The 112735-nt window shown below is 68.3% G+C and carries 109 protein-coding genes (1 of these 109 running past the window's edge); 60 read left to right on the top strand and 49 right to left on the bottom strand.

All coding sequences use genetic code 11. The features are described from left to right. Nucleotides 1-612: the 3' portion of an epoxide hydrolase gene (locus U5798_RS14590; protein WP_322082443.1), read on the top strand. It extends 537 nt beyond the left edge of the window; only the last 612 of its 1149 coding nucleotides appear in the window; the start codon falls outside the window, past its left edge; the stop codon is at nt 610-612. Nucleotides 613-714: 102 nt separating this feature from the next. Here the strand turns inward: U5798_RS14590 and U5798_RS14585 are convergent, their stop codons facing one another. Beyond that, nucleotides 715-1206 carry a 2,4'-dihydroxyacetophenone dioxygenase family protein gene (locus tag U5798_RS14585; RefSeq protein ID WP_124447769.1) on the bottom strand — a complete coding sequence of 164 codons (492 nt, stop codon included), beginning with the start codon at nt 1204-1206 and terminating at the stop codon, nt 715-717. A gap of 168 nt (nt 1207-1374) precedes the next feature. Here U5798_RS14585 and U5798_RS14580 point away from each other — a divergent pair, with 168 nt between their 5' ends. From U5798_RS14580 to U5798_RS14570, 3 genes are read left to right on the top strand one after another with little or no spacing between them, the layout of a single operon-like run. Next, entirely contained in the window at nt 1375-1845 is a 471-nt protein-coding gene (locus tag U5798_RS14580; RefSeq protein WP_322082442.1) for a MarR family winged helix-turn-helix transcriptional regulator, read from the top strand. A gap of 37 nt (nt 1846-1882) precedes the next feature. Next, a complete protein-coding gene (locus tag U5798_RS14575) occupies nt 1883-2218 on the top strand; it encodes a hypothetical protein (RefSeq protein WP_322082441.1) in 336 nt (111 codons plus the stop codon). Continuing rightward, nucleotides 2215-3456 (top strand): MFS transporter, encoded by a 1242-nt coding sequence (locus tag U5798_RS14570; protein ID WP_124447763.1) that lies wholly within the window; start codon nt 2215-2217, stop codon nt 3454-3456. The genes U5798_RS14575 and U5798_RS14570 overlap by 4 nt, the downstream gene beginning before the upstream one ends. A 17-nt stretch (nt 3457-3473) precedes the next feature. On the opposite strand, the gene U5798_RS14565 is transcribed toward U5798_RS14570, so the two are convergent. Next, a complete protein-coding gene (locus U5798_RS14565) occupies nt 3474-4424 on the bottom strand; it encodes a LysR family transcriptional regulator (protein WP_124447761.1) in 951 nt (316 codons plus the stop codon). 105 nt (nt 4425-4529) lie between these two features. Between U5798_RS14565 and U5798_RS14560 the strand changes: the two genes are divergently transcribed. Further along, a complete protein-coding gene (locus tag U5798_RS14560) occupies nt 4530-5885 on the top strand; it encodes an aspartate aminotransferase family protein (RefSeq protein ID WP_124447759.1) in 1356 nt (451 codons plus the stop codon). A gap of 49 nt (nt 5886-5934) precedes the next feature. After that, on the top strand, nt 5935-7452 hold the full coding sequence (locus U5798_RS14555) for a CoA-acylating methylmalonate-semialdehyde dehydrogenase (RefSeq protein ID WP_124447757.1): 1518 nt from the start codon (nt 5935-5937) through the stop codon (nt 7450-7452). A gap of 111 nt (nt 7453-7563) precedes the next feature. On the opposite strand, the gene U5798_RS14550 is transcribed toward U5798_RS14555, so the two are convergent. Then, a complete protein-coding gene (locus U5798_RS14550) occupies nt 7564-7938 on the bottom strand; it encodes a hypothetical protein (RefSeq protein ID WP_124447755.1) in 375 nt (124 codons plus the stop codon). A gap of 350 nt (nt 7939-8288) precedes the next feature. Then, on the bottom strand, nt 8289-9224 hold the full coding sequence (locus U5798_RS14545) for a helix-turn-helix domain-containing protein (protein ID WP_322082440.1): 936 nt from the start codon (nt 9222-9224) through the stop codon (nt 8289-8291). Nucleotides 9225-9311: 87 nt separating this feature from the next. On the opposite strand from U5798_RS14545, the gene U5798_RS14540 reads away from it, so the two are divergent. Then, nucleotides 9312-10751 carry a cytochrome P450 gene (locus U5798_RS14540; protein ID WP_322082439.1) on the top strand — a complete coding sequence of 480 codons (1440 nt, stop codon included), beginning with the start codon at nt 9312-9314 and terminating at the stop codon, nt 10749-10751. 92 nt (nt 10752-10843) lie between these two features. Continuing rightward, nucleotides 10844-11149, top strand: coding sequence for a panthothenate synthetase (locus U5798_RS14535; RefSeq protein ID WP_124447749.1), 306 nt, complete (start codon nt 10844-10846; stop codon nt 11147-11149). A gap of 73 nt (nt 11150-11222) precedes the next feature. On the opposite strand, the gene U5798_RS14530 is transcribed toward U5798_RS14535, so the two are convergent. Together U5798_RS14530 and U5798_RS14525 are read right to left on the bottom strand one after the other, a co-directional pair. Beyond that, on the bottom strand, nt 11223-11747 hold the full coding sequence (locus U5798_RS14530; RefSeq protein WP_322082438.1) for a hypothetical protein: 525 nt from the start codon (nt 11745-11747) through the stop codon (nt 11223-11225). Next, nucleotides 11744-12544, bottom strand: coding sequence for a helix-turn-helix transcriptional regulator (locus U5798_RS14525; protein ID WP_124447746.1), 801 nt, complete (start codon nt 12542-12544; stop codon nt 11744-11746). The genes U5798_RS14530 and U5798_RS14525 overlap by 4 nt, the downstream gene beginning before the upstream one ends. 132 nt (nt 12545-12676) lie before the next feature. On the opposite strand from U5798_RS14525, the gene U5798_RS14520 reads away from it, so the two are divergent. Beyond that, nucleotides 12677-14083: an APC family permease gene (locus U5798_RS14520; protein WP_322082437.1), complete on the top strand. Its 1407-nt coding sequence runs from the start codon at nt 12677-12679 to the stop codon at nt 14081-14083. A 64-nt stretch (nt 14084-14147) separates the two neighbouring features. Continuing rightward, nucleotides 14148-15257, top strand: a complete 1110-nt coding sequence (locus U5798_RS14515; protein ID WP_322082436.1) for a P1 family peptidase — start codon at nt 14148-14150, stop codon at nt 15255-15257. A 138-nt stretch (nt 15258-15395) separates the two neighbouring features. On the opposite strand, the gene U5798_RS14510 is transcribed toward U5798_RS14515, so the two are convergent. Beyond that, complete coding sequence (locus tag U5798_RS14510) at nt 15396-15608, bottom strand: hypothetical protein (RefSeq protein ID WP_124447740.1); 213 nt, start codon at nt 15606-15608, stop codon at nt 15396-15398. A 137-nt stretch (nt 15609-15745) separates the two neighbouring features. Further along, nucleotides 15746-17929, bottom strand: a complete 2184-nt coding sequence (locus tag U5798_RS14505) for an FUSC family protein (RefSeq protein WP_322082435.1) — start codon at nt 17927-17929, stop codon at nt 15746-15748. Between the two features lie 202 nt (nt 17930-18131). Between U5798_RS14505 and U5798_RS14500 the strand changes: the two genes are divergently transcribed. Continuing rightward, nucleotides 18132-19079, top strand: a complete 948-nt coding sequence (locus tag U5798_RS14500) for a LysR family transcriptional regulator (protein ID WP_124447735.1) — start codon at nt 18132-18134, stop codon at nt 19077-19079. Between the two features lie 123 nt (nt 19080-19202). Here the strand turns inward: U5798_RS14500 and U5798_RS14495 are convergent, their stop codons facing one another. Together U5798_RS14495 and U5798_RS14490 are read right to left on the bottom strand one after the other, a co-directional pair. Continuing rightward, entirely contained in the window at nt 19203-19505 is a 303-nt protein-coding gene (locus U5798_RS14495) for a DUF4148 domain-containing protein (protein WP_124447733.1), read from the bottom strand. 206 nt (nt 19506-19711) lie between these two features. Next, entirely contained in the window at nt 19712-20854 is a 1143-nt protein-coding gene (locus U5798_RS14490; RefSeq protein ID WP_124447731.1) for a porin, read from the bottom strand. Nucleotides 20855-21164: 310 nt separating this feature from the next. On the opposite strand from U5798_RS14490, the gene U5798_RS14485 reads away from it, so the two are divergent. From U5798_RS14485 to U5798_RS14470, 4 genes are all read left to right on the top strand, one after another. Beyond that, the gene (locus U5798_RS14485) at nt 21165-21629 is read left to right on the top strand and encodes a VOC family protein (protein ID WP_322082486.1); all 465 of its coding nucleotides are present in this window, start codon (nt 21165-21167) and stop codon (nt 21627-21629) included. A gap of 74 nt (nt 21630-21703) precedes the next feature. Further along, complete coding sequence (gene codA, locus U5798_RS14480) at nt 21704-22945, top strand: cytosine deaminase (RefSeq protein ID WP_322082434.1); 1242 nt, start codon at nt 21704-21706, stop codon at nt 22943-22945. Nucleotides 22946-23110: 165 nt separating this feature from the next. Further along, entirely contained in the window at nt 23111-24445 is a 1335-nt protein-coding gene (locus U5798_RS14475; RefSeq protein WP_322082433.1) for a chloride channel protein, read from the top strand. A gap of 211 nt (nt 24446-24656) precedes the next feature. Then, nucleotides 24657-25979: a TIGR00366 family protein gene (locus U5798_RS14470; protein WP_322082485.1), complete on the top strand. Its 1323-nt coding sequence runs from the start codon at nt 24657-24659 to the stop codon at nt 25977-25979. Between the two features lie 62 nt (nt 25980-26041). Here U5798_RS14470 and U5798_RS14465 read toward each other — a convergent pair whose 3' ends face one another. The 4 genes from U5798_RS14465 to U5798_RS14450 all read right to left on the bottom strand — a co-directional run bounded on the left by U5798_RS14465 (nt 26042) and on the right by U5798_RS14450 (nt 30147). Continuing rightward, a complete protein-coding gene (locus tag U5798_RS14465) occupies nt 26042-27370 on the bottom strand; it encodes an MFS transporter (protein WP_322082432.1) in 1329 nt (442 codons plus the stop codon). A gap of 223 nt (nt 27371-27593) precedes the next feature. Next, nucleotides 27594-28526 (bottom strand): 3-keto-5-aminohexanoate cleavage protein, encoded by a 933-nt coding sequence (locus U5798_RS14460; RefSeq protein WP_039367298.1) that lies wholly within the window; start codon nt 28524-28526, stop codon nt 27594-27596. Between the two features lie 35 nt (nt 28527-28561). Beyond that, nucleotides 28562-29368, bottom strand: a complete 807-nt coding sequence (locus U5798_RS14455; RefSeq protein ID WP_124447723.1) for an SDR family oxidoreductase — start codon at nt 29366-29368, stop codon at nt 28562-28564. Nucleotides 29369-29436: 68 nt separating this feature from the next. Further along, entirely contained in the window at nt 29437-30147 is a 711-nt protein-coding gene (locus U5798_RS14450) for a GntR family transcriptional regulator (RefSeq protein ID WP_124447721.1), read from the bottom strand. Between the two features lie 295 nt (nt 30148-30442). On the opposite strand from U5798_RS14450, the gene U5798_RS14445 reads away from it, so the two are divergent. Next, entirely contained in the window at nt 30443-30895 is a 453-nt protein-coding gene (locus U5798_RS14445; protein ID WP_322082431.1) for a type VI secretion system amidase immunity protein Tai4, read from the top strand. Between the two features lie 54 nt (nt 30896-30949). On the opposite strand, the gene U5798_RS14440 is transcribed toward U5798_RS14445, so the two are convergent. Continuing rightward, complete coding sequence (locus tag U5798_RS14440; protein ID WP_124447715.1) at nt 30950-31741, bottom strand: IclR family transcriptional regulator; 792 nt, start codon at nt 31739-31741, stop codon at nt 30950-30952. Between the two features lie 160 nt (nt 31742-31901). On the opposite strand from U5798_RS14440, the gene U5798_RS14435 reads away from it, so the two are divergent. From U5798_RS14435 to U5798_RS14415, 5 genes are all read left to right on the top strand, one after another. After that, nucleotides 31902-32678, top strand: a complete 777-nt coding sequence (locus U5798_RS14435) for an ABC transporter substrate-binding protein (protein ID WP_124447713.1) — start codon at nt 31902-31904, stop codon at nt 32676-32678. An 88-nt stretch (nt 32679-32766) separates the two neighbouring features. Then, entirely contained in the window at nt 32767-33423 is a 657-nt protein-coding gene (locus U5798_RS14430) for an amino acid ABC transporter permease (protein ID WP_021159179.1), read from the top strand. After that, the gene (locus tag U5798_RS14425) at nt 33420-34175 is read left to right on the top strand and encodes an amino acid ABC transporter ATP-binding protein (protein ID WP_322082430.1); all 756 of its coding nucleotides are present in this window, start codon (nt 33420-33422) and stop codon (nt 34173-34175) included. The genes U5798_RS14430 and U5798_RS14425 overlap by 4 nt, the downstream gene beginning before the upstream one ends. Next, nucleotides 34172-35482, top strand: a complete 1311-nt coding sequence (locus U5798_RS14420) for an FAD-binding oxidoreductase (protein WP_322082429.1) — start codon at nt 34172-34174, stop codon at nt 35480-35482. The genes U5798_RS14425 and U5798_RS14420 overlap by 4 nt, the downstream gene beginning before the upstream one ends. 77 nt (nt 35483-35559) lie before the next feature. After that, nucleotides 35560-36300 carry a class I SAM-dependent methyltransferase gene (locus U5798_RS14415; protein ID WP_322082428.1) on the top strand — a complete coding sequence of 247 codons (741 nt, stop codon included), beginning with the start codon at nt 35560-35562 and terminating at the stop codon, nt 36298-36300. A 24-nt stretch (nt 36301-36324) separates the two neighbouring features. Here U5798_RS14415 and U5798_RS14410 read toward each other — a convergent pair whose 3' ends face one another. Beyond that, on the bottom strand, nt 36325-37746 hold the full coding sequence (locus U5798_RS14410; protein WP_322082427.1) for a cytochrome-c peroxidase: 1422 nt from the start codon (nt 37744-37746) through the stop codon (nt 36325-36327). Nucleotides 37747-37842: 96 nt separating this feature from the next. After that, nucleotides 37843-39516 carry a phospholipase C gene (locus tag U5798_RS14405; protein ID WP_124447699.1) on the bottom strand — a complete coding sequence of 558 codons (1674 nt, stop codon included), beginning with the start codon at nt 39514-39516 and terminating at the stop codon, nt 37843-37845. A gap of 401 nt (nt 39517-39917) precedes the next feature. Between U5798_RS14405 and U5798_RS14400 the strand changes: the two genes are divergently transcribed. Beyond that, the gene (locus tag U5798_RS14400; protein ID WP_322082426.1) at nt 39918-40775 is read left to right on the top strand and encodes an EamA family transporter; all 858 of its coding nucleotides are present in this window, start codon (nt 39918-39920) and stop codon (nt 40773-40775) included. Between the two features lie 39 nt (nt 40776-40814). Here U5798_RS14400 and U5798_RS14395 read toward each other — a convergent pair whose 3' ends face one another. Continuing rightward, nucleotides 40815-41288 (bottom strand): Lrp/AsnC family transcriptional regulator, encoded by a 474-nt coding sequence (locus tag U5798_RS14395; RefSeq protein ID WP_174379575.1) that lies wholly within the window; start codon nt 41286-41288, stop codon nt 40815-40817. Between the two features lie 324 nt (nt 41289-41612). On the opposite strand from U5798_RS14395, the gene U5798_RS14390 reads away from it, so the two are divergent. The 6 genes from U5798_RS14390 to U5798_RS14365 all read left to right on the top strand — a co-directional run bounded on the left by U5798_RS14390 (nt 41613) and on the right by U5798_RS14365 (nt 45958). Continuing rightward, on the top strand, nt 41613-42998 hold the full coding sequence (locus U5798_RS14390; RefSeq protein WP_124447693.1) for an amino acid permease: 1386 nt from the start codon (nt 41613-41615) through the stop codon (nt 42996-42998). Nucleotides 42999-43044: 46 nt separating this feature from the next. Further along, nucleotides 43045-44247: an amino acid aminotransferase gene (locus U5798_RS14385; RefSeq protein ID WP_124447691.1), complete on the top strand. Its 1203-nt coding sequence runs from the start codon at nt 43045-43047 to the stop codon at nt 44245-44247. A gap of 174 nt (nt 44248-44421) precedes the next feature. Continuing rightward, nucleotides 44422-44820, top strand: coding sequence for a DUF488 domain-containing protein (locus U5798_RS14380; RefSeq protein WP_124447689.1), 399 nt, complete (start codon nt 44422-44424; stop codon nt 44818-44820). Nucleotides 44821-44931: 111 nt separating this feature from the next. Then, the gene (locus tag U5798_RS14375; protein WP_124447687.1) at nt 44932-45222 is read left to right on the top strand and encodes a DUF1488 domain-containing protein; all 291 of its coding nucleotides are present in this window, start codon (nt 44932-44934) and stop codon (nt 45220-45222) included. A 16-nt stretch (nt 45223-45238) separates the two neighbouring features. Further along, nucleotides 45239-45478: a UDP-glucose 4-epimerase gene (locus U5798_RS14370; protein ID WP_124447685.1), complete on the top strand. Its 240-nt coding sequence runs from the start codon at nt 45239-45241 to the stop codon at nt 45476-45478. A gap of 153 nt (nt 45479-45631) precedes the next feature. After that, nucleotides 45632-45958, top strand: coding sequence for a metal ABC transporter ATPase (locus tag U5798_RS14365; protein ID WP_124447683.1), 327 nt, complete (start codon nt 45632-45634; stop codon nt 45956-45958). Nucleotides 45959-45972: 14 nt separating this feature from the next. Here U5798_RS14365 and U5798_RS14360 read toward each other — a convergent pair whose 3' ends face one another. The 3 genes from U5798_RS14360 to lhpI form a co-directional block, all read right to left on the bottom strand. Beyond that, nucleotides 45973-46752, bottom strand: coding sequence for a helix-turn-helix domain-containing protein (locus tag U5798_RS14360; protein ID WP_124447681.1), 780 nt, complete (start codon nt 46750-46752; stop codon nt 45973-45975). 16 nt (nt 46753-46768) lie between these two features. Then, nucleotides 46769-47173, bottom strand: a complete 405-nt coding sequence (locus U5798_RS14355; protein WP_124447679.1) for a response regulator transcription factor — start codon at nt 47171-47173, stop codon at nt 46769-46771. A 168-nt stretch (nt 47174-47341) separates the two neighbouring features. Continuing rightward, nucleotides 47342-48277: a bifunctional Delta(1)-pyrroline-2-carboxylate/Delta(1)-piperideine-2-carboxylate reductase gene (gene lhpI / locus U5798_RS14350; RefSeq protein WP_322082425.1), complete on the bottom strand. Its 936-nt coding sequence runs from the start codon at nt 48275-48277 to the stop codon at nt 47342-47344. 262 nt (nt 48278-48539) lie between these two features. Here lhpI and U5798_RS14345 point away from each other — a divergent pair, with 262 nt between their 5' ends. From U5798_RS14345 to U5798_RS14315, 7 genes are all read left to right on the top strand, one after another. Beyond that, on the top strand, nt 48540-49277 hold the full coding sequence (locus tag U5798_RS14345) for a FadR/GntR family transcriptional regulator (protein WP_322082424.1): 738 nt from the start codon (nt 48540-48542) through the stop codon (nt 49275-49277). A gap of 127 nt (nt 49278-49404) precedes the next feature. After that, nucleotides 49405-50526 (top strand): branched-chain amino acid ABC transporter substrate-binding protein, encoded by a 1122-nt coding sequence (locus U5798_RS14340; RefSeq protein ID WP_322082423.1) that lies wholly within the window; start codon nt 49405-49407, stop codon nt 50524-50526. Nucleotides 50527-50594: 68 nt separating this feature from the next. Next, entirely contained in the window at nt 50595-51602 is a 1008-nt protein-coding gene (gene lhpH, locus U5798_RS14335) for a trans-3-hydroxy-L-proline dehydratase (protein ID WP_124447671.1), read from the top strand. A 174-nt stretch (nt 51603-51776) separates the two neighbouring features. Beyond that, complete coding sequence (locus tag U5798_RS14330) at nt 51777-54353, top strand: penicillin-binding protein 1A (RefSeq protein WP_322082422.1); 2577 nt, start codon at nt 51777-51779, stop codon at nt 54351-54353. 79 nt (nt 54354-54432) lie between these two features. Continuing rightward, nucleotides 54433-55308, top strand: coding sequence for a PilZ domain-containing protein (locus tag U5798_RS14325; protein WP_322082421.1), 876 nt, complete (start codon nt 54433-54435; stop codon nt 55306-55308). A gap of 224 nt (nt 55309-55532) precedes the next feature. Further along, nucleotides 55533-55862, top strand: coding sequence for a DUF4148 domain-containing protein (locus U5798_RS14320; RefSeq protein ID WP_322082420.1), 330 nt, complete (start codon nt 55533-55535; stop codon nt 55860-55862). Between the two features lie 307 nt (nt 55863-56169). Beyond that, nucleotides 56170-56574 (top strand): lysozyme inhibitor LprI family protein, encoded by a 405-nt coding sequence (locus tag U5798_RS14315; RefSeq protein ID WP_124447663.1) that lies wholly within the window; start codon nt 56170-56172, stop codon nt 56572-56574. 73 nt (nt 56575-56647) lie between these two features. Here the strand turns inward: U5798_RS14315 and U5798_RS14310 are convergent, their stop codons facing one another. After that, on the bottom strand, nt 56648-57295 hold the full coding sequence (locus U5798_RS14310; RefSeq protein WP_124447661.1) for a response regulator transcription factor: 648 nt from the start codon (nt 57293-57295) through the stop codon (nt 56648-56650). Then, on the bottom strand, nt 57292-59394 hold the full coding sequence (locus tag U5798_RS14305; protein WP_322082419.1) for a PAS domain S-box protein: 2103 nt from the start codon (nt 59392-59394) through the stop codon (nt 57292-57294). Before U5798_RS14305 ends, U5798_RS14310 begins: the two co-directional genes overlap by 4 nt. Nucleotides 59395-59714: 320 nt before the next feature. Here U5798_RS14305 and U5798_RS14300 point away from each other — a divergent pair, with 320 nt between their 5' ends. From U5798_RS14300 to U5798_RS14280, 5 genes are all read left to right on the top strand, one after another. Continuing rightward, entirely contained in the window at nt 59715-60185 is a 471-nt protein-coding gene (locus tag U5798_RS14300; protein WP_124447657.1) for a universal stress protein, read from the top strand. 363 nt (nt 60186-60548) lie between these two features. After that, nucleotides 60549-61055 carry a cupin domain-containing protein gene (locus U5798_RS14295; RefSeq protein WP_124447655.1) on the top strand — a complete coding sequence of 169 codons (507 nt, stop codon included), beginning with the start codon at nt 60549-60551 and terminating at the stop codon, nt 61053-61055. Nucleotides 61056-61240: 185 nt separating this feature from the next. Further along, nucleotides 61241-62266, top strand: a complete 1026-nt coding sequence (locus tag U5798_RS14290; protein WP_322082418.1) for a DedA family protein/thiosulfate sulfurtransferase GlpE — start codon at nt 61241-61243, stop codon at nt 62264-62266. A gap of 445 nt (nt 62267-62711) precedes the next feature. Next, entirely contained in the window at nt 62712-64094 is a 1383-nt protein-coding gene (locus U5798_RS14285; protein ID WP_124447645.1) for an amino acid permease, read from the top strand. A 209-nt stretch (nt 64095-64303) separates the two neighbouring features. Beyond that, nucleotides 64304-65239 (top strand): universal stress protein, encoded by a 936-nt coding sequence (locus U5798_RS14280; protein ID WP_124447643.1) that lies wholly within the window; start codon nt 64304-64306, stop codon nt 65237-65239. 539 nt (nt 65240-65778) lie between these two features. Here U5798_RS14280 and U5798_RS14275 read toward each other — a convergent pair. Continuing rightward, nucleotides 65779-66219, bottom strand: coding sequence for a hypothetical protein (locus U5798_RS14275; RefSeq protein ID WP_124447641.1), 441 nt, complete (start codon nt 66217-66219; stop codon nt 65779-65781). Nucleotides 66220-66784: 565 nt separating this feature from the next. On the opposite strand from U5798_RS14275, the gene U5798_RS14270 reads away from it, so the two are divergent. Continuing rightward, nucleotides 66785-67039, top strand: a complete 255-nt coding sequence (locus U5798_RS14270; protein WP_124447639.1) for a DUF3562 domain-containing protein — start codon at nt 66785-66787, stop codon at nt 67037-67039. Between the two features lie 246 nt (nt 67040-67285). Beyond that, on the top strand, nt 67286-69085 hold the full coding sequence (locus tag U5798_RS14265) for a methyl-accepting chemotaxis protein (RefSeq protein WP_322082417.1): 1800 nt from the start codon (nt 67286-67288) through the stop codon (nt 69083-69085). Nucleotides 69086-69113: 28 nt separating this feature from the next. Here U5798_RS14265 and U5798_RS14260 read toward each other — a convergent pair whose 3' ends face one another. Further along, the gene (locus U5798_RS14260; RefSeq protein WP_322082484.1) at nt 69114-70151 is read right to left on the bottom strand and encodes a sigma-54 dependent transcriptional regulator; all 1038 of its coding nucleotides are present in this window, start codon (nt 70149-70151) and stop codon (nt 69114-69116) included. A 372-nt stretch (nt 70152-70523) separates the two neighbouring features. On the opposite strand from U5798_RS14260, the gene U5798_RS14255 reads away from it, so the two are divergent. Then, nucleotides 70524-72491, top strand: a complete 1968-nt coding sequence (locus tag U5798_RS14255) for an ATP-binding protein (RefSeq protein WP_124447635.1) — start codon at nt 70524-70526, stop codon at nt 72489-72491. Nucleotides 72492-72540: 49 nt separating this feature from the next. After that, nucleotides 72541-73164: a DUF4142 domain-containing protein gene (locus U5798_RS14250; RefSeq protein ID WP_124447633.1), complete on the top strand. Its 624-nt coding sequence runs from the start codon at nt 72541-72543 to the stop codon at nt 73162-73164. 6 nt (nt 73165-73170) lie between these two features. Here U5798_RS14250 and U5798_RS14245 read toward each other — a convergent pair whose 3' ends face one another. The 3 genes from U5798_RS14245 to U5798_RS14235 form a co-directional block, all read right to left on the bottom strand. Further along, complete coding sequence (locus tag U5798_RS14245) at nt 73171-73680, bottom strand: PRC-barrel domain-containing protein (protein WP_124447631.1); 510 nt, start codon at nt 73678-73680, stop codon at nt 73171-73173. 30 nt (nt 73681-73710) lie between these two features. After that, nucleotides 73711-74142 carry a CBS domain-containing protein gene (locus tag U5798_RS14240; protein WP_124447629.1) on the bottom strand — a complete coding sequence of 144 codons (432 nt, stop codon included), beginning with the start codon at nt 74140-74142 and terminating at the stop codon, nt 73711-73713. Nucleotides 74143-74480: 338 nt separating this feature from the next. Further along, entirely contained in the window at nt 74481-74729 is a 249-nt protein-coding gene (locus U5798_RS14235) for a hypothetical protein (RefSeq protein WP_322082416.1), read from the bottom strand. Between the two features lie 143 nt (nt 74730-74872). On the opposite strand from U5798_RS14235, the gene U5798_RS14230 reads away from it, so the two are divergent. The 6 genes from U5798_RS14230 to U5798_RS14205 all read left to right on the top strand — a co-directional run bounded on the left by U5798_RS14230 (nt 74873) and on the right by U5798_RS14205 (nt 80959). Then, nucleotides 74873-75172: a hypothetical protein gene (locus tag U5798_RS14230; protein ID WP_124447625.1), complete on the top strand. Its 300-nt coding sequence runs from the start codon at nt 74873-74875 to the stop codon at nt 75170-75172. A gap of 90 nt (nt 75173-75262) precedes the next feature. Then, nucleotides 75263-75460 carry a hypothetical protein gene (locus tag U5798_RS14225; protein ID WP_322082415.1) on the top strand — a complete coding sequence of 66 codons (198 nt, stop codon included), beginning with the start codon at nt 75263-75265 and terminating at the stop codon, nt 75458-75460. Between the two features lie 14 nt (nt 75461-75474). Then, nucleotides 75475-75786, top strand: a complete 312-nt coding sequence (locus U5798_RS14220) for a hypothetical protein (protein WP_041492268.1) — start codon at nt 75475-75477, stop codon at nt 75784-75786. Nucleotides 75787-75991: 205 nt separating this feature from the next. After that, a complete protein-coding gene (locus tag U5798_RS14215; protein ID WP_322082414.1) occupies nt 75992-76870 on the top strand; it encodes a MipA/OmpV family protein in 879 nt (292 codons plus the stop codon). 97 nt (nt 76871-76967) lie between these two features. After that, nucleotides 76968-78662: a VRR-NUC domain-containing protein gene (locus U5798_RS14210; protein WP_322082413.1), complete on the top strand. Its 1695-nt coding sequence runs from the start codon at nt 76968-76970 to the stop codon at nt 78660-78662. Continuing rightward, complete coding sequence (locus tag U5798_RS14205; RefSeq protein ID WP_322082412.1) at nt 78659-80959, top strand: ATP-dependent DNA helicase; 2301 nt, start codon at nt 78659-78661, stop codon at nt 80957-80959. Before U5798_RS14210 ends, U5798_RS14205 begins: the two co-directional genes overlap by 4 nt. A 30-nt stretch (nt 80960-80989) precedes the next feature. Here U5798_RS14205 and U5798_RS14200 read toward each other — a convergent pair whose 3' ends face one another. After that, entirely contained in the window at nt 80990-81760 is a 771-nt protein-coding gene (locus U5798_RS14200) for an IclR family transcriptional regulator domain-containing protein (RefSeq protein WP_124447615.1), read from the bottom strand. Between the two features lie 152 nt (nt 81761-81912). Between U5798_RS14200 and U5798_RS14195 the strand changes: the two genes are divergently transcribed. Further along, nucleotides 81913-82140, top strand: a complete 228-nt coding sequence (locus U5798_RS14195) for an AbrB/MazE/SpoVT family DNA-binding domain-containing protein (protein WP_124447613.1) — start codon at nt 81913-81915, stop codon at nt 82138-82140. Between the two features lie 51 nt (nt 82141-82191). Here U5798_RS14195 and U5798_RS37125 read toward each other — a convergent pair whose 3' ends face one another. From U5798_RS37125 to shiA, 3 genes are all read right to left on the bottom strand, one after another. After that, nucleotides 82192-82533, bottom strand: coding sequence for a DUF4440 domain-containing protein (locus U5798_RS37125; RefSeq protein WP_415859498.1), 342 nt, complete (start codon nt 82531-82533; stop codon nt 82192-82194). Between the two features lie 383 nt (nt 82534-82916). Further along, nucleotides 82917-84218 (bottom strand): UDP-N-acetylglucosamine 1-carboxyvinyltransferase, encoded by a 1302-nt coding sequence (locus U5798_RS14185; RefSeq protein ID WP_047903294.1) that lies wholly within the window; start codon nt 84216-84218, stop codon nt 82917-82919. A gap of 206 nt (nt 84219-84424) precedes the next feature. Further along, entirely contained in the window at nt 84425-85732 is a 1308-nt protein-coding gene (gene shiA / locus U5798_RS14180; protein WP_322082410.1) for a shikimate transporter, read from the bottom strand. Between the two features lie 357 nt (nt 85733-86089). Here shiA and U5798_RS14175 point away from each other — a divergent pair, with 357 nt between their 5' ends. Then, nucleotides 86090-87217, top strand: coding sequence for a 4-hydroxyphenylpyruvate dioxygenase family protein (locus tag U5798_RS14175; protein WP_322082409.1), 1128 nt, complete (start codon nt 86090-86092; stop codon nt 87215-87217). Nucleotides 87218-87315: 98 nt separating this feature from the next. On the opposite strand, the gene U5798_RS14170 is transcribed toward U5798_RS14175, so the two are convergent. The 4 genes from U5798_RS14170 to U5798_RS14155 form a co-directional block, all read right to left on the bottom strand. Continuing rightward, entirely contained in the window at nt 87316-88656 is a 1341-nt protein-coding gene (locus U5798_RS14170) for a type II toxin-antitoxin system HipA family toxin (protein WP_322082408.1), read from the bottom strand. A gap of 2 nt (nt 88657-88658) precedes the next feature. Continuing rightward, nucleotides 88659-89066 (bottom strand): helix-turn-helix transcriptional regulator, encoded by a 408-nt coding sequence (locus U5798_RS14165; protein ID WP_124447603.1) that lies wholly within the window; start codon nt 89064-89066, stop codon nt 88659-88661. Nucleotides 89067-89245: 179 nt separating this feature from the next. Next, entirely contained in the window at nt 89246-90370 is a 1125-nt protein-coding gene (gene ribBA / locus U5798_RS14160; RefSeq protein WP_124447601.1) for a bifunctional 3,4-dihydroxy-2-butanone-4-phosphate synthase/GTP cyclohydrolase II, read from the bottom strand. Then, nucleotides 90367-91305, bottom strand: coding sequence for an alpha/beta hydrolase (locus U5798_RS14155; protein WP_322082407.1), 939 nt, complete (start codon nt 91303-91305; stop codon nt 90367-90369). The genes ribBA and U5798_RS14155 overlap by 4 nt, the downstream gene beginning before the upstream one ends. A 280-nt stretch (nt 91306-91585) precedes the next feature. Here U5798_RS14155 and U5798_RS14150 point away from each other — a divergent pair, with 280 nt between their 5' ends. After that, a complete protein-coding gene (locus tag U5798_RS14150) occupies nt 91586-92776 on the top strand; it encodes a helix-turn-helix transcriptional regulator (protein WP_124447597.1) in 1191 nt (396 codons plus the stop codon). A gap of 203 nt (nt 92777-92979) precedes the next feature. Here U5798_RS14150 and U5798_RS14145 read toward each other — a convergent pair whose 3' ends face one another. After that, nucleotides 92980-93645 (bottom strand): cation diffusion facilitator family transporter, encoded by a 666-nt coding sequence (locus U5798_RS14145; RefSeq protein WP_322082406.1) that lies wholly within the window; start codon nt 93643-93645, stop codon nt 92980-92982. A 242-nt stretch (nt 93646-93887) separates the two neighbouring features. Here U5798_RS14145 and U5798_RS14140 point away from each other — a divergent pair, with 242 nt between their 5' ends. From U5798_RS14140 to U5798_RS14115, 6 genes are all read left to right on the top strand, one after another. Next, the gene (locus U5798_RS14140; protein ID WP_322082405.1) at nt 93888-96452 is read left to right on the top strand and encodes a hypothetical protein; all 2565 of its coding nucleotides are present in this window, start codon (nt 93888-93890) and stop codon (nt 96450-96452) included. A gap of 237 nt (nt 96453-96689) precedes the next feature. Then, a complete protein-coding gene (locus U5798_RS14135; RefSeq protein WP_322082404.1) occupies nt 96690-97784 on the top strand; it encodes a hypothetical protein in 1095 nt (364 codons plus the stop codon). 102 nt (nt 97785-97886) lie between these two features. Next, nucleotides 97887-98360 (top strand): GNAT family N-acetyltransferase, encoded by a 474-nt coding sequence (locus U5798_RS14130; RefSeq protein WP_124447588.1) that lies wholly within the window; start codon nt 97887-97889, stop codon nt 98358-98360. Nucleotides 98361-98871: 511 nt separating this feature from the next. Next, complete coding sequence (locus U5798_RS14125; RefSeq protein ID WP_185658093.1) at nt 98872-99669, top strand: response regulator transcription factor; 798 nt, start codon at nt 98872-98874, stop codon at nt 99667-99669. A gap of 106 nt (nt 99670-99775) precedes the next feature. Then, entirely contained in the window at nt 99776-101062 is a 1287-nt protein-coding gene (locus U5798_RS14120) for a hypothetical protein (RefSeq protein ID WP_322082403.1), read from the top strand. A gap of 49 nt (nt 101063-101111) precedes the next feature. Further along, a complete protein-coding gene (locus U5798_RS14115) occupies nt 101112-101543 on the top strand; it encodes an outer membrane protein assembly factor BamE (protein ID WP_185658091.1) in 432 nt (143 codons plus the stop codon). A gap of 37 nt (nt 101544-101580) precedes the next feature. Here U5798_RS14115 and U5798_RS14110 read toward each other — a convergent pair whose 3' ends face one another. Continuing rightward, nucleotides 101581-102210, bottom strand: a complete 630-nt coding sequence (locus tag U5798_RS14110) for a GNAT family N-acetyltransferase (RefSeq protein WP_322082402.1) — start codon at nt 102208-102210, stop codon at nt 101581-101583. A 232-nt stretch (nt 102211-102442) separates the two neighbouring features. Between U5798_RS14110 and U5798_RS14105 the strand changes: the two genes are divergently transcribed. Next, complete coding sequence (locus U5798_RS14105) at nt 102443-103297, top strand: methionyl-tRNA formyltransferase (RefSeq protein ID WP_124447581.1); 855 nt, start codon at nt 102443-102445, stop codon at nt 103295-103297. A 49-nt stretch (nt 103298-103346) separates the two neighbouring features. Here U5798_RS14105 and U5798_RS14100 read toward each other — a convergent pair whose 3' ends face one another. The 11 genes from U5798_RS14100 to sctU all read right to left on the bottom strand — a co-directional run bounded on the left by U5798_RS14100 (nt 103347) and on the right by sctU (nt 112589). Next, nucleotides 103347-103802 (bottom strand): CesT family type III secretion system chaperone, encoded by a 456-nt coding sequence (locus U5798_RS14100; RefSeq protein ID WP_124447579.1) that lies wholly within the window; start codon nt 103800-103802, stop codon nt 103347-103349. Between the two features lie 123 nt (nt 103803-103925). Continuing rightward, on the bottom strand, nt 103926-104129 hold the full coding sequence (locus tag U5798_RS14095; RefSeq protein ID WP_046547807.1) for a hypothetical protein: 204 nt from the start codon (nt 104127-104129) through the stop codon (nt 103926-103928). A gap of 93 nt (nt 104130-104222) precedes the next feature. After that, nucleotides 104223-104453 (bottom strand): type III secretion protein, encoded by a 231-nt coding sequence (locus U5798_RS14090; RefSeq protein WP_322082401.1) that lies wholly within the window; start codon nt 104451-104453, stop codon nt 104223-104225. 30 nt (nt 104454-104483) lie between these two features. Then, the gene (locus U5798_RS14085; protein ID WP_322082400.1) at nt 104484-105593 is read right to left on the bottom strand and encodes a secretion protein; all 1110 of its coding nucleotides are present in this window, start codon (nt 105591-105593) and stop codon (nt 104484-104486) included. A 164-nt stretch (nt 105594-105757) separates the two neighbouring features. Continuing rightward, complete coding sequence (locus U5798_RS14080; RefSeq protein ID WP_322082399.1) at nt 105758-106597, bottom strand: hypothetical protein; 840 nt, start codon at nt 106595-106597, stop codon at nt 105758-105760. Between the two features lie 12 nt (nt 106598-106609). Beyond that, entirely contained in the window at nt 106610-106873 is a 264-nt protein-coding gene (gene sctS, locus U5798_RS14075; protein WP_046547810.1) for a type III secretion system export apparatus subunit SctS, read from the bottom strand. A gap of 11 nt (nt 106874-106884) precedes the next feature. Further along, nucleotides 106885-107535, bottom strand: coding sequence for a type III secretion system export apparatus subunit SctR (gene sctR / locus U5798_RS14070; RefSeq protein ID WP_124447569.1), 651 nt, complete (start codon nt 107533-107535; stop codon nt 106885-106887). Beyond that, nucleotides 107519-108685, bottom strand: coding sequence for a type III secretion system cytoplasmic ring protein SctQ (gene sctQ, locus U5798_RS14065; protein WP_322082398.1), 1167 nt, complete (start codon nt 108683-108685; stop codon nt 107519-107521). The genes sctR and sctQ overlap by 17 nt, the downstream gene beginning before the upstream one ends. A gap of 80 nt (nt 108686-108765) precedes the next feature. Beyond that, entirely contained in the window at nt 108766-109416 is a 651-nt protein-coding gene (gene sctP / locus U5798_RS14060) for a type III secretion system protein SctP (RefSeq protein WP_124447565.1), read from the bottom strand. A gap of 9 nt (nt 109417-109425) precedes the next feature. Beyond that, complete coding sequence (gene sctV / locus U5798_RS14055) at nt 109426-111519, bottom strand: type III secretion system export apparatus subunit SctV (protein WP_322082397.1); 2094 nt, start codon at nt 111517-111519, stop codon at nt 109426-109428. 8 nt (nt 111520-111527) lie between these two features. Beyond that, nucleotides 111528-112589 (bottom strand): type III secretion system export apparatus subunit SctU, encoded by a 1062-nt coding sequence (sctU, locus tag U5798_RS14050; RefSeq protein ID WP_124447561.1) that lies wholly within the window; start codon nt 112587-112589, stop codon nt 111528-111530. Nucleotides 112590-112735 lie beyond the last annotated feature (146 nt).

Below are 112735 nucleotides of genomic sequence, written 5' to 3'. Positions count from 1 at the left end.
GCTGGCGTGTCGATCGCGCTCGGCGCGCGACATGCGGACCGCGTGGACGGCATCCACCTGAACTTCCTGCCCGGCAGCTACGAGCCGCCGGCCGACGCGGCGTTGCCGCTGACCGGGGACGAACGGGCCTTCGTGACGCAGCGCGGCGAGTGGGCCGCGCTGGAAGGCGGCTACGCGCATATGCACATGACGAAACCGCAGACGCTGGCCGTCGCGCTCAACGATTCGCCGGCCGGGCTGGCCGCATGGATCGCCGAGAAATTCCGCGCGTGGAGCGATTGCGACGGCGACGTCGCACGGCGGTTTTCGCACGACACGCTGCTGACCGGCATCTCGCTCTACTGGTTCACCGGCTGCATCGGCTCGTCCATGCAGATGTATTGGGAAAACCGGCTGCAGCCCATGCGTTTCGCGGCCGGCCAACGCGTGGCGGTGCCCGTCGCGTTCGCGCGTTTCCCGAAGGAAATCGGCCGCCCGCCGCGCAGTTGGGTCGAACGCGTGTTCGACGTCGTGCAATGGACCGACATGCCGGCCGGCGGCCATTTCGCGGCGATGGAAGAGCCGGATCGGCTGGCGGACGACATTCGGCGTTTTTTCCGGCGCTTTCGGTAACGCGCGGGTCGGCCTGCGAAGCGGGCGACGTGCACCGCCGGCCATCAGGGCGACGGCGCGCGCCCGCACCACGCGGAGCGCGTCGAGCCGACGTCGCCTGCGTTATCGCGTGACGAACGGCGCGGCGGCGTCCGGCGCGGTACGCGCATGCTTGCGCTGGCGCAGCAGCGCGACGCGGCAATTCTCGCGCGCGGTCTCGCGGCCGTCGTCGTCGAGCAGCACGAGATCGCCGCGCATCACGTTCAGCGTGATGACATCCTCGCCCGGCGCGCCGAGCGTTTCCGGCGTATGCACCGAGCCGGCCGGCTCGAGCACCGTCGAGCCGGCGTGCGCGACCCAGTCGTATTCGCGGTAACGCCACGCACCCTGCAACGTATGGACGAACACCTCGCCGTCGTGCCGATGGCGCGGCAGCGTGCCGCCGGCCGGCATCTTCAGCAGCGCGGTCAGCGTGTCCTCGGCCGCATTGATGTGCAGATACTTGATCGCGAGCCCCGGCAGGTCGGCGCTCATCGGCAGCCACGGCAGCGCGTCGCCGGGCAGGCACGAGATCGGCGGCAGGTCGGTGGAGAGCGGGGCGGACGGCTGCGTCATGGCGGGAGGCGAAGCGGAAATGGGGAGCCCGCATTATCGCAGAGGCCGGTCGCGCGGCCGAACACGGCTGTACTCATCGAAGTAGGTAGGTCTGAACCCCCGATCCTTACAGCTCGAAATATGCAGCTAAACTGTACAGTTAAACTGTCGATATGCTATCGTGGCTTCATGAACACGCCATCGTCTCCCTCTGACGCACTCCCGCTCGCCGGTCTCGCCGGCGAACTCCGTATCTCGGTCGGCAAGCTGATACGCCGCATGCGGGAGCAGACCCATCCGAACGACCTTACTTCGTCGCAGAAGTCGGTGTTGCTGCGGCTCGACCGCGACGGTCCGGCGACCGTATCGGCGCTCGCGCGAGCCGAAAGCGTGCGCCCGCAGTCGATGCGCGTGACGGTTGCGACGCTGGAGGCGCTCGGTGCCGTCAGCGGCGAGCCCGATCCGACCGACGGCCGGCAGACGCTGATCGCGCTCACGCCCGGTTTCCGCAAGGTGCTGCAGGCCAATCGCGCGGCCAAGGACGACTGGCTGTTGCGTGCGCTGCACGCGCAGTTGTCGGAGGCGGAACAGGCCGAGCTCGCCGCCGCCGTGAAACTGCTGCAGCGGCTTGCCGAATTCCAGGATCCCGCCCGCCCGTGAACCTCACCGACCCGCACGCCGAATGGACAACCCGCCCATGAACCTCCTGCCTCTCGTGTCGTACTTCTTCGGCGGCGCGTTTCTCGCGAACGCCGTGCCGCATCTCGTCAGCGGGTTGCGCGGCGAGCCGTTTCAGACGCCGTTCGCGAATCCGCCGGGCCGCGGGCTGTCGTCGTCCGCGGTGAATGTCGTGTGGGGTGTCGTGAACCTCGCGATCGCTTATTCGCTCGTGTGCCGCGTCGGCGATTTCGACCTGAAGCGCTTGCCCGACGCGGCAGCGCTCGGTCTCGGCATCCTGATGCTCGGCCTGTTCCTCGCGCGGCACTTCGGCGCACTGCACGGCGGCAACGCGCCCGATCGGAAGCGGCCATGAGCGTGCCGGCAGCGGGCGTGTTCCGCTCGCTTCGCAGTTTCAACTATCGCGTGTGGGCGATCGGCTCGCTGGTGTCGAACATCGGCACGTGGATCCAGCGCACCGCGCAGGACTGGCTCGTGCTCACGCAGCTCACGCATCACGACGCGTCGGCCGTCGGCACGGTGATGGCGCTGCAGTTCGGGCCGCAACTGCTGCTGTTGCCGTGGACCGGCTATGCGGCCGACCGCTTCGACCAGCGCAAGCTGCTGATGGCCACGCAGGCGCTGATGGGCGTGCTGGCGCTGGTGCTCGGCGTGATGACGGTCACGGGCGTCGTGCGGCTCGAGCACGTGTACATATTCGCGTTCCTGTTCGGCTGCGCGTCGGCGTTCGACGCGCCGGTGCGGCAGACCTTCGTCGCCGAACTGGTCGGCGATCGCGAACTCGCGAATGCGGTCGCGCTCAACTCGACGTCGTTCAACGCCGCGCGGATGGTCGGCCCGGCGGCGGCCGGCTTCCTGATCGCGTCGGTCGGCACCGGCTGGGCGTTTCTCGCGAACGGGCTCAGCTTCTTCGCGGTGCTGGCGTCGCTGTCGCAGCTTCGGGAAGACGAACTGCGCGCGAACATGCGGGCAGGCCGCTCGCGCGGCAGCCTGCTCGACGGGTTCCGCTATGTATGGCACCGCCCGGACCTGACGGCGATCCTCGTGATGCTGTTCCTGATCGGCACGTTCGGGCTCAATTTCCAGCTGTACATCTCGACGATGGCCGCCAGCGTGTTCCATGTCGATGCGCGCGGGTTCGGGTTTCTTTCGTCGATGATGGCGGTCGGCACGATCTCGGGCGCGCTGCTCGCCGCGCGCCGCGAGCAGCCGCGGTTCCGTCATCTGTGGATCGGCGCGACGCTGTTCGGGCTCGGTTGCACGTTCGCCGCGCTGGCGCCCGGCTACTGGTCGTTCGCCGCGGCGCTGGTGCTGACCGGGATTGCCGCGATCACCTTCATGAACTCCACCAACAGCCTGATGCAGCTGTCTACCGAGCCGGCGATGCGTGGCCGCGTGATGGCGCTGCGCCTTGCAGTCGCGCTCGGCGGCACGCCGATCGGCGCGCCGGTGGCCGGCTGGGTCGCGAACCATCTCGGCCCGCGCTGGGCGCTCGGCGTCGGTGCGGCGTCCGGCTTTGCCGCGGCACTCGTCGCGACCCGTTTCGTCGCGCGCCAGCGCGCGCAACCGCGCACCGGCGGCGACGGCGCCTGACCGACCCGAAGCCCGCGCTATGCCGCCGGCCGGGCCGCCGCATGCGCGGCTTCCAGGCACGACTGGAACAGCAGCGCGGCCCGCGACGGCCGCGGCGAGCGCCGCAACAGGCTCACGAACCGGCACCGGTAATTGAACCGGTGTGGTGCGACCGGCTGCATCAGCCCCTTGTTCTCGAAGCTTTCCGCATAGTGATCGGGCAGGAAGCCGAGATAGCGGCCGGACAGGATCAGCGTCGCGATCGATTCCTGGTCCGACGCGGTCGCGCTGCGCGTGAGCTTCGCGCGATGGCTCAGCTCCATGTTCGGCGAATGGAAGCCGAGCCCCGCGAACGCGTGGTTGCGGATCGTCGTCCACGTGAGCTTGCCGTGCGGCGCATCGAAGAGCGGATGTTGCCGGCCGCAGTAGAGCAGCATCCGTTCGTCGAACAGCTCCGCATACTCGAGGCTGCCCGAGTTGCGGTGCGCGGGAATGATCCCGACCTGGTAACTGCCGTCGATGATCCCGCGCTCGACCTCGTTGATCGAGGCGACATGCAGGTTCAGCGCGACGTCGGGCGCCTCGTCCGCGAACTGGCGGATCGCGTCGCCCAGGCGCGCGTTCGGGTTGGTGGCCGTCTTGTCGAACACGGCGACATGCAGTTCGCCGCCCATCTTGTCGTGAATGCCGTCGATCCTGCTGCGAAATGCTTCCATCGACGCGAGCAGGCGCAGCGTCTCCTCATAGACCGTCTGGCCTTCCGGCGTCAGCGTGAAGCCCGCGCGGCCGCGCCGGCACAGCACGAGGCCGAGGCGCGTTTCCAGATCCTTCACGTGCCGGCTGATCGTCGAGATGCCGATATTCAGTTCCAGTTCGGCCGCCGCCATCCCGCCGCACTGCACGACGCCCTTGAAGACCCGCAGCAGGCGGAGATCCATGTCGCTGAGCTGCCCGAGCAGCGCACGGCTCTTCGGTTTCTTTGCTTGCATAGTTGAGCAAGTGAACATTGATATTGCGATATTCAAAAGACTAATTGGCGTCCCGACAATGTGCAACATCATCACAAGGAGGAGGGGCGCGCCGCGCCGACCGACATGACCGACATCACCACCGCCCAGCAGGACGACACCAACCTGCGCACCGACGCCGCGTGGCTCGACGCGCACTGGATGCCGTTCACGGCCAACCGCCAGTTCAAGGCCGATCCGCGCATGATCGTGTCGGGCAAGGGCGCGTATTACACGGATGGCGAAGGCCGCAAGATCTTCGACGGCCTGTCGGGCCTCTGGTGCACGGGCCTCGGCCACGGCCGCACGGAAATCGTCGAAGCCGTGAGCCGCCAGGTCGCGCAGCTCGACTACGCGCCGGCCTTCCAGTTCGGCCACCCGAAATCGTTCGAACTCGCGAACAAGATCAAGGAACTGACGCCGGCCGGCCTCGACTACGTGTTCTTCACGGGCTCGGGCTCGGAAGCGGCCGACACGTCGCTGAAGCTGGCCCGCGCGTACTGGCGTGCGAAGGGCAAGGGCACGAAGACGCGCCTGATCGGCCGCGAGAAGGGTTACCACGGCGTGAACTTCGGCGGCATCTCGGTCGGCGGGATCGGGCCGAACCGCAAGCTGTTCGGCCAGGGTCTCGACGCCGATTTCCTGCCGCACACGCAACTCGCCGAGAACAAGTTCTCGCGCGGGATGCCCGAGCACGGCGCCGAGCTGGCCGACCGCCTGCTCGAGCTGATCGCGCTGCACGACGCGTCGAACATCGCGGCCGTGATCGTCGAGCCGTTCTCCGGCTCGGCGGGCGTGGTCGTGCCGCCGAAGGGCTATCTGAAGCGCCTGCGCGACATCTGTACCGCGCACGACATCCTGCTGATCTTCGACGAGGTCATCACGGGCTTCGGCCGGGCCGGCGCGATGACGGGCGCCGACGCGTTCGGCGTGGTGCCGGACATCATGAACTTCGCGAAGCAGGTGACGAACGGCACGCAGCCGCTCGGCGGCGTGATCGCGACCAAGGAGATCTACGACACGTTCATGGCCGCGGGCGGCCCCGAGTACATGCTCGAGTTCCCGCACGGCTACACGTATTCGGCGCACCCGGTCGCGTGCGCGGCCGGCGTCGCGGCGCTCGACCTGCTGGTGAAGGAGGATGCGGTGGCCCGCGTGCGCGATCTCGCGCCGCATTTCGAGGCGGCCGTGCACGGGCTGAAGGGCCAGCGCCACATCGCGGACATCCGCAACTACGGGCTGGCTGCCGGCCTGACGATCGCGGCGCTGCCGGGCGAACCGGCACGGCGTCCGTACGAGATCGCGATGCGCTGCTGGGCGAAGGGCTTCTACGTGCGCTACGGCGGCGACACGATCCAGCTCGCGCCGCCGTTCATCGCCGAGAAGCGCGAGATCGACAATCTCGTCAACGCGCTGTCCGACGCACTGAACGAAGTGGACTGAGCCGCCGCTCGTTCCCCGCGATCACCGAATTCACGAAAGAGCCTCAACGATGAAACACGACAGCAATGTGACCTCCACCATCGGCCACCTGATCGACGGCAAGCGCGTCGACGGCGGCAGCCGCGTCCAGCCGGTGTTCGACCCGGCCACCGGCGAATCGAACAAGAGCGTCGCGCTCGCCGACAAGCTGACCGTCGAAGCCGCGATCGCGTCCGCGCAGGCCGCGTTCCCGGCGTGGCGCAACACGCCGCCGCTGAAGCGCGCCCGCGTGATGAGCCGCTTCAAGACGCTGCTCGAAGAGCATGCCGACGAGTTGTGCGCGCTGATCACGGCCGAGCACGGCAAGGTGCTCGCCGATGCGATGGGCGAGCTGCAGCGCGGGATCGAGAACGTCGAATACGCGACCTACGTGCCCGAGCTGCTGAAGGGCGAGCACAGCAAGAACGTCGGCCCCGCGATCGATTCGTGGAGCGAGTTCCAGGCGCTGGGCGTTGCCGCCGGCATCACGCCGTTCAACTTCCCGGTGATGGTGCCGTTGTGGATGTGGCCGATGGCCGTCGCGTGCGGCAACACGTTCGTGCTGAAGCCGTCCGAGCGCACGCCGTCGTCGACGCTGCGCATGGCCGAGCTCGCGCTCGAAGCCGGCCTGCCGCCTGGCGTGCTGAACGTCGTGAACGGCGACAAGGAGGCGGTCGACACGATCCTGACCGATCCGCGCGTGAAGGCCGTGAGCTTCGTCGGCTCGACGCCGATCGCCGAATACATCTATTCGACCGGCTGCGCGCACGGCAAGCGCGTGCAGGCGCTCGGCGGCGCGAAGAACTTCGCGGTCGTGATGCCTGACGCCGATATCCCCAACGCGGTGAATGCGCTGATGGGCGCCGCGTACGGCTCGTGCGGCGAACGCTGCATGGCGATTCCGCTGGTCGTCGCGATCGGCGACGAAACGGGCGACCAGGTCGTCGCCGGGCTGAAGGCCGAGATCGAGAAGATGAAGGTCGGCCCGGGCAACGGCGCGGGTGTCGACATGGGCCCGCTCGTCACGCAGCAGCATTTCGAGAAGGTGACGGGTTTCGTCGAAGCCGGCGTGCAAGCCGGTGCGACGCTCGTGGTCGATGGCCGCGGCGTGAAGGTCGACGGCCACGACGACGGCTACTACCTCGGCCCGTGCCTGTTCGACAACGTAAAGCCCGGCATGCCGATCTACCAGCATGAAATCTTCGGGCCCGTGCTCGGCGTGATCCGCCTGAAGTCGCTCGACGAGGCGATGGCGCTGATCGACGCGCACGAATACGGCAACGGCACGTGCCTGTTCACGCGCGACGGCGAGGCTGCGCGCTACTTCAGCGACAACATCCAGATCGGCATGGTCGGCATCAACGTGCCGCTGCCGGTGCCGGTCGCATACCACTCGTTCGGCGGCTGGAAGCGTTCGCTGTTCGGCGACCTGCACGCGTATGGCCCGGACGCCGTGCGTTTCTACACGAAGCGCAAGACGATCACGCAGCGCTGGCCGTCGGCCGGCGTGCGCGAAGGGACGGTGTTCAGCTTCCCGTCGAGCCGCTGACGCGCAAGCCGGCCGCGTGCTGCCGGCGGGACGTGCAAAGGCCCGCTCCGATCGTCGATCGGAGCGGGTTTTTTCATGTCTGCACGGATGGGGCGGAAGGCAGCGGAACGCTTACGGCGCCACCACGTGCCACATGTTCTTGAAGTTGTCGCCGTTGCGGTCGCCCTGTTTCATGTCCTTCGAGAAGAAGTAGAGCGGCTTGCCCTTGTACGCCCATTGCGGGCTGCCGTCGTCGCGCTTGACGATCGTGTAGGGGCCGACCGGGACGTCGGTCGCGCTGGCCTTGTACGGCGGCCAGAAGGATTCGCATTGGCCCGTGCAGGCGCTGGTGCCGGCGTTGGGCTTGTCCTGGTCGAATGTGTAGACGGTCATGCCGTTTGCGGCGACGAGCGCGCCGTTTTCGGCCTTCGTGATCGAGCCTTGGGCCGAGGCCGAAGCGGACGCAATGGCGAGCAGGGCGGAGCTGACGAGCAGCGCGGCTTTCATGTGTGCCTCCTGGTTGTCCGGTGGGCGGCCGCGATCGTGTGCACGGGCGAGCGTGCGCAGCGATCGCGATGAATGGTGCCGGAACGCGATGCCGTCGCCGCCCGTGCGAGCGATACAAGGTCGAATGGCGGCAAACGGGGCGTCTTCTTCACGATAGGCGGTTTTGAGCAGGGCTGCGAGAAGAACGGGGGGCGTATCGGCCGAAGTGTATTCGTCGCACAACGGCAGGGTGATCGCCGCCGAGCGGAGCGGATATTCGCGTCCGTCCCCGAACGCAGGATGCGCGCCGATGCGTCAGCGTCTTGCGCGACGACGGTCGGGACGATACGCCGGAATCCGGCCGACGCGTGTCACACCCACAGCCGATACATCCAGAACGACTCGTCTTCGATGAAGCGTTGCGTGAACTCGCTCGGCGAAAATCCCGTGATGCGCTTGACCTCGCGGCTCAGGTGCGCCTGGTCGGCGAACCCTTCGTCCAGCGCCAGCGTGGCCCAGTTGAACGCGGTGCCGGCTTCGAACCGGTCGCGCGCCGCGAAGAACGCGCCTTCCGTCCTGACGAGCGCCTGCCATTCGCGCAGCGATCGGCCGCTGTAGGTCTTGATGCGCCGTTCGACCTGTCGCGGGCTGTGCGTGCCGCGCCATTCGCGCGCCTGCAGCGCGAGGCGCTCGACCCAGCTGCGCCCGGCGTCGCGGAGCGACGACAGCGGTGTCGCCGGCCGTAGCGCCTGCCAGCGAGGCGCGAGATGTCGATCGATCGCCGCCAGCACGTCGGCGTCGCGCTCCGCGCCGAGCAGCGCATCGAGCAGCGCGTGCCAGTCGCGGCCGAGGCACGCGTGTGCGTCGAGCACGCGGTCGTGGATGTCCGGCAGCGCGATACCGAACAGGGTCCGCGCCGCATCGGCGGTGAAACAGATCATGCCGATCAGCCCGCCCGTCGGCGCCCACGCGACGGTGGGCGCCGAATGGCTGCCCGACAGCGTCGCCGCCGCGTCGAAGGGGCGCCATTGCGGGCCGTCGGCCGTGTGCGAGATGAAACCCGCGTCGAGATCCCGGTACCACGACACGCAGACGAGCGGCGTGGCCGGAAAGTGCGAGAGCCGCTGCGCGTCGCTCGCCGCGACGCCGCGCGTGTCGTACAGGACGATCGCGACCACCGCGCCCTGCAGCGCGGCCGGTGCGGGATGCAGCCGCGCATGCGGCGACCGCCCGCCGTTCGTCACACGCGGTGCGCGCGCCAGCGGATCGGGGCAGGACGGCAGGATCGATGTCGGTCCGGAGAACATGACGCCGGAGTATAGGCATCGGCCGGATGCGTGTCGATGTCGTTTGCGTTCAAGACCGCCGGCGCGCTGCTGCGGACAATCCTGCGCATGAACCCGCGATCCTCTTCCCAATGTCCATTCCATGCGGGCGCCGCTGCACCGGCGCCCGTGCTTCACCCGCCCGGCGTATGGCCGCCGGGGCCGCGTGCCGGCCTGACGGGGTGGGGGTTGCTGCGTGCGATGTCGCGCGACCTGATCGGCACGCTGGCCGGCTGGCGGCGCGCGTACGGCGACGTCGTGCACTTGCGCGTATGGCCCGAGCACGCAGTGGTCGTGACCGATCCGGCGCTCGTGCGCGAGCTGCTGGTCACGCATCACGATGCGCTCGGGCGCTGGGAGCGCGCGATCCGCGTATTCGCGCAGGTCCACGGCCACAGCGTGCTGGTCGCCGAGGGCGACGCGTGGCGCGACAAGCGGCACGCGCTGCAGCCGAACTTCATGCCGAAGCCGGTCCAGGCGTTCGTTCCGGCGATCGCGGCGACGGCCGGCCAGGCACTCGCGCAGTGGCCCGCACGCGATCCGGACTGGCCGATCGAAAGCGCGCTGACGTCGTTGGCCATGGACGTGATCATGCGCACGATGTTCTCCGAAACGATCGGCGACGATGCGCGCGCGGCCGAGGAGGCGGTGCGCGTGGTGAGCGCGGCGGCCAACGCGGCGTTCTACGTGCCGGCAAGCACGCCGGACTGGGTGCCGTGGAAGCGCGGCAAGGTGCGGGCGATGGCGGTGCTGGACGGGCTGGTCGGCCGGCAACTCCATGCGCGCCTCGACCGGCCCGAGATTACGTGGCCGGATGATCTGCTGTCGCGCCTGTTGCGGCTGCATCGGGCGGATGCGCGGAAATGGCCGCTGCAGGCCGTGCACGACGAATGCGTGACGGCGTTCCTGGCGGGGCACGAGACGACGGCCGGGGCGCTGACCTGGTGGGCATGGTGCATGGCCACGAATCCGGAGGTGCAAGCCGCCGCGCGCGACGAGGTGTCCCGCGTGCTGGGCGGTCGCGCGCCGTCCGCCGAGACGCGATCGTCGTTGCGCTACCTGACGCAGACGCTCGACGAAACGCTGCGGCTGTATCCGTCCGCGCCGATCCTGATCAGCCGCCGCGCCGCGCGGCCGATCGCGCTCGGCGGATGGCAGTTTCCTGCGCGCACGCTGTTCATGCTGCCGCTGCAGTTGATGCAGCGCGATCCGCGGTGGTTTCCGGAGCCCGACGCGTTTCGTCCGGAGCGTTTCGCCGACGATGCGCCGCCGCTGCCGCGCGGCGCGTACATGCCGTTCGGCACGGGCCCGCGCGTGTGCCTCGGGCAGCATCTGGCGATGACGGAGATGACGGTTGTGGCCGCAATGGTCCTGCAGCGGTACGTACTGTCGGTGCCGCCCGGAATGGCGCCGCCGCGACCCGTGTTGAACGTGACGCTGCGGCCGCAGCAGGCGTTGCATCTGGCGATCGCGCCGACGGGGCTGACGGCCGATGCGGCCGCTTCATGATGGAGGCATGAGCGTTCGATTCGACCCGGCCAGCATCGCGCAACACCTATGCTTGAAGGGCCCAGGCCGGGCGGAGCCCAAGGAGGATGGTCATGCGCATGCTTCTGAACATACGAATCCCTCACGAGCCGTTCAACACGCTGGTGCGCGACGGCAGCGTCGGCGACGTGATCTCGCGAATACTCGAAGCGGTCAAGCCGGAGGCCGTGTATTTCACGGAGCAGAACGGCGGGCGCGGGGCGGTCGTGATCGTCGACATGGACGACCCGTCGCAGATCCCGGCACTCGCCGAGCCGTGGTTCCTGATGTTGAATGCGGACTGCGAGTTCCGCGTGGTGATGCTGCCGGACGATCTCCGGAACGCCGGGCTCGCGCAACTCGGCGCGAAGTGGAAGTAGCAGGAGGCCGCGCAAGATCGTGCCGCTGCCCGGAAGCCGGGCGGCCGGCATGGCGCGGCGTTCCGCGTGGCCGCTATCGCGCAGACTGCGACGGCTCGACGTTTGCCGCTTGCCGGTTTTTCGGTCGCAACAGCAACAGCAGGCCGCACAAGGCCGCCGCGCCCAGGAACACGAACAAGCACCGCTCGTTCCATGCGGTCAGGCTGTCGGATGCCACGCCGCCTGCGTTACCGGCCGTGGCGCCGGCTTCCAGCAGGAACGTGAGGACCGCCGGTACCGGCGCCGAGCCGAGGTAGGCCAGGAACGCGAACTGCAATCGGCCGCGCGTCAGGATCGACCAGACGTCCTTGCCCATCAGGCACGCGACCAGCACCACGGGCGGCACGAGCACGATCGATGCGGCGCTGATCGCGCACAGAAACAGCCAGCCGATTCCTATGAGCGGAATGAGTGACATGCGTCGGGATTCCTGTTTTCGGGCAATCGTGTTGTTGACCGGATATCCGACCGGCTTCGGCGGATGACCGCGAGATGCGGCGCATGACGGATAGTGCCCGATTCCGTGCCCGTTGCCATCCGTCCCGGTCGATGCGCTCACCCGGCCGCATCTTCCCCCAGCGCCTGGATGAACCGCGAAAACAGCTCGGGCTGCGAAGAAATGCCGAGCTTCGCGTACAGATGGCGCCGATGCACCTTCACCGTTTCGGGCGAGATCGCCAGCCGTTCGGCGATCGCCTTCGACGAATTGCCGCGCAGCACCATTCTTGCGATCGACATCTCGCGGTCGGTCAGCACGCCCGCGCCGAAGCGCGCAAGCGCCTGTTCGACGCGTGCGCCGAGATCGGCATCGGGCGTCGCGCGCGCGGCATCGCCCACCAGCCGCCAGTGCTGCCGCATTGCCGCGAGCACCCACGGCATCGCGGCCGTCAGCTTGCCGAGCGGCTCGACGTCGAAGCGTGCGGCCGCACCGAGCGACAGCGACAGCAGCGTGTCGGCGTTCGGCCGCACGAGGATCTGGATCTCGTCGTCGCCGACTGCATCGCGGAAGTAGCTGAGGAAATACTCGCTCTGCCGGAACAGGTCCGGCGCGACTTCCTCGAGCCGGTAGCAGCCGTCGGCGAGCCCGTCGTGTGCGGCCTGCAGGAACGGGTCGAGCAGATAGACGCCGTTCAGGTAGAGCGGCACGGGCGATGCACTGTCGGTGCCGCCCGTATCGTATTCGTCGAGCACGAGCGGCACGCCGTCGCGGCCGACCGCGGTCGCGAGCGCGTTGTCGAACGGCACCATTTCATTGAGCAGCAGCACCAGGAACCGCCAGAAGCGCGGCTGGCCGAGATGATCGATTGCGCGGCCGAGCGCCTGGTGCATCGCGATTTCGGAAAAGAGACGATCCATACCACCACCGGAAGGGCGTAACACGAAGGGGGAATAGCGGTCCTGAAATTGGCTTCCTAGACTGCCACGCAATCAATCGGGCCCGAGTATGGGTGTTCAAAAAAAGGCGGCAAAGGAACAAAGGAGCACGAAATGGCGATGATGTCGGAATCGACGGGCAGCCTGCAAGCGGCGCCTGCAACGGAGGGCGCGCCGCGCGCGCTGTCGCAGACGCTCAGCGTTCGCGATGCGGTGATGATCACCGTATCGGGCGTGACGCCGGCGAGCTCGATCTTCGTGATCGCGCCGTTCGCGATCCAGCAGGCGGGCAGCGGTGCCGTGCTGTCGTTCGTGCTCGGCGGCGTACTCGCGCTTGCGTTCGCGCTCTGCTACGCGGAACTCAGCGCCGCGCACCGCAGCGCAGGCGGCGAGTACGTGATGGCCAAGCGCGTGTTCGGCACGCTGCCGGGCTACCTGACCTTCATCACGGTGCTCTCCGTCAGCGTGTTCATCCCGGCCGTGCTCGCGAGCGGCGCCGCGCCCTACCTGAACAACGCACTCGGCACGCACTTCAGCAACCAGTCGGTCGCGCTGACGATCGTGCTGCTCAGCTATCTGCTCGGCATGCTGAACATCAAGACGAACGCGTGGATCACCGGCGCGTTCCTGGTCGTCGAGATCGGCGTGCTGATGCTGATCGCGGGGCTCGGCTTCGGTTCGCCGCATCGCGGCGCCGACGTGCTGATCGCACCGGTCGTCGCGAGCGGCAACGCGCTCGTGCCGGCGACGCTCGCAGCCATCGTGCCGGCGATCGGCACCGCGATCTTCTGCTACAACGGCTTCGGCTCGGCCGCCTATCTCGCGGAAGACCTGCGCGGCGGCAACCGCAACGTCGCGAAGGCGGTGATCTATTCGCTGCTCGTGATCCTCGTCGTCGAACTGGTGCCGCTCACGGCGATCGTGCTCGGCGCGCCGTCGTTGACGGAACTGACGAAGAGCGCCGACCCGATCGGCTATGTGGTGCGCTCGCTGAGCAACCCGGCCGTGTCGCGCGTGGTCAGCGGCGGGATCTTCCTGTCGGTGTTCAACGCGATCATCGCGATCGTGATAACGATGGGCCGCCTGCTGTACAGCAGCGGCCGGCACGCGCTCTGGTCGCGCACCTGCAACCGCGCGTTCTCGACGATTCATCCGCGCCTCGAATCGCCGTGGCTCGCGACGATCGCGCTGGCGGTGCCGTCGGCGGGGCTCGTGTTCGTGTCGAGCCTCGACGAGCTGACCGCGTTCACGGTCGACCTGCTGCTGCTGATCTACCTCGTCGTCGGGCTGGCCGCGCTCGCGAGCCGGTTCGTGCGCCGCGACGTCGAGCATCATTACCGGATGCCGCTGTGGCCCGTGACGCCGCTCGTCGCGGTGGCGGGTGCCGCCTATACGCTCTACACGACGCTGGCGACGGCGACGAAGTCGACCGACCTGATCATCATCGCGGGGCTGCTGGTCGCCGCACTCGTGATGTACGCGGTGTGGGCGCGCCACAGCGAAGCGTTCCGCGCGCTTTGAGCGCAGGATTGGCACCTGGCGACATCGACATACCGAACTACTGAAAGACTGGAGGAACTGCATCATGCGCACGAGGGATCTCGGCATCCGCATCGGACTCGGTACGCCGGGCCGCTTCAACGCGATCACGGACGTACCGGGCGTGCGGGTCGGACATTGCACGTTGAACGTCGAGAACGGCGACGCGTCGATCCGCACCGGCGTGACCGTCATCGAGCCGCGCGCGGGCACCGCGCACGATTCGCCGTGCTTCGCGGGCGTGCACGTGCTGAACGGCAACGGCGACGCGACAGGCCTCGAATGGATCCGCGAGGCCGGCCTGCTGACCACGCCGATCGCCTATACCAACACCCACAGCGTCGGCGCGGTGCGCGATGCGCTCATCGCGAACGAGCGCGAAGCGGCGGCCGGCCGCGTGTACTGGTGCATGCCGGTCGTGATGGAAACCTACGACGGGCTGCTGAACGACATCTGGGGGCAGCATGTGAGCGCCGCGCACGTGCAGCGCGCGCTGGCGGCCGCGCAGTCGGGGCCGGTGGCGGAAGGCGGCGTCGGCGGCGGCACGGGAATGATCTGCCACGAGTTCAAGGGCGGCATCGGCACCGCGTCGCGCGTGCTCGCGTCCGACGCGGGCGGCTGGACCGTCGGCGCGATCGTCCAGGCGAACTACGGTGTGCGCGAGATGCTGCGCGTTGCCGGCTACCCGGTGGGCGAAGTGCTGCGGCACGTGCATTCGCCGTTCCGCGAACAGGCAGCCGGAGGCGAGCCGGGCATGGGCTCGATCGTCGTGACGATCGCGACCGATGCACCGCTCCTGCCGCATCAATGCACGCGCGTCGCGCAGCGTGCGAGCGTCGGGCTCGCACGCGTCGGCGGCGGCACCGAGGATTCGAGCGGCGACATCTTCCTGGCGTTTGCAACGGGCAACGACGGCCTGCCGGCCGCGAACTACGGCAGCAAGGGCGCGCCGACCACCGATCTGAAGATGGTCAACAACGATCATATTTCCGCGCTGTTCGTCGCGGCGGCGGAAGCGGTGGAGGAGGCGATCGTGAATGCGCTGGTCGCGGGCGGCAACGTCGAGTCGCGCGGTGCGCGGGTCGAAGGGCTCGGGCAGGCGCGCCTGCTGGATGCGTTGCGCGAAGTGGGGTGGCGGCCGGGGCGCGGCGCCTGAAACGGCAAGCGCCGCTTCAATCGAAGCGGCGTGAGAGGGGGCGGCGATGCGGCGAGCGGCCGGACCGCCGTCCGCCCGCGCATGCGCTGCATGCCGTGCGGGCGATGCGGGCCTGGCCGTGACGTCGCGGCGTCACGCTCAGCTGCCGAAGTAGATGTTGCAGAAGCTGACCGGGCCGACGCAGGCGTTCGGGTCTTCCTGCTTCGATTGCGAACGATCGACACGGCCCGCGGCCTTGACGGCTTCGGCGCGGTTCGCCTGTTGCGATGCGGCGTCTGCCGGCGCCGGCTGCGCGTGGGCGACGGCAGCGGTGAGCGACAGGGCAACGAGGGCGAGGTGCAGCGGCTTCATTTTGGTTTCTCCTGGGTGAGTGCCAGTCGCGCTGGCAGTGAGGAAACTATAGGCTCGCACTGCTTAGAGATTAATCACCGCGGCTGTAGAGCTTATTTCCATCCGGAACAAGGATCCCGTTGCGCCCGCACCGATCGTCAATGGCGGTGCCGGTTGAACGGTGCGTCCTTGTCGAGCAGCGCGCTGCGCATGAAGTGCAGGCAGCCGACGATCCGCTGCATGCTTCGGCGCGCATCGGGCACCGCGTACCATGCCTGCAGCGTGTGCTGCGCCGCGCGGATCGCGAGATTCACCGATTTCAGCGTGCGTGCGTGATGGCCGGGCGTCGGATCGTCGAAGAAGCGCGGCAGCTCGTGCAGCACCGCATCGATCGACGCGGTCCAGCGCAGCGTCTGCGGCGGCTTCGATGCACTGAACGCATGCAGCTCGTCGCGCAGGTCGATCACCGCATGGCCGACTTCGAGCGTCGACAGCATCCAGCGCATGGCGTCGCGGTGCTGCCGTGTCCGCCGCACGAGCAGCGTGCGCAGTTGCGCCATCAGGTCATGGGTGCTCGACTGGAAGCGCTGCGCGAGGCCGTCCGGCGCGCCTTCGCACGCGAGCGTGACCTGGCGGCGCAGGTCGTGCGCGATGCGGCTGGTGAGCCAGGGCATGTGGGTGGGAAACACGACCGCGAACACGAGCGAGCACGCGAGCATCGCGACGACGATCGCCAGCCCGTTGTTGATCAGCACCTCGGGCGTATAGGCAATCGCGTTGTCGGGGCCTGCGAGCAGGCAGAAGAACACCGCGAAGCCGATCCCGTAGCCGGACAGGCCGGGGCGCATTGCCAGGAAGGCACCGAGGCCGAGTACCGGCGCGAGTGTCGCGCACAGCAGCGGGAAGCCGTCGATGTTCGGATACACGTAGCACAGGAACATGTAGCCGACGGCGGTCGCGAACGCCGCGCCGACGCTCATCTGTGCGACGAACTTCGGCGCACGCGGCGACGTCGAGCTGAGCGCGCACGCGATCGCGGTGGCGATCACGGCGAGCGATCCGCTCGGCCATTCCGACGCGATCCAGAACGCGCTCATCGCGCCGACGGCGACGACGGTGCGCAGGAACGCGAAGCCGACGAAGAACGAATTGGTCTTCACCGCGTAATGCGTGACGGAGCGCTCGAACGCGTGATCGTCCTGGTCGAGCGACGCGTACGTATCGGCGTAGCCGAGGTATTCGCCGACGAAGCGGTACAGCAGTTCGATCGCGGTGTCGAAATCGAGCAGGCCGCCGGCCGCATGCGCTTCGACGGTGCGCCGCGACGCACGGGCCGCCTTGGGCAGCGCGCTGTGGAAACGGCGCAGTTCGAGCAGCGCGCCGGTGGCCGGCGTGACGCCGCGCGGCCGCTCGTCGCGCAGTGCCGCGAACCGTAGTGCGAGCGCGTCGACATGCGGCGCGAGCGCATCGAGCACTGCGTCCGAATGGTTCGCACGCAGGCGTTTGACGAGCTGGTGCAGCGCATGCAGCCGCGTGCATGCGTTCATGAACTCGCTGTTCAGCCGTGCGAGCCGGCGGCTGCGCGCGCGGATGTGCGGATCCTCGAACGACGCGAACGCGCGGTTGGCCTCGAAGCCGACGATGTCGTCGACGAAATCGGCGAAGCGCCGCTCGAAATCGCCGCGCGCGACGTCGCCCGACAGCGCACCGGCAGTGAACGCGGCGAACGTCGCGTGGCGCGCGCTCAACGAGCGCATCAGCGCCTTCGCGGAACTGAGCGGCAGGATCAGCGCGCTGACCGCGCCCGAGCACGCGATGCCGAGCGCGACCTCCGCGGCGCGCGTGAGCGCGGACTGGAACAGCGTCTGCGGCGTCATCACGGCCGGCAGGCCGATCAGCGCGGCCGTATAGCCGGCGAGCACGAAGCCGTACCAGCGGAAATGGCGGTTGCGGACCGCGAGCGCGATGCAGCTGCCGATCCACAGCGTGATGCCGGCCATGTACAGCTCGGGCTGCTGCGCGAACAGCCCGCCGAGCGCGAGCGCGGCGACGAGGCCGGCCGCCGTGCCGAGCACGCGATAGAAACTCTTGGCGAACACCATCCCCGACAGCGGCTGCATCAGCACGAACACGGTCGTCATCGCGGTGCGCGGCTGCGACATCTCGAGACGCATCGCGATGCCCATCGCAAGCAGCGCCGCGAGCACGGTTTTCGCGAGATGCAGCCAGATCAGCCCGTCGGTCACGGCCCAGTCTCGCGCCGCGTTGCCGAGCGGATCGAGCCATCGCCTCCATCGGTCCGGTTCGATGGAAGATCGCGCGATCGCAGGTTGTGGCTTCATGAAAAGAGGAGGCTCGTACGGGGCCGGGGCACGGTGCCGCGGCGCGTCCGAACGGGTCCGTTCGACTGGTGAGGCGCCGATTGTAGGAGGGCGGCGCTTGCGCATTAACGCAGCTGCGGGGAAACGATAGTTGCAGCCGGAGTAACAATCTGTCGCATCCCGTGGAGGAAAATAGCGGTTCCGCTACAGGTTGCTCACAGGAATGGATACCCTACAAAACATGCGGGTGTTTTCGCGCGTCGTCGAGACGGGCAGCTTCACGGCCGCCGCGCAATCGCTGAATTCGACGACGGGTGCAATGTCGCGCGCGGTGTCGGAACTGGAGGCGCGGCTGCGCACCCGTCTGATGAATCGCTCGACGCGCCGTCTCGCGCTCACGTCGGCCGGCGAAAGCTATTTGCGGCGCTGCCGCCAGATCCTCGCCGACGTCGACCGCGCGGAAGAAGAGGCGAGCTGCGCGCACGAGCGCCCGGCCGGCGTGCTGCGCATGCACAGCTTCGCGAGCGTCGGCCATCACTATGTATTGCCCGCACTGACGCGCTATCACGCGCAGTTCCCGGACGTGTCGATCGAGCTGTCGCTGTCGCAGCGCATGCCCGACCTGTTCGACGGCACGAGCGACATGGCCGTCGTGACCGCGTCGTCGCTGCCCGATTCCGAACTCGTGTCGCACCTGCTCGGCTCGACGTTCAGCATCCTGTGCGCGTCGCCCGACTATGTGAAACGGCACGGCGCGCCGGCCCGTCCGCACGATCTCGCCGCGCACGCCTGCCTGACGCTGTGTACGCCCGCGTTCCCGACGCACGAATGGGTGCTCGAAGGGCCCGAGGGCGTCGAGCAGATTCACGTCGCGGGACCGGTGCAGACCAATACGGCCGAATCGCTCGCACTCGCGATCCGCGACGGCATCGGGATCGGCATGCTGCCGCTGTACTCGGCGATCGACGCATTGCGCGACGGCACGCTCGTCCGCGTGCTGCCCGCGCACATCCTGCAGAAGATGAACGTGTACGCGCTGTATCCGTCACGCCGCTTCGTCGATGCGAAGGTGCGGACCTGGGTCGAGATGCTGCGTGCGCAGGTGCCGGGCATGATCGCGCGAGACGTCGAGATGCTGAGCGCGATCGATCGCGAACCGCAGGCTGCCTGAACGCCGGGCGCACACGCGTGCGTCGTTTCGATGGTCGTTTCGATGCCGGCTTCTCCAGGCATGAGCGCTACACGCCTTGCCCGCTGAACATCCTTCACGCGGGCGAGGCGCTTTGTCACGTCGTCACGGCGCGGGCTTCGCTGCCGCACCGGATTCGGTTGCCGGCTGGCCGGCCGGGCCGTACGCGGCCTGCGCCGCCTTGTGTTCGGCGAGACGCTTCGCCTGCAGCCGTGCCTGCGCCGCCATGATGTCCTCCGGATAGTTGTCGGCTTCGCCATGCGCCGGGTTGTAGCCGACCGATTCCAGATCGATCAGCTCCTGCAGCACCTGCGCGCGCGTGACGGGCGACTGTGCCTGCTGGGCGAACGACAGGGCCGGTGCGGCAAGCAGCACGGCAGCGGCGGCGGTAACGACGAGCGATTTCACGAGGTTCTCCTGAATACGGGGTGGGGTGGCCGGATCGATGCGCGACGCATGGCCCGAGCCTTCGACGCCAGTCTACGTAGCGGCTGCACGCGCAAAAACCCCGATTCCAGGCAGGCTGCCTTCCAGATGGAACAACATTGGCGCCTGTCGCCCGCGGCGAACGAACTCAGGGTTCGAGGCCGGCGGGCGACGCGGCATCACACTGGTCAGAAGCGCGTGCGCATGCCGATCGTGCCGACCACCTGGTTCGCCGTGCTCGATGCGCCGCCCGACGTGTTGATGAACGCCTGGTAGCCGCGGCCGGACGCATGCTGGAACATCGCTTCCGCGTACAGGTCGGTGCGGCGCGACAGCTTGTACACGGCCTGCAGGTCGACCTGGTGCCACTTCGGATCGGTGCCGTGCTTGCTGTCGGGGTTCGACACGCTGGCGTCCGTGTACACGTAGGCGGCGCCGAGGCTGACGGCCGGCGTCACGGCATAGCGCACGTTCACGTCGTAGTTGTTGAATGCGACCTGGCCGGTGGAGCCGAACGAGCCCGTGTTGTCGTATTGCGAGCGCGTGTAGACGAAGCCGACGGTCGCCGGGCCGAACATGTAGCTCACGCCGCCGCCGTACGTGCGCATGCGGTCCGAGCCGATCGACCAGCCGCCCTGGCTCACGCTTTTCGCTTCGGCCGAATCGGTCGCGCCGGGGCTCGCGCTCGTCGAGCCCTTGGTGCCGTTCATCTGCAGGTACGCGCCGGCCAGCTTCAGCGGGCCGTTCGTGTAGCTCGCCGCGACGCTGTACGCGCGGTTGGCGCTGAAGCTCGTCGAGTTCGAGAACGCGTACATCGCGCCGACCTTGAAACCGGAGAGCGACTCGCTCGTGTACTTGACTGCGTTGTTGATGCGCAGCGAGTGATTCAGGTTGTCGTTGTCGAACGGATGCGCGAAGCCCGCATCGCCGAAGTCGCCTGCCGTGGCGGACAGCGGTGCGACGAAATCCACCATCGTGTCGTACTGGCGGCCGAGCGTCAGCGTGCCGTAGCCGGCCTGGCTGAGGCCGACATACGCGTGGCGGCCGAACAGCTTGCCGTCCTGGCCGAGCCCGCCGTTGTTCACGTTGAAGCCGTTTTCGAGCACGAACAGCGCCTTCAGGCCGCCGCCGAGATCCTCGGTACCGCGTACGCCGAAGCGGCTGCCGTTGACCGTGCCGCTGGCCATGCGCCACTGCGACGCGCCGTTCACGTTGTTGGTATATGCGATGCCGGCGTCGATCAGGCCGTACAGCGTGACCGAGCTTTGCGCGTGGGCGAGCGGCGCGAACAGGGCGGCGGTGCATGCGCCGGCGATCAGGGTTTTTTTCATGGTGAAATTCCTGCGTGTGGGACGGGAAACAAAAGTTCGGCGCAAGTGTAGGGGCGCGGTCGCCCGATTCCGGGGTACCGGGATGCGAGCGCTCCTTTGCGCGTTGCGCAAGAGTCCGTCATACCGCCTTCACAAAGCGACGCGAGGGCCGCACGCCGGGCGTTCTCGCCCGCCGCCCGCCGCGCCCCGCGGGTTGGCCGCAGGCGGCATGTCGCGCATCGACAACATGCGGGCCGCCAAGGACGGAGTTGATCGCCGCGCGGCGGACGCGGAGAATGGACACTCCGATGTCGAGATCCGGAGACAACCCATGGCTACCGCCCGTCGTCCGTCGTTCAGCTCCGCCCTGTGCTACCGCAATCCGAAAGCCGCGCTGGACTGGCTCGAGCGCGCCTTCGGCTTCGAACGCTTCATCGTCGTGACCACGCCCGACGGCGATATCGCGCATGCCGAGATGAAGTTCGGCGATGGCATCGTGATGATCGGCGGCGCATGGGCCGATTTCGTCGCGTCGCCGGAAGACACGGGCGATCGCAATACGCAGAATGTCCATGTGCATCTTCCCGACGATGCGGACATCGATGCGCATTGCGAACGTGCGCGTGCCGCCGGCGCGGAGATCCTGCAAGTGCCGGCCGACCAGTTTTACGGTGAGCGCGTGTATCGCGCGCGTGACCCCGGCCGGCATGTGTGGACCTTCGGCAAGCACGTGCGCGACGTGACGAACGACGAGATGAGCGCGGCGACCGGCCTGAAGATCGACGACTTCAGGTAAATGCCCGCGCGCGTCGCCCGCATTCCTTTTCCTTAACATGCGGCCCGCCGCGGCCGCCTGACGACCGGACCCACATGAATCTCTTCAACGTACGCCTGCGCGGCCGCGACGGCCTGTTCACGATCGGCATCGACGGCGGCACGATCGCGCGGATCGATGCGCAAACTGCACCGATCGCGTCGACGAACCCAGACCATATCGATGGCGGCGGCCGTCTCGCGATTCCGCCGCTCGTCGAGCCGCATATCCACCTCGATGCCGTGCTGACGGCAGGCGAGCCGGCATGGAACATGAGCGGCACGCTGTTCGAAGGCATCGAGCGCTGGTCCGAACGCAAGGCGACGATCACGCACGAAGACACGAAGACGCGCGCGCATGCGGCGATCGGCATGCTGCGCGACCACGGGATCCAGCACGTGCGCACGCACGTCGACGTGACCGATCCGACGTTGGCCGCGCTGAAGGCGATGCTGGAAGTGAAGGACGAGGCGCGCGGGCTGATCGACCTGCAGATCGTCGCGTTTCCGCAGGAAGGCATCGAATCGTTCGAGGGCGGCCGCGCGCTGATGGAGCAGGCGATCGACCTCGGCGCGGATGTCGTCGGCGGGATTCCGCATTTCGAGAACACGCGCGAGCAGGGCGTCAGCTCGATCGGCTTCCTGATGGATCTCGCGGAGCGCACCGGCTGCCTCGTCGACGTGCATTGCGACGAGACCGACGATCCGCATTCGCGTTTTCTGGAAGTGCTCGCCGAAGCGGCGCGCGTGCGCGGGATGGGCGCGCGCGTCACGGCGAGCCACACGACCGCGATGGGCTCGTACGACAACGCGTACTGCTCGAAGCTGTTCCGGCTGCTGAAGCGCGCGGGCCTGAACTTCATCTCGTGCCCGACCGAAAGCATCCACCTGCAAGGGCGCTTCGACACGTTTCCGAAGCGGCGCGGCGTCACGCGCGTCGCGGAACTCGACCGCGCCGGACTCAACGTGTGCTTCGGGCAGGATTCGATCAAGGATCCGTGGTACCCGCTCGGCAACGGCAACATCCTGCGCGTGCTCGATGCGGGCCTCCATATCTGCCACATGATGGGTTACGAGGACTTGCAGCGCTGTCTCGACTTCGTGACCGACCACAGCGCGACGGCGATGCATCTCGGCGACGGCTACGGCATCGCGGTCGGGCGTCCGGCGAATCTCGTCGTGCTCGACGCGGACAGCGACTACGAAGCCGTGCGGCGGCAGGCGAAAGCCACACTGTCGATGCGCCACGGGAAGGTCATCATGCGGCGCGAGCCGGAGCGCATCGCGTATCCGGATTGATGCGGAAGGCGGGCCATCGTGGCCCGCTGGCCGTCAAGTATTCGCAAAATACATCAGTCGATTCGAAAAATACGTTTGTTTCATGATGGGCGCGGGCCTACGATTCGGTCCTGACGACGACGTGCAACTTGTGCACCGTCCTTTCGATCTTCGTTCGCCGACCCCATGCGCCTCGATCTCCCGTCCGCTCCCGCATACTCTCCGCCGCCCGCCAGCCCGTTCGCGCGCATGGCCGTCGTCACGGTCCTGACCGGCATCGGCGCGGGGCTCGGCGGCATGCTGCTCGCGCTGCTGCTGCATGCGATCCAGCATGCCGCGTACGGCTATAGCGTCGCACACGTGATCGGGTCCGAGAGCTTCCTCACTGGCGTGACCGCGGCCGACCCGCTGCGCCGGCTCGCGGTGCTGGTCGGCTGCGGGATCGTCGCCGGCGGCGGCTGGTGGGCGCTTTACCGGTATGGCCGGCCGCTCGTCAGCATCCGCCGCGCCGTGCGTGCGGCCGATCCGCGGATGCCGTTCGTCAGCACGACGGTTCACGCGCTGCTGCAGATCGTTACCGTTGCGCTCGGCTCGCCGCTCGGCCGCGAAGTCGCGCCGCGCGAGATCGGTTCGCTGCTGGCCGGGCGGCTTGCGCACGCGGCGGCGCTCACGCCCGACGACTGCCGGCTGATGGTCGCGTGCGGCGCCGGCGCGGGCCTGGCGGCCGTCTACAACGTGCCGCTCGGCGGTGCGGTCTTCGTGCTCGAAGTGCTGCTCGGCACGTTCGAACTGCGTGCGTTGGTCGTGGCGGTCGTGACATCGGCCATCGCGGCCGTCGTCGCGTGGATCGGCCTCGGCAACGAGCACCAGTACACGGTGCCGGCATTCGTGCTGAGCACGCCGCTCGTCGCCTGGTCGATCGTCTGCGGGCCGCTGTTCGGTTTCGCCGCGTACGGCTTCGTGCGGCTCACGACGCGTGCGCGAGCGGACGCGCCGAAAGATTGGCGGCTGCCCGTGTTCGCGCTGGTCAATTTCGCGGTGATCGGTGTGCTCGCGATGCGTTTTCCGCAACTGCTCGGCAACGGCAAGGGGCCGGCATCGCTCGGTTTCGACGGGACGCTGACGATCGGTGTTGCCGCTGCGCTGCTCGTGCTGAAGGTGCTGATCGAGGCCGGCAGCCTGCGGGCCGGCGCGGAAGGTGGGCTGCTGACGCCGGGCCTCGCGAACGGCGCGCTGCTCGGTGTCGTGCTCGGCGGGCTGTGGAGCCTCGTGTGGCCGGGTGCATCGCTCGGCGGATGCGCGCTGATCGGCGCGACCGCGTTCCTGGCCGCGTCGATGCAGATGCCGATCACGGCCGTCGTGCTGTTGCTCGAATTCACGCGCGCGAATCACGACAGCCTCGTGCCGATGCTGCTGGCCGTGGCCGGTTCGCTCGTCGCGTATCGGTTCGCGCAGCGGGTGGTCGAGCAAAGGGCGAGGGCGGTTGTGGCCGCGAGCACGTCGTCGTCGTCGGTGCGTTGATGCGCGGTCGGCCATGACCCTCCAAGGCGGCGCAGATCGTGCCGCCTGTCTCTGTTTTCCTCGTTTCCCTGTTGTGACACCTGACACGACGCGATCGTGACCGTGCGCTCCAAAGCGCCTCCGCCGGTTCTGTGCAAGAATCCGCGCGTTTCCGCGCCTCCACCAACAACGATACGCGCGGATGTCCCTATCAGGAAACGAGGAGCTCAAGTTGATCCAGCGCATTTCCCGCTTCTTCACGCAGGTGGTTCATCGCGTGTTGCCCGACCCGTTGATTTTCGCGATCCTGCTGACGATCGTCACGTTTGCACTTGCGTTTGGCCTCACGCCGAACACGCCCGTGCAGCTCACGACGATGTGGGGTTCGGGCTTCTGGAACCTGCTCGCGTTCTCGATGCAGATGGTGATGATTCTCGTCACCGGCCACGCGCTCGCGAGCTCGCCACCCGTGCGGCGCATGCTCGTCGCGCTCGCGAGCACCGCGCGCACGCCCGGGCAGGGCGTGATGCTCGTGGCGTTCGTTGGCGCGCTGGCCTGTGCGATCAACTGGGGCTTCGGCCTCGTGCTCGGCGCGATGCTCGCACGCGAAGTGGCGCGCCGCGTGGCCGGCAGCGACTACCGGTTGCTCGTCGCGTCGGCCTACATGGGCTTCCTGAGCTGGCACGGCGGGCTGTCGGGATCAGTCCCGCTCGTTGCGGCCACGAAGGGCAATCCGATGGAGAAGACCATCGGGCTGATTCCGGTGTCGGATACGATCTTCACCGGCTACAACGCGTTCATCACGATCGGGCTGATCGTGATGCTGCCGTTTCTCGCGCGGATGATGATGCCGAAGCCGGGCGACGTCGTCAGCGTCGATCCGGCGCTGCTCGCCGAGCCGCCGAGCGTCGAGCGCGCGCTCGGGCCCGATGCGACGTTCGCGGAACGCCTGGAGGAAAGCCGCGTGCTGTCGGTCTTCGTCGCGGCGCTGTGTGCGGCGTTCCTCGTGCTGCGCTTCGTGCAGAAGGGTTTCGCGCTCGACATCGACACGGTGAACCTCGCGTTCCTCGCGGCCGGCATCCTGCTGCACCGGACGCCGATGGCCTATGCGCGCGCCGTGGCCGGCGCGGCGCGTGGCGCGTCGGGGATCATGATCCAGTTCCCGTTCTACGCGGGCATCCAGGCGCTGATGGATCACTCGGGGCTCGCGGGCGTGATCACGAAGTGGTTCGTCGATATCGCGAACGTGCATACGTTCCCGCTGCTCGCGTTCCTGAGTTCGGCCGTGATCAATTTCGCGGTGCCGTCGGGCGGCGGCCACTGGGTCGTGCAGGGCCCGTTCGTGATGCCGGCCGCGCAGGCACTTGGCGCCGATCTCGGCAAGGCCGCGATGGCGATCGCGTACGGCGAGGCATGGACCAACATGGCGCAGCCGTTCTGGGCGCTGCCCGCGCTGGCAATCGCGGGGCTCGGCGTGCGCGACATCATGGGGTATTGCGTGACGACGCTGCTGTTCTCGGGCGCGGTGTTCGTCGCGGGGATGTATCTGTTCTGACGGTGTGAGGCGAGAGGCGGGCGGGGCGGCGCCCGCCCCCCAGCTTGATTCCAGCCGGCCTTTCAGCCGCGCGACCGCACGTCGGCGCGCTCGTGCCCGTGACGCAACGCGAGGCTCGCGAACGCCGCGATAACGAGCGCGGCCGCCAGCAGCGTCAACCCGTTCTTCGCGTTGCCGGTCGCCTGTTCGATCGCGCCGACGACGGTCGGCCCGACGAAGCCGCCGAGCAACCCGCAGGTATTCACGAGCCCGAGCCCGCCGGCCAGCGCGCTGCCGGCGAGCCGCGACGCCGGAAACGTGAACACGATCGACTGCACGACGAAGAACATCGACGCGGCCACGCACACGCAGAGCAGCCCGGCCAACGGCGACGCGTGCGCGGCGCCGATCATCCCGGCCGCCATCACGACGAGCCCCGCGCACAGCATCCGCCGCGAATGACGCGACTCGCGTGCGAAGCGCGGCAGCGTCCCGGCTCCGAGCGCGGCGGCGAGCCAGGGCAGCGACGTCAGCAACCCGACCGCGACCGGCGACAGACGCCCCGACGCGCCGATGATGCCCGGCAGGAAGAAGATCACCGTGTAGATGGTCAACTGGTGGCAGAAGTACACGAAGATCGCGAGCCAGATCTGCGGGTCGCGCAGCGCGGCGCCGAACGCGTGGCCGCCGTGCGCGGCCACGCCCGCGTCCTGTTCGGCGGCCAGCTTGCGCTCGAGCGCGCGGCCGGTTTCCGGGGCGAGCCACGGCGCGGCGCTCGGCCGGTCCGGCAAGCGTGTCCACACGACGAACGCGAGCAGGATCGCCGGAATGCCTTCGACGACGAACAGCCATTGCCAGCCATGGAAGCCGAGCGTGCCGTCGAGTTCGATCAGCGCACCGGCCAGCGGCCCGCCGACGATATTCGCAATGCACACGCCGAGCAGGAAATAGCCCGTCGCACGCGCACGCTCCTCGCGGCCGAACCAGTACGTCAGATACAGCATCACGCCGGGAAACAGGCCGGCTTCGGCGACGCCGAGCAGCAAGCGCATCACGTAGAACGACGTCTCGCCGCGGACGAATGCCATCGCGACCGACAGCGCGCCCCACGTGATCATGATCCGCGTGATCCAGAAGCGTGCGCCGACGCGATGCATGATCAGGTTGCTCGGAATCTCGAAGAGCGCGTAGGTGAGAAAGAACAGCCCCGCGCCGAGCCCGTACGCGGCCGACGAAATGCCGATATCGACGCCCATCGAATGTTTGGCGAACGCGATGTTGGTGCGGTCGAGAAAGCTGATCACATACGCGGCGATCAGCAGCGGCATGAGTTTTCGGAACAGCAGCCGGTTCAGCGACGCGTTCGCGTCGGTCGCGGCGGACGACAGGGCCTGAGCGTGATGAGTGGACATGCGGACGACTCCGGTAAGAGCGAACCGGCGCGCACGGCAAGCACGGCGCGCCGCGTTCGGCAAATGCCGCTGCGATGCAGGCAGCGGATGGGCAGTCGACGGAGCCGCGCCGGCGGCGCTCGAACGGAGCGGGGCGATCAAGGGCGTCCTGGCGCCGGCCGGCTCGGGCCGGCGCCTTGTCACTGCGCTTGCGGATGCGGGTGTTCGGGTGGCGACCCGGCGATCAGAAATTCACCGCGTCGCCGCCCTTGAGCGCGAGCATCGCGCGCGCCTCGGCCGGCGTCGCGATCTCGAGCGACAGGCCTTCGAGCACCTGACGCATTTTCAGGACTTGCGCGGCGCTCGATTCCGCGAGCTTGCCGGGCGCGATCCACAGCGAATCCTCGAGCCCGACGCGCACATTCGCGCCTTGCGCGGCGCCGATCGTCGCGAGCGGAATCTGGTTGCGGCCCGCGCCGAGGATCGACCACACGTAATCGCTGCCGAACAGGCGGTCGGCCGTGCGGCGCATGTGCATCAGGTCCTCCGGATGCGCGCCGATTCCGCCGAGCAGGCCGAACACGCTTTGCACGAAGAACGGCGGTTTCGCGAGCCCGCGATCGACGAAGTGCGCGAGGTTGTACAGGTGCGAGATGTCGTAGCACTCGAATTCGAACCGCGTGCCGTTCGCGCCGCAGCGTGTGAGGATCGTCTCGATGTCCGCGAACGTGTTCTTGAACACGAGATCGCGGCTTTTCTCGAGATGTTCGCGCTCCCACGGATGCTTCAGCTCGCGGAAGCGCTCGAGCATCGGGTACAGCCCGAAGTTCATCGAGCCCATGTTCAACGAGGCAACCTCGGGCTGGAAATGCAGCGCCGGCTGCAGCCGTTCGTCGACCGTCATGTGCGGACTGCCGCCCGACGTGAGGTTGATCACCGCGTCGGTCTGCGCCTTGATGCGCGGCAGGAATTCGGCGAACACGGCCGGATCCTGGGTCGGCTTGCCGTCGGACGGATTGCGCGCGTGGAGGTGCAGGATCGCCGCGCCGGCCTCGGCAGCCGCGACCGCGGCGGTTTCGATTTCGTGCGGTGTCACGGGCAGGTACGGCGACATCGACGGCGTATGGATCGCGCCGGTCGGCGCACAGGTGATGATGACTTTGCGAGCGTTTGCCACGGATGGATTCCTTTCGGTGAACGATTCTGGGTGCGTCAGAGCACTTCGACGTTGCCGCAGACGGAGATCGCCTGCCCCGTGATTCCGTGCCCGCCCGGCGAGCACAGGAACAGCGCCGTCGCGGCGATCTCGGCCGGATCGGTCATGCGCCGCAGCGAGATCTTCTCGAGATAGCGCTGCTCCATGTCGTCGTAGCCGATGCCGAGCTGCTGCGCGCGAGCCTCGATCACGCGGCGCATCCGTGGGCCGCGCACGATGCCGGGCTGGATCGCGTTCACGCGGATGCCGAGCGGCCCGAGCTCGATCGCGAGGCTTTTCACGAGGCCGACCACCGCCCACTTGGTGGCCGCATACGGCGTGCGGAACGCATAGCCGAGCCGGCCGGCGACCGACGACAGCGCAATGATCGCGCCGCCGTGTTTCGATTCGCGCAGCAGCGGCACGGCGCGGCGCGCGAACTGGAATTGCGCGTTCAGGTTGATCGCGACGGTTTGTTCCCACTGCACGGGGTCGATTTCGTCGATGCCGCCGGTCGGGCCGGCGATACCCGCATTGTTGACCAGCACGTCGAGGCCGCCGAGCCGGGTCGACACGTCGGCGAACACGCGCTCGACGGCGGCCGGGTCGGATACATCGGCCAGCGTCGCGCTGATCGCGCCGGCCGCGGCACGCGGCGGCCGGTCGGCGAGCGCCGCGATCGCCGCTTGCGACGCGTCGCATACATGCACGTGCGCGCCGCACTCGGCGAACGCGTCCGCGATTTCAAGACCGATGCCCGACGCGCCGCCCGTCACGAGGACGCGCAGGCCGTCATAGGGTTTCAGCAGGTCGGAAGCTGTCATGCCGGGTTGTCTCCATCGTTGGTGTAGTTGCGGCCGCTCGCGTGTCGGGCAGCCGTCGCAAGCGGCCGCTACGGCTTCGCGTTCACGGTCCGCGGGGTCTGTTCGGCCCGCAGCGTCTCGGCGAGATCGTGTGCGGCGCCGCCGATGTCGAGCGCGATGCCGGCCCGCACGCCCGCGCCGTCGCGCCGTTCGAGCGCATCGACGATGGCGCGGTGCGCGTCCATCGAGCGCCGCATGTGCGGGATGTCGAGCGCGACCATGTTCAGGAACGGGCCGACGCGCATCCACAGGTTCTCGACGATCGCGAGCGTGTTTTCGCTCGCGCCATGCGCGTAGATCGCGCTGTGGAACGCGAAATTGCTTTGCAGGTAGGCGCGCGAGCGGCCGGCCTCGACGTGTGCCTGCATCGTCTCGCAGGTCTTGCGTACGGCCGCGATCTGCGCGTCGGTCATCCGTCCGCACGCACGCTCGGCGATGCAGCCTTCGAGCGCGATCCGCACGTCGCGCAGTTCGTCGAGCATGTCGAGCGTCATCGGCGGCACGACGAGCGCGCGATTCGGGCCGTCGACCAGCGCGCGTTCGGCACGCAGCCGCGTGAGCGCGGCACGCACGGGCATCGTCGACGAGCCGACCGCCTCGGCGACGCTGCGCAGGCTCAGCGCCTGGCCAGGCGCGAAGCGGCCGCTCATCAGCGCTTCGCGCAGTTGCTGGTAGACCTTGTCGGCCATCGTTTCCTGTTCGATGGCTTTCAGTGCGGGCGGGACGATACGAGGCGCCAAGACGGGGTTCTCCGAGGTTTGATCTGCGATCTGTGATCACACTTGTGATGTGCGAAGTGTTGACGATCGGAGGGGGCGAGTCAAGTCGAACGGCATCGGGGAAAACGCGGGGTGGGGTGGGCGAAGAGGCTGGCGGCGACAGTCGGCAATATTTTTCCGCGTCGGGGTTTGATTCGATCCTAGAGGCCCGGCTGGGGGAAGGCGATGGAGGCGAGCATCCGGGGCGCGACCATTGTTACTTCAACGAACCGGCCGCGCGGTATCGTTCCGATCGCGCAAATTTTTGGAGCCTGTCATGAGGGGAGTCCGGATCGCTGCCGCGTTGGCGTGCATCGCATTTCAACCGGCGATGGTCGTGGCGAACGACGCCGCACAAACGTCGCCTGAGGCCGGCTCACGTACTTACCTCCAGAACTTCAAGGACATGGTGCTCGCGGAGTGCCTGGCTACCGCATACAAGCAGGCGCCCGGCGCGAGCAAGGACATCGGCAGCAGCACCAGCGCGTTGCGCGACTGGACCTACTACGACATGGAACGTGCGCCGGACGTCATTCATGCGCTGGTCGCGAAGTATCTGGCTCGAGACTATCGGAATCCGGTTGTCGAACCGGAGGTCAGGGACGTGAAGTTCGACTTCCTGAAGTGCATCGATCTGTATCACGGGAAGGAACTCGACGCTGCAACGAAGCAACTCGTATCGCGCCCGAACCGTACCTACCGGGCCGAGCATCCGCCGAAGCCGCAGTAGCGGTCGAACGCCGTTGCGCCATGCAACGGCGCGCCGCATGCCATTTCACCGTCGCTACTCAAGCGTCCGTATCGAATTGCTGATTCCGCGTGCGCAGTCGATCACCGCCGGCGCGAGCTTGCGGCGCGCGTCGTCGAACGTCCAGCGGCTCGTCGGCGCGACCACGTGCACGGCCGCGACTGGCTGCCCCTGGCTGCCGAGCACGGGCGCCGCGATCGACATGTCGCCGATGAACAATTCTTCCTGGTTGGTCGCGTAGCCTTCGCGCCGCGCGCCTTCGAGCAGCGCGACGAGATCGTCGAGCGCCGTGACCGTGCGCGGCGTATACGGCGTGCGCGCCATGCCGTCGAGCCGCGCGCGTGCGTCGCCGGGCGGCAACGCGCTCAGGAACGCGCGGCCGCTGCCGGTGCAGTACATCGGGATGCGGCTGCCGATCGGCATGTGGATCGGCACGAACTTCGTCGACACGAAACGCGCGACGTACACCATCTCGTCCTCGTCCGGCTCGGTGAGGTTGGTGGTTTCGCCGGTCAGGTTCGTCAGCTCGGACAGGAATGGATTCGCGACGTCGATCAGCGTATCGGCCGCGAGATAGTTGAAGCCGATTCGCATCACGTGCGGCGTGAGCTGGTAGCGCCGCGTGACCGGATGCTTGCGAATGTAGCCGAGCTTCTCGAGCGTGTAGACCATCCGCTGCGCCGAGCTTTTCGTCATGCCGGCGGCGTCGGCCACTTCAGCCAGCGTCATCGTGCGTCGCTTCGCGCTGAACGCGCGCAACACGTTCAGCCCTTTCTCCAGCGACTGGTTGAACAGGAGGTCGTTTGCTTGGTCGGGCGACGTTTCCATGGCGAAGGGCGGAATCGATTCGATATTACATCATAGCGTATCAAATATCGATACGCAAAAATCTATTTGCGATGTTTTTGATTCGTTTTAAGATCAAGCCATCGTCGCAGTGTCGATCAGCGACCGGCCGGCGCACCGGATTATTCGAGAGGGAGTCACCATGGTTCCGTTCATCAAGCGGTTCGGCGCACTGGCCGCCGGTTTCGCCACCTGTATCGCACTCTCCACGGCATCGGCTGGCGCCGTCGCGGCCGAGCCGACGCTCAAGGTCGGTGCGACGGCCACCGGCGTGCCGTTTACGTTTCTCGACGTCAAGAGCAATTCGATCCAGGGGATGATGGTCGATGCGATTACCGCGGCAGGGAAGTCCGCCGGGTTTCGCGTCGACGTGCAGCAGACCGTGTTCTCGGCGCTGATCCCGTCGCTCACCACGCAGAAGATCGACATCATCTCGGCCGCGATGCTGAAGACGCCGGCGCGCCAGCAGGTCGTCGATTTCTCCGACACGGTCTATTCGTTCGGCGAAGGCCTGATCGTGAAGGCGGACGACCCGGGCCGCTATACGTCGATGGACGATTTCAAGGACCAGGTGGTCGGCGCGCAGGTCGGCACCGCGTTCGTCGACGCGCTCAACAAGAAGGGCATCTTCAAGGAAGTCCGGACCTACGACTCGATCGCCGACATCATGCGCGACGTCGCGCTCGGGCGCATCAAGGCCGGCTTCGCCGACCAGCCGATCGTCGCGTATCAGATCGAGCACGGCGTCAATCGCCAGGTGCGGCTCGTGCCGGAATACCAGAGCGTCGTGAAGGGGCAGGTGTGCTTCATCGTGCGCAAGGGTGACACCGCGACACTCGAACAGCTCAACGGCGCGATCCGCAAGATGAAGACCGACGGCACGCTGCAGCAGATCCTGCAGAAGTGGCACATGAGCTGAGCGTCGGCATTCGCTTCCCGACCGGCATCGCCCGCGCGTCGCGGGCATCCCCAGCGGCGGGCCGTTCGGCCGTCGCACAGGAGACCTCATGTTTTTTCAGAACGCGATCGATTTCCTGCCGATCCTGCTGAAGGGCGCGGTGGTCACGATCGAGATCACCGCATGCGCGTTCGTGCTCAGCTCGGTGCTCGGGCTGATCCTCGCGTTGATGAAGGTGTCGCGCAATCGTGCCGTCTCGACGGCCGGCAGCACGATCGTCAACGTGATCCGCGGGCTGCCGATCATCGTGCAGCTGTTCTACATGTACTTCGTGCTGCCTGATCTCGGCGTGCAACTGTCGGCGTTCCAGGCTGGCGTGCTCGGCCTCGGCATCGCGTATTCGGCGTATCAGGCCGAGAATTTCCGCGCGGGCATCGAGGCGATCGACCACGGTCAGATCGAAGCCGCGCACGCGATCGGCATGCGCGGCCCCATGATCATGCGGCGCGTGGTGCTGCCGCAGGCGTTCCGCATCGCGCTGCCGCCGTACGGCAACACGCTGGTGATGCTGCTGAAGGATTCGTCGGTCGCGTCGACGATCACGGTCGCCGAGATCACGCGCGCCGGCCAGCTGATCGCATCGTCGACGTTCCAGAACATGAGCGTCTACACGCTCGTCGCGCTGCTGTATCTCGCGCTCGGCCTGCCGCTGATGTTCGGCGTGAACCGGCTCGGCAAGCGGCTCGCACTGAGGAGAGGCGCATGATCCGGATCGATTCCATCCATAAACGGTTTCAGCAGCACGCGGTGCTGAAGGGCGTGAGCCTCGACGTGCAGGCGGGTGAAGTCGTATGCCTGATCGGGCCGTCCGGTTCCGGCAAGTCGACCGTGTTGCGCTGTATCAACGGCTTCGAGACCTACGACGAAGGGGCGATCACGATCGACGGCGTGAAGGTCGACGCGCATTCGAAGCGGATCCACGAACTGCGGATGCGGGTCGGCATGGTGTTCCAGCGCTTCAACCTGTTCGCGCACCGCACGGCACTCGAGAACGTGATGGAAGGGCCCGTGCACGTGCGGCGCATGCCGGCCGCGCAGGCGCGCGAGCAGGCCCGCGCGCTGCTCGACAAGGTCGGGCTGTCGCACCGGATGAATGCGTATCCGTCGGAACTGTCGGGCGGGCAGCAGCAGCGCGTCGCGATCGCACGCGCGCTTGCAATGGAGCCGCAGGCGATCCTGTTCGACGAGCCGACGTCGGCGCTCGACCCCGAACTCGTCGGCGAAGTGCTCGGCGTGATGCGGGGGCTCGCGCGCGACGGGATGACCATGGTGGTCGTCACGCACGAAATGGGATTTGCCCGCGAAGTGGCCGATCGCGTGTGCTTCCTGCACGACGGCACCATCTGCGAAAGCGGACCGGCGCGCGACGTGCTCACGCAGCCGACCCATCCCCGCACGCAGGAATTCCTGCGCCGCCTGCTGGCGTCGGACGGCGCCGACCACCCGGATCGAACATGAGCGCAACGAACGCGGCACCCGGACGGCCCGACGCGCAGTGGCCCGATTCGCTGTGGGCGGCGACCGCCGCGCCGGCGCCGGATACGCCCGCGCTCGACGCGTCCGTGTCGTGCGACGTGGCGATCGTCGGCGCGGGCTTCACGGGCCTGTCGACCGCACTTCATCTGGCCGAACGCGGCGTGAACGTCCGCGTGATCGACGGCGCGCAACCGGGCTGGGGCGCATCGGGCCGCAACGGCGGGCAAGTGATTCCCGGGCTGAAATACGACCCCGACGAACTGGTCCGTCGGTTCGGCGACGAGGCCGGCGAGCAGCTTGCCGGCATCGTCGGCGGCGCGGCCGACACGGTGTTCGACCTGATCGCGCGGCATGGAATCGACTGCGATGCGCGTCGCCACGGCTGGATCCAGCCGGCGCCGACCGCCGCGATGCTCGACACGGTCGCCCGTCGCGCGCAGCAATGGGCCGCGCGCGGCGCGCCGGTCGACGTGCTGAGCCGCGACGACGTCGCGCGGCGGCTCGGCACGCCGGCGTATGCGGGCGGCTGGATCGATCGCCGCGCGGGCAGCGTGCAGCCGCTCAGCTATACGCGTGGCCTCGTGCGCGCCGCGCAGGCGAGCGGGGCCGTCGTGCACGGGTCGACGCGCGCCGTCGGCCTGACGCGCGCCGACGGCCGCTGGCGGATCGTGACGTCAGGCGGCGCAACGCTGTCGGCCGAGCGCGTCGTGATCGCGACCAACGGCTACACGGATGGGCTGTGGCCCGGCTTGCGCCAGTCGGTGATCGCCGCGAACAGTTTCATCGTCGCGACGCAACCGCTCGCGCCGGAGTTCGGTCGCGACATCCTCGCCGGCGGCGAGGTCGCATCGGATGCGCGGCGTCTGCTGCTGTACTTCCGCCGCGACGCGGCCGGGCGCCTGCTGATGGGTGGGCGCGGCCCGTTCGCCGACCCGCGCGCGCCGAGCGACTGGCGTCATCTCGAGCGCGCGACGACGCTGCTGTATCCGCAACTGAAGGGCGTCCGGTTCGAATACCGCTGGGCGGGGCGCGTCGCGATCACCGCGGATTTCCTGCCGCACGTGCACGAGCCCGCGCCGGGCGTGACGATCGCGCTCGGCTACAACGGCCGCGGCATCGCGATGGCGACGACGCTCGGCAAGCATCTGGCCGCGCATCTGTCGGGCGACGTGCAACTGCCGCTGCCGTTCCGGGTTTCGCCGATCCGACCCATTCCGTTGCACGGGCTGCAGCGCTTCTACATCGCGGCCGGGGTCGCGTGGTATCGGTTGCTCGACAGCCTGTCCTGATGCAGGCGCGACGGCAGTCGCCATCCGTCATCCGATCGGGCAGAATCGGCTGCCGTGTTTCGACCGACGGATGCCACATGACCGACCCTAACGACCTGAACGACCCGCTGGGCCGCCGCGCTTACGCGAGCTTCGCGCAACGCTACGCGGACATCGCGCCGACGAAGGCGCACAACGCGCTGTATGAACGGCCGGCGACGATGGCGCTGCTCGGCGACGTCGACGGCCTGACGGTGCTCGATGCCGGCTGCGGGCCCGGCATCTGCAGCGAACACCTCGCACGCCGCGGCGCGACCGTGCAGGCCTTCGACGTCACGCCGGAGATGATCGCGCTCGCGCGAACGCGCTGCGACGGCCTTGCGGTCGATGTCGTGGAGGGCGATCTGGAGGCGCCGCTCGCGTGGCTGGCCGACGCATCCGTCGACAAGGTGCTGTGTTCGCTCGCGCTCGACTACGTGCGCGATCTCGCGCCGACGCTGCGCGAATTCCGGCGCGTCGCGCGCCCCGGTGCGACGCTCGTGTTCTCGATGGCGCATCCGATGCGCGACTGGATGGACGAGCGCACGCGCGGGGATGGTACGTACTTCGACACGTCGCGCTTCGGTTTCCACTGGTCGGGATTCGGCGAGCCGCGGCCCTATGTCGAGGCCTGGCGGCGGCCGCTCGCCGATATCCTGAATGCGGTCGCCGACGGCGGCTGGCGGTTCGACCGGTTCGTCGAACCGAAGCCGCTGCCGGAGATGAAGGCCGCGTCGGAACGGCTCCACGCGGAGCTGTCGCTGGCGCCGGCCTTCCTGTGCATCCGCGCGCGCCGCTGATGCGGTGCGGCGCTCGACCGGCGCTCAGTGCTGCGCCGGCTCGTCGTTCAGCGTGCCGAGGAACGCTTCGATATCCTTGATGTCCTGCGCCGTCATTGCCGGCTTGTCGCCCGGCTTGCGGTCGAACGGCGCATCGGTCACGTCGACGTTCGCGCGATATTTCGGCGGGATGTCGTCGTACTCGTCGATCTTGCCGTCCGTGCCGCGCGAATAGAACTTCTGCGGCGAGATGCTGCGCTCGTTGTAGAACGCCATCACCTGGTCGAGCGTATGGAACACGCCGTTGTGGAAGAACACCTGGCGCGTCGCCGCGTTGCGCAACGTCGGCGTCAGGAACATCCCGCAATACTGCGTCTGGTCCTTCAGGTCGTCGCGGAACGGCCCGCACACGCCGAGATCGTAGAACGCCGGGTTGCGGTTCTGCGCGAGCGCCTTGTTGCGCGGCGCACCGAGCGCCTCATACTGGTAGTCGGTAAACATCGGCGGCAAGCCGTCCTTGCCGGGTTTCGACAGGTGGCAGCCCGCGCAATTCGCCTTGTCCGGATCGTTGAACAGGCGCAGCCCGCGCAGTTCCGCCTGGGTGAGACGCGCGCGCCCTTCGAGCCAGCGGTCGTACTTGCTGTCGTACGGGTGGAACGACGGATCCTCGACCTGGTAGCGCGCGATCGCGAACATCGCTTCCGATACCGCGAGCTGCGGGCTGTCGAACACGCGTGCGCCGAACAGTTTCTCGAACTGCGTGCGGTGCGACGACTGCGCGAGCTTGTGCGCCACGTCATCGATGCTCGCGTTCGCCATCTCGACCGGATTCAGCAGCGGGCCGAACGCCTGCTGCTGCAGCGTATCGGCGCGGCCGTCCCAGAACATCCCGCCCTGCGGCACGAGCTGCGGCGCGGCCGACGTGCCGGCCACCTTCTGCGCCTTGACGACGCCGGCCGCCGACGCGGCCTGCTGCGCGACGCTCGGCGCGGCATCGTTTTCGCCGGCATCGGGGCCGATGCTGAAGTTCGGCTGGCGGTACAGGTACATCAGCGACGGCGGCGGGCGATAGCCCTGCTGCGTCATCGCGAGGCCGCCCGGCTGCACGTCGAGCGCATTCGGCGGGCCGTACGCATGATCGGGGCTGTGGCACGACGCGCACGACTGCTTGCCCGACGCGGACAGCGACGGATCGTGGAACAGCGCGCGTCCGAGCTGCGCGACCGCCGACAGCGGTTGCGCGGCCGGCCGCTGCAGCACGACCGGATGCGGATTCGCGCCCGTCCAGTCGGCGACCACCGTGCCGATCGCCGCCGGCACCTGCGCGGGAAACGCGATCGCGAACGCGCCATAGCCGAGCACGGCCGCACCGAGCACGAACGCCGCGCGGCGCAGCAGGCGGGAAGGGGCGCGCGGCGCGGGGGCGCCGGAGGTGTCGGGAGACGAAAACGCGGGGCGAGCTGTCATGCTGTCGGTCGAAAATCGTGCGCCGCACGAAGCGGTGCGTTGAAATGGAAACGGCCGGCGCGTGAGGCGCCGGCCATGCGGGTCATGCCGTGACGGTCAGATCGCCGGTGCGGCGCTCAGGACAGTGCCGAGCGTCGGGTCGAGGTACAGCGGCGTCGTGTTCGGCTTCGACGTGAAATCGAACAGGCTGCGCAGGTCGCCCGCCGTTGCATCGAACGAGCCGCCGCCGATGCGCTGGCCGCCGAGCCAGTTGTCCTCGATGAAGCGCACGACGGACGCCTGGTCGAGCATCGTGTGGTCGACGTAGTTCTGCTTCGCGTACGGCGAGATCACGACGAGCGGAATGCGCACGCCCGGGCCGCAGCGGCCGTTCACGGTCGCGCCGTTCACGCCGGTGGTGCCGCCCGTGCCGCACTTGCCGCTGCCGTTGACCTGGTCGACCGCGTCCGACGATGCGTGCGTCGGCGCCGTGTACACGTGGTCGTACCAGCCGTCCGAGTCGTCATAGGTGACGATCACGGCCGTGTTCTGCCAGTCCGGCTGCTGCTGCAGGAAGTTGACGACCTTCGTCACGAACGCCTGCTCGTCGAGCGGATCCGAATAGCCCGCGTGCCCGTCCTGCGCGGCCGGCGCCTTCAGGTAGCTGACCGACGGGAAGTTGCCGGCCTTCACGGCCGCGAAGAAGTCGTCCGTGTCGTACTGGTGGTTCGCGGGTTCGGCGGTCTTGCCGTCGGCCTGGAAGCTCGAACCGATCGCCGCGACCGAGCTGGGGCGCGTGTGCTGCGGGTTCGCGGTCGATGCGTAGTACTGGAACCAGTTGTGGTGCGGAATGTAGTCGGCCGTCGCGGCGTTCACCGCGGTGGCGACCGTGCTGCGCGCGCAGCCGGTCGTGCCGTTGCCGTTCGTCGTCGACAGGTTGAAGCCGCCCATGAAGCCGCCCCACGTGATCTTCGCGCCGTTCAGCAGGTCGCCGATGTTCTTGCCGGTCATCATCGCCTGGTCGGTCGTGCTCGAGCACACGTCGAAGCCCGGGTCGACGTCGTTGATCATCGTGAAGCCGCCCTGGCCGTCGTTGATGTAGTACGAGGTCGCGGCGAGCGTCGACGGCTGCTTCGACGTCTTGACGATCTGCATCCCGTTGGTCTGGCCCGACACGACGTTCAGCGCGCCAGGCGTCGACGGGCCGTAGACCGTCGTGAACGTGTTGTCGCTCATCGCGAAGCGCTGCGCATAGTTCCACAGTGCCGTCACGGTGTTGCCGTCGAAGTAGCCCATCACCTGGCCCTTCGTGCCGAACGCGCCGGCGCCGCCGGACGAGCCCTTGCCGGTGTATTTCGGGAACAGGTCGGCCAGACCGTTGTCCTCGGCCAGCTGTTCGGCCGTGTACGCGTGGTTCTGGTCGGCGGTCGCGGCCTGCGTGCGGTCGAGGCGGAACGGGTTCGCCGCGTCGGTGCCGTTGGCCGTGTTCGTGAAGTTCGGGTTCGCGGTGAGCAGCGTGCCCGTCAGCCCGTTCGGCGTCGGCGTGCCGGACTTCGCGTTGAATGCCGGTTCGCCCGACGGGTTCGTCGCGTTCGGGTAGGTGCCGAAGTAGTGGTCGAACGAGATGTTTTCGCCATAGATTACGACGACGTGCTTGATCGGCGTGGCGGTCTGCAGCGCGTCCTGCGACGACACGGCGGGCGTCGACGTGGGGTCGTCGCTGCCGCCGCAGGCGAACAGCGCCAGCGCTGCGGCCGCGCAGGCAGTGACGAGCAAGGCTTGACGGAACATCGGGAAACTCCAGGTAAGGTCAGCGATGGTGGTGAGCGGCCCCGTCGCCGTATCGGTTCGGCGCGGAGCTCGTGAGGGAGCACGCGCATTGGAACAGTCGCATATGAAGATATGGGGACGGAGTGTTTTCGCGACGGTTGCGCTGCGGTATCGATTTCATTACGGCGTGGCGCGAGGCGAAAGAAAATGGAAAGCGGCGGGCCGTGTGCCACCTCGGCGTCACATTCGGCGGCGAGCGGGCGGCTGCCGCGGGAGCCATGCAGGGCGGGCGAAAGGGCGTGGCCAGCCAGTTCGGCCACGCAACGCTGGGCGGCGCTTTTTTGACAATCCGGTGACGCATTCATACGATGAGCGCCTGTCGCGCCCGTCGCGTGATTCCCGATCGCCAGGGAGGTTTCAGCGTGCCGATCCCCGTTCTGTTCGCCGTTCTGTGCGCGGCGTTCCTGCATGCGTCATGGAATGCGCTGGTGCGCAGCAGCGGCGACCGGTTGCGCTCGGCCACGGTGTTGCAGATCGCGATCGGGGTGTTCGCGCTGCTGTTCCTGCCTGTCGCCGCACCGATCACGCCGGCGAGCTGGCTCTGCGTGGTCGCGTCGGCCGTGATCCACGTCGTCTATACGCTGCTGCTCGTGCGCGCCTACGAGCATGGCGACCTGAGCGTCGCGTATCCGGTTGCGCGCGGTACCGCGCCGCTGCTCGTCACGCTCGGCGCGGCGGCGTTCGCGGGCGAACACCTGAACGCCGGCGCGCAGGGCGGGCTCGTGCTGATCTGCGCGGGCATCCTGGCGATCGGGCTGGAGCGCGGGCGCGACGCGACGCACCGGATGGGACAGGTGCTGCCGACGGCGTTCGCGACCGGCGTGTCGATTGCGGCGTACAGCGTGGTCGACGGGATCGGCGTGCGCGAGAGCGGCAACACGGTCGGCTATACCGCGTGGATGTTCGTGTCGACGGGCGTGATGATGGCCGCGTACTACCGGCTGCGCGCGGGGCCGCTGCGGCTCGCGCAGGAGGGCGGCGAGACGGCGAAGGCCGCCTGCGGCGGCGTGTTCGCGGCGCTCGCGTACGGCATCGTGATCTGGGCGATGGATCGCGCGCCGATGGGCCCGGTGTCGGCACTGCGGGAAACGAGCGTGGTGTTTGCGGCGCTGATTGCGCGCGTGTATCTCGGCGAACGGCTGACGCCGCGCCGGGCGGCCGGATGCGCGGTGATCGCCGCGGGGGCGTTGCTGATCAGTGTGTTTGAAGCGGTGCGGTGAACGCGTCGACCCGATGTGCCGGGCGCGCCGCGTGCTGCGTCAGCTTTCCACCGGCATCGCACTCGTGCACTTGATCTCGTCGAGGCACACGCTGGAATGCACGCCGCTCACGCCGGGAATCCGCATCAGCGTTTCGAGCAGGAACCGCGACAGCCCCTTCAAATCGTGCGCGACGACCTTCAGCACGTAGTCGATGTCGCCCGTCACCGAGAAACATTCCTGGATCTGCGCGAGATCGGACACCAGTTTCTGGAACTTCGACAGGTCGCGGATATGCCCGCGCTCCATCGTCACGTGCACGAAGGCCGTGACGCCGAAGCCGAGCGTGTCGGGGCAAAGACGGGTTTCATAGCGGCGGATCGCGCCGATCTCCTCCAGCCGCCGGTGGCGCCGCAATGTCTGCGCGGGAGACAGGCCGACGGCCTTCGCGAGGTCGAGGTTCGACGCACGGCCGTTCTCCTGCAGGATCGAAAGCAAATGTCGGTCGATACGATCGAGAACCGGTTCAGGCATTTTGTTTCCTTATTTGTCTCCTGAGCGCAATCTTATCTCATAATGTAGGGTTTGCATGAACCGGTTACGCAACCCGATTTCGTCGTCGCAACGCTAAACTGACCCCGGATTTTCGTGTGCGGCCGCAGCAATGCGGCGCGGGCGACAAGTCGGCAGTCGGTCTGGCGCCTGTTCACGCCGACGCGAATCGGGCGCCGCCACACGAAGATTGCAGTCCCCCAACCCGGTGGCCCCACGAACGGCTGCCGGCACAGCAAAAACAGCGCCCGGCACACCGAGGCGCGCCGCACCGCTTCCGGCGGAGGCGGGCAGAATGGAGAAGACATGGTTTCTGGAAACGAGAGCGACGGCCTGAAGCGCGGGCTGAAGAACCGGCACATCCAGCTGATTGCGCTCGGCGGCGCGCTCGGCACGGGGCTGTTCCTCGGCATCGCGCAGACGATCAAGATGGCGGGCCCGTCCGTGCTGCTCGGCTACGCGGTAGCCGGCATCGTCGCGTTCTTCATCATGCGCCAGCTCGGCGAGATGGTCGTCGACGAGCCCGTCGCAGGGTCGTTCAGCTACTTCGCGAACAAATACGTCGGCCACTTCACCGGCTTCCTGTCCGGCTGGAACTACTGGGTGCTGTACATCCTCGTCAGCATGGCCGAGTTGTCGGCCGTCGGGATCTACGTGCAGTACTGGTGGCCGGGCGTGCCGACCTGGGTGTCGGCGCTGGTGTTCTTCGTCGCGATCAACCTGCTCAACCTGGCAAGCGTGAAGTCGTACGGCGAGACGGAATTCTGGTTCTCGATCATCAAGGTCGCCGCGATCGTCGGGATGATCGGCTTCGGCGGCTGGCTGCTCGCGAGCGGCCATGCGGGGCCTGAAGCAAGTGTCGCGAACCTGTGGCAGCACGGCGGCTTCTTCCCGAACGGCGTGTCGGGGCTCGTGATGTCGATGGCCGCGATCATGTTCTCGTTCGGCGGGCTCGAGCTGATCGGCATCACCGCGGCCGAGGCCGACGATCCGAAGCGCAGCATTCCGCGTGCGACCAACCAGGTCATCTACCGCATCCTGATTTTCTACATCGGCGCGCTGGCCGTGCTGCTGTCGCTGTATCCGTGGGAAAAGGTCGTCACCGGCGGCAGCCCGTTCGTGCTGATCTTCCATGCGCTGAGCAGCAACGTGGTGGCCAACGTGCTGAACGTCGTCGTGCTGACGGCCGCGCTGTCGGTCTACAACAGCGGCGTGTACAGCAACAGCCGGATGCTGTTCGGCCTCGCGCAGCAGGGCAATGCGCCGAAGGTGCTGTGCTCGGTGAACAAGCGCGGCATTCCGCTCGCGGCGCTCGGCGCGTCGGCGCTCGCGACCGGCGTGTGCGTGCTGGTCAACTACTTCATGCCGGGCAAGGCGTTCGAGGTGCTGATGGGCCTCGTCGTGTCGGCGCTGATCATCAACTGGGCGATGATCACGGTGATCCACCTGAAGTTCCGCCAGGCCAAGCGTGCAGCCGGGGAGGAGACTTCCTTCCGCAGTCTGGGCTATCCTTTCACGAATTACCTGTGCCTGGCATTCATGGCCGGCATTCTCGTCGTGATGTACCTGACGCCGGATCTCCGCCTGTCGGTGTACCTGATCCCGGTTTGGCTCGCGGTGCTCGCGGTCGGGTATCGCTTCCGTCAGAAGAATGCAGGCTATGCGGTGCATGACGGCGTGTCCGCACGCTGACGCAGGCCACGACCGATCATTCTTCCAAACGAGACCGACTCAAGCCATGTTCGAACATATCGACGCGTATCCGGGCGATCCGATCCTGACGCTGAACGAAAACTTCCAGAAAGATCCGCGCGACCAGAAGGTCAACCTGAGCATCGGGATCTATTTCGACGCCGAAGGCCGGATTCCGGTGATGGGCGCCGTGCGCGAAGCCGAAACCGCGCTGCAGCGCGAGAGCGGCCCGAAGCCGTACCTCCCGATGGTCGGCCTGGCCGCGTACCGCGACGCGGTGCAAGCGCTCGTGTTCGGCGCCGATCACCCGGCCCGCGCGGCCGGCCGTATCGCCACGGTGCAGACGCTCGGCGGCTCGGGCGCGCTGAAGGTCGGCGCCGATTTCCTGAAGCGCTATTTCCCGGATGCGCAGGTGTGGCTGAGCGACCCGAGCTGGGAAAATCACCGCTTCATCTTCGAGCGCGCCGGCTTCACGGTGAACACGTATCCGTACTACGACGAAGCGACGGGCGGCCTGAAGTTCGACGCGATGCTCGCGGCGATCGACGCGCTGCCGGCGCGCAGCATCGTGCTGCTGCATGCGTGCTGCCACAACCCGACCGGCGTCGACCTCGACGAAGGCCAGTGGGAGAAGCTGATCGACGTGATCGAGGCGCGCGGGCTGCTGCCGTTCGTCGACATGGCATACCAGGGCTTCGGCGCGGGCCTCGACGCGGACGCGTTTGCAGTGCGCGAGCTGGCCCGCCGCGGCGTGCCGACGCTCGTCGCGAACTCGTTCTCGAAGAACTTCTCGCTGTACGGCGAGCGCGTGGGCGGCCTGAGCGTCGTCTGCGAGGATGCGGCCGCGGCCGACCGCGTGCTCGGCCAGCTGGCCGGCGCCGTGCGCTCGAACTACAGCAACCCGCAGACCTACGGCGCGAAGGTCGTCGCGGCCGTGCTCGGCACGCCGGCGCTGCGCAAGCAGTGGGAAGAGGAACTGTCGGCGATGTGCCGCCGCATCGCGCGGATGCGCCAGTCGATTCATGACGGCCTGCGCGACCACGTCAGCGGCGAGGCGCTCACGCGCTACGTGAAGCAGCGCGGGATGTTCACGTACACGGGCCTGACCGAATCGCAGGTCGACGCGCTGCGCGAAGTGCACGGCGTGTACATCCTGCGATCGGGCCGGATGTGCGTGGCGGGCCTGAACGATTCGAACGTCGGCATCGTCGCCGATGCGATCGGCAAGGTGCTGAAGAGCGGCGTCTGAGCGCGGTGCGCCCCGGCGCGCAACGAACGATGCTGGAGGAACCGGCTGCTTCCCGTCGCGGGAGCAGCCGGTTTTTTCTTGCGCGGCGGCAACGTGCGCCGGCCGACGGAGGCACACGCGCTCGCGCTTGCGGCGGTACGATCACGGCATCCGACGCAACACGAAAGGAGCGACATGGGCATCCGGATCATCCAGCTCGGCACGCCTCGCGCGGCCGGCGAGGGCCTGCGGATCGGCACGGTGCGGCGCCCGCCGCGTGGCGTTCCCAAGGCGGAATTCGCGTCGCGCAACTACTATGATGTATGGTTGCCGACGCTGTCGCCGAGCGCCGAACTCGTTGCCCAGGCACAGGCCGCCGAAACCGACGCCGAATGGAAGGCGTTCAAGCGCCACTTCCGCGCGGAGATGGCGCATGGCGATCCGGCGAAGGTGCTGGACCTGCTGGCGGCGCTGTCGGCCACCACGGCGTTCTCGATCGGCTGCTATTGCGACGACGAGCGCCATTGCCACCGCAGCGTGCTGCGCGAGCTGCTCGCGGAGCGCGGCGCGGCGATCGAGCCCGACGCGGGCTGAGGCCGCGTCGCGTTGCTGCACCGCGATCGTGCAGTGCAGCGAACCGCTTGACGTGGGTCAAGCGCGCGGCCGCGCACGCCACTATGCTCTCGTCATGGAGCCATCACGACGATGACAGGCCGACAGATGCACATTACTTTTCCGCCCGAGCCGCCCGAATATTGCGCGCGCGACCTGGTCGTCGCGTTTTCGGCGCTGGTCGACGGGCGCTTCGTACAGTGCGCGGTCACGGCCGAGGCGCTGGAAGACCATTTCGGCGCGCGGTCGCTGCTCGAACGCGACCTGCTGGCCGCATTCGACGGGCACCGGTCGGCGATCGAGGCGATGGCACGGCGGATGCTCGAGGAAATCGGCGGCCGGCCGGTGCTGCTTCACAGCGGTCACTTCCGGCTCGAAGACTGATACCGCAGGAGGGCGCATGACACTGCAGGGCAACATTCACGAACGCGACTGGTCGGTCGAAGTCGAGACGCGCCCGTGCGAATCGGGCGAGTTCCGCTGCCGCGTGTCCGTCGAGCACGGCGCCGGCGCCGCGCGGTTTCATCATACGTTCGAGCACAGCCATGCGTATCCGACCGAGCGCGAGGCCATGATCGAAGGGCTGCGGGCCGGCATGACATGGATCGAGATGAAGTCGTCGCAGGTTTTCAACGTATGAACGGCCCGCGCCGGCGAAGGCGCGGGAGGATGGCCGGCCGGGCAGCGATCGAAGCATCGCGCCACGCCACGGGAAACGCGTGCCGCCGCATCGTGATGCGGGCGGCACAAGCAAGGCGGTCGACGAGCAGGCGGCCCCGTCAGGAGACACGACATGGGCGTGGGCATGCAGATCGCCTGCCTGGGATTCACGGGGGCCGCCGCGGTGGAAGCCGAGGCCGGCGCACAGCTGGTGCGCCTCGAACGGTTCCGCGCGCTGATCGACGGCTGCCACCTCGCGATCGAATCGCGCGCGGCGACCGACGGGGCGCGGCTGTACGACGTGCGGCTCGACCTGGTGATGCACGACGCGGCGCTCAGGCCGCTGCCGCCGTGCGTCGGCAATGACGTCGACGATGCGCTGCGCCGCGCCTTCGCACAGGCCGAACAGGCGCTGATCGCATGGCAGGCGGGCGGCGCAACGGTGGCGCTGCGCGGATGATCCGGTGTCGCGCGTCAGACCCGCGCGAGCGCTTGCGCGTCGATGATGCGCACGCGCTTGCCGCGCGTTTCGACCAGCGCTTCGCGATGGAATCGCGAGAACATCCGGCTGACGGTTTCGAGCTTCATCCCGAGATAGCAGCCGATCTCCTCGCGCGTCATCCGCAGGTTGAACTCGGTCGCCGAATAACCGCGCGCCTCGAACCGCGACGACAGGTTCAGCAGGAAATGCGCGACGCGCTGTTCGGCCGACATCGTGCCGAGCAACAGCATCTGGCTCGATTCGCGGACGATCTCGCTGCTCAGCATCTGGTAGAGGAAGTGCTGCATCGGCTTCATCTCGCGGCACGCCGCTTCGAGCGCGCCGAACGGGATGATGCACACGACGCTGTCTTCCAGCGCGATCGCGTCGCAGCAATGCTGCCCGCCGCCGATGCCGTCCATGCCGAGCGTTTCACCGGCAATCTGGAAACCCGTCACGTGCTCGCGGCCGTCGCGATGCATCATCACCGTCTTGAACGAACCCGCACGCACCGCATAGATGCTCTGGAACGGATCGTCGATGCGGAACAGCGCGTCGCCCTGGCGAACCTGCCGGGTCGTGCAGATGATCGCGTCGAGGCGGCCGTATTCGGCGGCCGTCAGGTGCGGCGGCAGGCACATCGAGCGCATCGCGCAGGCCGAGCAGCGGGCGGCCGGATGTTTGGCGGCGTCGGCGCGCGCGACCGTGCGCAGCGGAATCGTGGGCCGGGGTACGACGGAGACGTCGGCGGCGCAGGCGGTGGCTGTGGACATAAGTCACTCCGGCTCGTCAGGGGCGGTGCACGCGAGCGTGCACCAGGGATTCGATGACACGGCATGCGGCGTCGAATTCGACGGTCTTGTCGAAGAAGTAGTCGGCTCCCGCCGTCGCGCATGCCTCTCTGAATGCCGGTGCCGAGTGATTCGTCAGCACGATCGTGACGATGCGCGGTGCGACCTTCGACAGCATCCCGATCAGGTCGAGGCCGCTGCCGTCCGCGAGCCGCACGTCGACGATCACGACCTCCGCCCGGCTGCTGCAGATGTGCGTCCACGCGTCCTGGCCGTCTTCCGCTTCGCCCACGACGGCGACGCCGCGGATCGCGCCGACGAGCAGCGCAATGCGCTGCCGGACGGCGACGGCGTGATCGACGAGAAACACCCTGAGCGCGGCGGGTGACAGGCTGGCATTCATGCCGGCAGTATCGTGTTGCGCCGCCGAAATTGAAATCGGCCGAATTGGAAGTTGGTGTAGGCCGCTTCGACGCGTTGTAGGGCGTTTCCTACAACGCGTACGGGAAACCGCCGGGGCGGTTTCGGCAGTGCGAGGCCGCGTACGCGGCTGAAGGGCGCCGGTGCCCGGTCAGCCGGCCGTGCGCGTCGCGAGGGCATCGCGCGCCGTGCGGCACGCGGCCAGATCCCACGCGGCACAGCCGACACTCTTGAACAGCAGCGGGCCGCCGCGCGTGAAGGTGCCGTTCAGCACGTCGGCGAGCGACGCGACGTGCTGCCAGTCGACCCGCGCGACGATCAGGTCGCCGGCTTCGTGGCGCGCGCCGGCCGGATCGTCGACGACGAGCCGGCTGCCGTGCACCGTGTTCGCGTCGATCTCGGCGGCATCCGCGGTGAACGCACCGACGCCGACCACCAGCCGGCCTTCGCGCGCGGCTTCCCGGTAGACGGGCGTGCGGCTCGTCGTCAGCGTGACGACGACGTCGATCGCATCGGGAATCGCGTCGCCGTCGAGCGGCACGAGCCGCGGCGCCTGCGCGCGGTGGGCCGCGCAGAACGCGGCCGCGCTGCCGGCGCTCGTGCCGCGCACGTGGAGGCGCGCTTCCGGAAAGATCGCCGCGAGCGCTTCCGCGTGATTGGCCGCCTGCTTGCCGGTGCCGATCAGCAGGATGTCGTGCGGCGCGGCGCCGTGCAGCGCCTGGATCCCGAGCGCGGTGACGGCTGCCGTGCGGCGGCCGGTGACCGTCGGGCCGTCGAGCGAGAAGCGCATCTCGCCCGTGTTCGCGTCGTACGCGGTCACCTGGCCGAGGATCGTCGGCAGGCCGCGTGCGCCGTTGCCGGGGCATACGTTCACGAGCTTGTGGCTCGCGAGGTCGCGCGCGCTCGACGGCATCGACAGCATCACACCGCCGGCCTGCAGCGGTACGACCAGGCGCTCGGGGCTGACGATCTCGCCCGCCGCATACTCGGCGACGGCTTGCCTGAGCGTGGCGAGCAGCGCCGGGTAGGCGAGCAGCGCGGCCGTGTCGGCCGCATCGAAAACGGGAATCGGGGAAAGGGCAGTCATCGTGTACGTCGCAGGCGTCGGTGAGCGTGAACGACGGGCGCATGCCGCGCCCGCCAGGGGTTGCCGGAAACCGTGACACAGGGCAGTGTGGATCGAATCTATACCACCTGCTGGCGCACCTGCAACCCAGAAAATAAAGCGAACGGCTGATTTTGGTTCTAATATCTGTCCAGAAGGACCGCGGTGGCGCGTTGCCCGTGCCGCTCCGGTATAGTGCGAACCCATTCCAGATCCACGCCCGCGAACGGGCAGGAGCCATACGATGATGTCCGCGCGTCCCGAATCACTCGAAGGCGGTTTCAGGCCGCTGCAGATCTACGAGCAGGTGGCCGAGAAGATCCGCGACGAAATCCGCGCCGGCCGCTATGCAGCCGAGTCGCGGCTGCCGTCCGAGCGCGAACTCGCGGGGCTGTTCCAGGTCGGCCGGCCGGCCGTGCGCGAAGCGCTGGGCGCGCTGCAGAACGAAGGGCTCGTGTTCACGAAGCGCAATTCGGGCACCTATGTGGTCGCGGCGCCGCTCGACGTGCTCGCGCAGCGCGGCGACACGCGCACGGCGTCGGAGGCCGACTTCAGCCCGACGTCGACGCTCGACGTGCGGCTGATCCTGGAGCCCGCGATCGCGCGTCTCGCGGCTGCCCATGGCCGCGCCGATCCCGGTGCCGAGCGCTATCTCGCGCAGATGGAAACCATCACCGACGTCGACGATCCGCACCAGCGCGCGCTCTGGAACGAGAGCGACCGGCTGTTCCACCGGCAGCTCGCGCTGATGACGGGCGACGCGCTGATGGTGAAGATCGCCGACGAAGTCGCGAAGACGATGGACCAGCCGCTGTGGAAGCGCCTGAAGGACGACGGCATCTACGACGCGGGCCGGATCCGGCTCTACGTGTCCGAGCACCGGCTGATCTACGAGGCGATCGTGTCGGGCGACGCCGAGGCGGCCGCGTTCTATGTCGAGCAGCACATCCGCCGTGTACGGCGGGACATCGCGCCGAAGTAGGCGCGCCGCCGCGCGAATTCGTTCTGGTCTTAAATATGACCAAAATCCCGAAATTATTTTGAAATTGCTTGCGATGTGACCACGCGTGTCCTACATTGGTTTCACACAAAACCAATCAGGAGACACCATGCGACACCTCGTTACCGCGCTCTCGGTGGCCGTTGCCGCCGGCGCGCTGACTTCCGCGCACGCGCAGGAAGTCGTGATGATCGGCCATTCGGCGCCGTTGACGGGCCCGCAGGCCGCGAACGGCAAGGACAATGAAAACGGCGCGCGGCTCGCCGTCGACGAACTCAACAAGGCCGGCATCAAGGTCGCCGGCAAGGCCGTCACGTTCAAATTGGTTTCCGAAGACGACCAGGCCGATCCGAAGGCCGGCGTGCAGGTCGCGCAGAACCTCGTCGACAAGGGTGTCGTCGCGGTGCTCGGGCCGTACAACTCGGGTGTCGCGATCCCCGCGTCGCGCGTGTACTCCACTGCGGGCGTGCCGATCCTGCCGGTCGCGTCGAACCCGGCGCTGACGAAGCAGGGCTTCAAGAACATCTTCCGGATCGGCGCGAGCGACGAGCAGCTCGGCGGCACGATGGCCACGTTTGCGGCCAGGACGCTGAATGCGAAGACGGCCGCCGTGATCGACGATCGCACCGCGTATGGGCAAGGCGTCGCCGAGCAGTTCATGAACGTCGCGAAGGCGAACGGGATCAAGATCGTCGACCAGGAATACACGAACTCGTCGGCCACCGACTTCCTCGGCATTCTCACCAAGATCAAGGCCGGCAACCCCGACGTGATCTTCCTCGGCGGCTACGCGGCGCAGGGCGCGCCGATGGCCAAGCAGATGAAGCAGCGCGGGCTGCGCGCGAAGCTGCTCGGCGGCGACGGCATCTGCTCGGCCGACATGGGCAAGGTCGCGGGCGACGCCGCGTCGATCGTCTACTGCGCGCAGGGCGGCGTCGCGCTCGAGAAGACGGCGGCCGGCCGCGAATTCCTGAAGAAGTACCACGACACGTATCACACCGATACGCAGGTCTACGGCGTCAACTACTACGACGGGATGAAGCTGCTCGCCGACGCGATGGTCAAGGCCGGCACGACCACCGACAAGGCGAAGCTGATCGCGCAGCTCGCGAAGTCGAACTATACGGGTGTCGCCGGCACCTATTCGTTCGACGCAAACGGCGACCTGAAGGGTGCGCCGACCACCGTCTACGTGATCCGCAACGGCCTGCCGGAGCCGTATTCGAAGTAAGTGCGCCACTGCCTGTCACCGGACGGCGGCCGGCCCGCCGTCCTTCGTTTCAACGCATCCGATTCGACATGAAAATTTCCCGATCCCTTTCCACCGTCGAAGTCCATACGGGCGGCGAAGCGTTCCGCATCGTCACGAGCGGGCTGCCGCGGCTGCCCGGCGACACGATCGTCCAGCGCCGCGCGTGGCTCAAGGAGAATGCCGACGAGATCCGCCGTGCACTGATGTTCGAACCGCGCGGCCATGCCGACATGTATGGCGGCTACCTGACCGAGCCGGTCTCGCCGAATGCCGATTTCGGCGTGATCTTCGTGCACAACGAAGGCTACAGCGACCATTGCGGCCACGGCGTGATCGCGCTGTCGACGGCCGCGGTCGAACTCGGCTGGGTGCAGCGCACGGTGCCGGAAACGCGGGTCGGCATCGACGCGCCGTGCGGCTTCATCGAGGCGTTCGTGAAGTGGGACGGCGAGCATGCGGGGCCGGTGCGCTTCGTCAACGTGCCGTCGTTCATCTGGCAGCGCGACGTGTCGGTCGAGACGCCGTCGTTCGGCACCGTGACCGGCGACATCGCCTATGGCGGCGCATTCTATTTCTACGTCGACGGCGCGCCGTTCGACCTGCCGGTGCGCGAGCCGGCCGTCGAGCAACTGATTCGATTCGGCGCGGAAGTGAAGGCCGCCGCGAACGCGAAGTACCCGGTCGTGCATCCGGAGATCCCGGAGATCAACCACATCTACGGCACGATCATCGCGAACGCGCCGCGCCATCCGGGCTCGACGCAGGCGAACTGCTGCGTGTTCGCGGATCGCGAGGTCGACCGCTCGCCCACGGGCTCCGGCACCGGCGGCCGCGTCGCGCAGTTGTACCTGCGCGGGCAGCTCGCGGCCGGCGACACGCTCGTCAACGAATCGATCGTCGGCACGGTCTTCAAGGGGCGCGTGCTCCGCGAAACGTCGGTCGGCGACATCCCGGCCGTGATCCCGGAAGTGGAGGGCAGCGCACATATCTGCGGGTTCGCCAACTGGATCGTCGACGAGCGCGATCCGCTCACTTACGGATTCCTCGTGCGCTGAACAGCGGCGCCGATCGGCCGCCGTCGCGCGGTTTTCCGGTTGCAGTACCAGGTTTGGCGCGTCGTTCCCGTTGCGGGGCACGCGCCTTTTTTGCGTGCGAAACGCCGGCCAGGGCGCGCGGTGCATGCGCGTGCAGCGCCGCTGCCGGCCGGCGCACCGCACGAGTTTGGTACGATGCACCCTTTTCAGCCGAGCTCCACCCGCGTGAATCGCCGAAACGTGTCGTCAGTGCGTGCTTTCTGTGCCAGATGGGTCGCGCGCGCCCAACCCGTCGCGGCTGCCGCCGCCGCACGGGTCAAGCCTCTCGCCGCCGCCGCGTGGCACCATGTCCGCCACCCGACGCGCCGTGGCGTGCTGCTTGCGGGCGCGGCCGTGCCGGCGCTGTTCGTGGTGTACGTGGTCGTGCTGATTCCGTTCACGCCGGGCATCGGCGACATCCGCAAGGCGCGCGTCGACCAGCCCGCGCAGGTGCTGTCCGCCGACGGCAAGCTGCTGGCCGAATTCAAGCCGTCGAACCGCGAGTGGGTGTCGCTCAAGCAGATCTCGCCGCACATGGTCGACGCACTGATCGCGACCGAGGATCACCGCTTCTACGAGCATCATGGCCTCGACTGGAAGCGCACGGCGTCGGCCGCGCTCCATACGTTCTCGGGCAGCCGCCAGGGCGGCTCGACGATCACGCAGCAGCTCGCACGCAACCTGTATCCGGACGAGATCGGCCGCGCACCGACGCTCACGCGCAAGGTCAAGGAGGCGATCACCGCGCTGAAGATCGAGGCGGTCTACAGCAAGGACCAGATCCTCGAGACCTACCTGAACACGGTGCCGTTCCTGTACAACGCGTACGGCGTCGAGATGGCCGCGCGGACCTATTTCGACAAGTCGGCCGACGAGCTCGACGTGCCCGACAGCGCGACGCTCGTCGGGATGCTGAAGGGCAACAGCTACTACAACCCGGTGCTGAACCCCGAGCGCGCGCTGCAGCGCCGCAACACGGTGCTCGGCCAGATGGTGAAGTACGGCAAGCTGTCGCCCGCGCAGTTCGCGCAGTTGCAGCGCCGGCCGCTGCGCATCGACTTCGAGCGCCAGAAAGAGCCGCCGGGGCCGGCGCCGCACTTCGCGCAGCAGTTGCGCAAATGGCTGATCGCGTGGGCCGATCGCAATGACTACAACATCTATTCGGACGGGCTGATCGTGCGCACGACGATCGACTCGCGGCTGCAGCAGATGGCGACGCAGGCGCTCACGCTGCAGGGCAATCAGTTGCAGGGCATCGCGAACAACGCGTGGAGCGGCCGCGAGGGCTGCGGCACCGACAACGAGGTGTTCCGCACCTTCATGCGCGAGTCGCCCGAGTACAAGGCCGCGCAGGACGCCGGCAAGGACGACGCGGCCGCGATGAAGCTGCTCGCGGCCGACCGCGGCTTCATGCGCGCGCTGTGCAAGGCGAAGACCGACGTGCAGGCCGGCTTCCTCGCGATCGATCCGCGCGACGGCGCGATTCGTGCGTGGGTCGGCAGCCGCGATTTCACCAGCGAGCCGTTCGACCACGTCGCGCAGGCGCGGCGCCAGCCGGGTTCGACGTTCAAGCCGTTCGTCTATGGCGTCGCGTTCGCGAGCGGAATGAAGCCGGACGACACGTTCGTCGACCAGCCGGTCGAGATTCCGCTGAAGGGCGGCGAGATCTGGCGGCCGAACGACGACGTGCCGCCTACGGGCAAGCCGATGACGCTGCGCGACGCTGTCGCGCTGTCGCGCAACCGGATCACCGCGCAGGTGATGGAGAAGGTCGGGCCGGCGGCCGTCGCGCGGCTCGCGCGCGACATGGGCGTGCGTGAAAGCCCGCTCGAACGCGTGCCGTCGCTCGCGCTCGGCACGAGCCCCGTCACGCTGAAGGAGATGGTCGCGTCGTACGCGACGATCGCGAACGGCGGGCTGTACGTCGAGCCGCAGATGGTCACGCGCATCGAGACCCGCCAGGGCAAGGTGCTCGCCGAATACGCGTCGGCGCCGCCCGAGCGTGCGCTCGACGCCGAATCCGACAAGACGCTGCTCGACGTGATGCGCGACGTCGTGACGCGCGGCACCGGCGGCAGCATCCGCACGCGCTTCGGGATCCGCGGCGACGTGGCCGGCAAGACGGGCACGACGCAGGACAACGCGGACGGCTGGTTCATCCTGATGCAGCCGGGCCTCGTCGCCGGCGCGTGGGTCGGTTTCGACGACGGCCGCGTGACGCTGCGCAGCGATTACTGGGGGCAGGGCGCGCACAGCGCGCTGCCGATCGTCGGCGACTTCTTCCAGCGCGCGCAATGCGCCCGGATCGTCGACACGAAGGCGAAATTCGATACCGAGCCCTCGCCCGGCTGGTTCGCCTCGCTGCGCGAGCGCGCGACGGACCTGTTCGACACGTGGTTCCCGCCCGAGTCGAAGAAGGCGCCGGCGTCCGTCAGGACGCAGCGTATCGAGCGTCCGCCCGAGGTCGACGAAGGCGCGGCGTCGGCCGCATCGGCCGCGTCGGCGCCTGAAGCCGCGTCCGGCGGCATCGTCGAGGAATGGGTGCCGGCGTCCGAAGTGGCCGCCTCGGCCGCCGCGTTGTCGGCGGGCGCCTCGCAACCGCAGCCCGCGCAACCGCCGGCGAGCGCCGGCACGACGAGCGGCAGCGGCGCGGGCATCGAGACAGCGCCTCCCGCCGTGCCGGCCCAGCCGTCCGCGCCGCCTGCTCCCGACGCGAGCGGCGCGTCACAGTAACGAAGCCGTTCAGATTTCGCGCGATGCTGCCGTAATCAAGTTGTCACGACAGCTCGCGCGGTCGTTCCGCGCCTCTCCGATGCGGCTTCCCACCGACTATGTCGCGCTCGTGCGCGACGATCTCTCCGCCGGCGTTCCGCTGGGCTTCGATCTCTACGACGCCGACGGCGCCGCGCTGCTGCCGGCCGGCACGACATTGCGCGACGCCGCGCAGCATGCATTCCTGTTCGACCATTTCCGGCCCGTGCGCCGGCGCGATGACGCCGAAGCCGATCCGCGCGAGCAGGGCGCGGCGGCGCCGGCCACGCGCATGGGGCTGTCGGCGGGCGCCCCGATCGGCATTCGCCGCCGGGTCGGCACGACCCGCGCATTGCAGCGCTGCCGGCTGATCGGCGTCGCTGCGTCGGGTGCGCTGTTCGTCGAGCCGCAGCCGGCGGCCGTGCTCGAATTCGCGCGCGGCGACGACATCGAGGCGGTGGCGATCGGCCGGGCCGCGGTGTCGCGCTTCGGCGCGACGGTCGAGGCCGTGCAGGCATCGGGCGCCGCGCCGTTCATGATCCTGTCGCCGCCCGGTTTCGTCGACCGGCTGCGCACACGCGCGGAGCCGCGTGTGCCGGTGCGGATAGCCGCCTGCTGTGCGGGCGGCGCGGACCACGCGGAAGGCATCGGGATGGTGCGCGACATCAGCCTGAGCGGGCTGTCGATTGCCGTCGACCGGACGATCGCCGCCGCCGGCGAGTCGCTGCGCGTACTGCTCCCGTACGCGGCGGGCGACCGCGTCGAGCTGCTGGCGCTCGACGGCACGGTACGCGCGGTGCACGCGGACCCGGTGATGCCGGCGCTGACGCTGCATCACGCGGCGTTCGTCGAAACTGCCGATGGCGACCTGGTCCGCCTGAAGGCGCTGCTGTTCGACCGGCTGATGGCGTCGGCGGATAGCGATCGCCCGCGCTGACGCGCGGCGGGCGCGTGCCGCGTACCGTATCGCGGTATTCGGTGCGCGAACGTCGATAATCGTCTGATGATTCGGCTTATTTCCGCGAGATTGTACGGTTTCCGTCAACACTGAATTTGCGATTTAAGTATTTACCCTGATAGTCGCGCCTCCTAGACTTCTACTCATGCGCAACGACCCCGAGTCCGAAGCGCCTGACAAAACAATCCTGGAGGTAACGCATCATGAAATCGCTGATCAAGGCAGTTGCACTGGCCGCCCTGGTGGCCGCACCGGTCGTCTCGTTTGCACAATCGAACCAGCAACCGCTGACGCGCGCACAAGTGCGCGCCGAACTGGTCCAGCTCGAAAAGGCGGGCTACAACCCGAACGACTGGATCAACTACCCGGAAAACATCCAGGCCGCCCAGGCCAAGATCGCCGCCGCGCAAAACACCGGCGCACAAGCCGACGCAACGGGCTACGGTACGAATGCCGCCGCCACGTCGCAGTCGGGCCAGCGCACGGTCGTGCCGGCCGCCGCCGATCGCTCGTCGGTGTACTTCGGCCACTAAGCCGGCAGGCACCCGCGAGGGTGTCCGGCTCGCCGCTTCCCCTGAACCCGCACACGGTAGCCGCCGTGTGCGGGTTTTGCATTTCCGCGCCCGATCGGCATCACGGTCCGGCATCCGCGTCGGCCGCGTATCGAATAAATGCCTCACGCAATGCCGGCGATCGTCATCAGCGCGGCGCCGCAAGGCGCCGGCTGACAAGCGTCCGCGCGTGCGCTAGCATCGCGGACGGTGTTGCCGCGCGCCGAGGCGCGGCAGGGCAACCGGCCCGCACCGGGTTCCACATTTCAACGAACAACAAGGAGCATCCATGCGTGTCTTGACCGGTCTGTTGTGCTCGCTGGCGCTGCTGGCAAACGTCGCCCATGCGCAGGCGAATTGCGCGGACGCGACGGATCAGGCGGCGATGACGGCATGCGCCGATCGCGCGTACAAGAAATCCGACGGGGAGCTGAACCGTACATACCAGGCCGTCACCGGGCGCCTGCGCGATGCGCGGCCGCTGGCCGACAAACTCGTGAATGCGCAACGCGCGTGGATTGCCTACCGCGATGCCGAGTGCGGTTTCTCCAGCGCGAACGCGGAGGGCGGCAGCGCGTATCCGATGGTCGTGTCGACCTGTCTCGACGATCTGACGAAAGTGCGCACCGAAACGCTGAAGGGCTATCTGTCCTGCGAGGAAGGCGATCTCGCGTGCCCGGTGCCCGGCAAGTAAGCCCCGCGCACCAGTCGCCGGCCGCGCGTCGCGCGGCCGGCCACGCTCGCCTTTTGCGGCTAGACGTCGTCCGTTACACGTCGTCCGTTTCGTCGAGCAGCTTGTGTCGCATCGCGTACCGCACCAGCGCCGCTTCGTGCGGCATCTGCATCTTTTCGAGGATCCGCGTCTTGTAGGTGCTGACGGTCTTTGCGCTCACGCACAGCGCGTTCGCGATCTCGGTCAGTGTCTGGCCGGCCGCGATCCGCCGGAACACGTCGAATTCGCGATCGGACAGCCGCTGGTGCGGCAGCGTCTCGGCCGGCTCGTTCAGGCTCTGCGCGAACTGCTCGGCCATCGCGAGGCTCACGTAGACGCCGCCCGACGCCACCTTCGTGACCGCACCGACCAGTTCGGCGCTCGCGCTTTCCTTCGTCAGATAGCCGGACGCGCCCGCACGGAATGCACGCACCGCGTATTGCTGTTCCGCGTGCATCGTCAGCACGAGCACGCGCAACGCGGGCTTCTCGTCCTTGATCTGCTTGATCAGTTCGACGCCGTTGCGGCCCGGCATCGACAGGTCGAGCACGAGCACCTGCGCGGAGGTCGAGCGCACGAGCGCGATCGTCGACGGGCCGTCGCAGGCTTCGCCGGCCACCTCGAATCCGGTGGCGTTCTGGAGAATGTGCCGCAGACCGTCGCGTACGAGCGTATGGTCGTCGGCGATGAGCACCTTGATCATGTGATGAGCGTTTCCTGTTGGACGGTACTGAGCGGAAAGGCGACGGTGATCGAGAAGCCGCGCGCGAGCGCGGTGTCGATCGTCACGGTGCCGCCCAGCATGTGTGCGCGTTCGCGAATGCCGATCAGGCCGAACGATTTGTCCTCGTGGGCCGCAGCGCCGGGCGCCGCGCCGCGGCCGTTGTCCGCGACGCGCAGCACGCAGAAGCCTTCCTCGATGTCGAGCCGCAGCGCGACGCGCGTCGCATCCGCATGGCGTGCGACGTTCGTCAGCGCTTCCTGGACGATGCGGAACAGCGTGGTCGCGCCCGCGCTGGTGAAGGTGAGGCCGCCCGTTTCGATGTGACGCTCGACATCGATCCCGTAGCGGTTCGTGAAATCGTTCGCGAGCCATTCGATCGCCGGCACGAGGCCGAGATCGTCGAGCATCACGGGGCGCAGGTCGGCCGCGATGCGCCGCACCGACGCGACCGTCGCGTCGATCAGCCGCCGCATGCCCTGCAGGTGCGTCTGCACGTCCTCGTCGGGTTGCGTGCGGCCGGGCACGCGCAACTGCTGCTCGACGACCGAGAGGTCCATCTTCAGCGCGGTGAGCTGCTGGCCGAGGTCGTCGTGCAGCTCGCGCGCGATCCGCGTCTTTTCTTCTTCGCGCACGTTCTGCAGGTTCGCCGACAGTTCGCGCAATTCCTCGCGCGACTGCTTCAGCGCGTTCTCGGCGCGCTGCCGCTCGGTGATGTCGCGCAGCATCACGGTGTAGAGCTTGCCCGACGCGTCGCGGATCTGCGAGATCGACGCCTCGATCGGGAATTCCTCGCCGTTGGCGCGCAGCCCGAACAGCACGCGCTGACGGCCCATCTGCCGCTCGGACACGCCCGTCACGCCGAACTGATCGACGTGCTTCGCGTGCGCGGCGCGGAATCGCTCGGGGATGAAGCGCGACAGCGGCGCGCCGATCGCCTCCATCGCGGACACGCCGAACACCTGCTCGGCCATCGGATTGAAGATCACGACCGTCTGCTTCTCGTCGATCGTGATGATCGCTTCCATCGACGAACGGATGATGCCCATCATCCGTGCCTCGTTGAGCATGCCGCGGGTGCTCGCGCCGGCATCGGCGCGGCCGCGCAGCAACGCATGGACGAGCGCCGCGAACGCGAACGACGCGATCAGCCCCGCGGCGAGTACGGTGCCGGCCGCGCGCTGTGCGCCGGTCGCGCTCGGGCGGCCGTCGGCAGAGTAGCGGAGCGTCAGCGCGGTGCCGCCGAAATTCAGCACGTCGGTGCGCCGCATCAGGTCGGGCGACGCCGACGCTTCATCGGTCGTCGATTCGACACTCACGATCGCGCGCGGATCGCCGCCGGCCGTCATCCACAGGTCGATGCCGCGTTCCGCGTCGAGCGCGCGCTCGACCAGGCGCCGCGGGCTCAGCGCCGCGAACAGCATGCCGTCGACGCCGGCCTCACGCGTGCCGGACGGCGTGACGGCCGCATGCGGAGACGTGGTCACGGGCAGGAACAGCGTCAGCGTGCGGGCGTCGCGGGAAGTATCGTCGTCGGCCGGGTGGACGCCGAGCGCGATGTCGCCGCTCTGCAGCGCGCGCGCGAGCGGCGCGGCGTCGGACGCGCCGAAGCGGACGACCGGCGAATTCGACGCGGGCGCGCTGAGCGTCGCGGCCGCGAGCGGACCGGCCGGCGACGGCTTCGCGCCGGCGAGGGCACTGCGGGCGGCGGGCGACAGCGGCGCATAGCCGATCTGCCGGACCGGCGAGCGGGCGCTGTCGAGATCGAGCGTCTCCGCATAGCGGCGCCATTGCTCGGGCGTCATGCCCGGGACGAGACCGAACGCGCCGCGTGCACCTTCGAGCACGGCGACGCCGGACTGCAGCTCGTGGCGCAGCATCGCGGTCACGTGCGTGGTGCGGCGTTCGAAGCGCGTATGGACGGCGCCTTGCCACTGCTCGCGCACCAGCAGCGCGACGCCGAGCGACAGCACGGCGCCGGCGCACAGCGCGACGACGCCAGCCGCGAGCGGCTGGCGTAACATGGTCTGGAGGCGCGTGAGCCCTCGGGCGTCACGCGTTGGGGTTCCACCGGCGGTCATTCAATGATCATTACTGTCGTTCGGGCGGCCCTGGCACTCGGGCCGCGCGGCAAAACCGGGGAAAACTCGCACCGGCTGCGTGCAACGTCTGTTTTCAAGATGAAATTGTGCGCGTTTTACATGTTTTTTGTAATAGGGTCAGCTGAAATTGCGGCGAACGGCGTGAAGCAGCGGGCACGCCGGCCGCGCTTGACGCGCGTCAAGAGGCGCGTCGGCACGTGGGGCAGACTGTTCGGCAGGCAAGCCGGCACCGGGCCGGCTTGCGATAACGGGCCGCCGTGGCGCGATGCGCGACGCGTGCCCGGTCGGAGGGACGGACCATGTACAAGCGGATTTTCGTCGGGCTCGACGGCAGCCCGAGCGCGCGTCTCGCGCTGAACGAGGCGATCCGGATCGCGGCGGCGTCGGGCGGTGAGGTCACCTGCGCGTATGTCGTCGAGCACCGGCCGCAACTCGTCGACGTCGATGCGGGCTTCGCGGCCGAGCGCGACCGCGATGCGGCCGCGACCGATGCCGTGACGCCGGTGCTCGACGACGCGAAAGCGGTGCTCGCGCAGCAGCACGTGACGGGCACCGTGCGTGCGCTCGATGCGTACGGCGAGGATGTCGCCACCGTGCTGATGCGCACGGCGGCCGAAGCCGACGCGGACCTGATCGTGATGGGCACGAGCGGCCGGCACGGCCTGCGCCGGCTGCTGCTCGGCAGCGTCGCGGAATCGCTGCTGCGCGCGGCAGACCGACCCGTGCTGCTGGTTCGCCACAACGAGCCGGGGGCGACCGCGGCCGCGTAGCGAATGCGTCGCGGCGCAGCGGCATGCGCCGCCGCGAGCAGCACGCAGCAGCGCCCATCCGCCGGCTGTCTGCCCGATGCAACGCGCGACGCGCTGACCGGCGCATCGCGTGAAAGCGCGCCTGCCGCCGCAAGCGCGGCGAGCCGGAAGCGGGCGCTCGAGACGCACCCGCATGCGCGCGATTGCGCGCGCACGGTTGCATTCCGACACGCAGTTCTGGCAGCATCGACCGGTGTCCGCGTGTTCGCCGCGCGCATGGCCGCGGCGATCGACGCAGGAGCATCCGGCTGGAACCGGTCGCACGGGTGATGAACCTGGCCGGCTGCCGGATGCCGGTTTTCTACCTTACCGACGTCATCCGCCATGCCGATCTCCGCCCCCGACCTGATTCGCCAGTTCGACCTGCAGCCGCATCCCGAAGGCGGCTATTTCCGCGAAACCTACCGCGCGACCGATTCGGTGGTGCGTCCGGCCGACGGTGCGCCACGCGCCGCGTCGACCGCGATCTACTACCTGCTGTGCGATGGCGCGTATTCGTCGTGGCACCGGATCCGTTCCGACGAAGTCTGGCATTTCTATGCGGGCGACCCGATCGAAGTGTGGGTGCTCGACGAGCACGACGGGCTGACGATCCATCGGCTCGGCAACCCGCTCACGCATCCGGGCACGGTGTTCCAGGCGGTCGTGCCGGCCGGGAGCTGGTTCGGCGCGCGCTGCGCGTCGCCCGAGCATGTCGCGCTCGTCGGCTGCACGGTGGCGCCGGGCTTCGAGTTCGCGGAATTCGAGCTGGCCGATGCGGCCGCGCTGGCTGCCGCGTTTCCCGACTACGCGGAACACGTCGCGCGGCTCGCGCAGCGCTCCGACGTGTGACGGTCACGGTCGCGTCACGCCGCGCGCAAAGCCCGTGCCGATCTCCCGTGTTCCGCGCGGTCGAGGCCAAACCCGTTTAGAATGCGCAGGATGCACCGGTCGGTCGCGGACGTGCCGCGGCGGCCGTTGCGCCGCCGTACCGACGGCCCTGTCGCGCGGCCCGCATGTCTTCCAGGAGCGCCGCCGTGTGGCACTTTCCCATCGCTATCCCATCGTCGCTCGGCCCGTGGGCCGTGTTCGCGAGCGTGTTGATCACGCAGCTCGGCGTGCCGGTGCCGGCCGTGCCGATGCTGATCCTCGGCGGCACGATGGCGGCAATGGGGCAGGCGTCATGGGTCAGCATGTTCGCGGCGGCGATCGGCGCGACGATGCTCGCCGATTCGCTGTGGTTCTTCATGGGCCGCACGCGCGGCCGGCGCCTGCTGAACGGCCTCGTGCGCTTCTCGCTGTCGCTCGACACGACGCTGCGCTTCGCCCGTAACGTATTCGAAAGATACGGCGCGCCGCTGCTCGTGTTGTCCAAGTTCCTGCCGGGCCTCGGCCTCGTGTCGGCGCCGCTGCTCGGCACGACCGCGATCGGCGTCGGCGTGTTCCTGTTCTGGGACCTGGCCGGCGCGTCGCTGTGGGCCGCGTTCTGGCTGATCGGCGGTGCGGCCATTCACGACCAGATCGTCCAGTTCGTGCTGTGGGTGCGCGCGAGCGGCGGCACGATCCTCGACGCGTTCCTCGCGATCTTCATCACGTTCCTGCTGTACCGCTGGGTGCGCCGCGTGCAGTTCCGCCGCTATCTCGCGCAGGTGCGCATTTCGCCGCCGCAGCTCGTCGAGATGATGACGTCGGACGAGCCGCCGCTGATCTTCGATGCGCGGCCGAAAGCGATCCGCGAGCGCGAGCCGTACCGGATCGCCGGCGCGGTGCCGGTCGATCTCGATTCGCCGGACCTGCTCGACCCGGAAATGCTGAAACGGCCGATCGTCGTTTACTGCGTGTGCCCGAACGAAGCCACGGCCAAGCGCCTGATCGCGAAGATGCAGCGCAAGAAGATGATCCACAACATCCGCGCGCTGAAGGGCGGGCTCGATGCGTGGGAAAAGCACGGTTATCCGGTCGAGCCGATGCCGGCCGATCTGGATTCGTCGCGGTATTTCGTGCGTCCCGAACACGGGGCGCTCGAAGGCGAATATACGGTGCGGGCGACGTTGTCGAAGTAAATGCGCGCGCGACACCGCGCGCATTCGAAATCCGTTTCCAGTTTCACGCTTGGCGATTTCCACGAAAATCGGCTGGCGTGAAGTCTCCGATCCTCCCTATAATCCCGCCTGCATATTGCGTGCGCTTGATTGCGCACATTCGACGCGTGTTCGTTCACGCCGAAATCGATTGATCCCGTTGTCGTCCGACACGCGCACAGCCGCGCCACACGGGCCGCTCGGGCGTATTCCGTGAAAGCCCGATCCGTTTTCCGGATTGTTCCGGGAGTTACGGATAATCCGCGGCGATTCCCATCGGATTGACGCAGTATCCATGTCGTTTCTCATTCGGAAATCGACAGCAGGGATTATTTCGTTTTCGGCTGCCAAAAAAGTCGGCATGAACGGTCGCGCATTGACATCGACACAATGACGGCGGCCCGCTCGCGGCTGCCAGGAGACGGACTTGAAACAACCAGAAGACCAGCTGCACCGCGGGCTGGAAGAACGGCACATCAACCTGATGGCGCTCGGCGCGACGATCGGCGTCGGCCTGTTCCTCGGCTCGGCCACCGCGATCCGCACGGCCGGCCCGGCCATCCTGCTGACCTACCTGCTGGGCGGCATCGCGATCTTCCTGATCATGCGCGCGCTCGGCGAGATGGCGATCACCAATCCGGTCGCCGGCGCCTTCAGCCGCTACGCACGCGACTACCTCGGGCCGCTCGCCGGCTACCTGACCGGCTGGACCTACTGGTTCGTGTGGATCGTCACCTGCATGGCGGAAATCACGGCGGTCGGCGTCTACATGCACATGTGGTTCCCGGGCGTGCCGAACTGGATCTGGGCGCTCGCGGCGCTCATCGCGATGGGCTCGGTGAACTTCATCGCGGTCAAGCTGTACGGCGAATTCGAATTCTGGTTCGCGCTGATCAAGATCGTCACGATCGTGCTGATGATCATCGGCGGCGGGCTGATGATCGCGTTCGGCATCGGCAACGGCGGTGTCGCGACCGGCATCTCGAACCTGTGGTCGCACGGCGGCTTCATGCCGAACGGGATCGACGGCGTGATTGCCGCGCTGCCGATCGTGATGTTCGCGTATCTCGGCGTCGAGATGCTCGGCCTCACGGCCGGCGAAGCGCGCAACCCGGAGAAGTCGCTGACGAAGGCCGTGAACTCGGTGTTCTGGCGCGTGCTGATTTTCTACATCGGCGCGCTGTTCGTGATCATGTCGCTCTATCCGTGGGACCAGATCGGCACGCAGGGCAGCCCGTTCGTGATGACGTTCTCGCGGCTCGGCATTCCGGCCGCCGCCGGCATCATCAACTTCGTCGTGCTGACCGCGGCGCTGTCGTCGTGCAACAGCGGCCTGTTCAGCACCGCGCGGATGCTCTACAACCTCGCGCAGCAGGGCCAGGCGCCGGCCATGCTCGGCCGAGTGAACCGCAGCGGCGTGCCGGTGTACGGTGTGATCGTGTCAGTCGCGCTGCTGCTGATCGGCGTGCTGCTCAACTATCTCGCGCCGCAACACGTGTTCACGTGGCTCACGTCGGTGTCGACGTTCGGCGCGATCTGGACGTGGTGCGTGATCCTGATCGCGCAGATGCGGTTTCGCCGCACGCTGTCGGCCGACAAGATCGCGCGCCTGCCGATCCGCGTGCCGTTCTATCCGCTCGGGTCGTTCGTGGCGCTCGGCTTTCTCGCGCTGGTCGTCGTGCTGATGGCGTTCACGCCCGATACGCGCGTCGCGCTCGTGATCGGGCCCGTTTGGATCGTGCTGCTCGGCATCGCGTACGCGCTGTTCTACGCGAACCGTCCGGCCGCGTCGGTCCCGACGAAGTCGTAAGCGGCGAGCGCAGGGCGCCGCGCGATCGTTGATCGCGATCATGCGCGGGCGGGCAGGACGACCTATGCTGAACGAATCGCTTGTCCGCGCTTCGCGTGGCTACCCGCCGATCGCGGCGACCGCGGCGACTGCCCGGCCGCCGCGCACCGCTTCCACGCGAGGCTCCCGTCGTCGTTCCGCGACGACGCGCACGCACGGAGGCTTTCGCCATGCAGCCTGCCCATTCCATCCCGCCGCTCGAACGGATCGCGCTGGCCGTCGATCCCACGCCCGAATCGCTGTCCGCCGCACGCTACGCGCGCACGCTGCTGCGTCCCGGCATGCGATTGCGCATCGTCTGCGCAATCGACAACCCGCGCCTCGTCCTGCCCGACATCCCGCGCGTCGACGCACTGCTGACGTCGGCGCGCGAGGAGATGATGGGCGAAGCGCACGCCGTCAACGCGCGCGTCGCCGCACTGTTCGCCGACAGCGGCATCGAGGTCGAGCAGGTCATCGTCGATACGTCGGTCACGGGCGGCACGGTCGCCGATGCGCTGGTGAACGACACGGCGGCATGGCAGGCGGACGCGCTGGTGGTTGGCGCGAATCCGCATCACGGGCTGCTGCGGCTCATCGAAGGCGCGATGTCCGACACGCTGTCGAAGCGCGCGCGCTGCGCGCTGCTGATCGTGCCGGCCGCCTATGCACGGCCGTCGGACGGCGCGCTGCAGCGGCTGATGTTCGCGGTCGACGGCAGCGAACCGTCGCTGCACGCGGCGCGCGTCGGGCTCGGTTTCGCGGCGCCGACGACGTTGCTGTACGCCGCCTACGTGATCGATCGCGCGGTTCGTCTGACCGATATCGTGCCGGTGCGTGCGCTCGAGGATGCGTACCGTGCGGAGGGCGACGATGCGCTCGCGAAGATCGCGCCGCTGTTCCACGCGACCGGGAATCCGACCAAGCGCGGCATCGTCGAAACGCGTCCGACCAGCGACGATGTGGCCCACGCGCTGATGCGCGATGCCGTGCACTGGCGTGCGGAACTGCTGGTGGTCGGCACGCATGGCCGGCGCGGCATCGCCGCCTGGTTGATCGGCAGCGTCGCACGCCGCGTGGCGCACCTTGCTCAAGTGCCGGTGCTGCTCGTGCGCGGCGCGGCGTGAACAGCGCGGCATCGCGTACAAAGCCGAGGTCGATTGACCTGCATCAGAAACGGCATGGGCATCGCGTGAGACAGTGACGGAACATCCGGCGATCGCGACGGTCTGTCGTGCACGTACGACGACAGCCGAACGCAAGCATCGAAACCGCTGATCCGGCAGATCGGGATCGAGCGCGCGTTCGAGTCGCCACGTCGATTACAGGAGCCGCGCCATCGCTAGCATGGCGTGTCATCCGACCGAGAACTCTCTGGCACGAGGGTAGGCAGCCGACGGCTGCCTTGGAGGACGGGCGGGGTGCTCGCACCCCGTCCGCTTTCCGCGTGGCTGGCCCCGTCGGATCACTTTCCCCGCAGGTATTGTTTTGATTGCGACCGTTCAGGACGGCGCGCAGGAGCGCGCGATCGCGTCGAGACGGATCGCGGCGAAGGTCGACGCCGGCACGGCACCGCCGTATTCACGCGGCTGCGGCACGCACGGCGGAGGTGTCACGGCGCGCAGCCATCGCACGGCCCCGTGCCGGGCGTCGGCTGCGCGCGGGTTCAGGTGGTCCGAAGAATCGAGCAGAGGTCGTGCCGGCGGACAACGCCGCGTCGCACACGCGAGCGCGGCCGCACGACGTGCATCGGCCCGCATGCGCTGCACGTGTGGCTGCGCAGCCGGTTCGCATGCGGCCAGCCGGGGCGTGCCTTGCGGCGTGGCTCCGACTCGGCCGGCGCATCGCGCGCCTGTCGCGTGCCGAGCGCAGCGGCGAACCGCTGCAGCGCGAGGATCGACCCCGCGACGCTCTGGTATTTTTCGCGGCCGATCTGCCCGTCGAGCGTGACGAGCAGCCCGGCTTCGCGGGCGAGCGCGAGCAAGGTGTCGAGATCGTCGGACGGACGGTCGCCGGCCGATACGTTACGGGTCCGGGCGGGCAGGGCGCGCGTGTTGCCCGACGCGCGCCGCTGGCCGTCCCGGCCCGGGAAGTTGCGTTGTGCCATGGTTGGTCTCCTGCGCCGGACCCCGCGCGCCTTGCTCGATGGCAGGCTGGGCGATGAACCGGTATGAACGCGTTGTTCATGGGATCAGTATCGTGGGTCGGCAGCAGGCTGCCAAGCGGCGCGCGCTGAAGTCGCTGTCAGGTATTGCGCGGTGCGTATCGGAATCCGCTGACAAGCGCCGCGGCCGATTGGCCGATCGTCCGGCCCGCCGGCGATCCGGCCGGCGTGTTCCGACGAATGAACCGGGCGCGGCGGGCGCCGCTTGACGCATGATTTCGATCGGTCTAAGTTCTTCCGTGCATCGGCGTCGGCGGCGGTTCCACGGCCCGCCTGTCGACCGGTGCCGCGCCCCGGGGTGGCGCGGCAGGACTTCCAGTCTCGTTCGCGGGCAGTTTGCGCCGCGAATCAAGCGCGGCCGGTTCGGGGACGGATCGGCACGGCGGCACGCAACGTGTCGTTGATCGCGCGCAAACACCTGCCGGCGCATCGCACGCCGAGCGGTCGACCAGTCTTTAAGCTTCCAGTACCGTCGTTTCTTTATTCCTCGACTGTCAGGAGTCCGTCGATGTCCAAGGACAATTTGCTCGATTCACTGAAGGAAGCCGCCGAACAGCGCGCGATCGGCGCGGATCAGCTGCGTGCGATGCTCGACGATGAAGTGCGCGTGCTGTCGTCCGGCGCGCGCGTGCATGACTACATCCACGTGTTCGCGATCCGGAACCTGCGCGAACGGATGCGCCGGCGGGACGATTTCGACGCCGACACGCAGGCTGGTGCGTCAGCGGCGGAATCCGATCCGCACCCGAGCGTCCGCCTGTGACCGGCGATTGCCGCGGCTGACACGATACGTCGCCGGCCGCGGCCGAATCGCGCCCGAGCGCGTTGCCGGCGGTTTCCGCCGCATCGGCCCGCCTGCCCGCGACCTGACGATCGGCTGACAGCCGCCGACGTTTTTTGTCATATGTTTCATTGAATTGTCACGACGGCCTCAAGTAAGCGGCGCGAATGCCGTTTACCCGGTGAATTCGTCCACCGGGCGTTCGCGCTCCCTTACCGAGTCGTTGCCATGCTCTCGTCCATCCGCGCCCGCATTCTTGCCGCGTGCGTCTCCATCGTCGTATTCGCGCTCGTCGCCACCACGCTGATCAACTACTTCATCGCGCGCTCGTACAACAACGATGCGATCGACCGCAACCTGACTTCCGTCGCGAGCGGCCACGTGGTCGGGATCGCCGACTGGGTCGCCACCCGCAGCCGGATGATCGCGTCGCTGCAGGATGCGGCACTCACGCCCGATCCGCTGCCGGTGTTCAAGCAGATGGCCACGGCCGGCGGCTTCACGAACGTCTACGCGGGCTATGCCGACAAGGCGTTCCACTTCTCCGACCCGACCGGCATCCCGCCCGACTACGATCCGACCGGCCGCCCGTGGTACAAGCAGGCCGCGCAGGCCGGCAAGCCGGTCGTCACGCCGCCCTACGTCGATGCCGGCACCGGCAACCTGGTCGTCACGTTCGCCGTGCCGATCCTGCGTGACGGCGCGCTGAAGGGTGTCGTCGCCGCGGACGTCGCGATGGACAGCGTGATCGCCAACGTGAAATCGATCCGCCCGACGCCCGCCAGCTTCGGGATGCTGATCGACAGCAGCGGCCACGTCGTCGCGCATCCGGACCCGAAGCTCACGCTGAAGCCGGTCGCCGACGTGTCGCCCGAACTCGGTGCGACGAGCGCGGCCACGATCGCGGCCGCGACGGCGCCCGTCGAGGTGAGCGTCGGCGGCGACGCGAAGCTGGTGCGTGCGCGGCCCGTGCCGGGCACCGACTGGTACGCGCTGGTGCTGCTCGACAAGACCGAGGCGACGGCCGGCATGCGCTCGCTGCTGACCGCGTCGCTGATCACGCTGGTCGTGATCGTCGGCGTCGCGTCGCTGATCATCGGCGCGATTACCGCGACGGCATTCCGCCGCCTGTCGCAGGTGCGCCAGGCGATGGCCGCGATCGGCTCGGGCGCCGGCGACCTGACGCAGCGCCTGCCGGCCGTCGGCCGCGACGAAGTCGCCGACATCGCGCGCTCGTTCAACAGCTTCGTCGACAAGCTGAACGACGTGATGCGCCAGATCCGCGACGCGAGCGAATCGGTGCGCACGGCCGCGAACGAGATCGCGGCCGGCAACCAGGATCTTTCGTCGCGTACCGAATCGGCCGCGGCGAGCCTCGAGGAAACGGCGGCGTCGATGGAAGAGATCACCGCGACGGTCGGCCAGTCGGCGGCAGCCGCCGGCCAGGCCGACGAGCGCGCGGCGGCTGCGTCGCGGATCGCGTCGCACGGCGGCGTGGTCGTGTCGGACGTCGTCGCGACGATGGAGAAGATCGAGGAAGCATCGGGCCGGATCGGCGACATCATCGGCGTGATCGACGGCATTGCGTTCCAGACCAACATCCTCGCGCTGAACGCGGCCGTCGAAGCGGCGCGTGCGGGCGAGCAGGGCCGCGGCTTCGCGGTCGTCGCGCAAGAGGTGCGCAGCCTCGCGCAACGCAGCGCGCAGGCCGCGCGCGAAGTGAAGGTGCTGGTCGAATCGACGGTCGCGAGCGTGTCGGCCGGTTCCGGCCAGGTGCGCCAGGCCGGCGACACGATGCGCGAGATCGTGTCCAACGTATCGAACGTGACGACCATCATCTCCGAGATCACGCACGCGGCGAACGAGCAGACGCGCGGCATCCAGGAAGTGAATCGCGCGGTCACGCAGCTCGATGAAATGGTCCAGCAGAACGCGGCGCTCGTCGAACAGTCGACCGCCGCGGCGACCGCGCTGCAGTCGCAGGCGAATGCGCTGGCGACGACGGTCGGGCGGTTCAAGGTCGCATGACCGCGGCCTGGCGGCGCGGCCGCACCGCTCAGGAGCGGCCGTCGTCGCGCATCAGCGCGAGCCGGTTGTAGAGCGTTTTCAGGCTGATCCCGAGCGCCTTGGCCGCGCGCGGCTTGTTGCCGTCGAAATGGCGCAGCGTGGCCGCGATGAAGCGTTGCTGCGCATGATGCAATGTCGCGCCGAGCGGCAGCGCCATCGCGCTCTCCGACGTGCGGTCGGGCGGCATCGGCTGTTTCGGCAGCGCGACGTCGATACCTTCGTCCGCGAGGATGTACGCGCGCTCGATCGTGTTGTGCAGCTCGCGCACGTTGCCGGGCCACGAGTACGCGCGCAGTGCCGCGATCGCCGCGTCGGTCAGCCGCTTGTGCGAGCGGTGCCGCGCGTTCAGCGTGTCGACGAATTCCTGCGCGATCGTCTCGACGTCGCCGTCGCGCTGGCGCAGCGGCGGCACGTACAGCGCGAACGCGGCAAGCCGGTAGAACAGGTCCTCGCGCAGCCGGCCGTCGCGCACGGCTTCGGCGGGGTTGTGGCGCGTGGCCGACACGATGCGCACGTCGAGCGGAATCGGCTCGGTGCCGCCCACCCGCACGATCGCGTTCGACTCGAGCGCGCGCAGCAGCTTCACCTGCAGCGCCGCGGGCATTTCGGCGATCTCGTCGAGCAGCAGCGTGCCGCCGCGCGCGGCCTCGAAGAAACCTTCGCGCTGTGCGACCGCGCCGGTGAAACTGCCTTTCTCGTGCCCGAACAGTTGCGCCTCGGCGATATCGGGCGGGATCGCGCCGCAGTTGACGGGCACGAACGGGCCGTCGCGCCGCGCACTCAGATCGTGCAACCGGCGCGCGACGATATCCTTGCCGACCCCGCTTTCGCCGGCAATCATCACGCTGGCGCGGGTCGGTGCGATTTTCTCGATGCGGCCTTGCAGCGTGCGCATCGCGGAGGACCGGCCGGACAGCCGGCGGCCGTCTGCGCGCTGCTTCGACCGGTTTGCGGTTTCACCCATCGGCATTAGCGGGCCGTTTTGAAAATCGGCATCACGAGTTCCGTTCATTGCAATATTTATCATCGACAGCGAAACGGCCGCGAAGGTGCCGCGGAATAGTAATTTCCAATGTCCATGACGGGGACAGAAGGCATCGTCCATCGGGCTTTCCGCCGGAAGGGACAGGCTGCGCCGCCCCGTGCTTTTTTACAGGATGCGGATTGAAAAAGACGGTTGCGATCGCGTTCCGCACAAGCAGCGGGCAGCCGCGATCGATGCCGAACGGCCTGCAGCACGGCACCCTGCGCCGTCCCGTCATGCTTCGCCTGAACGCCGCGTCATGTCCGTCCCGGGCATATCGCTTGCTGCCGACTCCAAGCCCGCCCGGTACGTTCGGCGGCCATCCCGGATGGCCGAACCGCGGCACGACGGGAGCCGGTGCGAGGCAAGGATGCAATGAAGACCCTGACTCATGAACTGTTGCGGCAGGGTGCATGGGTCGTGCTGGCCGTCGGGCTGGCGTCCGCGCTGCAGGCGTGGGCGATTCACGTCGTCGGCGAGCACGCGCCATTCGCGCCGTTGCCTTTCTATGCAGGCGTTGCGGCCGCCGCTTGGCTGACGTCGTTCGGTGGCGGGCTCGCCGCGACCGTCGCGAGCGTGGCCGTGATCGGCGCGCTGTGGTGGCGCGATGCGCCGCTGGCCTCGGTGCTCGCACAGGCCGGTGCGTTCGTCGCGATCGGCTTCGTCGAGTGCGTGCTCGTGATGGCGGTGAAGCCGCTGATCGCGAACGATCGCCTGCACGCCGCGGACGACGATGGCGACGCGGACGCGGCCGCACGCGCGCCGCATCGCGAACCGGACGGCCTGTTGCGCCGGGTGGTCGACGCGTCGCCCGAGGCGATCGTCGGCGTCGACACCGCGCGCCGGATCACGAGCTGGAATCCGGCCGCGCAACGAATCTTCGGGATCGACGCCGCACAGGCGAGCGGACGTGACGTCGCGACGATGCTCGCGCCGCGCTGGCGGCGGCGGCATCCGCTGCCCGCCACGTTCGCGAACCTGCACGCGCCGGTCGGGCCGCTCGACGTGCTGTGTGTGCGCGATGGCGGCGGCCGTTTTCGCGCGACCTTCGCCGCGTCGCCGATCGTCGATGCGCAGGGCAACTGCACGGGCCTGTCGATGACGCTGCGCGAAGCGAGCGAACGCCGCCGCAACGAGCGGCGCACCCTGCGCGCGTTGCGCGGCGCCCGCGACGCGCGGGCGCAGGCCGACACGTCGAACCGGCTGAAGGACGAGTTGCTGGCCACGGTGTCGCACGAGCTGCGCACGCCGCTGAACGTGATCTACGGGTGGGTCGAGGTGCTGCGCAACGTCGGCGGGCACGGGCTCGCGGAACAGGCTGTAGAGGCAATCGATCGCAGCGCGCGGTCGCTGTCGCACATGGTCGGCGACCTGCTCGACGCGTCGTCGCTCGCGACGGGACGGCTGCGTCTCGAACGCGTGCCGGTCGACCTGGTGCGCGTCGTGCGCGATGCCGCGCGCGAGCTCGATGCGACCGCGCAGGCGAACGGGCTCGAGCTGTCGGCGGCATACGCGATGCCGAGCTGCGTGATTCCGGCGGACGGCGAGCGCGTGCGCCAGGTGTTGTCGAACCTGCTGTCGAACGCGATCAAGTTCACGCCGCCGGGCGGGCGCATCAACGTGTCGCTGACGCGTGCGGGCGAACGCGTCCGGCTGTCGGTCGCCGACACCGGCCAAGGGATCGCGCCGGAATACCTGCCGCATCTGTTCGACACCTTCAGCCGGCCCGAAGGCGCGTTCGCGTCACCGAAGCGCGGCCTCGGGCTCGGCCTGTCGATCGTGCGCAACATCGCGCAGCTGCATGGCGGCAACGTCGTCGCGACGAGCGACGGACCGGGACGCGGGACGACCGTGACGGTCACGCTGCCGGCCGGCTGGGACGTCGACGATCCGGCCGAGAGCCTTGCGCGCCCCGCAGGCGCGTCGGACGCGGTGGCGCTCGACGGCCAGCGCGTGCTCGTCGTCGATGACGACGCCACCTCGCGCGCGAGCCTCGCCGCGGCGCTCGAGACGATGGGCGCGCAGGTGTCGACCGCGCAGTCGGGGCACGACGCGCTCGACGAGGTGCAGCGACATCCGCCGAGCGTCGTGCTGTCGGATCTCGCGATGCCGGACGGCGACGGCTTCTGGCTGCTCGACCGGATCCGCCATTTGCCGGACGGCAGCGGGCATTTACCGGTCGTCGCGGTGACCGCGCACGCCGGCAAGGCCGACCGCCACCGCGTGCTGGCCGCCGGCTTCGATGCGTACCTGTGCAAGCCTGTCGACATGCCGACGCTCGCGAGCGTGATCGCCGACGTCGCGCACGACGACGATGCGCACGGCGGGAAAGGGCGCGGCTGACGGCAACCTGCGCGGCCGGCCCGCTCCGTCACGACATACGGAGGTCCGGATGACTACGAACCGGAGAAAAAGGGACAGCCGCCCGCGGACGGCCATCGCACTGGTTGCCGCCGTTGGCGCACTGGCGTTCGCGTGTTCGCGGGCGCAGACGCCGCCCGCTTCGTCGGTGCAGGTCGCACCGGGTGTCGTCCGCCCGGGCGCGACCGCCGACGAGGCCGGCATGACGCAACGGCCGACCGGCATCGACGCCGAGTTCGTCGACAAGGCGGGCATGCTCGACAAGGTCGAACGGCAGGCCAGCCAGCTTGCACTCGACCGCTCGTCGAACCCCGACGTGAAGGCGTTCGCGCGCCGGATGGCCGACGATCACGCCCGCATCGCCAGCGAACTGCGGCAGATCGGTGCGCAAAAGGGCGTACCGGTGCAATCGCGGATGCTGGTCGATCCGGCGGTGACGGCGTTGCGAATGAAGGAGGGCCACGCGTTCGACACGGCGTACGTCGCGCTGGCGGGCCCGCGTGCGCATGAGTCGGCGATCCGGCTCTACCAGGACGAGGCGAAGAACGGCCGCGATCCGCAGCTTCGCGCGTTCGCAGCCGGCACACTGGGGACGCTGGCCGCGCACCTGGCCGCTGCGCGGCAATTGGCGCGGACCGTAGCGGCCGCGCACTGAGCGGCGTCAGCGTTGCCGCTTGCCGTCCTCGGGACTGTCCGGCGACGCCTCGTGCGGCGGCGCGTCGAGTGCCGATTCGCCTTCCTCGATCAGCCAGTACGGCGAACTGCCGTAGTACGCATGCAGCGCCTCGGCCCAGTCCGGGTCGGCCATCGCCGGCCAGCGGTCCCGGTCGAAGCCGGGCGCGTCGCGCACCTGCTCGGTCGCGACCGGCAGCACGAAGCATTTGCGCTCGGCGTCGAGCACGAGCGCGTTCCACGGCACCGCGAGCAGCTTGTCGCCGAGCCCGAGCCCGCGCACGCCGCCCGACGAGACCACCGCATACGCGACCCGGCCGGCGCGCACGTCGAGCATGATGTCGGCCACCTTGCCGATATCGTCGCCGTCCATCGTCAGCACGCGATCGCCCGCGAGTGTCCGGGCGGCCATCACGTCGGGCCCCGGCCCGCCGCCGGCAGGGCGGCGTTGGCCGCCGACGATGCGCGTGTCGGCGCGCGACGGTGTGTCCGTTGTCATCGTTCACCTCCAGGTAGAAGCCGTGTGCGGTCAGCGCCTGCGCGGCAGCGACACGTCCTCGAGCGTATTGGCCAGCTCGTCGCGCTCGGGGCCGCCCGCGCGCGTCGCGATGTCGCCGAGCGACACGATCCCGACCAGCCGCCGGTCGCGGTCGAGCACCGGCAAGCGATGCAGCTGCACGTCGGCCATCCGCTGCTGGACGTCGCCGACGCCGTCGTCCTCGACGCACCACTGCACGGGCGCGGATGCCACGGCCTGCACCGGCGTATCGAATGAATGACCGTGCGACAGCGCGCGCACTGCGAGGTCGCGGTCGGTGACGATCGCGACGAGTTCGGTGCCGTCGCAAACGGGCAGCACGCCGATGTCGAAGCGCTGCATCAGTTCGGCCGCATGGCGAATCGTGTCGGTCGGTGCGACGCACACCACGTCGCGCGACATGATCTCGTTGACGCGATACATGAACGCCTCCTTCGTGAGCAGGACGATTCGTGAGCAGATGCCGTGCCGCACGCACTCTGCCTGCGCCAGGCCTCGACGGCCGGGCAACGGAGAAATTTGCCAGCCCGCTTGTACATCTTCCACGGCGGTTGCCGCGACGGGCGCTGCGGGATATCAGTGGCCGATGCCCGTCACGACGACGATTGCCAGCACCACTGCGCTTTCGATGGCGGCCAGTGCAGCGACGCCGGCGGCGCCGCTGATTTCATGCCATCTGCGTTCAAGGCGTTTCATCAGATCACTCCGAATGGGTCCGACCCGCTGAAGCGCCGCCGCGCGTCGCGAGCCGGGTGCCGCCGTCAGCCGTGATCGCGGGGCGGGGAAGGGTCGTGCGGCGCGCGACGTTCAGGTTCGCCGGACGGTTTGGCGGGGTCGATGCGAGTCGCGCCGCCGACGGCGGGCGGATCGCTGGCCGGAAACGTCTCCTCGAGCCCTTCGTCGATGCGCTCTTCCGTCTTGTCTTTCGACGGCGGGCGCGACGTGGCGAGATGGAACAGTCCGGCAGCCGGTGACACGGCGTCGTGGCGGCCGGTGGCGTAAGCGGTCATGGTCGAACCTCCTTGCTGGTCAATGCGTGCGCAAGCGGCGTGCCCGTCAGGGGCCGACGGCACGACGCTTGCGCGCCGGAGAAGCCGGACGGGTGCGCGGGACATGCGCCGCGCGCTGTCGGCGTGGACAAGAGGACAACGTGATGAATGCAACCAGGGAAAGGATACGTTACGACGCGAACGTATGCGGCGGCGAATTCGCCAGCGTGCGCGCGCGTTTCGCCGCGTGGAAGCGCGAATCGCTGGTTTATCGGCCCGAACGGCGCATGTTCGACGGCAAGGACGAGGTGCGCGAGCTGAACGACATCGTCTATGACGGCCCCGAGCGTGCGCAGCAGGCGCTCATCGCGCATTGCACGCCGGCCGATCCGTTCGCGCTCGCGGTGCGGCTGACCGCGGAGGGACGCACGATGTGGCTGGTGATGGCGGCCTACGACGACTGAGCGGGCCGCGTCCGGGCGGAACGGGCGGGCACGTTGCTTGCGCGCGGTCGCAGCGCCATCGAGAGGCGCGCGCCGTCGCGCAGGAGTGACATGAAGACGCCATCCATGCTGCACCGCCCCGAACCGACGACCCCCGACGTCGACCCGGACCCGGTACCGCCCGGGCACGACGATCCGGTCGACCCGCCCGTGCCCGACGGGCTGCCGCAGGGCGACCCGCCGTCGCATCCGCCGCCGATGCGGATGCCCGGTGGAGCGGTGCGCTACCCCCGGCCGCGCGAATACTGAAAAGGAGGACCCTCATGGACATCCACGTTCAATCACCCGACAAGCGCGCGATCGCTCAGGTGCTGGGCCGCTATTTCGAATCGCGCTCGCTGCGCTATCACATCGAGGAATTGCCGGGCGGCGTGCTGCAGATCGGCTTTCGTGCGAGCGGCCGCCCGGTGGCCGTCACCGTCTCGTTCGACGATGCCGCGTACGACACCTATACGCACTGGGACGCCAGCCAGAAACAGCTGGCGCTCGGACGGCTCGCCGACGGGTTCTCGCGGATGATGTCGACGCGCAGCCCGGCCGCGCTGGCCGGCGACTATCACGTCGAGCGTTTCTGATCCGGCAACGCCACCCCCTTCAATCCGGAAAGCGGCAAGGTGCCCGCCCGCGGCGGGCGCTTTGCGTCTCTCGCGCGCGTCGCGTAGGATGTCCGTTAATTCAGCGCACGCTACGTTCGCGCCACAGGCTGCCAGCCGCGGTAGCCGGAGAGGCGCGACGCGCTTTCCTTCAGGTCCGTTTCGCGCAACCGACGGAGACGCCTTGATGACTGTTGCTCGCCTGTTGCTTTCACCCGGCGCACGCCGGTTCGTATCCGGCCTGTCGGCCTGCGCGGCGCTCACGGCGGCCGGCGCCCGTGATGCGTCGGCCCAGACGCCTTCGCCGCTCGGCGAGTGGCAGTACTCGGCGGGCGTGCCGCTCGAGAAACTGTTCGATCCGACCATCTCCACGTGGCAGGTCAGCGTCGGCGCCGCGATGACGCTGCAACCGCGCTATGCGGGCTCCGACCGCTATCGCGTGATGGGCGGCCCGAACCTCGACATCCGCTATCGCGACCTGTTCTTCCTGTCGACCGGCGAAGGGCTCGGCGCGAACGTGCTGCGCGGGCCGAACTGGCGCGTGAGCCTGTCGGTCGGCTATGACCTCGGGCGTCGTTCGGCCGACGATCTCGGCCACCTGAACGGCCTCGACAACATCAACGCGGCGCCCGTGATGAAGCTGTCGGGCGATTACGTGATCTCGAAGGAATTCCCGCTCGTGCTGCGCGCGGATGTCCGGCGCAGCATCGGCGGCTCGAACGGCTGGACTGGCGATTTGTCCGCGTACATGCCGATGCCGGGCAGCAACGAAAACTTCTTCTGGTTCGCGGGGCCGACCGTGTCGTTCGCCGATTCGCGCTACATGAACAGCTGGTTCGGCGTGAGCCGGGGCGCCGCCGCGCGCTCGGGGCTGCCGGCCTATTCGTCGGGGGCCGGGATCAAGTCGGCGGGCCTCGGCGTGACGATGGTGTGGTTCGTGAACAAGCACTGGTTCGTCACGATGGACGGCGCGATCGAGCAACTCGTCGGCCGCGCGGCGCGCAGCCCGATCACGCAGCAGTCGACCAACGGCGTGTTCGACATGTCGGTGAATTACCAGTTCTGAGCGGGGGCCCGGCAGCGGCGGGCAGATGTCGCACGCGGCATCTGCCGTCACATTTGATATGATTCCGACCTGTACAAACGTACAGTGATCGATCTCCGTGACGCCTGCTTCGCCGACGCCCCCGGCGTTTTACTACCTGACCAATTTCGAACGCGCGCTGGCCTGGCTCGGCGAGCGTTACGACGACCTGTTCGACGCGCATGAGCACGCGTTCGTCCGGCAGTTCGCGACGCTGCCGCAGCCGTCGCGCGCGCTGCTCGTGCGGATGCTGATGCGCAGCGGGTCCGACTTCCGCGCGAGCAAGCTCGTGTACGACGAAATCGGCAGCACGCTCGACGCGGCCGCGCCGCTCGTCGCGCTCGGCTGGGTCGACCCGGCGCCCGCGCTGACGCTCGACGAGCTGTTCGCGCTGTCGACCAAGGCCGACCTGCTGCGCATCTTCCCGTCGCTCGCCGCGCATGCCGGCGAGCGCAAGCCCGAATGGCTCGAGCGGCTGCGGCCCGCGCACGACACCGCGCAGCCGCTCGACGCGTGGTGCGCGCAGGCCGGCGACCGTGTGCTGCGCGTGACGGTCGGCGCGCTGTGCGACCGGCTGCGGCTAATGTTCTTCGGCAATCTCCATCAGGACTGGAGCGAATTCGTGCTCGCCGATCTCGGCGTGTTCCAGTACGAAAGCGTGCCGATCGCGCCGTCGTCGCGTGCGTTCCAGCAGCGCGGCGACGTCGATGCGTATCTCGCGCTGCAGACGTGTCGCGACGCGCTCGACGTGTGGCCCGACGACTTGCCGTTCGACGACCTGATGCGCTCGATCGACGCAGTGGGCTGCGCGCAGCCGTGGCTCGCGACGCGTCGCGCGAAGCTGCTGTTCGCGCTCGGGCAGGCCTGCGAGCGCCGCGCCGACTGGGATGCCGCGCTCGATGCCTACGCGCGCAGCGCGTGGCCCGGCAGCCGCCACCGGCGCATCCGCGTGCTCGAGCGCTGCGGGCGCGACGACGATGCGCTCGCGCTGGCGCTCGATGCGCGCGGCCGCTTCGAGAGCGACGAGGAGCGTCAGCGCGTCGAGCGCATGCTGCCGCGTCTGCAGCGCCGTGCCGGCCAGCGTGTCGAACGCGCGGCCGCCGCTGCCGGCGCACCGCGCGAAACACTCGTGCTCACGCGTCCCGACGCGTTCGTCAGCGTCGAATTCGCGGTGCGAGACCATCTCGCGCAGCCGGCTTCGCCGGTCCATTACGTCGAGAACACGCTGATCAATTCGCTGTTCGGCCTGCTGTGCTGGGAGCCCGTGTTCGCGGCCGTGCCCGGCGCGTTCTTCCATCCGTTCCAGCGCGGCCCGGCCGACCTGCATGCCCCCGATTTCGCCGCGCGCCGTGCGGACGCATTCGACGCGTGTTTCGCGCAGCTCGATTCGGGCGCGTACCGCGACACGATCCGCCGGCATTTCGCGACGAAGGCCGGGCTGCAATCGCCGTTCGTGTTCTGGGGCGTGCTGACCGACGCGCTGCTCGATGAAGCGCTCGCGTGCCTGCCGCCCGAGCACCTGCGGCTGTGGTTCACGCGCCTGCTCGCGGATATCCGCGGCAACCGTTCGGGGCTGCCCGATCTCGTCCGCTTCTGGCCCGATGAGCGCCGTTACGAGCTGATCGAGGTGAAAGGCCCCGGCGACCGGCTGCAGGACAACCAGACACGCTGGCTTGCATACTGCGTCGCGCACGGCATGCCGGTGCGTGTCGTTGATGTCGAATGGGCCGGCGAGGGCGTGGCGCACGCCGAAGCGGCGGGGCTGTCCGCATGAGCTACGTCGTCGCGGTGCGGGCCATGTGCGAATTCACCGCGCGGCGCGGCGATCTCGACCTGCGCTTCACGCCCGCGCCGACGGCGCTCGAAGGCATCGCCGGCCACGGTGCAGTCACGTCCAAACGCGGCGCGCGCTACGAAACCGAGATCGCGCTGACGGGCACGTGGGGCACGCTCACCGTGCGCGGCCGTGCGGACGGCTACGATCCCGTGGCGAACCGCGTCGAGGAAATCAAGACCTACCGCGGCAGCCTCGATGCGATGCCAGCCAACCATCGCGCGCTGCACTGGGCGCAGGCGAAGGTCTACGCGCACCTGCTCTGCGACGCACGCGGCCTGAAGGAAATCGACGTTGCGCTCGTGTATTTCGACATCGTGTCCGAGCGCGAGACCGTACTCACGGAAACGCTCGATGCCGGCACGCTCGCGACCTTCTTCGCCGAGCAGTGCGCGTGCTTCGTCGGCTGGGCCGAACGCGAGTCGGCCCATCGCGCCGCGCGCGACACGGCGCTGCGCGCACTTGCCTTTCCGCATGGGCAGTTCCGCAGCGGTCAGCGGGAACTGGCGGTCTCGGTCTATCGCGCGGCGCGTGACGAACGCTGCCTGATGGCGCAGGCGCCGACCGGCATCGGCAAGACGCTCGGCACCGTGTTTCCGCTGCTGAAGGCGTGCGGCGAGGGCGAACTCGACCACGTCTTTTTCCTGACCGCGAAGACGCCCGGCCGGGCGCTTGCGCTCGAAGCGGCGACGACGCTCGGCGCCGGCACGCCCGCGCTGCCGCTGCGCGTGCTGGAACTCGTCGCGCGCGACAAGGCGTGCGAGCATCCGGACAATGCATGCCACGGCGAATCGTGCCCGCTCGCGAAAGGCTTCTACGACCGGCTGCCGGCCGCGCGCGATGCGGCGATCGAGGCCGGCCTGCTCGATCGCGACGCCGTGCGCACGGCCGCGCTCGCGCACGACGTCTGCCCGTACTACCTGTCGCAGGAGCTCGCGCGCTGGTCGGACATGGTGATCGGCGACTACAACTACTACTACGACGGCAGCGCGATGTTGCATACGCTCGCGCAGCAAAACCAGTGGCGTGTCGGCGTGCTCGTCGACGAAGCGCACAACCTGCTCGACCGCGCGCGCAAGATGTACAGCGCGTCGCTCGATCCGTTCGCGTTCGCGGCCGCCCGCGAAGCCGCGCCGGCGGCGCTGCGCAAGGCATTCGACCGGCTTGCCCGCGCGTGGGGCACGATCAATCGCGCGCAGACCGAGCGCTATGCCGCGTATCCGGACGTGCCGGGCCCGATCGTGTCGGCCGTGCAGAACCTCGTCGCGGCGATCGGCGAACACCTGACCGACGCGCCGCGCGCGAACGGCGACGCGTTGCTGCGGTTTCATTTCGAGGCGATCCAGTTCGGCGTGCTCGCCGAAGCCTTCGACAGCGCATCGATCTTCGACGCGACGTTGCTCGGCGAGCCGATGCCGCGCCAGCCGGCGCTCGACGGTGTCGCGACGGCTGCCCGCCGCCGCCGCGTCCAGTCGACGCTGTGCGTGCGCAACGTGATTCCGGCCGGCTTCCTGGCCCCGCGCTACGAGGCCGCGCGCGCGACCGTGCTGTTCTCGGGCACGCTGAGCCCGTTCCATTTCTATCGCGACACGCTCGGGCTGCCGGGCGATACGGGCTGGCTCGACGTCGACGGGCCGTTCCGCGCCGAGCAGCTGACGGTGCGCGTCGCGAGTCACGTGTCGACGCGCTGGCGCGATCGCGACCGGTCGCTCGAACCGATCGCCGACCTGATCGCCGCGCAATACGCGACACGGCCCGGCAACTACCTCGGCTTCCTGAGCAGCTTCGACTATCTCGGGCGCGTGGTGGCGCTGATGCAGACGCGCCATCCGGACGTGCCCGTGTGGGCGCAGGCGCCCGGCATGGCCGAAAGCGAGCGCGACGCGTTTCTCGCACGCTTCGACGCGGGCGGGCGCGGTGTCGGTTTCGCGGTGCTGGGCGGGGCGTTTTCGGAAGGCGTGGACCTGGTCGGCGAACGGCTGATCGGCGCGTTCATCGCGACGCTCGGGCTGCCGCAGGTCAACGACGTCAACGAGCAGATGCGGCGCGCGATGGACGCGCGGTTCGGCAACGGCTACGACTACATGTACCTGTATCCGGGCTTGCAGAAGGTCGTGCAGGCGGCCGGGCGCGTGATCCGCACCGAGCACGACGAAGGCGTCGTGCACCTGATCGACGACCGTTATCGCAGGCGCGAGGTGCGCGACCTGCTGCCGCGCTGGTGGCGGATCGGGTGACGGTGCAGGCGAAGGCGAGGCGGCCTGGCGCTACAGCACGTTGAGCATCGCGAGCGCGGCTTCCTGCAAGTGCGGCAGCACGCGCCGCACGGCCGCGTCGGCGGTCTCCGCGCCGATCGGCATGTTCGTGCTCAGCGCGGCGACCACTTCGCCGTGACGGTTCTTCAGCGGCACCGCGATCCCGCGCACGCCGACCTGCAATTGCTGCTCGATCGCCGCGAAACCGGCGTCGCGCGCCTGGTCGACCTGTTCGAGCAGCCGCGCCTTGTTGGTGATCGTGTGCGGCGTGAACGGCGGCAGTTCGGCTGCGTCGAGCCACGCGCGCACGGCTTCGCGATCGGGGTGATGGGCGAGCAGCACGACACCGGGTGACGTCAGCGGCGCCGGCACGCGCGCGCCGAGCACGAAGCCCGTCGTCATCACGCGCGACACGCCATTGCGTGCGATGAACACCAGTTCCCAGCCGTCGAGCACGCTGACGTACGCCGATTCGTTCAGCGACGCGCTCAGTTGCTGCAGATAGGGCTGGACCGTGCGCGGCAGGCGCGCCGAATCGAAGTACGACCAGCCGACCCGCAGCACGCGCGGCGTGAGGCCGTACAGCTTGCCGTCGGTGTACACGTAGCCGAGCGCTTCGAGCGTCAGCAGGTAGCGCCGCGCGGCCGTGCGCGTGAGGCCCGTGCGCGCGGCGGCCTGCGTGGGCGTCATGCGCGCGTGCTGGCTGTCGAAGGCTTCGAGGATCATCAGGCCTTTTTCGAGGCCGGCAATCCAGTCGCGTCGGTCGAGTTCGGGCTTTTTCATCGTCGGGGGGCGGTGGGTGCGCGGTATTCGCGCGCGAGTGGGCGATTATCGCGCGAGTTGTGGGGTAACGGGCGATTGGTTGATCGGCCATCCCCTTGTCCGCCGGATAGCGGCAGATATAGAGTCGGCGACATCTATTCAAGGAGGATCGTATGCGGGTTGCAAAGTGGGGGAATAACCTGGCGGTGCGCCTTCCGGCCGGTCTGGTCGACGTGTTGGGGCTGCGTGAAGGCGACGAAGTCGAAATCGTCGTTCACCGTGCCGGCGCTTTGGCCGAGAGCCGCAACGCGCGTCCCGAAGCGCTTCTGCTGCCGTTGAGGCGTTTCAGAGGCAAGCTGCCTGGCGGTTTCAGGTTCAGGCGGAACGACGCAAACGAGTAGATCTGACTCGACCCATTCAAGCGCCGGAACGCAACTGCGACGCGGTCCAGGTTACTTGTGTTCATGGCGAAGCGCGGCAATGCGCCATCGCGCACCCATCACGCACCAGTCCTCGACGAAATCGAAGCGGGAATCGATTGCCTGGTTGATTCGAACCGATTCGATGCCCGTTATCGTCGCCCATTGTCCGCGCGTGACGATTTGCATGGTTTCGTCCTGATATGCGATACCCGTGTCCGATGCGCGTTCGGCCGCGACGACGCGCATTCGCGCAAGGAATTGCGCTTTCGTGCGAATGTAAGCTTTGTGCTGGACAAAGAAGTGTGGGCTCGCGATGAAATCGAGTTGCTCGATATCGGCGTGACGATATGCATCGATCCAGACGTCGCGCATCTGCGCCAGGGTGAATCGGGGTTCCATAGGCTGTGCATTTTCCTGCTGGAGCGCGGGTGCACGGTTTTTGGCGCTATCCGCGGGGTCAGGAAGGAAGCCTATGGCCGGGCGCACATTTCGGCAATTGGACAGGTCTGAATCTGGTTGTTTCGCGCGCGGGAAAAAGCCGACGGGTAGCAGGAGTAGACGTCCCGATGACGCATCGTCGGGCTGGCGCTGACAGCGGGGAAGAGGAGTGAAGCAGCACGCAGTGCGCTGACGAGAGCAGATGGGAATCGATGGCAGAACGCTGCGCGGTCGCGCATAGAAGCGGCGGATAAAGCATGAAAAGCCGAGGAACCGGATGCGACGCGACCGTCACGCGCGCCGCATCCTTCAGTGCATCATTCGCTGCTCGTCCACTCGACGTTCGCGCCCACCGACCGCAGGTTCTCGACGAAATGGGGGTGCGCGCGACGGATCGGCAGCGCGTTCATGATTTCCGAACGGCCTTCGATGCTCGCGGCCACCATCAGCAGCGCGATCGCGACACGGATGATGTACGGGCTTTCGACGCGTGCCGGCGTCAGTTGCAGCCCGCCGAACGTGATCAGCCGGTGCGGATCGGACAGCAGCACGTGCGCGCCGAACTTCGACAGTTCGCCGGACCAGCCGAGCGCGCCGTCGTAGACCTTGTTCCAGAACATCGCGCTGCCTTCCGCGCGCACGCCGAGCGCGATGAAGATCGGCAGCAGGTCGACCGGCAGGTACGGCCACGGCGCGGCTTCGACCTTGGTCAGGATGTTCTGCGTGAACGGCCGGCGCACGCGCAGCGGGCCGTCGCGTTCCGCACGCGACCAGCCGTCGCGGTGCGTGACGTTGACGCCGAACTTCGCGAACGTGCGGTCGATCAGCGGGAAATGCTCGGGCGACGAGTTGCGCACGGTGATGTCGCCGCCGGTGATCGCGCCGAGCGCGAGGAACGTCGCGATCTCGTGGAAGTCCTCGGCAAAGCGGAACTCGCCGCCGCCGAGCTTGCCGCCGCCCGTCACGCACAGCCGCGACGTGCCGATGCCCTCGATCGTGACGCCGATCATCGCGAGGAACTGGCAGAACTCCTGCACGTGCGGCTCGGACGCCGCGTTCATCAGCGTCGACGTGCCGCTCGCGGCCGTCGCGCACAGCGCGAAGTTCTCGGTGGTGGTCACCGACGCGTAGTCGAACCAGTGGTCGTTGGCCGTCAGCGGGCCGTCGGTGCGGACGATCAGCGAATCGGGCGTGCGCTCGATGTGCGCGCCGAAGCGCTCGAACACCTCGACGTGCGGATCGATCTCGCGCACGCCGAGTGTGCAGCCTTTCACGTCGTTCTCGAGGCGCGCGACGCCGAAGCGCGCGAGCAGCGGCGGAATCAGCATGATCGACGAGCGCATTGCCTCGGGCAGCCGGTGGACGGCAGGATCGAACTTCGTGTTGCGATGGTGGAGTTCGAGCAGGCCCGTCGTGAAATCGACCGACACGTCGCTGCCGAGCGTGCGGAAGATGTCGAGGATCTTGCGCACGTCGGTGATGTCCGGCACGCCGACGAGGCGCAGCGGCTGATCGGTCAACAGGGTGGCGCACAGGATCGGCAGGACGGCGTTCTTGTTCGCGGACGGCTTGATGTCCCCGCGCAGCGGAGTGCCGCCGTGGACGATGAGATTCGACATGATATGGGGGCGTATCGGTGACTGACGTAGGCCCATATGATGCCATTGGTCGGCCGGCGGCGTGGAATGTTCAGAGGGGAAAAAAGGGGATCGGGATGTGCGATTGACGGTGTTTGACGTTGGCTGCATGCGATTCGGCCGGACGATTGCCTGCCGGCACGGGGAAATGGCCGGCCGCGAATCGGGCCGGCCATCCGGTCAGGCCGTCACTGCGCCGCCCGCATCCGCGCGGCGACCACCAGCGAGATCAGGCAGCCGACCGCGAGATAACCGGCGACGAGGTGCCACGACCCGCCGGCCACGCTGACGAGGCCGACCGCGATGAACGGCGTGAACCCGCCGCCGACGACGCTCGCGAACTGGTAGCCGACACCCGCGCCGCTGTAGCGGTATTCGGCGCCGAACAACTCGGTGAACAGCGGCTGCTGGACGCTCACGACCATGTCGTGCGCGGCGTTTGCCAGCAGGATCGAGAAGATCACGATCCACGCGATCGACCGCGCCTCCAGCGCGACGAAGAACGGCACCGCGGACGCCAGGCCGATCAGCGCGCCGATCAGGTAGATGCGGCGCAGGCCGTAGCGGTCGGCGAGCCACGCGAAGCACGGAATCGTCACGCAGCTCACCGCGCCGACCAGCAGCCCGATATTCAGGAACAGGTCGCGCGACATGCCGAGGTTCGTCGTCGAATAGCTGAGCGCGAACGCGGTGACGATATACATCGTGAACAGTTCGGCGAGCCGCAGCGCGACGATCAGCAGGAACGCCTTCGGATGACGCGTCAGCGCTTCCAGCACCGGCAGGCGCAGCTTGCGGTTGCCGTGCTCGACCTTGTCGACGAACTCCTGCGACTCGTCCATGTTCTTGCGCACCCACAACCCGATCAGCACCAGCACGATGCTGAACACGAACGGCAGGCGCCAGCCCCACGACTTGAACGCCGCTTCACCGAGCGTGTGGCTCAGGATCGACACGATGCCCGTGGCCAGCACGAGGCCGACGCCGTAGCCGACCTGCACGCCGCTGCTGTAGAACGCCTTCTTCTCCTTCGGCGCGCTCTCGACGGCCATCAGCGCCGCGCCGCCCCATTCGCCGCCGACCGCGAAACCCTGGATCGCACGCATCAGCACCAGCAGCACGGGCGCCCACCAGCCGATCGTCGAGAACGCCGGCAGCAGGCCGATCGCGACCGTCGACAGCCCCATCAGCATCACGGTCAGCACGAGCATCCGCTTGCGCCCGAGCCGGTCGCCGTAGTGGCCGAACACGACGCCGCCGAGCGGCCGGAACAGGAAGCCGACGCCGAACGTCGCGAACGCCGCGAGCGTGCCCATCGTCGGGCTGACTTTCGGGAAGAACTCGGAATTGAATACGAGCGCGGCGACAATCCCGTACAGCAGGAAGTCGTACCAGTCGACGACGGCGCCGACGAAGCTGCCGATCGCGGCCTTGCGGGCCTGGCTGCGGGCGCGGGCGCCGGCTGCGGCGTCGAGGGTGTCGAAGGTGGGGGTCATGGCGGTGTCTCCTGGCTCGGCGCATCGTGGAATCGTGGCGGCGCCGCGTCCGATGCTGAATTGAAGTCGATGGGTGAACGGAGAATAGGGCGCACGCCGCATGGCGGCAATTGGCCAATCGGACAAAGTGCGCGATTATCGTTCAAGTTCGTGCGATTATCGAACGATTTCCGGGTTTGCACTAAGCGGCGGGGCGATATCCCGTTCGGCCAGGGTGTGCCGCCGTGAACGATCTGGTTAAAATCTGCAGCATCGACAATTTGCCCGTTCGGGGCGGATGCGCGGTCGTTCCGTCGGCCGCACAGGCCGCACGCGACGGGCGCCGTCCCCATCGACCGCATGCCCTCGGAGACTGGAATGCCCGGCAATTCTCACCCCCTGTCCAGCGATACGCCGCCTGTTGCCGATCCGGCCGCCAATCCGCTCGGGATGGCCGGCCTCGAGTTCGTCGAATTCGCGGCGCCCGTGCCGGAAGCGCTCGCGCAGCGCTTCGAGCAGTTCGGGTTCAAGGCGATCGCACGCCATGTCAGCAAGAACGTCACGCTGTACCGGCAGGGGCAGATGCATTTCCTGATCAATGCCGAGCCCGATTCGTTCGCTGCGCGCTATGCGGAGGAATACGGAATGGGCGTCTGCGCGATCGGGCTGCGCGTGGCGAGCGCCCGGCGCGCGTTCGAGCGGGCGATCGAGCTCGGCGCATGGGCGTTCGAGGGCGAAAAGGTGGGCGTGGGCGAACTGAAGATCCCGGCGATCCAGGGCATCGGCGATTCGCACCTGTATTTCGTCGACCGCTGGCGCGGGCGGGACGGCCAGCGCGGCGGCGTCGGCGACATCTCGATCTTCGACATCGATTTCCGGCCGATCGACATCGCGACCGCGCACACCGATCTCGACTGCGCGGGCGTCGGCCTGCAGCAGGTCGACCATTTCACGCAAACCGTCGGCGCGGGGCGCATGCGGGAGTGGCTGGATTTCTACCACGACCTGCTGCATTTTCGCGAGATCCACGAAATCGATGCGCACTGGCATGTGTCGGAGGAATCGCGCGTGATGGTATCGCCGTGCGGCGCGGTGCGGATTCCGGTCTACGAGGAAGGCACGCGGCGCACCGAGCTGATGCACGCGTATCTGCCCGACCATCCGGGCGAGGGCGTGCAGCACGTTGCACTCGCCACCGACGACATCCTGTCGTGCGTCGATGCTTTGCGTGCGAACGGCGTCGAATTCATCGAGCCGCCCGCGCGCTATTACGACGACGTCGATGCGCGGCTGCCGGGGCACGGCGTCGATCTCGACGCGCTGCGCCGCCGGGCGGTGCTGGTCGACGGCGAGATCGGCAGCGACGGCGTGCCTAAGCTGTTCTTCCAGACCTTCGTGAAGCGCAAGCCCGGCGAGATCTTCTTCGAGATCGTGCAGCGCCAGGGGCACCACGGGTTCGGCGAAGGGAACCTCGCGGCGCTCGCCCGCGCGCGCGACGCTGGCTGAACGGCCGCGGCGACCGCATCAGGCATCGGGCGTCACGCGTTACACGTTACACGGCAATCCTCACGCATTGCACGGCAAGCCTCACAGGTCGGCGGCCGTCACGCGATATCGCCCGCCTCGAGCTTGCGGCTTTGCCGGCGCATGCCGTCGAAGATCGCATCCGCAACGTCCATCGGGAAATCCGCAGGAATCTGCGCGGCAGCCTCGGCAATCGCGGGTTCCGTGCGAGTAACGACCGCGGCCATCGCGGCGCGCACGTCGTCCTCGGTCAGCCCGACACGCCGGCCCTGCGCAATCCAGTGGCGGGGCTGGATCTCGCCGATCACGTAGTGCCGGTTCTTCCCGCACACGGCCATCGCAAGGCGCGCGCGGCGCGGCGGAATCTGGTTGCGGCGCGTGCCGATGATCGGATGCGCGGACAGCACGTCGTACAGCGGCGTGCTGCGGTACGTGTTGCCGGGCAGGTGCGCGATGCTGAAGTTCTTCGCATGGCCGTCGATCGCCGCCAGCACCCAGAACACGAGCTGCGCGACGAAGAAGTTCGTCCGGTCGTGCGCGGCGTCGGCCGAATTCGCGAGGATGCCCATGATCGTGTCGATGCCGGGGCCGCCGTCCGATTCGTACTTGGCGCCGGACGGCGTGCCGGTCGCCTGGCACATGTCTTCTTGCGGCAGCCGCAGGAGCCACGAGCCGTCGCGCGACGGCCGCCGGTCGAAGCGCTCGACGATCAGCGCCTTCTGGTCGTCGAACCGGCCGATCTCGCACGGCGCGACCGGCAGGCCGTACGCCGCGACGAGCTTCGCGCACAGCCATTCGTTTTCCACCGACGTGCGCATGTCGGCCTGCATGTTCCCGACGCGCCCGAGCGGCAGTTTGAAAATGTGCGTCGTCGGCGTGCTGCCCGTCGGCCGCAACCAGCGGTTGCGCTGACGCAGCAGCGCGGTCTTTTCCTGCGCGCCGGCGATCGACAGGCGCAAGTCGCCGTCCGGCTCCGCGCGGCCGGGCAGCGGGGCGGCCGTCGCATGGCGCAGCACATCGGCGACGGCCGCGTCGTCGAGCGTGACGCCACTGATGGCCTCGAGATCGACCGGCGTCTCGCCTGGCGGCAGCATCTGGATCGCACCGACGCAATCGCGGCCGATCGACGCGAGCAGTGCGAACGGCGCCGTCGATCCGAGCCGGTAACGCTGCGCGATGCGGCGGCGGATCGGCTCGCTGTCCGGCAACAGGTTGTCGAAGTAGTCGGCAACGACCGCGCCCTGGTGCGGCTGGTTGCCGGGCGTGAAGGGCAGCGACAGCGACAACGGTCGCCCCTGGGGATCGTCGAGCCAGTCGGGCAGGTAGACGAGCCGCTCGACGCCGCGCCGAATCTCCCAGTAGCCGACCGGAATACCGTTCATCCACAGGTCGAGCCGGTCGTGGCGGGCGCGGGTGGCCATCGTCACCAGTCCTCCCGCTTCGAAACGCGCGGCTTGGCTCGGGTCGCTGCCGGCCGTTTTCGCGCGACGCCGGCCGTAGTGCCGGCCGGGCTTTGGGCGGCCGTGGTGCCGCGTTTGCTCGCGGCCGGCTGGCGAACCGCCGGCGCGGCAGCGACAGCGGAAGCGGAATCGGCCGCTTTCGCCGATTCATCCCGTTCGTCGAGGCTGAGCGTCATGCGAACGCCGAGCGCGTTCAGCACCTTGAAAAGCCGTTCGATGCTGACCGCCGACGGATTGGCTTCGAGCTGCGCGTAGGATTGCTGCGTGACGCCGACGCGGGCGGCCAGTTGCGCCTGCGTGAGCCCCGCGGACTTCCGGAAGCCGACGAGTATCGGGCGTAATTGGGTCAGGGTCTGGACGGGAAAAGCCATCGGGCGCTCCGCGAGATAACAGGCGATCGTTTGTAATCGGAAAATACAGTCTATGGTATGTATCGTCAAAATACAAATCAAAGGCTGTATTTACAAAAAACAAACGATAACCTGTAACGCGTAGAGCCAGCCGGCCATCTCCCGCAAGGTGCCGCGCACGACGCCCGCGCATCGACGCATCAAGCCGCCCGAAGCGGATTCGCGTGTGCGCTCCGCGCACCTTCCGGATCGTCGTCCCCGAGCGGGATGAACGCCATGATCTCCAGATCGTGCCCCGACAGCGCCGGCAGCCGGAACGGGCTCGACAGCACGTTCAGCCGCCGCACGCCGACGTCACGCAGGATCTGCGACCCGATCCCCGTCACGCGCCCGTCGCGGTGCCCGTTGCCGGCAGGCATCCGCATCGCGTCGCCGCGCATGTCGCAGTCGAGCAGCACCGCCACGCCGCAGCCGGCCGCGTCGATCCGCTGCAGCGCGGCATGCAACGGCCACGAGTGCGCGGACGGCTCCGCGTCGAGCAGGTCGAGCAGCGAATGGCATTCGTGCACGCGCGTCAGCACCGGGGTCGCGGGATCGGGTTCGCCGCGCACGAGCGCGAGATGCGGCGCGCCGTGCACGGCGTCGCGATACTCGATCGCGCGAAACCGCCCCCACGGCGTATGCAGCGGCCGCTCGCCAACGCGTTCGACCAGCGACTCGTGCTCGCGGCGGTAGTGGATCAGGTCGGCGATCGTGCCGATCTTCAGCCCGTGATGCGCGGCGAACGTCTTCAGCTCCGGCAGGCGCGCCATCGTGCCGTCGTCGTTCATCACCTCGCAGATCACCGACGCCGGCGTGAGCCCGGCAAGCGCCGCGAGATCGCAGCCGGCCTCGGTGTGGCCCGCGCGCACGAGCACGCCGCCCGGGCGCGCGGCGATCGGGAATACGTGGCCGGGCTGCACGAGATCGTCGGGGCGCGCGCCTTCCCGCACGGCCGCGCGAATCGTATGCGCACGATCGGCCGCCGAAATGCCGGTGGTCACGCCTTCGGCGGCCTCGATGCTGACGGTGAACGCGGTGCCGAACGGCGTGCCGTTATGGTCGGCCATCGGCGGCAGCCGCAGTTGCTCGCAGCGCTCGGCGGTCAGCGTCAGGCAGATCAGCCCGCGCCCGAAGCGCGCCATGAAATTGATCGCGTCGGGCGTCACGTGATCGGCGGCGATCACGAGATCGCCTTCGTTCTCGCGATCCTCTTCGTCGACGAGCAGGACCATGCGGCCCGCACGAAGCTCGTCGACGATCTCCCGCGTGCCGGCGAGCGTCATTGCGCCTCCGCGGCGTCGAACGCGCGGCGCAGCGCGGCGGCGCCGAACGTCAGCACGCGGTCGGCTGCGTCGACGGCGCCGAGCATGCTCGCGAAACCGTGCAACTGGCCCGGCCAGCGCACGAGCGTCACCGGCGTGCCGGCCTGCGCGAGACGCTGCGCATAGGCTTCGGCCTCGTCGCGCAGCGGATCGAATTCGGCGCTGACGATCGTCGCCGGTGCGACGCCCGCGACGTCCGGCGCGGCGAGCGGGCTGGCAAGCGGCGACGCGCGATCGGCGCCGTCGTCGAAATAGTGATGCTTGAACCAGCGCATCATGTCGGCCGTCAGGAAATAGCCGTCGCCGAGCGATTGATACGACGGATGCTCGGTCGCGCAATCGACGACCGGATACAGCAGCAACTGATGCGCGATCGCGATGCCCGAGCCGCGCAACTGCAGCGCGGCGACCGCCGCGAGATTGCCGCCTGCGCTGTCGCCGGCCACGGCCACCGCGCCGGCGCGCGCGCCGAGATCGCGTGCACTGGCCGCGGCCCAGCGCACGGCGTCGCATGCGTCGTGCGCGGCAGCCGGGAAGCGCGCTTCGGGCGCGAGCCGGTAGTCGACCGACAGCACGAGCGTGCGGGCCCGCTGCGCGAGGCTGCGGCACAGGTTCGCGTGCGAGTCGATGCCGCACGACACGAAGCCGCCTCCGTGGAAGAACACGGTCAGCGGCAACGGCCCGTCGGCGTCGGGCCGATACAGCCGTGCGGACAACTGACGGCCAGAGGCGGGAACCTGCCAGTCCTCTTCGGCGGCGACGGCATCGCCGGGCGCGAAGGCGCCGCCCGCGGCGAGGCTCGCACGGTAGGCGGGAACGGTGAGCTGCGCGAAATCGATCGCGGGGGCCTGGGCGAATGCGGCAAGCAGCGCCTGCGCCTGAGGGTCGAGCGGCATGGGAACTCCTGTCTGAATCGAATGCGGTCTGAATCAGGTAAACCCGTGTCGCGGTTTTCCCTGAGTCCGCACCGGATGCTTGCCGGTACGGCCTGACGGGCATTCCAGCGCAGCAGGCAGGGCGCCACATCATCCGATTGGACGATGGTTCACACGCGCGGATGGCCAATTCTCGCCATTCAGTGAATCTCCCGATGACGCTGGAATTTAGACGCGTCTTAATCATGGCGGCGCGGGTGGTCGCACCGGATACATGTCGTATGGAGGATGGAGCGTGCTGATGGAGACGAGATGGGCTCCGCAAGAGAGCCAGGCAACCAGTGACGAGGCCGATATCGGCGTCGCGGATTTCAGCGAGCTGATGGCGCGCATCTATCAGGGACCGCTGGAGACGCCGCCGTGGGCCGGCGCGCTCGAACTCGTCCGTCGCTGGCTGCAGGCGAACTACGTGACGCTGATCCTGCGCGCGGCCGCGAGCGATCGCCGCGCGCCGCTGTCCGTGCACGCGTCGGAATTCGGCCCGGTCGTCCCGGGCGACGGCGAGGCGTCGTACAACAACTACTACTATTCGCTCGATCCGTTCGTCGGCCTGCCGGCCGATCGCGTGGTCACCGTCGACGACGTGTTCGGCGACACGGGCTGGCTGTCGAGCGAGCTGTACAAGCAGTTCCTGAAGCCGCAGGACGTGCGCTATATCCTGGGCGCGGACCTGCGCACGCCATCGGGCGTCGAATGCCGCTTCCGCGTCTGCCGCAACCATGCGGCGAAGCAGTTCTCCGCGCGCGACAAGGCGATCTGCGCGCTGCTGCTGCCGCACCTGAAGCGCGCGGTCGAACTGCATTCGCGGCTCGATTCGGCCGAGGTCGAACGCTCGATCTATGCGAACGCGATCGACCGCATGCAGGTCGGCACGATCGCGCTCGACGAGAACGGCACGATCATCGACATGAACAGCGTCGCCGACGAGATCCTCAAGCAGAACAACGGCCTGACGATTGCGCGCGGCACGATCGAAGCGACCGACGCGCAGGAAAACCGCACGCTGAAGCGGCTGATCCGCCACGCGGTGATGGGCCACCACGGCACGGCCGCGGCGACCGTCGAGGCGATGCCGATCACGCGCAGCTTCGACAAGCCGCGCCTCGGGCTGCTGGTGCGCACGGTGCTGCTGTCCGACTGGTCGGAAGACAACAAGCGGCGGCCGGCCGTCACGCTGTTCCTGCGCGACCCCGACCGCAAGCCGCAGGGCGCGCAGGAAATCATCCGCAAGCTGTTCGACCTGACGCCGGCCGAGACGTCGCTCGCGCTGCTGCTGACGAACGGGCTGACACTCGAGGAAGCCGCGGACGAATCGGGGATCAGCAAGAACACGGCACGCACGCACCTGCGTGCGATCTTCTCGAAGACGGGCGTCACGCGGCAGGCGACGCTCGTGCGGATCCTGCTCGGGAGCGTCGTGCCGCTCGGCTAGGCGGATGCGGGTGCTGATGCCGATGTCGGCACATCGGAAGCGAACGCACTCGTCCGGCGATACATCGACATCAGTCGACGCATCGCGGGTTGCGCGACAACGACGGCATCATGCAAAAGAGGCTCGCGCCGCGCGAGCCTCTTCTTCATTCGAGCCGACCGAGCCGACAGCATGCATCGGACGTTCGGCGATACCCGCCGCGTTCACGACCCGCGCGTCGAGCGATTCGCCCACTCGGCCAGCGCCGGCCACTGCGCGCAGCCGCGCCGGATGAACGCGGCGCCCGTGCGGATCACGAGTGCGCCGATCGCGAGCGCGGCCACGTCGTCGAGGCGGCCGAAGCCGACCAGTGCCGCGCTCATTGCAAGCGCCGCCAGCAACGACGAAAACGCATCGGTACGCACATGCCAACCGCTCGCCTCGAGCAGCGCGGAACCCGTCTCGCGCGCCTTGCGCAGCATCCAGGACGAGAGCGCGGCCTTGCCGGCGAGCGTGACGGCGACGAGCGCGAGCGTCGCCGCACCCGGCTGCACGACGGGCGGCGTATCGAACCGGGTCGTCGCGTGCCAGATCATCTGCGCGCCGGTCGCGACGAGCAGCGCGCCGAGGCCCGCGAGCGCGAGCGGTTCGAAGGTCGGGCGCCGCTCGGGCGGCAGGCGGGCGTCGAGTCGGCACGCGACGAGGATCAGCGCATCGGCCGCGAGGTCGATCGCCGCATGCGCGACGTCCGCCAGCAGCCCCGACGAATGCGCGGACCATGCCGCAACCGTCTCGGCGGCGAGCAGCAGCAGGTTGATCGCGAGACTGACGGCGAGGGCGCGGGACGTGGCCGCATAAACGTGGGGCGTGGCGCGCGACGTGCACTGCATGGCGGATTCGTCCGTCGATGGCGTGGGTCAGCCCCGAACGCTACCGGTCGACGGTGGCAGATCGGTGACAGCGGTGGAATCGCGGGACCGGTTCGGTGCCGCGGCGACGCATGCGTCAGGCGCGCCGACTTCGACGAGCATGAACGGCATTCGTGAAAATGGTGCTCGCTTCGTGTCGTGGCCGGATCCGCGCCCGCGCTGTGCCAACGTAGCGCGCAGTACGATCCTGCCGCGAGACCCCCATGTTCCGAAAGATCAGCAACGCCGTGCTCGAGCGACGGCAGCCCGAACCCTCGACGACGTCCGGCGAACGCAAGGCGCCGGATCCCGGCAAGCAGAAGGCGGCGCCGGGCGCAACGCCGCCACCGCAGCTCGCCGGGCTGGAGACGCGCTCGCCGCGCAAGTCGGCGGAGCAGACGCGGGAATCGCCGTCCGACTGGGGCGCGCAAACGCTGAAGGCGCTGGATGGCGTCGCGCAGCGCGGCGCGACGCCGGGCAGCGAACGCACGACGGGCTTCACCGTGCGGAAATCGCCGACGCCGCGCTCGAATGCATCGCTCGCTTCGTTGAAATCGAAGAGCCGGCCCGCGTCGATCACGGACAAGACGAGCGAGGTCGAGACGTCCGAGCCCCGGCACGTGCCGGCCGTCGTCGCGGCCACGCTGCATGAGACGGAGACCGAGACGACTTCGGTCACGAAAACCGACAAGACCGCCAAGGCGGCGGAGACGGCCGCCGCGCCCGCGACCGGCGACCACGTGGCGCGCCTCGGTCGCGTATTCGACACGTTTTTCGGCGAAGCCGTCGACCTCGACACGCCGTCCGTCAAGCCGTCTGCCAACAAGGACAAGCACGCGCCGGTGGTCGCCGACGTGCCGCAGGCGGCGCGCGACGCACAACTCGAAGCGACCCGCTCGCCCAACGCGCGCTTCGAGGCGGCGCTGGCCGGCCAGGACATGCAGCCGATCCGCAACGGCGGACGCGGCAACAACTGCTCGATCTACTCGCTCGTGCAGTGCGCGAAGCCGGACCTCGACGGTCCGGCGCTGGACCAGGCGGTAAGCGAGATCCGCACTGACTTCGACGCGCAGCACCCGGACGAGAAGGGCCGGATGCTGCTGCTGGACACCAACGCAGGCGGGCACGGCGCGGCACTCGTCTCGCTCGTGAACGAGAAGTTCGGCGTCGACATGCAGGTCGGTGTCGTGCAGGCGGGCGTCGAGGACGCGCATCCGGTCACGACGATCGGCCAGTTCCACGGCAGCCAGCGTCAAGCGGGGCAGGCGCCGACGCATCGTGTCGTCGTGTGGGACCAGCACGGTCATTTCGAGGCGATCACCAGCACCTCGGACAAGGCCGCCGCCGGCGAGACCGATGCGACGACACCGAAGCCGCAGCCGGGCTCGACGGCGCCGCTGGCCGCGCCCGTCACGACCAAGCCGCCGGGCGAGCTGGCCCCGAGCAAAAGCGGCGAAACGCCGCCCGACAAGCAAGCGGACGGAACGACGCAGACCGGGAAGCAGGACGCGGCGCCGCGCCCGCATGGCGAAGCGCTGGGCCAGCTCGTGCCGAACGCCACCGTCGGCGCAAAGGTGCTGCGCCGATTCGGGCGCTGGATCCGGGTCGACAACGAGAACGCGCTGCCGCAGTTGCTGAACAAGACGAAACCCGAAGGCGGGATCGTGCAGGGCCTGACGAAGGCGCACCTGACGTCGTCGCCGGCGTCCGCGCTGGCCCTGGCGCACGAAGGCGTGAATACGGTCTACGCGGCGCAGGAACTGGGCACGTCCGCTATGCGCAAGAGCCGCTACCAGAAGCAACTGGGCAACTGGCCGGCCTCCGCCGACGACCCGAAGATCAAGACGGGCGGCCGCGAGGTGCCGCTGTCGGAAATCGCGGGAAAGACCGATTTCCAGTCCCGCTACGACCTCAAGGTGGCGATCCTGGGCCAGCCCGAGGGCCCGCAGCGGGAGAAGATGCTCGACGTGCTGACCGGACGCTACATCGCCGAGGTCCAGGGCAAGAACCGCGTGGTCCGCTCCGCGATCAAGACGACCATGTCGGCCGTGGGGATCGGGGCCGGCGTCGGCCTGGCGGTCGGTACGCATGGCGCCGCGTCCGCGGCGATCGCGGGCGGCGCGATCCTGTCGGGGCGCGACCTGCTCGACAACCGCAAGGCGGCCCATTCGCTCAAGCAGCATTATCGCGACAAGAAGATGGCGGCCATCGCCGACGGCGCGATGCGCAACCGGCTCGAAAAGCAGTTCGACGGCGAGCCGGATGCGACGGAAAAGGAGGCCTGGGACGGCATTCGCGACACCGTCAACCAGCAGCGCATCGGACGCCTCCTGCCGATCAAGTTCGACAGGTTCAACGAGAACAAGTCGACCGACAACAAGAAGCAGGAGGTCGACCTCGTGAAGAAGCATGCGGCCGCGCGCGTGGTCGGCATGCTCGAAGAGAGCCATGGCCGGCACTCGCTGGCGCCTGCCTATCTGGAGGCGAGCAATGGCGTGCGTCACAAGGAACTGAAGAAGTTCTATCGCAAGGCGGTCGACGAGGACCGGCGGTCCGACGGCGGCAGCGACATTGCGTCGGCGTTGCAGCTGATGCGCGATCTCGGAATGTCGAAGATGGAGGCGATCGCGCATCTGCGCACCGCTGCCGGCGGTGTCGCGCAGAAGCCGCTCGACGAGGATCAGGCCAAGCAGATGAAGAACGATCCCGATCCGGTCGTCAGGCATATGGCGCAGTCGCCGACCGACCGTCTCGAATCGGCGCTCGGTTCGGCGATGGGGCGGCGCTAGGGTCGCGGCAATGGCCGACGATCGGCGAAGAAACGGACGATTGCAGGAGGGGCAGTCATTTTTTCATGATTATGAGAATGGATCAGGTAATTATGACGCGCATTAATCGATATTTCGCTTCGTATTTATGCGCGTCGATACGCACCGGTTCTCGTGTCGCGTCGGTCACTCACCTATATTGACCGCACGAAATGCAAGCCGGGTAAATACTTCCAATCAAAGACAGGAGTGTCCGATATGGCCGCGAATATCACGATTACCGTCAGTCCGTCGACGACCACGCCGACCGACTTCGGCAATTCCGGAGCCAATGGTGCATCGTCGGCCAATCAGCCGGCGAGCTTCACGCTGGATGCCGGTTCGCTGGCCGCGCTCCTGAAGCCGCCGGCCGGCGGCAACGGCGCGAACGGCCTGGGCGGCGCGGGCCAGGGGCTGCACAACGTGAAGCTGAGCACCGACAAGGGTACCGTGCAGGTGCAGATGGACAGCCAGGGCAACATCTACGACAAGAGCGGCAAGAGCATCGGCAAGCAGAACCCGGACGGTTCGTTCACGTTCGACAGCGGCAAGAGCCCCGAGGCGGAAATCCTGAACACCGGCTCGGCGAACGGCAAGCACCAGCCGCAAGGCCGCGAAACGATGGATGCGTCCGACGTCAGCGTGTCGGCGGGCGACCTGCGCGGCCCGAACGGCAACGGCAGCGGCGGCGCCGGCGGCACGGATGGCGGCTCGACGATTCCGGTGAACTACCCGCAGAACGGCGGCGCGTTCAACGCGAACGGCGCCAACGGCGTGCCCGGCGGCCAGGACGTCAACATCGGCGTGGGCAATTCGCCGACCGGCGGCCAGACCATCACGATCACGCTCGGCGACGGCGCGTCGCCGAATGGCACCGTGCCGCAATCGGGCAGCTCGCCGTTTGCGAACGGCGGGCTCCCGGTCGGCCTGGGCGGCTCCGGACAGGCCGGCGAGGGGCTGCACAACGTGAAGCTGAGCACGGACAAGGGTACCGTGCAGGTGCAGATGGACGATCAGGGCAACATCTACGACAAGAGCGGCAAGAGCATCGGCAAGCAGAATGCGGACGGCTCGATCACGTTCGACAGCGGCAAGAGCACGGCAGCCGAGATCCTGAATACCGGCTCGACGAACGGCAAGCACCAGCCGCAGGGCCGCGAGACGATCGATGCGTCCGACGTCAGCGTGTCGGCCGGCGACCTGCGCGGCAGCCAGGGCGAAGCGCAGGATGCCGCGACCGGCAAGGAAGTCGAAAAACTCAGCCAGCTCGGGCTCGGGCCGGTGGATCCGCAGGGGCAGACGGTCACCGTCTGACGTGGCGGGCGCGACCGGAGCGGCTGCGGCCACCCGCGGCCTGGACATGACTGACGACGCGGCAGGCGCGATGCGCCTCGCCGCATGGCAATCGCAATTGGCATGAGACGGCTCATTCTGGATCGAAGCGAGGACGTGATGCAGTTCGTCGCGTCCTTGACGGGGGAAGCGCGCTACCCCAACTACGACGACGCGATCGGCCTCGAGAAGGACGGCCGGCTCGTGGCGGGCGTGGTGTACCAGGCCTACAACGGCCCCAACGTGGCGATGCATTTCGCGGTGGCCGGTTCGCCGCACGTGATCACGCCCGGGTTCGTCTGCGCGGCGTTCCGCTTTCCGTTCATCCTGCTGCGCTGCAACCGGATCAGCGGCTATGTCCGCGCCGACAACCTTGCCGCGCAGCAGCTCGACGAAAATCTCGGCTTCCGGCGCGAAGGCGTGATCCGCGAGGGGGCGTCCGACCGGACCGACTTCATCCTCTACGGCATGCTGAAGCACGAGTGCCGCTTCCTCGACGGCCGCTACCTCGCGGCGATGAACCGCGACCTGGCGCAGCAGGAGTGCGCGGAGGCGTGATGCGATGCGGGTCGGGCGAACGCCATCGCGGCGACACGAATGCATCCGTCCGGCGCGCGATGCGGATGCCGTTCATGAAGGAGTCAGCATAAATCCATATAATCGTTTTCATCGCGACTTATAGGGTCGGTTTAAACGGCTTTATCGAATCGATATTCATTTGTTTACTTATTAAAGATAAACAGATCGAATCCTTTCCGGAGGAATTCATTCATTGGTATCCAATACCGATGATTGTTGCATGCATGACGAATTCAAGGCGGCGCGATATATCTCTATTCGCGGCATATTTCGCCGCCTGGCCAGACATTCTCCACTCACGATCCGGATAACCGAGCCGGAGCTGTACGTTGCATCCATCGCATCCGCCGTCGCCGACGCAGCCTGTCGCGACAGCCGGGGCGTCCAGTTGCCGCAGTCGGAACCATGGCATCGCTCCTCGCATGACGCCGCTCGCCGGCCGGCATGGACGACGCATTTCCTGCCTGCTCATCCAGGGAACGAGCTGATAATGAATCTCGCGGTTTTCTCCAAAGACATGACGCGGCGCGATGCAATCTGCAGCCATCTCGCCGCGAACGGCATCGCCGTCGAACGGTTCGACGACGAAACGAGCTTCGCCCGCGCGCTCACGCGTCGCGAGTTCGACGCGATCCTGATCAGCATGGAGGCGGGCATCGATCCGCAGCATCCCGTGCTCGTCCATCGCGCGTGCCACGGCGTCCAGCGCGCGCCGCTGATCCTGATCTGCTCGCCGAACGACAGCATGGAAGCCGTCGACCTGCTGCACTACGAGACCGACGAGATCGTGCTCGCGCCGATCAGCCTGCCGGAACTGTTGCTGCGTCTGCGGCTGACCAGCCGCCGGCTCCAGTGCACGCGCAGCAGCGTGGACCGCGAGCGCCTGACGTGCGGCCCGTACCGGCTCGATCGCCACGCGTCGACGGTCAGCGTGGCCGGCGACGTGATCCGGCTCACGTCGCGCGAGTTCGCGATCGCATGGATGCTGTTCTCGCAGTTCGACAAGTACGTCGCGCGCGGCGAGATCGCGCGCGCGGTGTGGGGCAGCCCGGAGGACGTCGTCAGCCGTTCGCTCGAACAGCACATCTACAAGCTGCGCAAGAAGCTCAGCCTGAACGGCGAGCATGGCGTCTACCTGCGCACGATGTATGCCGTCGGCTACCGCATCTTCATCCAGACGCGCGAGCATCGTGCCGCGCCGGTACGGCAACGCACGACGATGCCGGTGCCGGCGTATGCCGACGACTTCGATGCGCCGGTCGCGCGGCACGCGACCGGCGGGCGCTGACGCATGACACGAGCGCGCGCGATGATCGATCGAGCCGGGACGCGCCGCTTGCCGCGGCTTCGCCGGACGACAGCGCGCGCAATCCTGCTCGCCGCGGTTCGCCTCCATGGCTTCGCACATTCCATCGCACCGCGCGGCCACTGAGGCCGCCCGGACCGACGACGCCCGCGGGCCCGACGGCACGCCGGCGGAGATCCCGCGCGATGCGGTGCAGGTGCAGCTTGACGGCGACGTCGTGCTGAGCCTGCTCGCGCTGATCGGTGGCGGGGGCGCGGGACTGAAGGACGCGGCCGGCGGCGGGCAGGCGCAGGGCGGGCCCGCAGGCACGGCCCCCGGGCCCGCGCGCGACGGCGCGCCGTGGCCGCGCCCGGTGCCCGGTGCGCCCGGCATGCGCGGTGGCGTGGCAGGATCGGTGGCGCCCGGCACGGGCCAGGGCACGCAAACGGGCATCCTGCCTGCACTCATGGGGAACACGCAGGCCGGCGACGATGCCGTGCCGGCCATCGTGCCGGATGCAGGCGGCGACGCGCAGCATCGGCAGGCGCCGGACCCGGTTGCACCCGAAGGCACGCTGCCGCTTGCGTTGCTGCCGGGCGCCGACTTGCTTCGTCAGCCCGGTGTCGAAACCGCATGGCCGTCGGCAGCCGATGCGCAACCGACGCCGCCCATGGCAGGCGCGAACGACGTCGGGCCGCACGTCGACGGCGACGCTGGCGAAGCCGGCGACACGATGCGTGCGCCAGCGGGCGTGACGGCCTTCGCCGGAACGGCAGCGCCGCTCGCAACGCCACCGCGTACCGGCGCCGAGGCACCCGCCGCGCAGACGGAACGGCTCGCCGCGACCGCCGATCACGCGCCGTCCGGTGCCGAACGCCGTGCGTCCACGCAGCCGGCAACCGCCACGCCGCAGATGTCGCAAATGCCGACGGCACGCCGCGGCGACGCCGCACCGCCGGCCCGTTCCGCACGCGACGCGCTGGCTGACGCCGCCGGCACGGCCAGCCGTTACGCGCATGCGACGGTGCGCCGAGCGGGCACGCTCGCGGCCGCGACCGGGCGGTCGCTGGCCGCGCACGGCGTTGCGCTGCCCGGTGTGCGTGCGCTGGAGGCCAATCTCGTCGAACGTGGGTGGATGCCCCGGCCTGTGCGTCCATCCACGTCGTCCGACGAAGCCGGCATCGGCAGCGGCGCCGGCGCGGACGCGGGCGATCCGTCGTCCGTCGCGTCGGGCAACGAAGCCGCGGGCGTGGTGAACGTCGTGCGGTATGTGGTGCAGGCGCGCGAATGGCTGGACGAACGGCGCCAGCGCGCGCCGGCAGGCAGCTGCCCGCATCGTCGCAGCCTGCGCTGCCGCTGGTACTGCCGTGCGGGATGCACGAGGCGCGGCGGATGAGCGTGGCGTGCTTTCTTCCTTTTCAACCTTCAGAATTTCCGGCTTCGACATGAGAATCGACACGATGCAGGGCGCGGCGATCGCGTGGCTGGGCGGCATGCTGCTGGCGGGTTGCAGCGCGACCTCGCCATCCGCGGCAAACGGCGCGCCGGTGTTTCCCGACCCGGGCACGGCGTGGGTCGCCGGCGGCAAGCAAGTCAGCGTGCGCGACCTGCGGAAAGTCGTGCCCGGGATCACCGAGAACCAGGTGTACCTGCTGATTCACGAGCCGCATTTCAGCGAAGGCACCTTCGGCGTCCGCGCGTGGAACTACCTCTTCAAACTGCGAACCGGCCGCCCCGGCGAATACGCGACGTGCCAGTACCAGGTGCAATTCGATACGCACCGGCTGGTCCAGGCAACCTACTGGAAAGACCCCGCGTGCGCGCAATACGTGACGCCCGGCGCGACTGCGGCGTCGAGCCCGGCAGACGCGTCGTAGCGCGGCGCAGGCCGCTCGGCGGGCGACCGCGCCCGCATCACAGCCGTGCGCGGCCGCCGGACGATTCGCGCAGCAGGTCGCGCAGCCAGGTCCCGGCATCGGGTGCCGGGACGGCCGGGCAAGCATGCCGGGTCAACACGTAAAGCAGGCAATCCGCCGCGTCCAGGTCGCGATTCGGTTGCGGCTCGTGGCGCTTCAGCACCGCTTCGCACCGGAAGCCCAGGCGCTCGATGCAGTGGCCGGCCGGACCGCCCGTCACGCAGTGCGCATAGATCCGCTGCACGCCGCGCTGGCCGAGCAGCCAGCCGAGCAACTCCTGCAGCGCCATCAGGCAGGCGCGCCGGCGCCGCGTGCCGCCGCGCTTCGCGATCATCACCGACAGGCGCACGCACGGCAGGTCGGGCGTGAGCTCGATCACGCCCGCGAGCTGCCCGGTGGCGCGGCACTCGCACGCATAGCGGATCAGCGTCCGGTCACGCCAGCCGCGGCGCGCTTCGTCGATATACGCGTGGGTTTGCGCGAGATCGCCGTGACGCCCGATCGGCAGGTACTTCATCGTTTCGGGGTCGCTCAGCATCTGCTCGAAGAGCGCGGGCGCATCGCCCGGCACCAGCGGGCGGAGTATCAGCCATTCGGTTTCGAGGTGGGTCAACGGGGGGAGTCGCATGATGATCGCTCGTCATCGATCGGTCTTGTCAGTGTTGCGCAACGGCGTGCGCCGCGGCGCGAACGCGCGAACCGGCATGTGCGCCACGGAATATCTTCGCGCAGGTGGCGCCGGGTTCGCCGCGCGGCACGGATGACGCGGCACGCCATGACATGCTGGCGGATGCACGGCGCCGCATGACCGGCCGCGTGGGCGGCGGCGAGCGCCGCCGTTCCTCCGATGGAGATATCGCATGCGCTTCGCACTCGCGGGATTCGATCTGTTTCACGGTGTACTCGAGACGTTCGTGAGCGCCGGCTGGACACCCGTATCGCTGTTCAGCTTCGTGACCGACGACCGCGTGAATTCGAACGAGGAGATCGTGTCGCATGCGACGCGACACGGCCTGCCGTTGCACCTGTCGCGAATCGACGAGGCGGCGCTGCGCGCTCTGCGCGATCTCGACTGCGACGTGCTGGTCGTCGCCGGATACGGCTGGCGGATTCCGGACTGGACGCCGTACGTCCGGCACGCGATCAACTTCCATCCTGCGCCGCTGCCGGAGGCGCGCGGCCCGTATCCGCTGATGCGCGCGATCCTGGACGGTCACCGCGAATGGGGCGTGACCTGTCACCGGATCGCGCCGGAGTTCGACACCGGCGAAATCCTGGTGCAGGAGCGCTTCGCGCTCGCCGCCGACGAATGCCACGAAAGCCTGCAGCTCAAGGTGCAGATGGCCGGCTGCCGGCTCGCGCGGCAGGTCGCGTACCGCTTCGACGCGCTGTGGGCCGCGCGCATGCCGCAGGCGGGCGGCAGCCATTGGCCGAAGCCGTCGGAGGCCGACCGCACGCTCGATTTCACGCAGCCGGTGGATCGCGTGATGACGCAGGTCCGGGCCAACGGGCTGCACGAATGCATCGCGCAGGTCGGCGGCAGCGTGCTCTACGTGCGGCGCGCCGTCGGCTGGCACGAACGGCATGCCTGCGAGCCGGGCACGATCGCACACGTGAGCCGCCGCTGGACCGTGATCGCGGTACCGGACGGCTTCGTCGCGCTGCTCGAATGGAGCGCGCTGAGCCTGTCCCGGCGCGCGGACATCGGGCCGTGATCCGCTGCGCGCGGCGCGTCCGGGCGGCGCGAGTCGGCCGGTCACGGGGTCACGCCCGCAGCCAGAAGAATTCGCCCGACGCGATGCCTTCGAACATCTCGTCGCTCGACTCGATGATGTTCTGCCGCCAGTAGCGGCCGTGGTCGGCATAGTGAACGAGCAGGTCCGCGAGATCCGCGCCGCTGAAATCGGGATCGAACGGCAGCCGCAGGATCAGGACGATCGAGCCCGTGTCGGCGTCGATGCCGAGCTGCGCCTGGTCCTGCGCGTAGATCAGCAGGTTGGCTTCCAGCATCAGCCGGAAAATGTGCAGCGTGCGGCCCGCCGTGACGGTGCCGAAGTGGAAATTCGCGTAGATCGCCTCCTGGTCGCGCTCGACGTGCTCGAGGCGCACCTCGAATCCTTCGACCTCGACCGAGCCGGTTTCCTGCACGTAGCCGACGTCGTGAAGACCGACGACCGCGCAGAACTGGGCCACGAGTTCGAGATAGCGGGGATCGTTCATGAGCGGGGCGACGCGACGAAAGCGGGAATGAGAAGAGGCCGGCGCGCCGGAGCCCGCCGGATGACCGGGTCGGGCTGGCCTGTCGCGCCGGCGGGGGCGCCGCGGTGCGGCGTGCGAAGCGCGTTACTGGTTCTTCGCGATGTCCTTGAGCGAACCGGTTGCCGAATTGGTGGCGTTGGCTGCCGCCGTCGCCGCATTCAGCTGAGCGTTGTTCGATGCCTGGGCGGTGGCTGCCGCCGAGCTCGCCTGCGTGATCGCGGTCTGTGCCGCCGTGGATTGTTCAATGCTCGCGACTGCTGCACCTGCACCTGCCAATGCGCCTGCCATGGTGATTCTCCTTGTGAAGTGACGACGGTTACTGCGGATAAACCGTTCTCGAGCGGCCACGGCCGCAGCGGAACAGAACGGAAGCGGGGCGCGCTACGCGTGCCGGATCTGCTGGATCACGCGCGAGGCCGCCAGCAGGCCACGGTAGAGCGTCGCGCGATTCCTGTTGTCGATGTCGGCGCCGGGTGCTGCGTTGTTCACGTTCTCCGCGATCTCGGAGAGCGCGCGCTGGATCCCGTCGATCGTCGGCGCGGCGTTCGGGTCCCTGGCGATCGCGGAAAGGTTGTCGAACTGCTTGGCGTAGGGCGTAATCGGCTCGTACATGTCGCGTGTCCTGTCGAGGTCGGTGGAAAGTCAGGAGTCCGGCGCAGCCGGGTGGGGTGCGGCGCGCACCTGCTCCGCGCTGCGCGTGATCGTGCTGCTGTCGACGGATGGCACCGCCGGGCCGGAGGCCACCGGCACGCCGGATGCCGGCACCGGCTCGGCCGGCTCATCCGTCACGTAGATGTGCTTCACGCCGTCGGGCGTCTGCGTGTACTGCACCGCGTCCGACGACACGATCTCCGAATACTGTCCGGTCACCGGCGCGGCCTGGCCGGGATGCTCGACCGCCTGCACGACCAGCCGCCGGATGTTCGAATCGAGGTCGGCGCGCACGCGCGTGACGGCCTTGTCGAGCGCGTCCTTGCTGTCGACCGTGCCGGTGATCGCGAATTCGCCGTTGCCGAGGTACTTGACGCGCACGCCCGCGATGCCGAGCGAATCCTCGATGCTGTGCACCGCGTTCTGCGCGACGTCGTAGCTGCGCACGATATCCTTCGACGCGATCTTCGCGAGCGTCGAGCGGACGAGCTGGTCGTCGGCCAGGTTGGCGACCATGCCCGTCACGACGCTCGTGTTCCCGACCGTGCGCACCTGCAGCTCGGTCATGTGCGCGGCCGCGAGCGCGTCCTGGATGCGGGTGCTCCGGTAGTCGGCGCCGTGCCGCAGCGCGGCCTCGCTGTCGGGCGCGGTGGTCAGCAGCACGGCGGTGCCCGCGACGATGCCGATCGCGATACACGCGACGAGCGCGCCGTAGTAGCGGCGCCGCTTGCGCCGTTCGGCGTCGACCCGCGCGTCGGCCGGCCGGGTCAGCAGCGTCGACAGCAGGTCGAGGTCCGACGGCCACGGCACGTCGTCGGGGCCCACGCACAGGATCGTCTCGCCGAACCGCATCGGCACGAAGTCGACCAGAATTACCGTTTCCGGTTCGGCCGCGGCGTCCGCGGGTGCACCGTCCGGCGCGTCGACTCGCGAGATCGCGCGCACGACGCCGGACGCATCGACGTCGAGCGTCACGTCCGCGCCGGTCCAGTCCGTCAGCCGGATATCCGCATCGGCACCGCCATGAACCCGATGCTGACCCGGCGCGAGCTGCAGCATCGCGCCCGCATGGAATCCCGTCAGTATCCGTAGCTGTTTCATGAGCGAAGCGTTCAATCGATATCAGGTCCGTATGCCGAAGCGGCGGTGCCGTGCACGACGGGCGCGAATCGTCCGTCTCGCTGTGAATGTAGAGGCTAAAAGCGCGCGGCCGGCCGCGGATGCGAAGACTTCGCGTGTCGAACGAAGCGTCGGGCGCCGCCGCGCTACGGCATGCGCCGCAGCGCGCGCAACGTATCGAGCGCCTGCGCGCACTGGCGCGGCGTGCGCGGGCGGTCGAACTGGCGCAGCAGCAGGCCGGCCAGCACGTTGAAGTCGCGCGCCGCTTCCGGCAGCGGCGCGGCGCCGCCCGCTGCGTCCCGCTGCGGCGGCTGCGCGCGCAACATCTCGAGGTCGGCCGCGGGCAACGCGACGCCCGACTGCTGCACGTGCAGCCAGCGCACGGACCACGCTTGCACCTGCGCGGCGACACCGGCGCCCGGCTGCGCGGCGAACGTGCGTTGCAACGCGAGCAACTCGTGGGCGCACGCGTCGCGCAGCGCATGCGGATCGAGGCCGGTCGCAGGGGCGGGCGGCAATTCCGCCGCATGCTGCGACGCGACCGGTGCGGCCTGGGGCCGGCGGCCCGTCCTGAACGTGGCCGTGGTCGTGGTGACGCGTTCCGTTTCGTTCGCGTCGTCCTGGTCGTCGCCCTGGTTGCCGCGCCCGCCGCCGTGTCCGCCCTGGCGGCCCTGCTCGTCGCCGCCGACCTCGAGTTCAGGCGGTTCGCTGGCGGCGTCGGCACCGTCCGCACCGTCGCTCGCCCCGGCGCCGCGCTTGCCGCGTGCGGTGCGGCGCCGGCGCGCGAGCCGCGCGGCCATCTTTTTCGCGCGCTGCGCCTGCACCGCATTCTGCTGGGCCTGCATGCCGCCGTGCGCGAAGCGCGTGCCGCGATACAGCGTCGCGAATTGTCCGGCCGGCTTCGCGCGCGACGGCTTCGCCGATTTCTTGTGCGCGGCCGCCGCTTGCTGGGCGAGCGCGGCGGAGTGGGGGCCGATACGTGTCATCCGGGCCTCGCGTCAGTTGGGAAACGCCGTTCGCATCATCTCGTTCGCGAAATGCAGGATCGCCGCGCAGGACAACGGTGCGGCGATCACCAGCACGATCGTCACGGCGATCAGCTTGACCGCGAACGGCAGCGCCTGGTCCTGCAGCGACGTGATCGCCTGCACGAACGACACGGCGAGCCCGACCGCGGCGGCCGCGATCACGAACGGCAACGACACCGTCAGGCACAGCAGCATGCCCTGGGTGGCGGCGTGAACCAGCGAATCGACGTCCATGGCGGCTCCGGTCACTTGTAGGTCAGCACGAGCCCGTGGATCAGCGCCGACCATCCGTCCATCACGACGAACAGCAGCAGCTTGAACGGGATCGCGACGTTGGTCGGCGATACCTGGTTGAGCCCCATCGACAGCAGCACGTTCGCGATGATCAGGTCGATCACGATGAAGGTCACATAGAGCAGGAAGCCGATCTTGAATGCATCGGTGAGCTCGGTGAGCGTGAAGGCCGGCGCGAGCACGATCAGGTCGGTTTCCTTCAGCGCCTGCGCTTCCTCCTGCGGCCACACGATCGACGCCGAGCGGATGAAGAAGCGCTTCTCGCGCTCCTGCGTGTGCTTGATCAGGAACTGCCGGAACGGCTCGCGCGCCGCGTCGGCCGCCTGGATCACGGCCTGCGACGATTGCGGCGAGATCGTCTGGCCGCTCAGCGTCTTCGCCGCCATCATGCCGATGGGCGCCATCACGTACACCGACACGAGGATCGCGATGCCGTTGAGCACCATGTTGGGCGGCACCTGCTGCACGCCGAGCGCGTTGCGCAGCAGGCCGAGCACGACGACCACCTTCGCATACGAGGTCACGACCATCGCGACGAACGGCAGCAGGCCGATCGCGACGACGATCAGCAGCAAGCCGGACAGGTCACTGTACTGAACCATGCTCGTGCGCCATGCGGAGAATGCGGATGCCGACGTGCTCGCCGATCCCGACCAGCTCGCCGTAGCCGATCACCTGGCCGTGCGCGACGAGCTTGAGCGTCAGGTCGGCGATCGCGGTCGGCAGCTCGATCACGTAGCCGGGTGCGAGCGACGACACCTCGTCGATCGTCAGCGCAACGGTATCGGCGACGAACTGCACCGGCAGCTCGAGTTCGCCCACTTCGACGGCGCGTTCGGCATCGGGCGCGTCGAGCCCGGCTTCCGGTGTGTCCAGGACGGTGGTTTCCGTCATCACGGGTTCCTTCAACAAAGTGATCGTTCGGGATTGCACGGCCACCGCTGCCCGGCCGTGCGCGAGACCCGCGCTGCCCCAGGTCGCGAAGGCGACGGGATGCGGCGCGGTGTCCGCACGTGCGCCGGCGCCATGCAGCCACGCGGCGTCCAGCGACGGATCGGCCACCCGCAGCAGGATGTCGCCGCCGCGCAGGCTCTGCAGCGTGTCGACCGACAGCGCCTTCACGCCGAGCACGAGACTGCCGGGCAAGCGCAGCGATGCGTCGAACCATCCGGCGCGTGCGGTGCGCGCCAGGCACGTATCCAGCCACTCGATGCAGCGGCCCGGCAGCTGCACGAGCGCGTCGTGCCGCTGGTCGCGCAGCGTGAGCGACAGCGCGACGCTCACGCTGTGCGGACGCGGCGCCGGCCCCGTGCCGCGCCTGACCGCGACGACCTGCGCACCGGTCAGGCCGAGCCTGTCGAGACAGCCCAGCAGCGGCCCGCACAGCACGTTCGCGACGGCGTTGCGCAGCGTCAGCTCGGGGCTCGTGCGCTGCTCGGCGGCCTGGGCTTCGGACCACGCGCAAACCGACAGCGCGGGATAGCGTTCGAGATCGAGCAGCAGGTGCGCGCTCACCGGGCCGGCCGGCGTGTCGATCCGCAGCTCCGCGATGGCCGGGTCGGCGTAGTCCGGCGCGCCGGTCGCGAAGCGGCACTGAAAATCGCGCACGCCGAGCGTGTCGCGCAGGAACACCGGCAGGCGCGCATCGAACAGCCGGCGCGACGCGTGCGCGCTCGCCGCGTCGAGCGGTGGCGGGACGAGCGGCGCGCACGCTGCGCCGCCGGGAGTGATCGAATGCCGAATCAGTTTCATCCGTAGCCGGAAAATGCCGCCGTTGGCCCGCGCAGGCCGCCCGCCGGGCGCCGCGCTCGAGGCAATTCACGCGGGGCCGGCTACCACACCGTGAGACGGACGGTCCGCGGCTGCCCCCATGCCCGCAGCATCGTGTCGAGTTCCTGCTCGAGCGCGACGCTGTGGGCCAAGAGTAACTGCCGTGCTTCGCGATCCTGCGTATCGAACCGAAGCTGCAGGTCGAAATGCGAAAGCGACACGTGCAGCTCGGTGGACGCCAGGATCCGGTCGTTCAGCACGACATGGGCTTCCCATTGCCCGCCGGCCGCGACGGCCGGATCGCCGCAGAACGCCGCGATCTCGCGCGACAGCACGCCGAGCAGCCCGAGGTGATCGCGCTGTTCCTGCAGCGTGACCGTCGCGATCGGCGCGGCGGCGCTCGCGATGCGCGCGGCGATGGTCCGGGATTCGGCCAGCTCGGCGGACGTCGGCGCCGGGTCCGGCGCAGGCGTGTCGCGCTCGTTCGAGATCAGCGGAAAATGCTCCGCACGCGCGGACGACGGATCGGGTTCCGCGGACGGATCGTCCTGGTGGCGCGACGCGGGCGGCGCATCGGACACCGGTCGCACCACGGTCCGGCGCGCGGCAAGCAGCGCCGCGTAGTCGAACCGGCGCGCGCCGCGCGCGGACCGCGGGCTCGCGTCGTCCGGGGGCGGCAGCGCTCGCGCGTCGCGGCTGTCGATGCGTGACACGGCGCGGCGTCAGACGGTGATGCGGCCGATCGGGCGCAGGTCGACGTGCTCGCCCAGTTCCTGGTACGAGTACACCGGCAGCCAGCCCAGCTTCGCCTCGATCATCCGGCGCACGTAACGGCGGATGTCCATCGACGTGACGAGCGCGATGCCGTCGGTCGGCTGCGGCCCGACGACCGCCTGGATCTTGTCGATCAGCAGGCCGATCTCGTCCGGCGCGAGCGCCAGGAAATTGCCCGTCGGCGTCTGCTTGATCGCCTGCCGGATATGCTGTTCGATCGGCAGGTCGAGCAGCACGGCGGGCAGCGTGCGCCGGCCACGCGTCGCACGATGCGCGAGGAAGCGCGACAGGTCGCCGCGCACGTACTCGGTGAGCATCAGCATGTCCTTTTCCTTCGGCCCCCACGCGATCAGGCTTTCCATGATGGTCCGCACGTTGCGGATCGAGATCTGTTCCTCGAGCAGGCGTCGCAGCACGTCGGCGATCCGCTGCGGCGGCAGCACCTTCTGGACTTCCGCGACGAGCCCCGGGTGATCCTCGCCCAGTTGCTCCAGGATCCATTGCACCTCCTGGATGCCGAGGAACTGCGTCGCATGGTGGCGCATCAGCGCGACCGACGCGTGCGCGATGACCTGCTCGGCGCCCCATGCCGGAATGCGCGCCGGCGCCTCGCGCGCGTCGACCCAGTGGGTCGGCCGGCCGCCGGGATCGATCGGCGGGCGCGGTTCGCCCTTCGCGACCAGCGCATCGCGCTGCTGCACGTCCTCGGGCGACAGCGGCGTGCCCGTCGCGACGCGCTCGGGCTCCGGCAGCATGACCATGCCGGCCGGCAGCTCGACCAGCAGGTGCGGCACGTCGTGGATCAGGATTTCCGCATGCATCGCCGGCAGGCCCGCATGGGTCCACATCGTGATGCCGGGAAACGGCAGCCCCAGTTCCTCCTGCAGCCGCGCGCGCTCCGCGCCGAACGACTTGTCGAGCACGGGCAGCACCAGCCGTTGCATCAGGTCGGGGGCGACCCGCACGCCGATCGGGCAGGCGAACTGCGGCGCGCGCGTCATGATCGCGGGCGTATCGGCCTTCGCACCCGAGCGCTGCATCGCCTGCAAGCCGTCCTGGGCCGGCGCGTGCGCCGATTGCCGGTCGTTCAGCTTGTACGCGATGAACGCGAGGATCGCCGACAGCAGCAGGAACAGCACGACGGGGAAGCCCGGCACCAGCGCGAAGCCGAGCAGCAGCAGCGCGGCGAAATACAGCGCGCGCGAACTCGAGCCGAGCTGGCGGCCGATTTCCTCGCCGAGCGAGCGCGGCTTGTGGCTGCGCTCGTCCGCGACGCGCGTGATCATCACGCCGGCCGCGACCGACAGCAGCAGCGACGGAATCTGCGACACCATCGCATCGCCGACCGACAGCACCGAGAAGCGGTTCGCCGCCTCGCCCGCGCTCATCCCGTGATAGGCGACACCGACCGCGATGCCCGCGACGATGTTGATGGTCGTGATCAGGAGGCCGGCGATCGCATCGCCTTTCACGAACTTCATCGCGCCGTCCATCCCGCCGTGCAGCTGGCTCTCGATGGCCAGCGTCGCGCGGCGGTGGCGAGCTTCTTCCGGGCTCAGCAGGTTCGCGCGCAGGTCGGCGTCGATGCTCATCTGCTTGCCGGGCATCGCATCGAGCGTGAAGCGCGCGCCGACCTCGGCCACGCGCTCCGAGCCTTTCGCGATTACGATGAACTGCACGGTCGTGATGATGATGAACACGACCAGCCCGACGACGAGGTTGCCGCCCACCACCAGCTTGCCGAAGCTGTCGATGATGTTGCCGGCCTCGGCATGCAGCAGGATCGACTTGGTGGACGCAATGTTCAGCGAGAGCCGGTAGAGCGTCGTGAACAGCAGCAGCGACGGAAAGGCGGACAGCGACACGATGTCCGGCACGTACATCGTGACCATCAGCAGCGTGACGCTGATCGTGATGTTGATCGCGAGCAGGATGTCGATCAGCTCGGGCGGCAGCGGCAGGATCATCAGCGAGATGATCGCGGTCACGAGCAGTGCGATGCCGATTTCGCCGCCTGCCGGGAACTTGAGGGCCTTGAACATCGGATCGCTCAGTGAAGGGATGGGGTGGAGGGCGAGCCGATCGCGTCGACCCAGCGCAGGATCGCGGCGACCGTCTCGAACAGCTCTTCCGGGATCGGCTGGTTCAGCGTGACCTTGTACAGCGCACGCGCAACGGGCGGGTTGCCGATGATCGGCACGCCGGCGTCGCGTGCCGCACGCCGCAGCGAGGCCGCGTCGGCGTCCATGCCTTTCGCGATCACGACCGGCAGCGGGTGTTCGTCGGGCGCATAGCGCACCGCGACCGCGAAGTGGGTCGGATTGACGACCAGCACGTTGGCCAGGCCCACGCGCGGCTTCGGCGGCGTGCTCGCCAGCTCGCGCGCGAGGCGGCGGCGCTCGCCCTTGAGTTCGGGGCTGCCTTCCTGTTCCTTGTGCTCGCGCTTCACCTCGTCCTTGCTCATCTTCATCTTCTTGATGAACAGGAAGCGCTGCAGCTTGATATCGACGGCGCCGACCAGCAGGAAAATGCCGACCGAGATCGCGCCGAGCTTCGCCAGCATGTCCCAGAACATCAGCGACAGCCCGCCGAGCGGCTGGTAGATCGACCCGACCACGAGCGGGAACAGCCACTTGATCGACTGCCACATCACCCAGCCGAGGATGATCGCCTTCACGACCATCTTCGCGCAGTCGATCAGGCTCTTCGCGGAAAAGATCCGCTTGATGCCGCTCGCCGGATTCACCGTCTGCAGGTTCGGCGTGACCGGCTTGGTCGCGATGCGGAAGCCGGCCTGCGCGACGGAGCCGGCCGTCGACGCCAGCGCGGCCGCGAACACGCACGGCACGATCAGCTTCAGCGCGGTGCCGCCGAGCCGGAACAGGTCGGCGTGCATGCGCTCCAGCGTGCGGTCCTGCCCGACGAACGTGAGCGGGATCGACACGAGCTCGTGCAGCCCGTCGCGAAACAGCGGCACCGTCGCGACCAGCGCGATCAGCGCACCGGCCATCGACAGCGCGTCCGAGAAGTCGGTGCTGCGCGACACCTCGCCGTCCTTGCGCGCGTCCTCGAGTTTCTTGTCGGTGGGCTGTTCGGTCTTTTCGTCGCTCATGGATAGGCCCGCGGCACATCTCGGCCGGATCGGATCAAAAGGGGCGCGCATTCGCGCCGCTGCGACGACCTTAGCGCCCGCCGTGCGCGGCAGGCGGGCGCGATGCGAAGCGGCGCGGCGCATGCCGAAGCGAGCGGCCGGCCGAG

Source organism: Burkholderia sp. BCC1972, assembly GCF_905339605.1.
GTDB lineage: Bacteria > Pseudomonadota > Gammaproteobacteria > Burkholderiales > Burkholderiaceae > Burkholderia.
This window is presented reverse-complemented; position numbering and strand designations above follow the sequence as displayed.

Coding starts and splice junctions, on each gene's coding strand:
- U5798_RS14585 (WP_124447769.1), bottom strand. CDS start 1,206: ATGACGCAGCCGTCCGCCCCGCTCTCCACCGACCTGCCGCCGATCTCG.
- U5798_RS14580 (WP_322082442.1), top strand. CDS start 1,375: ATGAACACGCCATCGTCTCCCTCTGACGCACTCCCGCTCGCCGGTCTC.
- U5798_RS14575 (WP_322082441.1), top strand. CDS start 1,883: ATGAACCTCCTGCCTCTCGTGTCGTACTTCTTCGGCGGCGCGTTTCTC.
- U5798_RS14570 (WP_124447763.1), top strand. CDS start 2,215: ATGAGCGTGCCGGCAGCGGGCGTGTTCCGCTCGCTTCGCAGTTTCAAC.
- U5798_RS14565 (WP_124447761.1), bottom strand. CDS start 4,424: ATGCAAGCAAAGAAACCGAAGAGCCGTGCGCTGCTCGGGCAGCTCAGC.
- U5798_RS14560 (WP_124447759.1), top strand. CDS start 4,530: ATGACCGACATCACCACCGCCCAGCAGGACGACACCAACCTGCGCACC.
- U5798_RS14555 (WP_124447757.1), top strand. CDS start 5,935: ATGAAACACGACAGCAATGTGACCTCCACCATCGGCCACCTGATCGAC.
- U5798_RS14550 (WP_124447755.1), bottom strand. CDS start 7,938: ATGAAAGCCGCGCTGCTCGTCAGCTCCGCCCTGCTCGCCATTGCGTCC.
- U5798_RS14545 (WP_322082440.1), bottom strand. CDS start 9,224: ATGTTCTCCGGACCGACATCGATCCTGCCGTCCTGCCCCGATCCGCTG.
- U5798_RS14540 (WP_322082439.1), top strand. CDS start 9,312: ATGAACCCGCGATCCTCTTCCCAATGTCCATTCCATGCGGGCGCCGCT.
- U5798_RS14535 (WP_124447749.1), top strand. CDS start 10,844: ATGCGCATGCTTCTGAACATACGAATCCCTCACGAGCCGTTCAACACG.
- U5798_RS14525 (WP_124447746.1), bottom strand. CDS start 12,544: ATGGATCGTCTCTTTTCCGAAATCGCGATGCACCAGGCGCTCGGCCGC.
- U5798_RS14520 (WP_322082437.1), top strand. CDS start 12,677: ATGGCGATGATGTCGGAATCGACGGGCAGCCTGCAAGCGGCGCCTGCA.
- U5798_RS14515 (WP_322082436.1), top strand. CDS start 14,148: ATGCGCACGAGGGATCTCGGCATCCGCATCGGACTCGGTACGCCGGGC.
- U5798_RS14510 (WP_124447740.1), bottom strand. CDS start 15,608: ATGAAGCCGCTGCACCTCGCCCTCGTTGCCCTGTCGCTCACCGCTGCC.
- U5798_RS14505 (WP_322082435.1), bottom strand. CDS start 17,929: ATGAAGCCACAACCTGCGATCGCGCGATCTTCCATCGAACCGGACCGA.
- U5798_RS14500 (WP_124447735.1), top strand. CDS start 18,132: ATGGATACCCTACAAAACATGCGGGTGTTTTCGCGCGTCGTCGAGACG.
- U5798_RS14490 (WP_124447731.1), bottom strand. CDS start 20,854: ATGAAAAAAACCCTGATCGCCGGCGCATGCACCGCCGCCCTGTTCGCG.
- U5798_RS14485 (WP_322082486.1), top strand. CDS start 21,165: ATGGCTACCGCCCGTCGTCCGTCGTTCAGCTCCGCCCTGTGCTACCGC.
- codA (WP_322082434.1), top strand. CDS start 21,704: ATGAATCTCTTCAACGTACGCCTGCGCGGCCGCGACGGCCTGTTCACG.
- U5798_RS14475 (WP_322082433.1), top strand. CDS start 23,111: ATGCGCCTCGATCTCCCGTCCGCTCCCGCATACTCTCCGCCGCCCGCC.
- U5798_RS14465 (WP_322082432.1), bottom strand. CDS start 27,370: ATGTCCACTCATCACGCTCAGGCCCTGTCGTCCGCCGCGACCGACGCG.
- U5798_RS14455 (WP_124447723.1), bottom strand. CDS start 29,368: ATGACAGCTTCCGACCTGCTGAAACCCTATGACGGCCTGCGCGTCCTC.
- U5798_RS14445 (WP_322082431.1), top strand. CDS start 30,443: ATGAGGGGAGTCCGGATCGCTGCCGCGTTGGCGTGCATCGCATTTCAA.
- U5798_RS14440 (WP_124447715.1), bottom strand. CDS start 31,741: ATGGAAACGTCGCCCGACCAAGCAAACGACCTCCTGTTCAACCAGTCG.
- U5798_RS14435 (WP_124447713.1), top strand. CDS start 31,902: ATGGTTCCGTTCATCAAGCGGTTCGGCGCACTGGCCGCCGGTTTCGCC.
- U5798_RS14430 (WP_021159179.1), top strand. CDS start 32,767: ATGTTTTTTCAGAACGCGATCGATTTCCTGCCGATCCTGCTGAAGGGC.
- U5798_RS14425 (WP_322082430.1), top strand. CDS start 33,420: ATGATCCGGATCGATTCCATCCATAAACGGTTTCAGCAGCACGCGGTG.
- U5798_RS14420 (WP_322082429.1), top strand. CDS start 34,172: ATGAGCGCAACGAACGCGGCACCCGGACGGCCCGACGCGCAGTGGCCC.
- U5798_RS14415 (WP_322082428.1), top strand. CDS start 35,560: ATGACCGACCCTAACGACCTGAACGACCCGCTGGGCCGCCGCGCTTAC.
- U5798_RS14410 (WP_322082427.1), bottom strand. CDS start 37,746: ATGACAGCTCGCCCCGCGTTTTCGTCTCCCGACACCTCCGGCGCCCCC.
- U5798_RS14405 (WP_124447699.1), bottom strand. CDS start 39,516: ATGTTCCGTCAAGCCTTGCTCGTCACTGCCTGCGCGGCCGCAGCGCTG.
- U5798_RS14395 (WP_174379575.1), bottom strand. CDS start 41,288: ATGCCTGAACCGGTTCTCGATCGTATCGACCGACATTTGCTTTCGATC.
- U5798_RS14390 (WP_124447693.1), top strand. CDS start 41,613: ATGGTTTCTGGAAACGAGAGCGACGGCCTGAAGCGCGGGCTGAAGAAC.
- U5798_RS14385 (WP_124447691.1), top strand. CDS start 43,045: ATGTTCGAACATATCGACGCGTATCCGGGCGATCCGATCCTGACGCTG.
- U5798_RS14380 (WP_124447689.1), top strand. CDS start 44,422: ATGGGCATCCGGATCATCCAGCTCGGCACGCCTCGCGCGGCCGGCGAG.
- U5798_RS14375 (WP_124447687.1), top strand. CDS start 44,932: ATGACAGGCCGACAGATGCACATTACTTTTCCGCCCGAGCCGCCCGAA.
- U5798_RS14370 (WP_124447685.1), top strand. CDS start 45,239: ATGACACTGCAGGGCAACATTCACGAACGCGACTGGTCGGTCGAAGTC.
- U5798_RS14365 (WP_124447683.1), top strand. CDS start 45,632: ATGGGCGTGGGCATGCAGATCGCCTGCCTGGGATTCACGGGGGCCGCC.
- U5798_RS14360 (WP_124447681.1), bottom strand. CDS start 46,752: ATGTCCACAGCCACCGCCTGCGCCGCCGACGTCTCCGTCGTACCCCGG.
- U5798_RS14355 (WP_124447679.1), bottom strand. CDS start 47,173: ATGAATGCCAGCCTGTCACCCGCCGCGCTCAGGGTGTTTCTCGTCGAT.
- lhpI (WP_322082425.1), bottom strand. CDS start 48,277: ATGACTGCCCTTTCCCCGATTCCCGTTTTCGATGCGGCCGACACGGCC.
- U5798_RS14345 (WP_322082424.1), top strand. CDS start 48,540: ATGATGTCCGCGCGTCCCGAATCACTCGAAGGCGGTTTCAGGCCGCTG.
- U5798_RS14340 (WP_322082423.1), top strand. CDS start 49,405: ATGCGACACCTCGTTACCGCGCTCTCGGTGGCCGTTGCCGCCGGCGCG.
- lhpH (WP_124447671.1), top strand. CDS start 50,595: ATGAAAATTTCCCGATCCCTTTCCACCGTCGAAGTCCATACGGGCGGC.
- U5798_RS14330 (WP_322082422.1), top strand. CDS start 51,777: ATGCACCCTTTTCAGCCGAGCTCCACCCGCGTGAATCGCCGAAACGTG.
- U5798_RS14325 (WP_322082421.1), top strand. CDS start 54,433: ATGCGGCTTCCCACCGACTATGTCGCGCTCGTGCGCGACGATCTCTCC.
- U5798_RS14320 (WP_322082420.1), top strand. CDS start 55,533: ATGAAATCGCTGATCAAGGCAGTTGCACTGGCCGCCCTGGTGGCCGCA.
- U5798_RS14315 (WP_124447663.1), top strand. CDS start 56,170: ATGCGTGTCTTGACCGGTCTGTTGTGCTCGCTGGCGCTGCTGGCAAAC.
- U5798_RS14310 (WP_124447661.1), bottom strand. CDS start 57,295: ATGATCAAGGTGCTCATCGCCGACGACCATACGCTCGTACGCGACGGT.
- U5798_RS14305 (WP_322082419.1), bottom strand. CDS start 59,394: ATGACCGCCGGTGGAACCCCAACGCGTGACGCCCGAGGGCTCACGCGC.
- U5798_RS14300 (WP_124447657.1), top strand. CDS start 59,715: ATGTACAAGCGGATTTTCGTCGGGCTCGACGGCAGCCCGAGCGCGCGT.
- U5798_RS14295 (WP_124447655.1), top strand. CDS start 60,549: ATGCCGATCTCCGCCCCCGACCTGATTCGCCAGTTCGACCTGCAGCCG.
- U5798_RS14280 (WP_124447643.1), top strand. CDS start 64,304: ATGCAGCCTGCCCATTCCATCCCGCCGCTCGAACGGATCGCGCTGGCC.
- U5798_RS14275 (WP_124447641.1), bottom strand. CDS start 66,219: ATGGCACAACGCAACTTCCCGGGCCGGGACGGCCAGCGGCGCGCGTCG.
- U5798_RS14270 (WP_124447639.1), top strand. CDS start 66,785: ATGTCCAAGGACAATTTGCTCGATTCACTGAAGGAAGCCGCCGAACAG.
- U5798_RS14265 (WP_322082417.1), top strand. CDS start 67,286: ATGCTCTCGTCCATCCGCGCCCGCATTCTTGCCGCGTGCGTCTCCATC.
- U5798_RS14260 (WP_322082484.1), bottom strand. CDS start 70,151: ATGATAAATATTGCAATGAACGGAACTCGTGATGCCGATTTTCAAAAC.
- U5798_RS14255 (WP_124447635.1), top strand. CDS start 70,524: ATGAAGACCCTGACTCATGAACTGTTGCGGCAGGGTGCATGGGTCGTG.
- U5798_RS14250 (WP_124447633.1), top strand. CDS start 72,541: ATGACTACGAACCGGAGAAAAAGGGACAGCCGCCCGCGGACGGCCATC.
- U5798_RS14245 (WP_124447631.1), bottom strand. CDS start 73,680: ATGACAACGGACACACCGTCGCGCGCCGACACGCGCATCGTCGGCGGC.
- U5798_RS14240 (WP_124447629.1), bottom strand. CDS start 74,142: ATGTATCGCGTCAACGAGATCATGTCGCGCGACGTGGTGTGCGTCGCA.
- U5798_RS14235 (WP_322082416.1), bottom strand. CDS start 74,729: ATGACCGCTTACGCCACCGGCCGCCACGACGCCGTGTCACCGGCTGCC.
- U5798_RS14230 (WP_124447625.1), top strand. CDS start 74,873: ATGAATGCAACCAGGGAAAGGATACGTTACGACGCGAACGTATGCGGC.
- U5798_RS14225 (WP_322082415.1), top strand. CDS start 75,263: ATGAAGACGCCATCCATGCTGCACCGCCCCGAACCGACGACCCCCGAC.
- U5798_RS14220 (WP_041492268.1), top strand. CDS start 75,475: ATGGACATCCACGTTCAATCACCCGACAAGCGCGCGATCGCTCAGGTG.
- U5798_RS14215 (WP_322082414.1), top strand. CDS start 75,992: ATGACTGTTGCTCGCCTGTTGCTTTCACCCGGCGCACGCCGGTTCGTA.
- U5798_RS14205 (WP_322082412.1), top strand. CDS start 78,659: ATGAGCTACGTCGTCGCGGTGCGGGCCATGTGCGAATTCACCGCGCGG.
- U5798_RS14200 (WP_124447615.1), bottom strand. CDS start 81,760: ATGAAAAAGCCCGAACTCGACCGACGCGACTGGATTGCCGGCCTCGAA.
- U5798_RS14195 (WP_124447613.1), top strand. CDS start 81,913: ATGCGGGTTGCAAAGTGGGGGAATAACCTGGCGGTGCGCCTTCCGGCC.
- U5798_RS37125 (WP_415859498.1), bottom strand. CDS start 82,533: ATGCGCGACGTCTGGATCGATGCATATCGTCACGCCGATATCGAGCAA.
- U5798_RS14185 (WP_047903294.1), bottom strand. CDS start 84,218: ATGTCGAATCTCATCGTCCACGGCGGCACTCCGCTGCGCGGGGACATC.
- shiA (WP_322082410.1), bottom strand. CDS start 85,732: ATGACCCCCACCTTCGACACCCTCGACGCCGCAGCCGGCGCCCGCGCC.
- U5798_RS14175 (WP_322082409.1), top strand. CDS start 86,090: ATGCCCGGCAATTCTCACCCCCTGTCCAGCGATACGCCGCCTGTTGCC.
- U5798_RS14170 (WP_322082408.1), bottom strand. CDS start 88,656: ATGGCCACCCGCGCCCGCCACGACCGGCTCGACCTGTGGATGAACGGT.
- U5798_RS14165 (WP_124447603.1), bottom strand. CDS start 89,066: ATGGCTTTTCCCGTCCAGACCCTGACCCAATTACGCCCGATACTCGTC.
- ribBA (WP_124447601.1), bottom strand. CDS start 90,370: ATGACGCTCGCCGGCACGCGGGAGATCGTCGACGAGCTTCGTGCGGGC.
- U5798_RS14155 (WP_322082407.1), bottom strand. CDS start 91,305: ATGCCGCTCGACCCTCAGGCGCAGGCGCTGCTTGCCGCATTCGCCCAG.
- U5798_RS14150 (WP_124447597.1), top strand. CDS start 91,586: ATGGAGACGAGATGGGCTCCGCAAGAGAGCCAGGCAACCAGTGACGAG.
- U5798_RS14145 (WP_322082406.1), bottom strand. CDS start 93,645: ATGCAGTGCACGTCGCGCGCCACGCCCCACGTTTATGCGGCCACGTCC.
- U5798_RS14140 (WP_322082405.1), top strand. CDS start 93,888: ATGTTCCGAAAGATCAGCAACGCCGTGCTCGAGCGACGGCAGCCCGAA.
- U5798_RS14135 (WP_322082404.1), top strand. CDS start 96,690: ATGGCCGCGAATATCACGATTACCGTCAGTCCGTCGACGACCACGCCG.
- U5798_RS14130 (WP_124447588.1), top strand. CDS start 97,887: ATGAGACGGCTCATTCTGGATCGAAGCGAGGACGTGATGCAGTTCGTC.
- U5798_RS14125 (WP_185658093.1), top strand. CDS start 98,872: ATGAATCTCGCGGTTTTCTCCAAAGACATGACGCGGCGCGATGCAATC.
- U5798_RS14120 (WP_322082403.1), top strand. CDS start 99,776: ATGGCTTCGCACATTCCATCGCACCGCGCGGCCACTGAGGCCGCCCGG.
- U5798_RS14115 (WP_185658091.1), top strand. CDS start 101,112: ATGAGAATCGACACGATGCAGGGCGCGGCGATCGCGTGGCTGGGCGGC.
- U5798_RS14110 (WP_322082402.1), bottom strand. CDS start 102,210: ATGCGACTCCCCCCGTTGACCCACCTCGAAACCGAATGGCTGATACTC.
- U5798_RS14105 (WP_124447581.1), top strand. CDS start 102,443: ATGCGCTTCGCACTCGCGGGATTCGATCTGTTTCACGGTGTACTCGAG.
- U5798_RS14100 (WP_124447579.1), bottom strand. CDS start 103,802: ATGAACGATCCCCGCTATCTCGAACTCGTGGCCCAGTTCTGCGCGGTC.
- U5798_RS14095 (WP_046547807.1), bottom strand. CDS start 104,129: ATGGCAGGCGCATTGGCAGGTGCAGGTGCAGCAGTCGCGAGCATTGAA.
- U5798_RS14090 (WP_322082401.1), bottom strand. CDS start 104,453: ATGTACGAGCCGATTACGCCCTACGCCAAGCAGTTCGACAACCTTTCC.
- U5798_RS14085 (WP_322082400.1), bottom strand. CDS start 105,593: ATGAAACAGCTACGGATACTGACGGGATTCCATGCGGGCGCGATGCTG.
- U5798_RS14080 (WP_322082399.1), bottom strand. CDS start 106,597: ATGACACGTATCGGCCCCCACTCCGCCGCGCTCGCCCAGCAAGCGGCG.
- sctS (WP_046547810.1), bottom strand. CDS start 106,873: ATGGACGTCGATTCGCTGGTTCACGCCGCCACCCAGGGCATGCTGCTG.
- sctR (WP_124447569.1), bottom strand. CDS start 107,535: ATGGTTCAGTACAGTGACCTGTCCGGCTTGCTGCTGATCGTCGTCGCG.
- sctQ (WP_322082398.1), bottom strand. CDS start 108,685: ATGAAACTGATTCGGCATTCGATCACTCCCGGCGGCGCAGCGTGCGCG.
- sctV (WP_322082397.1), bottom strand. CDS start 111,519: ATGTTCAAGGCCCTCAAGTTCCCGGCAGGCGGCGAAATCGGCATCGCA.
- sctU (WP_124447561.1), bottom strand. CDS start 112,589: ATGAGCGACGAAAAGACCGAACAGCCCACCGACAAGAAACTCGAGGAC.